The sequence below is a fragment of the Maribacter sp. genome, assembly GCF_039974175.1.
Classification (GTDB): Bacteria; Bacteroidota; Bacteroidia; order Flavobacteriales; family Flavobacteriaceae; genus Maribacter_C.
Genome location: NZ_JBDWJN010000010.1, coordinates 346,029 through 461,371 on the forward strand (window position 1 = coordinate 346,029; position 115,343 = coordinate 461,371).

Sequence of the window (115,343 nt, forward strand, 5' to 3'; positions counted from 1 at the left end):
GTTTTACTTTTTAATTCGGAAAGTCTTGGTATGTTGATCAAAGGTAACTGTATCGGAAGGAAACAAATTGTCAAAAGCTCCATTATCAATAAGCTCGCTAGGGGTTCCGTAAATACTGCCATTTGCGTTTAACACCAGCATTTTATCGCAGAGTTGCAGTACCAACTCTATTTCATGGCTGGTAAAAAGAATCGTTTTCTTTGTATCTGCTGTGATGTTTTTCAACAGTTTTAAAATTTGTACTTTATGGTATAGGTCTAAATGCGTGGTAGGCTCATCCAATAAAATGATGCTTGTATCTTGCGCTAGCGCTCGGGCAATTAACACGCGTTGTAATTGGCCATCACTCAATTCATAGCACTTTTTGCCAATTAAATCCTCTAGCTCAAGCATCTGTATGGCATGGCTGATTTTAGATTTATCTAGCGGCGTTAAAGTGCCAATCCAGTTCGTATAGGGGTGTCTTCCTAGGGCGATGAGTTCTTGAACTGTTAGGTTTTTAGAGGCTATTGGTTCGGTTAGCACCACACTGATTTCTGCGGCTAATTCTATTGTATTAAAGGTGTCTAGAGCTTTGTTCTCAATAGCAACGGTTCCTGATATGGCAGGTTGTATGTTACCTAAAGTTCTTAACAAAGTTGACTTTCCAATACCATTGACTCCGACAATACCCATCAGCTCTCCAGAAAGAGTATTAAAACTAAGATTACTTGCTACCGTAATATTCTTGTATCCAATGGAGAGATCTTGCGTACTAAGGGTGATATGTTGACTTTTGGCACTCAAAACAACATTCTGCGCTTACGGGTTAAAAGCCAAATGACCACAGGAGCACCAATGATGCTAGTTATGGCGTTTATGGGAAGCACATTGGCAGAACCTGGTAATTGCGCAACCATGTCGCAGAGCAGCATTAAAATAGCTCCTGATAACAGTACTGCGGGAACCAGTACCTTATGATCAGTAGTATTAAATAGTTGACGTGTCAAGTGAGGCACTGCAAGGCCGACAAAGGCAATTGGTCCTGCAAAGGCCGTAACACTTCCCGCCAGCAAAGCTGTGGCGATGATAATGATATATCGATATTTTTTTAGTTGTACCCCCAAACTCCTTGCATAATGTTCGCCGAGCAATAGTGAGTTCAATGATTTTATTGAAGCTATGCTCAGGAGTATTCCGATAAGGATGATAACCCCTAAAAGGGCCAGTTGCGACCAATATAAATCGCCTAAACTACCGAATGACCAGTAGACATACTGTTGCAATTCTTCTGAGCTGGTGAAGTAGGAGAGTACACTGACAATTGCCGATGTAATGCTGCCAAACATCAGTCCTATGATCAACAAGGTCATGGTGTCTTTTACTCTTGTGGCTACTGTCAAGACCGCCAATAAAACTAGAAAACTACCTAAACTGGCTCCAACGGCAAGTGAAATACTATTCGCAATTTCGAAGGCGGCCAGACCCGAAAAAATGGAGGATCCCATGATTAAAAGTGCTACGCCAAGGCTGGCACCAGAGCTAATACCCAATACAAAGGGGCCGGCAAGCGGGTTACGAAATAAGGTTTGCATTAGCAGCCCGCTCAACGCCAAGGCACTTCCCGCTAAGATTGCAGTAATAGCTTTGGGAATTCTATAATTCCAGATGATGTAGTGCCAAGATTCATTTTGAATAGGGCCTAAAAATAGTTCACTCAGTGTGACTTTAAACGGTATGGAAACCGACCCTAAACTTATATTCAGCGCGAAACACATTAGCAAAGCTAAGAGCAGCAGTATGAATGAGGTGTGGTATTTGGTTGGATTGTTCAAATTATTCTAGAGGCTTGAAAAAGACATTCTGATACTCTGGCAAAAGCTCAGGGTGAAATATATGGATCAGGTCTTTTAGCACCAAATCGGGTCGCTGAGGCGCAAGTTCGTAAAATAAGAGCCCCCCAGTTTCACCTTTTACACTAACATTTGTGTATACTTTTTTGTTTTTAAAAGCATCAAATTGTTTATAATGTTCATTGGCGTTTATCAATTCTTTATAAGAAACGTGTAAAGAGGGGTTTAGCCAAAAATCGGCTTTATGTGCCTTATCCAAGACACTTTCTAAGCTTAAAGAGAGGCTTCCATGTGCAGCTGCATCTTTGTAAATGTAGTCGCAGTGTGCATCTTGCAAAAATTGCGCAACCCAACTTTTCCCCCCGGCAGCATACCATACATCTTTATACAAACCACCGCTTAACACTGTGGGCCTTTTGGTTGCCTTTTGTGCCAATGTTTTGGCTTCATCGTATGCTTTTTCAATGCTATTGAAAATACTATCCGCTTTTATTTCCGCGTCGAAAAAGGGTGCAAAAAATTTAATCCACTCTGCTTTTCCTAAAGGAGTTTCTTCTACCCACTCTCCATTATAAACTACTGAAATATTTGATTTTTGAAGCGTTTTATAGGTCTTGTTTTGATTGTCAATACCAAAGCCAACGATGACATCGGGGTTTAAGGTAATAATCATCTCCGTATTTAAGGCTTCATTGTTTCCCAATTCTTTTATACGACCCACATCAATTAATCGTCTCGCCTTTTTAGAAGATATAAAGGATGTGTTCGGAAACCCTACAAGTTTATCTAGGGCGCCAAGAGCTTCTAGGGCAGGTATGTGCGTTGTGGAAGTTACGATAACACGTTCTACGGGAACCGTAATAATGGCATCGTAGGCTTCTTTGTTTAACGTGGTAAATGGTGCGATTTCTTTCGGTACGAGTGCATATGTAAAAGTGGTCTCGGCATTTGGCCAAGGCGATGTAAGTTTAATAAGCGTGAGTCCGGAGCTCGATTTTTCAATAGAAAACCCCTTTGCATACTTAATTTTAATGCTTTCATTAGAAACTGGCGGCGATAGCTTTTCTTTTTTTTCCTGCTTGCAGGAAAACAAAATTAAGACAGCTAAAAGAAATAGTACTTTTTTCAAATCTCGAAATTAAATTACTTTCAAAAGTAGTATTATTTAAACTTTGAGTTAAAAGATTAAACAAAATGTTTACTTTTGATTCGAATTTTGGTTTCGATCATCTTTTTATGATGGTGGGATTAAAAGGGAATCCGGCGAAAATCCGGAACTGTTCCCGCAACTGTAAAGTTTATGCCGATACTATTTGTCATTAGACAGATTTATATAGGCATCTTATTAAATTGAGCTGTTAGTTTCTTCAAAACCACTGCGTATAGCGGGAAGGTAGACTAACAGAAACAAGTCAGGAGACCTGCCAAATTCAAACAACTATTGTTAAACTTTCGGGATAGAAGTTTACGTATGGGTACAGACATACTATCTATTCGCTCGGATTAGAGATTAAAAAAATGAACAAAAGCTTTATGAGCCTTTGTGCTACCGCATTGGTATGCACAGGCATTGCTGCCCAAGAACAGCAGAATGATTCCATTACCGTTCAAGAATTGGACGAAGTAGTGGTAAGTGATTCCCGTTTTAATTTAAAACGTGAAAATTCAGGAAAAACCATTGTCAAAATTTCGGCAAAAGAGTTAGAACGTAACCAGGGTAGAACCTTAGCGGAATTAATTAATTCAAAAAGTGGAATTGAAATTGCCGGTAGCCGGGGTAGAGATGGCGATGTTTTAGGTGTTTTTGCCCGAGGTGGAAGAGGTAGACAAGTACTTGTTCTAATTGATGGCATACGTGTGACGGATCCCTCTTCCTTTTCGCCACAGTATGATTTACGTTTGCTTTCTACGGCTAATATTGAAACGATAGAAATTATCAAAGGGGCTTCAAGTACCTTGTATGGTACCAATGCCGCCACTGCCGTCATTAATATTACTACCAAAAAAAGTTCAAAAAAGAAGATTGCAGCCAATATAAAGTCGGCCATTGCAACAAATCAAACAGCAGAAAACCAAAACTATCACTTTAGACGTTTCACCAATAGCGCCTTGATAAGTGGGAGTTTGAATACCTTCAATTATAGTGTTGGTATTTCTAATCGTTATTCTGATGGACTTTCAGCAGCGGTTACTCCTGAAAATGAGCAGGATGCTTTTTCACAATATAGTGCTGATGCGCGTTTGGGGTATAATTTTTCAGATAATTTTTCTGTTTCGATCTTTGGGAACAAAACAAACTACAATACTGAATTTGATGCGGCTTTTGCTGAAGCTCCCAATCGTTTTAAACAGGATCAAGAACGAGTAGGTGTTTCCTCAACTTTAGGATATAATGAAAAAGGTTCCTTGCATTTAAATGCTTCTTATGCCGATTACACTTCCGATTCTAATAGTTCTTTTGGAGAAGCTGTTACCAATGGAAGAGGCTTATTTTTAGAGTTATACAACAAGTATATTATTGCTAAAAAATGGCATACAATCCTAGGTGTTAGTTATAATAAAGATGAGGCCATTTTTAGTCAAGATGCTGACTTTACTATTATTGACCCTTATACTAATATTGTTTATGTATCTGGTACAGGGTTTAACCTAAATATTGGTGGAAGATATAATACACACTCTGAATATGGGAATAAATTTGTTTATAATATAAACCCTTCCTATGCCCTTACCACAGATGACGGATATATAAAATTACTAGGTTCATATGCTACCTCGTATATTACACCAGCTCTTATACAATTGTTTGGTGATTTTGGTGCCAACCCTGATTTGATACCTGAGGAAAATAGAACTCTTGAAGGAGGATTAGAATATACAGTTAATGAGAAACTAAGAATTGGGGTTGTTTATTTTGATAGGAATGAAAAGGACAGATTTGGTTTCGATCAAAATTTCACTACTATAAACATCTCTGATGAAATTGACGTAAGTGGTTTAGAAACTGAGGTCTTCTGGGAACCCAATCAAGCTTTGGAAATCGCTGCCAACTATACATTCACAGAACGCAAGGGTGACAATGCCATTCGAATACCCAAGCATAAGTTAAATGCTTCCATCGGCTACAATTTTACCAATAAGACCTATGGCTCTTTTTCATACGCATATACAGGGGAGCGATTGGATACCGATTTTAGTAGTTTCCCCTTTGAAGATGTTCGACTTGATGCTTTTTCATTGTTTAATTTATATTTTAAACATGAGTTGATTGATAATACCTTAAGTGTATTTTTGAATGTAGAAAACCTATTTAACGAAACCTATGTTGAGATTCTTGGTTTTACTACAAGAGGAACGAATGCGCGCCTAGGTCTTAATCTTAGTTTATAAAGAAAAACATGTTGACCGTTTGCTCTTTTCTACCTGCTGTGACCCAAATGTTGTATGATATGGGTTTAGAAGACCACATTCATGGTGTTACTTTTGAATGCCCAGAAATCGCATTAAAAGAAAAACAGCCTGTAGTACGATGCATATTTGAAGGTAAGAATTATACAAGTTTAGAAATTGATGCTTTTTTCTCAGCAAGCAAGAATCAAGGCAAAAAATTATATTATGTAGATGAAGAACTACTGAGTGAAATCGCTCCAGATGTTATTTTCACACAAGATATGTGTGATGTTTGTCAGATTGATATGGCTTGCACGTCAGCTGCCGTTGCCAAACTAGAAAAGCAACCAGCTTTAATTTCAATAAGTCCCGCTTCCCTTAGCGATGTTTTTGATAATGCACTAACCATAGCCAAAGCACTGGGGAAAGAGGAAGTAGCCTACCAATATCTTGCTAAATTGTACGATAGACTTGATTTGGTGGTTGATGCGCTACGAGCGTCAAAAGCAATGCCTAAAAGGGTTTTATTGATGGAGTGGCTTGCGCCTATTTTTAATTGTGGACATTGGATTCCAGATCAAATTGCCTATGCCGGTGGAGTCGATATGCTGTCAAACCCTTCAGGAGATAGTACGGTGACTTCATGGAATAAAATTTTAAAGTATGATCCTGAAATTATGGTTATAGCACCCTGTGGTTTTACCATAGAACGCACTTTAGAAGAAATGCATTTGTTAACCAAAAAAGAAGGTTGGCGCGATATAAAAGCAGTTCGAGAGGGCAAGGTTTTTGTAGCCGATTTTGATTTATTTACCCAATCATCTGCAAGTACTTTGACCAGTGGCATTGAACTTTTGGCACATCTTTTTCACCCCGACGTACTATCAATTTCAGAACAGCTATCAAAGAAATTTCATCATTTCGAGAAAAGCAGAAGCAATATTGAAACAACCTCTTAGGTTGAATACAAAAGGCCCGGTAATTCACCGGGCCTTTTGTATAAACTTGAGTACATCTCTATTTTATGCCAGGCAAACGAGTAACGTACATATTATCTTTCAAAGGCTTGAACATCTTTGAACTTGTCATCATATGAATAGGAGTACCTACATTAAAACTTCGTTTGCCTGTAGCATCACCCGTTATTTGTTCTATGGCTTTGGCCAGCAAGGGTTCATTCTGATCACCTAAGACACCAAGGTTTTCTAAATCTTCTTCAAGCTCGAAATCGGGAGCTAAACCTTCTGTATAGTCTGAAAAACCATCCGCATTTTCGTTTCTTCCTATTAGGGGTTGTATGGCCCAGCTATTTCCATTCTTAATTTGGTTTTTTCTTTCTGGGTTATACACATAAGGACCAAAATTACTTTCTCTATCGTCTACCATGGTGACCGAGAATTCGTTTTTACCCCGGGTTGTCTCTCCAATCTGCACAACATCTAAATACGGCTCAAGCCCGTTGATGACCAATTCACTTGCAGAGGCCGATGCGCTGGTAGTAAGAATATATACCTTGGTTAAATTTAGCGTATTGATGGCTGTACCTGCACTGGTTTTATCTGCAAAAAAACGACGTGTTTCCTGATTATCATCTTCAAGAAGGGCTTGATATTTTGCATTGTAACGCGCCTTCAAAAAGACGTCATTGGTGTTGGTGCCATATATCATACTCGATAGAAATACGGAGCTGCGAACAGAGCCCCCGGGATTATACCTTAAATCTAGAACGAAGTTGGTAACCCCACCCGATTTAAAACGGCTAAAGGCTTCATTGAGTTGTTCGTCATACTCATTGGTAAAACCATTGTATACCAAGTATCCTATTTTTTGACCACTGATTTCAAAGATTTTATCAAGAAAAACGGGATTTTCGGCCAATCCTTCTTCTTTGGTAAGGCTTACTTCTTCATTGTTGGGAGCTATTTCTCCATTAACAAATTCGGCCATGTTCAAGGTGTAGGTCGCCGCATCACCAAAAAGCAGTTCACTAAAATTATTCACGGTAAGCGTTTGACCATTTACACCCGTAAACAGATCGCCTCGTGCGATATTCTTGGTTGAGGCATCAGATCCGGCAACAATATATTGTACATATCCAAAAACATCATCACTCCCTTGAAACTTTACTAAACCAAACTCGAGTCCGTTACTGCGAGAAATACCAGCAAGTTGATTGGTAAGTTCGACGTAGTTATCTGAAAAGAAGCTAAAACGATCTTCCGAATAGCGGAGCTTGTTATTGAAGAAATCTGCAGGATCAGCTTCAGATTGCAAAAATTCAGTATATGTTTTCGAACCTTCTTCGGTATTTGGAAACTTGTCGTCGGCCAAATTGGGAACATCTGCTTGCCAAAAATACCAGAAGTTCATCGCTTTCCACATAAAATCTTGAACATCTACACCGGCGTTAGGCAATGGATCTACCGTACCAGGGGCTTTTATGCCATCATCACCTTTGCTACAGGCAAATACTAACGAGCATAATAGCAAATACAATATCTTCTTCATTTGGCTTCTTTTTGATAAGCGACCGAATCTTTAAAAATTGCCCGATCTATTTTTGGTTCATATTTGATTTTATCAAACCATCCATCAACATCATATCGTTGGTTCCCTTCATGACTGCAGAACTGGAAATCAAATCAACTGGAAAAATAGGAACGAAACTGCTTTTAGAAGTAGTACCAGATATCACATTTAAAGTCAATGCTAGCAAAGGGTCTGAAGACTCACCCAAAACGCCAAGATTGGCAATATCTTCATCCAATTCATTGTCTGGTACCAAGCCTCCGGTATAATCGGAAAATCCATCGGCATTTTCGTTTCTACCCAATAGGGGTTGAATAGCCCATTGGTTGTCTGGATTGATATTCGCCTCTCTGTCCTCATCGTAGAAAAAGTTGTTTGCTCTGTCATCGACAAAAGTCACTGAAAATTCGTTTTTCCCTACCGTAGTGGTACCTATTTGTACGACATCGACATAAGGCTCCAACCCGTTTATAACCAGTTCACTAGCTGAAGCTGTTGATCTGGTAGTAATTACATATACTTTCGTTAGGTCTAATGCGTTAATCGGTGAACCGTCTATGGTCGTTGCCACAAAATTCGATTCGCCATCACCAGGGTCGAAGGTAGATTGTATTTTGTTGTTATATCGAGCCTTAAGGAAAAGCTCATTGGTTTTTGTGCCATATACTGAACTTGCTATTTGCAACGCAGAAGACACGCGTCCACCACCGTTGTATCTAAAATCAAGAATTAGTTCGGTAACACCTGCTGTTTTTAATTCACCAAACGCATCATTTAGCTGTTCGTCAAAAGCCGCCACAAAGGAGTTGTACATCAAATAACCGATTTTAATTCCTCCTTCTTCAATCACTTTGGTAATGAGTATGGGATTTTCGCTAAAACCTTCTTCTTTGGTCAGCGAAAGCTCTCTTCCACTGGCAGTAATTGTATTATTGGCCAAAGTGGCAAAATTCATGGTGTAGGTATCTAAATCACCAAAAAGCAGCTCTACATAGTTGTCAAGGGTCAAGTTGGTTCCGTTTACACCGATAAAGATATCACCACGTTGAATGTCTTTACCATCTGCATCTGAGCCTGGTACAATATATCGTACATAGCCAAATACCTCTCTTGCATCGCCGTAGCGCCCTAATCCGAATTCTACGCCATCGCTTTTCGAAACACCCTGAAAACGTTGCACTAGGTCTTTGTAGTTTTCACTTAAAAAACTAAAACGATCTACAGCGGCACTCTCGCCAACAACCCTTTCATGATTGTAACAAATTTTATAGAAAAAATCTGCCGGATCAGCATCTGTGGACAAAAATTCGGCATAATCGGCTTCAATGTCATTTTTGGTGTCGTCCAAATCAGCAACATCTTCTTGCCAAAAGTAGAAGGCATTCATGGCTTGCCACATAAAGTCTTGAACAGGATAATCGGCAACCGACTTCACAACGGGGATCTCTGGCTCTGGATTTTCCGAATCAACGTCATCGCTTTTACTACAACTGGTAAAGGTGAGCCCAAAGGCTAACAATAGGAGGAGGTACTTTTTCATTTTCTTTTTTTTAAGGTTTCTTATTTAAGTCGGCACCGTATTAAAACATTACAAACAACTACCTGTTAATCTTATCGATTAACAACTCATTTTGCAAAAACCCTACCATAGTTTAAAATTGGCCAACTTTCCATTAACTTTTCTTGAAAAAACAATAGCAATCTGTTAAGATGCCCCTAAAATAAAGACATTACCAAGAATAAAAAATTAATTGTAACAAAATTCGTTATACTTCGTCTTCCTTATGTAAACGGTTAAATACAGCTTGCAAAACAGAACCAACTAAAATGCAGCAGTCAGAATTTTTAAATGTGGTAATGCCCTTTAAGGATAAACTCTTTAGACTAGCAAAACGCTTGCTTGTGTCTACAGAAGAGGCTGAGGATGCTACCCAAGAAATACTCATAAAGTTGTGGAATAAAAACACATCATTTGAGAAGTATAAAAGCGTGGAAGCCTTTGCAATGACTATGACGAAGAACTTTTGTTTAGATCGATTAAAGTCGAAACAAGCGGGAAACTTAAAATTAGTGCATAGCAACTATCAAGAAAAGGGTAGTCTATTACAAAAGCAGATAGAAGCTAAAGACAGTGTAAGTTGGGTAGAAAAGATTATGGATGAACTGCCAGAGCAACAAAAGATGGTTTTGCAGTTGCGAGATGTAGAGGAGTACGATTACGATGAGATCGGTGAAATGCTCGATATGCAGCCAACAGCAGTTAGGGTGGCCTTATCAAGAGCAAGAAAAACAGTAAGAGAAAAATTAGTACAAAAACATAATTATGGAATCGGATAAAATAGAAAAATTAATAGAAAAGTATTTTGAGGCAACTACCACGGTTGCTGAAGAAGAAACGATTCGTGCTTATTTCTCTCAAGCAGATGTGGCAGCACACCTTGAGCAATATGCGCCGATGTTTCGATATTTTTCTGATGCTAAGGAAGAAAAATACACCAAAAACCTTCCTTTAGATACTATAGCGAAGGTTACTAAAAAACGATTCCCTTACCGATGGCTTTCGGTGGCCGCAGCTGGGCTTATCATGTTTGGCATCTATTTTGGTAATAGGTACCAAGAACAGCAAGAAGCCGAGTATGCCTATCAAGAAACAAAAAAAGCACTCGACCTTTTGGCTCAAAATTTCAATCGGGGTACCGAAAAGGTGGCGTACCTGAATCAATTTGAAGAAACAAAACAAAAAATTTATAACGTAAAGTAAAATCCCTCAAAACAATTAAAAATAACAAAATGAAAAAGTTTTTAGTAATAACAGTAATGGCACTTTTGCCCCTCACCGGGTTCTCACAATCTATTTTCGACAAATACGAAGATTTAGATGAGGTAAGTGCCGTGGTAGTGAACAAAAGTATGTTCAATCTTTTGGCTAAGATGGATGTTGATGTAGATGACCCCGAAGCCCAAGAGTATATGGATATGGCCCAAAACCTTAGCGGATTGAAAGTTTTCATCACCGAAGATGCCAAAATTTCAGCCGACATGAAGGGCGAGGTAACCAAGTACCTAAAATCTTCTAAAATGGAAGAGTTAATGCGAGTGAAAGATAAAGACGCTAACGTCAAGTTCTACATTAGAAATGGCAAAGATGAAGACCATGTGAGCGAGTTATTAATGTTCGTTACAGGTATTAAGAATGTAGATGTTGAAGTAAATGGTCGAAAATTTGAAACCGTCTTGTTAAGCTTAACAGGAGATATCGATTTGAACAAAATCGGTTCACTTACTAAAAAAATGAATCTTCCCGAAGAGTTGAATAAAGCGGGAAAGAAAAATAAATAAAAGTAGTTCCTGAAGTATCAGGAGAAGTAAATCAATATCATCAATCAATTATTAATCAATCCTAACAGTTCCCCTTTTTAAACAAATTAGGGCTGGGATAAAACAGAGACAGTCATGAAAAAACTTAGTTTAGTAGTAGCAATCGCTTTATTACCGGTATTCGGATTTTCACAATCAATCTTCGATAAATATGAAGATATGGATAATGTGGGTACCGTAGTCGTCAATAAAGGAATGATAGATTTGGTCACCAAAATTGGAAGCATGACCGATGATCACGAGGCCAGGGAGTTTGCCGAAGTCGCGAAGGGTATCAACGGAATCAAAGTATTTATTACAGAAGATAAAGGTGTTTCATCGAATATGGCATCAACTGTGAAAAAATATTTGAAATCATCTTCGATGGAAGAATTGATGCGCGTTAAAGACAAAGATGTAAATGTGAAATTTTACATTAAGAGCGGTAAAGACGAAGATCATGTGAGAGAATTGTTAATGTTTGTCTCTGGCATGAAGGATATGGATGTGGATGTTAACGGCAGAAAATTTGAAACCGTTTTGGTATCTATGACGGGAGACATCGATTTGAACAAAATTGGCGCAATTACCAATAAGATGAACCTGCCAGACGACTTAAAAAAGGCGGAGCGAAATAATAGAAACTAAAACCTAATTGGTGCGCAGTTGCAGGAAGCAGTTTTTTGTTTAAAATTGCTTACTGCAATTGGGCATTATTACTAAAAAGCAGAACGAAATGAAAAAAGTGTACCCATGGGCGCTGTTATTTTTTGTACTGGCCTTATCGGCTTGTTCTTCTACCCAAAGCCTGCAGGAATATTATGTTGATAATTCGGAAAATCCGAATTTTCTCGCATTTGACGTGCCTGTGAGCATTTTGAATCTTAAGGAGGCAGATTTATCAGAGCAAGAAAGAGAAGCGGTGTCCGCATTAAAAAAGCTGGATATTTTGGCTTTTAAAAAGACTACGGAGAATGCAGTGGCATACCGTTCAGAAAAAACAAACGTAAATGCAATTCTGAAGAATGAGGATTTTACCGAGTTAATGAAAATGAACACGCCTTACGGCAAAGCAACAGTGAAGTATTTGGGTGATGAAGATGCTATCGACGAGGTTATCATTTATGGTGATAATGACGATAAGGGGTTTGCTTTAATTCGAGTGTTAGGCAATGATATGAATCCCGCGCATATGCTACAATTACTACAAGCTATCCAAAAATCTGATTATAAAGGTGGGGGCTTTGAAAAATTGGAAGGTTTGTTGAAAGGTTAAGTTAAAGTTATCATGTGTAATCAATCCCGCTACCGGTTTATGGTAGTGGGATTTTTAGTTTCTAATCCTTATATTCGGGCCACTATAAACATTTTTTAAAACTAAAAACACTATTATGGAAGACACACAAGTATGGATTGACAAGGCGATCAATTTTGTTACTGATTATGGGCCAAAGATTATTGGGGCAATCCTCATTTATGTTATTGGTTCTTGGATAATCAAAAAACTGACCAACATGTTGGAGAAGGTCATGATGAAGAAAGATTATGACGAAGCGCTCCAAAAATTTCTTTCGAATCTAGTAGGCTGGGCGCTGAAGGTTTTCTTAATCATTGTGGTCATTTCGAAATTGGGTGTTGAAACCACGAGTTTTGCTGCGGTTATTGCAGCTGCTGGTCTTGCCATTGGTCTGGCGCTTCAAGGATCGCTGGCCAATTTTGCTGGGGGAGTGCTCCTAATTATTTTCAAACCCTTTAAAATAGGAGACCTTATTGAAGCACAAGGTGTCACCGGAGTGGTCAAGGAAATAGAGATTTTCACAACCAAACTCACTACACCCGATAATAAGCTAGCTATCGTGCCTAATGGGGCAATGGGCAATGGCAACATTATAAATTATACCGCAGAAGGTAAAATTAGAGTTGATACTATGGTTGGCATCGGTTACGATGAGGATATTAAAAAAGCGAAAACCGTATTGATGGAGGTACTTACTTCAAATCCAAAAGTACTGCAAGACCCTGCTCCATCAGTCAATGTTGCGAATCTAGGGGATAGTTCGGTAGATTTGGCCGTAAGGCCATTTTGCAAGCCTGAAGATTATTGGGATGTTTATTTTGCCACCGTCGAAGGAAGCAAAATAGCACTTGACAATGCAGGTATCGAGATTCCTTACCCACATGCTGTTGAAATTCAGAAAGAAGGGTAATACTATTTTTTTTAAAATGAACAGGAAAGGCCGTCAATTTTGACGGTCTTTTTTTTTGCAGAAATGCCACTTTAATGACAACAACTTCTTGTGCTGCCGAGCGACCAATACCTACTGGCCACCATTATTACAGTTACCTTTTATATACCGGTATAGTTACTTGGAGAAATAGCCTTAAGCTCCGTTTTTATGGTGTCAGATACCGCTAAAGTGTCAATAAATGTCGCGATCGACTGTTGATTAATTTTTGCATTGGTACGTGTAAGTCCTTTTAATGCTTCATACGGGTTCGGATACCCTTCTCTCCTCAAAATGGTTTGAATCGCCTCGGCCACTACTGCCCAATTATTTTCTAAGTCTTGTTCAAATTTTTCTTTGTTCAACAAGAGTTTTTCCAATCCTTTTAGGGTAGATTGAAAGGCGATTATGGTATGAGCAAAAGGTACCCCAACATTACGTAATACGGTACTATCTGTCAAATCTCTTTGCAATCTAGACACGGGAAGTTTTGCCGACAAATGTTCGAAAATGGCATTAGCTATACCAAGATTTCCCTCTGAATTTTCAAAATCAATAGGGTTTACCTTATGCGGCATGGCTGAAGATCCAACCTCACCCTTTTTAATTTTCTGCTTGAAGTAGTCCATAGAGACATACGTCCAAAAATCACGATCGAGATCAATAATTATGGTGTTCATTCGCTTTAGGGTATCGAACAAGGCCGCCATATGGTCATAATGCTCGATTTGGGTAGTTGGAAAAGAGTGATGTAATCCTAATTTTTCTTGTACAAATAGCTGCCCAAAAGCCTTCCAATCTATTTCAGGATATGCCACTTTGTGGGCGTTGTAGTTTCCAGTGGCACCACCAAATTTTGCGGCACTAGGGATATCATTCAGCAAATTGAACTGCTCTTTCAGGCGTACTATATAAACATCGATTTCCTTTCCTAATCTGGTTGGGGAAGCTGGTTGGCCGTGGGTTCTGGCCAACATAGCAATAGCTGCCCATTCTGAAGCCAACGCTTCTAGTTTCTCTAGAAGTTGAAAGTAACCCGGAACGTATACTTCGTTCATAGCTTCTTTAAGTGAGAGGGGAATAGCTGTATTATTGATGTCTTGTGAGGTCAACCCGAAATGAATGAACTCTTTAAACGAAGACAATTCTAACGCATCAAATTTTTCCTTGATGAAATATTCTACAGCCTTAACGTCATGGTTGGTGACTTTTTCAATGTCTTTTATAGTATTTGCATCCGCTGCGTCAAAGTGTTGATAGATCTCGCGGAGGTCGGCAAATTTTGAATTATCGAACGCTTTTAGTTGCGGTAAGGGAATTTCACAAAGCGCAATGAAGTACTCAATTTCTACCCTGACTCTGTACTTGATCAAGGCTTCTTCTGAGAAAAAAGGGGCTAAATTGTCAACTTTGCCTCGGTAACGCCCATCAATAGGGGATATCGCATTCAACTGGGTTATGGCCATTTCTTATGGAATTGGTATTTTTTTTAAAAGCCCAAAGATAACCAATACTAAAAGAGATTGAAAGGAAAGGAGCGTACAAGTGCTAAAAGTTATGAGTTCGACCTGTATTATTTTCAAAATAAATAATACCTACCGCTTTATTTTTTCTAGGGTCATGCGTGCCCTTGCTTTGTAGGCTGCACTGCCAGAATTATAATTTTGTTCCAAGACGAGTTGCAATTCTGGATGTATCCAGTCGTACTTTCTTCCTAGCAACAATAAACAAGTCATAGCATAGGCCTTGGGTGCAACCTTATGGTCTCCGATAAGCCAATCGAAACAAGCCGTTGTAATTTCCTCAAGATGCTTTTCTCTTAGTACCTGCTTGACTTCAGGATCGTTCTTTATGAAATAAGCATTTGTTAAATACTCGCATATTTTGGCCATCGGACGTACTGAAGAATCAAGTTTTAACGACCCTATTGTTGCCGTAAATCGGTCAAGGTAAGGAAAAAGATAGGGAAGGTTTTCTTTGGCTGTGAATTCCATCACCCAGCATGCTTTTGATGAAATTGGGTCTACGTCATCAAAGGCTACCTCAAGTAGGGGAGCCGTTAAATTCGGATTTTCAGAGACCAGCATAGCCATTTCCATCCGCTTTTCACGTGAATGATTTACATAATCCAATGCTTTGTACAATTGCGCTTTATTCATAAAAACTGTACTTTAGAGGCACCTCAAATTTTGAATATGAAAATAGTAAAAAAAGTAGCAGTAGCGCTTTTGTTGATACTTGTTGCGATGCAATTTTACAGACCTGAAAAAAACAATGCACAGGGTGATCATACCCTACAGTTCTTAACCGAGACAAACCCTCCGCAGAAAGTCAAAATTATTTTACAGCAAAGCTGTTACGATTGTCATAGCAATAATACCGAATATCCTTGGTACAACAACGTTGCTCCTGTATCTTATTGGTTGGCAGGGCATATCAAAGATGGAAAAAAACACCTGAATTTTTCTGAGTGGGAAAGCTACGCAACTAAGAAAAAAGACCATAAGCTTGACGAGCTCATTGAAATGGTTGAAGTAGGCGAAATGCCCTTAAAGGAATATACCTGGACGCATAAAGAGGCGAAACTTACAGCAGAACAACAGAATGACATTGTGAATTGGGCCAAACAAACTAGGGCTTTGTACCAATTAAATCAGCAACCAAAATAGGTACTCCTTTTGCCGCGGTGTCTTCAATTACCGTTAGACTATTGTATTGAGTGGCCTGTACACTAGGCTTAGGGTCAACGAAGTAAATTGGTGTTTCCCTTGTCACGAAATTTATTAGACTTGCAGCTGGGTATACCTGCATAGAGGTTCCAATTATTATTAGAATTTCTGCCCTTTGTGTGATTTCGATAGCCTTTTCAAGTAGAGGAACCTGTTCTCCGAACCAAACGATATGCGGCCGCAGTTGATGCCCACTACCACAAAGATCGCCTATATTCAAGTCTTTTTTCCAACTTAGAACATCACTTTCGTTTTTCGTACTCCTCACTTTAAGCAACTCGCCATGCAGATGAATGACATTAGAACTACCGGCACGTTCATGTAAATCATCGACATTTTGAGTGATGATGTGAAGGTCGAAATGTTTTTCGAGATCTACCAAAGCCCGATGCGCACGATTTGGTTCAACATGAAACAATTGCCTTCTTCGTTGATTGTAAAAATCAAGTACCAATTCAGGGTTGTTAGCGAAGCCTTGAGGTGATGCAACTTGCATAACATCGTGACCCTCCCACAAACCATTGCTGTCTCGAAAAGTATTTATACCACTTTCGGCACTAACACCGGCCCCAGTCAGTACTACAATTTTTTTCATCCTTACTTTAAAAATAGCCATTTTCATTATATTGTATGATGATTGATCAACAACTTTTGGAATATTTGGAGGGTTTTATTTCTGACGAGCGCAAACTTCGGTTCTTGGAAATTCTCGAAGAACGTACAAAATACATTACCGTTGCCCTTGAAGATGTTTTTCAAATGCATAATGCGAGTGCTGTTATCAGAAGTTGTGAGGTCTTTGGTGTTCAAGAAGCACATGTGATAGAGGGAAGATATGGTAAGCGCCTCGATAAGAATATAGCTATGGGGGCCGAAAAGTGGGTGGACGTCTTTCGTTTTGAAAACTCAATAAATTGTATTGAAAAACTACGTGGCGATGGATATAGCATCATCGCAACCACGCCTCATGCCAATGATTGTCTATTGCCAGATTTTAAATTAGACGGAAAAGTAGCGCTCTTCTTTGGTACCGAAAAAGAAGGTTTGAGCAAAGAGGTTATGGAGCAGGCAGATGGCTTTCTTAAAATTGGGATGCATGGCTTTACAGAGAGTTTAAATATTTCAGTCTCGGCGGCGATTATATTGCAAGATTTAACTACTAAACTGAAAAAACAAAATGTAAACTGGCAGTTGACCGAACTCGAAAAACTGGAAAAACGACTCGACTGGACAAAAAAAAGTATCAAAAGTGTTGATGACATTTTAACACGCTACAATGAACTTGCATAAATTATTTTTATTACATTTAAACACAACCAATCAATTGATAAACAAATGTATACACTGCTTTATATCCTTGGAGGATTAATCGTACTCGTGCTAATTCTTTCCCTTATTGCACCAAAAACCTATGATGTTTTTAGAACGGTCGAAGTTGCTCGACCTAAGGCCGAAGTTTTTAATTACCTCAAATCTTTAAAAAATATGGATGAATGGTCTCCATGGGCCAAAAGAGATCCAAACATGGAAAAGAAATTTACCGGCACCGACGGTGAAGTAGGAGCGATAAGCTATTGGAACGGTAACAAAGAGGTAGGGGAGGGTGAACAGGAAATCACCAAAATTATTGATGGAGAGCGAATAGAATCCGAATTGCGATTTCTAAAACCGTGGAAGTCGACTTCCGATTGTTATACTAAAGTTGAGGATGCAGCCAATGGGAATACTAAGGTTACTTGGGGTTTTTCTGGCAAAAGCAAGTTTCCGATGACCATCATGTCTTTATTCAAGAGCATGGATGCTATGGTCGGCCCAGATTTTGAAGAAGGAATGGCAAGTCTGAAGGAAATTCTGGAAAAATAGTGCAAAAAATAATAACTATATGGTAGGTTGGTTTGAGATCCCCGTAACGGATATGGAACGGGCTAAAGCCTTCTACGAGGTGGTTTTAGATATTACAATAAGCGTTCATCAATTTGGGGTTTTTCGCATGGGGTGGTTCCCAAATGACCCCGAGAAATCAGGTGCAACCGGATCGTTGGTGCAGCACGAAATGTATAAACCGAGTTTTACTGATGGCCCTTTGATCTATTTTTCATGTACCGATGTCAATATACCCTTGGGTAGGGTAGAAGGGGCCAAAGGAGAAATAATGCAGCCCAAAACCCAAATCGGTGAAGGGCACGGGTTTATGGCTTTGATCAAGGATACTGAAGGCAATCGCATTGCCCTTCATTCTCAAATGTAGGTAAACTTGCCTATTCAACTAGTTCTAAGAGTGCAATATCATAGTCATTTTCAAGAATAACCTTCCCGTTCTTAACCAACACCTCTGTTTCTGAGTAAGTGTCATATAGTGTGGTGCCATCTCCAAAAAAACCTTTTACCCAAAGCGACTTTTTTCCTTTAGGCAGATCTAAGCCTACGACCACTTTATCTTTGAAATCGTCTTTTACAAAGGTTCTACTAAAAACATAAGGTTTTTTTCCAAGGCGCTTATGTTTTCCAGCACCAATAGCGGGGTGGTTATTTCTGAATTTGCCAAGTTTGCGCCAGTGTGTTAGAATCGTTTTTGTGCTATCGGTATTTTCAATATCATGCCAATTCATGTAGGAGCGTAATGTAGCGTCTCCCTGCGTTCCTTCGATAGTCAAGTCGCGTGCACTTTCGTCACCATAGTAAATTTGTGATGTTCCAGGAGTTAGTAATAGCACATTGGCCGTTTTAAAGGGTTGGGTTCGCTCCTTATCAAAAGGTTGTCCGTCATCATGTGAAGTAAGATAGTTTACAAACCCTTTTCCTTTAAATTTTGTACTAAGGAGCGAATGGTACTTCTTAAAGATAGACTCGTAATCCATTTTAGCATCGTTCTTCAGTTCAAAGTTGATAAGTCCGTCGAATCCATAATCAAAGTAATCTACTTTTTTATCTCCAAAATCAAACTCCCTTCCTCCAGAAACCCCATAATTGTATACTTCTCCTACCATATAAAAAGGAGTGTCATCCAACACTTCGCCCTTGTTTTTCTTTTTCCAGGCTTCAAAGGCATAGGAGGCTTCTTTATATAATTCAGCCCACGCTTTTTCATCTGCATGTTTTACAGTGTCTACTCTATAGCCGTCGATACCAAAATCCTTCACATAGTCTGTCAACCATTTAATAATATAGGCTCTAGGGCTTCTTGGATATCCCGTTCGCTCAAAGAAGACTGCCAACTCATCTAGTTCATTGCTAAGTCTTCCCTCGGCCTTCCACTTTGCCAATAACGCATCTGGAAGCTCAACCGCCGAATCAGATTCGGTAAGGATATCTGGTAAATTGTCAACAAGCGTACAACTGGTAGTATTCTCATAGGTAGTAAACTGGCACGTTGGGCTGGTTCGCACCCATTCTGCCGGCCAAACGGGGTCCTCTAGTGTCTCGGGTCCGGTATGATTTACAACCGCATCCATCAAAACACGAATACCTTTAGCGTGTGCTGTTTTAACCAGTTTTTCCAAATCTTCTTTAGTTCCAAAGTTCGGGTCCAAGGCCGTCCAATCTTTGGCCCAATACCCGTGATATCCATAGGTGTTGCCGGTACTTTCATCGGTACTACCGTGAATTTGTTCCACAACGGGCGTAAACCAAATGGCGTTTACACCGAGTTCGGTAAAATAGCCTTCGTTAATTTTTTGTGTAATTCCTGCGATATCACCTCCCATAAAGCCACGCAATACTCCTGTTGGATTGATGCGGTTTAAGGTCGTATCGTTTTCAATATTTCCGTTGTTGAATCTATCGGTAAGTAAAAAATAAATATTGGCTCCTTCCCAAACAAAAGGGACTTGCTTTTTAGGTTTTTGAATGACTTCTTGCGTTGCAATCTCCTTTTTCTCAGGGGTGTTTTGTTGTTCTTTACAGCAAAGCAGAAGTGATAAAATTGCGATTACGACGAGCCCTTTCTTCATATGAAACTATTTTGCCTAAAGCTATAAAATGAAGCGGTAATTCGGAAATTTATTTCTGGCCGTGTTTGAACTGATATGAAAGCCTGAAAACCAGAAGTATTGAATGTATGTTGACTGGAATGGTACTCTCAATTTGGTAAGTTTGTACGCTTTATTTCCCTCGCTTGTCTCTATTTAACACCTTGTAATCTTCATAACAGCCACTTATCGCGTCTAGAATTTGAAGGTCATTTGCAGTCTGGATAAAGGATTTTGAATAACTACAGTTGTTCAAAATGTCTTCAATATCCATTTTTTCAAGTTGCAACAATTCAGTAAGGGTTTCGCGATCGAATTTAGAAGCCAGTAGGTTTCGAATCTCATCGTCTTCTTTTACCTGTCTTAGTTTTCGCATTTGGGCAGGCTTCTTACCGAACAGATTACGCAATAAGTCTGCCGGATTGAGAATTGCACCAAGCACTTTGGTAACAGCGCTTGGGTTTTTGTTTCCTGCCTCATAGCCAACCGAAAGCCCTGAGATACTATACTGATAGGCATCATTGATGGGTAGATTTTTGACGTCGATTTCAAGATAACCGGTTAATTGGTACGGTCTTACGATAACTTCTTCAAGGGCATAGGCCAATTCGGTAAGCGATATTTTGGTATCTGCAAACTTGAACATATCATTGGTAACCCGAATTTTTTGTGATTTGAATCCTAAGAATGAAAAATAGAGGGTGTCGTTGACAGCAGCGCTAATGGAGAACGCTCCTTTTTTATCGGTTATGGTACCGATTACTTGGTTCAAGTTTACGACATGAACACTCTCCATAGCATTGTCGGTTTGCGCATTGACAACGACCGCCTTTAGTTCACGATTCTCATTGTTTTCCAAATCCTCCTGCGAGAATCCAAAGAAACCAAGTATGAAAAAAAGAAGAAGTAGGTTTTTTTGCATGAATCTAAAATCCAATTTTAAAGATACTAAACAAAACAAATAAATATGCCAGAGCGTATTTTTTAATATAGAATTAACTAAAAGAAATCATTTTTCTTGCGCTTACTTCTTCTTTTGCCTGAATTTTGGCTTTTCGCGAAGCCATGATCTCTTCGCTTGCTTCTATCTCTGCCGCTATTGCTATTGCCTCGGTCTCTTCGACCACCACCACCACGACTACTTCTGTGGCGATCTCTTCGACCACCGCCACCTCCGGGGTTTTTCGAAACTTCAACATTAACGAACCTTCCTTCGACCTTCAGGTCGGTAAAGGTGGTTAAAATTTTATCGGTAGCTTCTGCATCTGTATTGAAGAAAGAGAAGCTATCCTTAACATCAACTTTAAAAACGTCATCTTTACCTAAACCAACAGTTTCTCTTAAGAAGTCTTTTAACGACATCCAATCGTAACCATCTTTTTCCCCAACATTGATGAAATAGCGAACTGAACCAGAGCTTGGGGCATCACCACGCCCTCTTTCTCTACCACGGTCTCCTGAATCTTGGTTTAAATCTCTAGTTTTATTGTAGTAGTTGTAAAAACGGGTAAACTCAACAGATATAATCTTCTTGATTAATTCTTCTCGATCAACATCTTTAAGCACATCGTTGATAGCTGGCAAATAGTCAACAACATCTTCATTGATCTCCGTATCTTTGATTTTATTCGCTAAATGATAGAGTTGAATTTCACAGATTTCCATTCCGGTTGGAATCTTCTTCGAAATAAACTTCTGTTGAATTTTGTTTTCGATTGATTTTATCTTGCGTAACTCACTGCGTGTAACAATGACCATCGAAATACCCGATTTGCCCGCTCTTCCAGTACGTCCACTTCTATGCGTATAGGTTTCTATCTCATCGGGAAGTTGGTAGTTGATAACATGTGTAATGTCATCAACATCTATACCACGTGCCGCTACGTCAGTGGCGACTAGCATCTGTATCTGTTTCTTACGGAAAGAGTTCATAACCAAATCACGTTGGTTTTGGCTTAGATCTCCGTGAAGTGCGCCCGCACTGTAACCGTCTTCAATTAATTTTTCGGCAACTTTTTGAGTATCTCGCTTGGTTCTACAAAACACTACCGAAAATATATCAGGATTGGTATCGGCAAGCCGCTTTAAGGCAGGGTAGCGGTCTCTGCCACCCACTACATAATATTCATGTTGTACGTTAGAAGTGCCAGCGTTTTTCGTACCAACAGTGATTTCTTGTGGATTGTACATGAATTTTTTGGCAATATGGGCTACTTCCTTGGGCATGGTAGCGGAAAACAACCAAGTTGATTTGTCTTCTGGGGTATTGGAAAGAATATCCTTAATATCCTCAAAAAAGCCCATGTTGAGCATTTCGTCGGCTTCATCAAGAATACAATAGTCAATTTTTGAAATATCGACCAATCTGCGATTGATCATATCTTTCATTCGACCTGGGGTGGCTACAATAATCTGGGCGCCACGTTTGATCTGTCTGGCTTGCTCCGTAATGCTTGCACCACCATAAATGGCTACAGTGCTTACATTTTTCTCGTATTTTGAATAGAGCTTGAGTTCGTTGGTAATTTGCAAACATAGTTCACGTGTAGGGGAGAGAATCAACCCTTGTGTAGTTCTACTATTGCTATCTATTTTTTGAATTAATGGAAAACCAAAAGCTGCAGTTTTTCCGGTACCCGTCTGGGCTAGTGCGACCAAATCGGTCTCGGTTTCCAATAAAATGGGAATGGCTTTTTCCTGTACTTCCGATGGGTTTTCAAATCCCAAATCGGCAACAGCATCCAATAGGGACTTTTCAAGCCCTAGTGCTTCAAATTTTGTCATAATATGTCTTACGTTAATCGCAAATATGAATGTTGCATAGAGCGATTATCGACATAACCTATTAGACTCGGCGCAACACTTGCTATACCAGCGGCGTTAATTAAAGCGGCAAAGATAGGTTTATTTATTTAGATGGAAGTTTATGCAAATATTCCATCAATTGTGCGATGGCTTTGCCTCTATGGCTGATTTTGTTTTTTACTTCCAAAGGGAGTTCTGCGAAAGTTTGATGGTACCCCTTTGGTTGAAATATTGGGTCATAGCCAAAACCATTTTCTCCGCTTTTGACTTCGGTAATTTTACCTTCTACAATACCGGTAAAGTAGGTGTTTTTCTCTTTCAAGTTGAGGGCGATAACCGTTTCAAAACGGGCTGTACGCGTGTTTTTTTCTTTTAGTTCTGATAGCAATTTGTTCATATTGTCATCGGCGTTTTTCTGTTTACCTGCATAACGTGCTGAATATACGCCTGGGGCTCCATACAAAGCGTCGACTAGGAGACCGGTATCATCTGCGAAACAAGCTAATTCATAGTTGGTGGTGACAAAGTCTGCTTTGATTTTTGCGTTTCCTTTTAGGGTTTCTGCGGTTTCTGGTATTTCATCGTAGCAACCAATATCGGTTAAGGAGACCAATTCTATGTGAGAAGGTAGCAATGCCTTTACCTCATTGAATTTGTTCTGGTTATGGGTTGCAAAGACTAATTTCATGTATTGGAGATTTGTATTTCTTTTTAAAAAATGGAGGGTGGCTGAATTCAAAAGTAGTAATTTTAAGCGCGCTAAAAGTTTTCTATGAAGCTGAAAATACCACCTGTTTTGGTTTTTATTGCATTCGGAGTTTTCATGTATGTATTGGCACGATTTCTTCCTGTGGGATATTTTGATTTTTTTGGAAGAATATATTTGATGTATGCCTTATGCGCAATTGCCGGAAGTATAGTTTTTATTTCGTTGCTTCAGTTTTTTAGATCAAAGACCACGGTTGACCCTACCGCACCTTCGAAAGCTTCAAAATTAGTCACTTCTGGAATTTATCAATACTCAAGAAACCCGATGTATTTAGGGCTTTTGCTCATGCTTCTCGCTTGGGGATTGTGGTTGGGGAATGCCTTTAATGTATTGCTGGCGGCAGGTTTTGTTGCGTATATGAATGCTTTTCAAATTGCTGCTGAAGAAGAGATGCTATTGCAACTCTTCGATAAAGAATACAAACAATATTGTACTTTAGTTCGTAGATGGTTCTAAATTATTAGCGAATTCGCTAATAACCACTAATTATAAGTAAATTGACTTATATCGTATAATTATTAGCGAATTAGCTTATATTGTCATATATTAGCGCTTTAGCTTATATTTTATGATAGCAATTATTACAGGCGATATCATTAATTCAGAAGGTCATAAAGCCTCTGAATGGATAGATATACTTAAAAAACAGTTCTCGCAATGGGGAGAAGCCCCGGTTGATTGGGAGATTTACAGGGGCGATGAATTTCAACTCAAGATAGCTCCTAAGAAAGCATTGCGGGCGGCTATACAACTAAAGGCGCTTATCAAATCTATTAAAGATTTAGATGTTCGTATGGCCATTGGGGTAGGCACAGAGAATTTTCAAGGGTCGAGTGTTAGTGAATCGAATGGTACTGCATATCAGCGTTCCGGCCGCACTTTTGAGACTTTAAAGGTAGAAAAATTGAACCTTGCCATTGCCACCGGAAACAAAAAAGAAGATCAAAGTCTTAATTTGATGATAAAACTTGCTTTGGACTTTATGGATGAATGGACATCGGTTTCTGCGGAAATTGTTGCGATAGCATTGTCAAGCCCAAAAACTTCGCAACAAGATATTGCTCAACGACTTAGTATACAGCAGTCTGCAGTAAGCCAACGGCAAAAAAGAGCACGTTTAGATTTGGTTGAGGAGCTTTTGGAGTATTACCCTCAAACCGTAAAAAGAATGAAACCATGATTTTGTTTACAAAGCTTTTTCTAGCACATTTAATTGGCGATTTCTTATTGCAGCCCAATAAATGGGTGCTTCACAAAGAAGAAAAGAAAGCGGCATCAAAATACCTTTATTTTCATGTGTTGATCCACTTAGCGGCTACCATGCTATTGCTTTGGGATTTAAGCTATTGGAAAATTGCCCTTGCTATATTCGTGTCGCACTATGTCATTGACTTGTTAAAACTCTACGTCAATCCGTTATTTGAAAATAAGAGTATTCCTTTTTTTATAGATCAGCTACTACATATCATCGTACTGTATTGCTGTGCCTACTTTGACAATTTATGGATACACACCTTAGAATTCTTTGAACTATTGGATTGGAACTTACTAACTGCTGCAGTATTCGTAAGCTTCCCGGCAGCCATTATCATGAGCAAGTTGTTGGAGAAAATGTCTGAACAGTTGGAAATGGATCATAAATCACTACCCAATGCTGGTAAGTACATTGGTATCATCGAACGTTTATTTGTTCTGGCCTTTATAATTCTCGATCAATGGGCCGCGATAGGTCTACTTATTACTGCTAAATCGGTTTTTCGATTCAACGATTTGAAGGAAAGTAATAGCAGAAAGTTGACGGAATATATTTTGATCGGTACCTTGATAAGTTTCGGCATAGCAATTATTACGGGAATAGTCTATATCAATATATAACCACAAACAAAGCGATTATGAAAAAAGTGTTGCTTTCAATTTTGGCATTTGCTGCTTTCTCTTGTGTAGAACAGAAGAAGGAAACGAAACCCTTAGAAATGAAGACCATACCCGTTGAAAGGTGGTCGAAGGAAAGAGCATGGGAATGGTATGATCAGCAGCCTTGGTTGGTAGGTACGAACTTCAATCCAAGCTCGTCTATAAATCAATTGGAATTTTGGCAGGCTGATACCTTTGACTCTGAAACCATCGATAGAGAATTGAAATGGTCGGCCGATTTGGGAATGAACCTGCATCGTGTCTATTTGCACAATCTACTTTGGGAACAAGATTCGTTAGGCTTTTTAAGCCGTTTAGATCAGTATCTGAAAATAGCCGATTCGCATGGCATAAAGACCATGTTCGCATTATTAGATGATGTTTGGCACCCTATTCCGAAGTTGGGCAAACAACCCGAACCAATACCACATGTTCACAATTCTGGTTGGGTACAAGCCCCGGGAGCTGAAATTTTGGGCGATACAACCAGGCATGATGAAGTGAAGAACTATATTAAAGGGGTCTTGACCCGTTTTGCAAATGACGATAGGGTACTCGTATGGGATGTATATAATGAACCTGACAATGTAGCTGGCCAAGTGGGAAGAAAAGAATTAGAGGTAAAAAACAAACATGAGTACTCCCTTAAATTACTCAAAAAAGTGATGCAATGGTCGCGAGAAGTGAATCCTAAACAACCCTTAACCTCAGGCATTTGGAGAGGCAATATTGACCACTGGGGTACTTTAGATAGTTTGCCTGCTATAGATCGATTTATGATTGAGCATTCTGATGTTATTTCCTTTCACGCCTATGACGGCGATATGGCACAGCTTAGAAAAAAGATAAATGAACTTAAAAAATTCGAACGTCCGCTATTGTGCACCGAATATGTGGCCCGAGCTACAGGAAACACTTTCGAAGCGGTTATGCCTATTTTAAAGGAAGATAAAATTGCCGCTATCAATTGGGGGTTTGTTTCTGGAAAAACGAATACCATATACCCTTGGAAAAGTTGGGATTCTACCTTTACTACTGAACCGAAACTTTGGCATCATGATATTTTAAGACAAGATGGGACTCCTTTTTCAGAGGAGGAAGTCACATTTATTCAGAAGATGACAAGAAAAACAAATTAAGAATGCGCGAAAGTTTATGGCTTGCTATGTTTTTATGTGCCTTTGTTACATCGGCTCAAACCAAATATTTCAATTCTTTTGATGACACTAAAATCGCCTATACAGATGAAGGTAAGGGTAAACCAATACTGCTAATCCATGGTTTTATACAAAGTGGAAAATCGTGGGACCATACGGCTTTGAAAAAAGATTTACTACAAAAGGGGTATCGTGTAATCATACCAGACTTACGTGGAAATGGTGATTCTGATAAGCCGCATGATGATGATGCCTATTCTCAAGATGCCGAAGTAATAGATTTGATGTTTCTTATGGTTGAATTGAAGATCAGTAAATATTGGGCTGTTGGCTATTCAAGAGGAAGTATTCTCTTAGCAAAGTTATTGACCAAGGATCGCCGTCTAAAAAAAGCCGTCCTGGGCGGAATGGGAATTGATTTTACAAATCCGTATTGGCCCAGACGAATTCTTTTTCGTGATGCCTTTGACGGAAAAATCTTCGAGGAAGCCGAGGGAGCTGTGGCCTATGCAAAATCAATTGGAGCAGATTTGAGATGTTTGCACTTACAGCAAAAATATCAGTCGGTTACAACGAAAAGACAACTTCAAGTGGTAAAAGCAAAAGTGTTGGTCTTGGCCGGAGATGAAGATATCGATAACGGTGACCCAGCTGCGCTTGCTAAGGCAATTCCAAAGAGTAAGCTTCAAATGGTTAAAGGTGATCACAACGGCACTTATAAAACGGAAGCTTTTGCCAAGGCTATTCTTTCTTTTCTATAACCTTAGTAAGTAAATCGCTTTGCATTGTCAATTGCAAATTGAGAAAAACGAGGAGCATAAAAAACGGAATCTGCAATTCTGGAAGGTTAATTTGTTACAGGGATAACTTTTGATAACATTCAGAGAAACCCATGAAATTTAATTTTTACTTTTGAAGTTTAAATTTAATGTCATTCCCCAAAAACAGATCGTAGTCGAAGGGAATCTTTGTAATAGCAGATAGGATTCAAAAAAAATGATAGACGTGGCACGCAAATACGTTTTCGATTTTGACAGCACATTGACGAGAGTAGAGGCACTTGATGTCTTGGCTGAAATGACTTTGCAAGGCAATTCGAAACGGGAAGAAATTATTGCAGAAATTCAAAAAATAACAAACCTTGGCATCGATGGTGATATTTCGTTTACTGAATCTCTTGAACGACGTATCAAATTATTGAACGCCAATAAAAGTGATTTGGACGGCTTGGTCAAAGAACTGCGCCAGAAAATATCAAAGTCTATTGCATCAAATAAAGAGTTCTTTGAAAAATTCTCGGACGATATTTATGTGATTTCATGTGGGTTTAAAGAGTTTATCGATCCTATAGTGGAAGAATACAATATTCCTTCAGACCGCGTGTATGCCAACACTTTTGAATTTGATGAAAATGGCAACATTGTCGGTTTTGATGAAGAGAACCCACTTTCACAACACAATGGAAAAATAGAATGCCTCAAGCAAATGGACCTGGACGGTGAAGTTCAGGTTATTGGTGATGGCTATAGTGACTATGTAATGCGAGAGGCCGGTATTGCTGATAAATTCTTTGCCTATACTGAGAATGTACATCGCGATAAAGCGGCTAGCAACGCCGATCACGTAACTCCGAATCTAGATGAGTTTTTGTTTGTGAATGATTTGCCTCGTAATATTTCCTATCCGAAGAACAGAATCAAAATTTTATTGTTGGAAAATGTGCATCCAGCAGCTTTCGATAATCTATCGGAGGATGGCTTTTCGGTAGAACTCATAAAACATAGCCTTTCTGAAGAAGAACTGGTCAAAAAAATAAAGGGTGTTCACGTTTTAGGAATCCGTTCCAAAACACAGGTCACCGAAAAAGTTTTGGAAGCGGCGAATAAGTTATTGGTTGTTGGAGCATTTTGTATTGGTACCACCCAAATAGACTTGGATACTTGTAAACGTAAGGGAGTTGCAGTTTTCAACGCACCATATAGCAATACGCGCTCAGTGGTCGAATTGGCCATTGGCGAGATTATTATGCTGATGCGAAGTGTATTTCCGAGAAGTACAGAACTGCATAATGGGCAATGGCAAAAAACTGCCTCTGGTGCAAGAGAAGTTCGCGGCAAAAATCTTGGAATTGTGGGCTATGGAAATATCGGCAAACAATTATCTGTTTTGGCGGAAGCAATTGGCATGCGGGTGTACTACTACGACATAGATGACAAATTGGCTCTTGGGAATGCTGTAAAGTGCAATACGCTTGAAGATCTACTAAGTGTTTCCGATGTGGTTACCCTTCACATCGATGACAATAAGGCCAATAAAAATTTTATTGGCGAACGCGAAATCAATCAGATGAAGCAGGGTGCGATTTTGGTTAACCTTTCAAGAGGATTTGTTATTGATATCGAAGCATTGGTACATGCGTTGAAATCTGGAAAATTAGGAGGGGCTGCAATAGACGTTTACCCTGAAGAACCCGCTAGTAATGGACCATTTATGACAGAACTCAGCGGTTTGAATAATGTGATTTTAACCCCTCATATTGGGGGGAGTACAGAAGAAGCCCAACGCAATATTGCAGATTTTGTACCAAATAAAATTATGGATTATGTCAATTCTGGAAGTACGGTTGATGCCGTAAACTTCCCCAATATTCGTCTTCCAAAGCAAAACAAGGCGCATCGCTTTTTACATATCCACAAGAACGTTCCCGGTATTATGGCAAAAGTTAATGAGGTTTTAGCCAAGTACGAAATGAATATTTTAGGGCAATATCTTTCTACTGATAATGAAGTGGGCTATGTAATTACCGATTTGGATAAAGAATACAACAAAGATGTGATCAAGGCACTCAAGAAGATTGAGAATACCATTAAGTTTAGGGTGCTTTATTAATAAACAGTTGCCCGTAAATTTTTGGTACGCTTGCAACTTGCACTTGTACATGAATTCACTACCTATGATGGTAGGGTTCATTCCGCAATATGGTAAAGGCCCTATAGAGTTGTTCGACAACAAATATCCGTACCATTTGATGTGAAAAGGTCATTTTCGATAAGCTGACTTTTGCTTCTGCCTTTTTGTAAACCGCATTGCTAAACCCATACGGACCGCCAATTACGAACACCAGCCGTTTGATTCCTGAATTCATTTTCTTTTGGAGAAAGCTTGAGAAATCGACCGACGAATATTGTTTTCCATTTTCATCTAAAAGTATCAAAACATCGGTTGAGTTTAGTTTTTTAAGAATGGTTTCCCCTTCTTTATCCTTTTGTTGCGCTTCTGAGAGATTTTTAGCGTTTTTGATATCTGGTATGATTTCAAGCTCAAACTTTATATAGTGCTTTAGCCGATGCTCATATTCTGAAATAAGTATTTGCAGCGCCTTATGATCTGTTTTGCCAATCGCGAGGAGTTTGATGTTCATATTGCAAATGTAGTTTGAAATAGCAAGTTACAAATACCAAAGCTTGAAATTGAACTATGATAATACCACACTAACTAAATAAGCTAACAACAATTTATTAAATTAGCACCCAAGCAAATCCCCTTAGATGATTTCACAAGAGCAATTCCAAAAAGAAGTTGATTTAATCATAGCAAACGCCATTCGAGAAGATGTAGGAGACGGTGACCATAGTTCGTTGTCGTGTATTCCTGCAACAGCTACTGGCAAGGCAAAACTTTTGGTAAAAGACGAGGGCACTATTGCCGGAATTGAATTCGCTAAACAAGTATTTGATTATGTTGATTCGCATATGCAAGTTGACGTTCTTATAGAAGATGGGGCTGCTGTAAAATATGGAGACATCGCCTTTTACGTAACTGGAAGCTCTCAAAGCATTCTAAAAGCCGAACGCTTGGTTTTAAACGCCATGCAACGCATGAGTGCTATAGCCACTAAAACCAATTCTTTTGTTGACTTACTCCAAGGAACTAATACCAAAATCCTTGATACCCGAAAAACAACACCCGGCTTACGAGCACTTGAAAAATGGGCGGTAAAGATAGGTGGAGGTGAAAACCATCGTTTTGCCTTATATGATATGATTATGTTGAAGGACAATCATATCGATTTTGCAGGGGGAATTACCAAAGCCATCGATAAGACCAAGAACTATTTGAAAGAAACCGGTCGTGATTTAAAAATAATTGTGGAAGCCCGTAGTCTTACTGAAATTGAGGAGATTCTAAATTCAGATGGCATCTACCGCATACTTATAGACAATTTTAATTATGAAGATACCAGAAAGGCAGTGGCCTTAATAGGCGACAAATGCTTAACGGAATCTTCTGGTGGTATTAATGAAAAGACCATTCGCAAGTATGCAGAATGTGGGGTCGATTACATTTCATCGGGCGCGCTTACCCATTCTGTTTATAATATGGATCTTAGCCTTAAAGCCGTTTAGATGTCGGCAGAAATCGAGGAACGTATCGCAAAAATACCAGTTATCAATTGGCTGGCTGTTGTACTTAAAAAGATCAAACTCCCTGCTTTTGAAGGTTTGTCTGCATACGACCTTATTGAAATGTACATTCTTGGTATTGTTGAAGGCGCGCTATCTACACGTGCCAGTTCTATCGCATTCAGTTTGTTTTTGGCCTTGTTTCCACTTTTGATTTTTATGGTCACTTTAGTACCCTTTATAATAGATATATTTAGCTTAGAGAATACCGATTTTGATAGCGAATTCCCAATGTTTTTGGAATCTTTTCTGCCCACGGCAACTGGCGATTATTTTGAAGGTATTTTTCAACAGATAAAAGACCAGAAGCGGGGTGGTTTGCTATCATCATCGTTTCTTCTTTCTATTTTCTTGATGGCCAATGGCGTTAACTCTATTTTTAGCGGATTCGAAACTTCATATCATGTTAAGCTGACGCGTAACTTTTTTAAACAATATGGTTATGCCTTGATGGTCGGCCTGATTCTATCGATTTTGATCATCGTAGGTTTTGTCGCTTTTATCTATTTTCAGGTGTACGTGCTAGGCTATTTGAGCCAGGTGGCTGCAGACACAGGTGGCTATGTTTTAGAAGAAGGAGAAATACTCGGCGTGCAAATCGGTAAAGTGTTATTTTTTATGATTCTTTCCTATTTTACAACAGCCATTTTATACTACTTTGGCACCCGCGAAGGGAAACAGGCAAAATTTTTCTCTGCCGGTGCATTGATGACGGCCTTACTGTTCTTATTGACTTCGTATCTCTTTGGGGTCTATGTGGAAAAATTTGCCCGGTACAACGAATTATATGGAGCTTTAGGGGGATTATTGATATTAATGGTATACATCTGGCTAAATTCGAATATCTTACTGCTCGGTTTTGAATTGAATGCTACTTTGAACCAACTTAGAAAAAATTTAAAAAGTAAATGAAAAAGTCCCCCCATAGTATAATACTAACTCTTGTGCTACTTTTTACCAGTTTTGTGAATTCACAAAGCGTTTTTGGAAAATGGAAAACTATTGATGATCGAACTGGAAATCCAAAAGGTATTATCGATATTTATGAGAAAGACGGATTGATGTACGGTAAAATTGTAAAAATTGTTGAAAAAGGCAAAGAAGAAGCGCTGTGCATCAAATGTGAGGGCGAAATGAAAGACAAACCCGTGAAGGGCATGACCATTATTAAAGGCGGGAAAAAGAACGAAAATAATGAATGGAAGGGAAAATATTTATTTGACCCCGAGCAGGCAATGACCTTCCGTTTCAAGATTTGGCTGAATCCGAAAAATTCAAATGAGCTGAAAGTTAGAGGCTATTTGGCGTTTTTATACAGAACCCAAACTTGGGTTCGATTCGAAAGATAGGAGGTGCGGTATTATGCAAAACTTCATCAATGTAATTCTGCCTATACCCTTAGAGAAGTTGTTCACCTATGCCATAACTGCAGCACAAGCCGATTTTTTACTTCCTGGAATGCGCGTCGCTGTTCCCTTCGGTAAATCTAAGATTTACACAGGGCTTGTTCATCATTTACATACTAAACCGCCGGAGGTATACGAGGCGAAGGAAATTCATGAAATATTAGATGATTTTCCTATTGTAAATGAAACCCAGTTGAAACATTGGCAATGGATAGCTGATTACTATATGTGTACCCTTGGAGAAGTTTTTCGATCTGCGTTACCAAGTGCTTTCTTATTGGAAAGCGAGACCTTGATATTAAAGAACGAAAAAGCCGAAGTCAATGAAATGGACTTAAAAGATGACGAGTTTCTAATTTTTGAAGCCTTGCAGCATCAGGCCATTCTTAAAGTTCATGAGGTTGCTGCTATTGTTGACCGAAAGCATGTTTTACCGGTTTTGAACCGATTGATTGAAAAGAAGGTTATCCTTTTAAAGGAAGAACTATACGAGCAGTACAAACCCAAATTGGTACGTTATGTCAAACTCGGAAGAGCCTACCAAGCGGAGGAAAATCTGGAAAAGCTTTTAGAATCACTTACTAGAGCTCCAAAGCAAAGTCAGGTTATCTTATCGCTATTTCAGTTACAGGCCACTACTAAGAAACCCATTAAGATTTCTGAATTAGAGGCCATAAGTGGCGGTTCAAGGGCTGTTATCAAGGCCTTGATCGACAAACATATACTAGAAGAATATAACATTCGAAGAGATAGAGTAGTGTATGAAGGAAGTGATGAGAATGCCGATTTAAAATCGCTTAACACCTATCAAGAAAGTGCCTTCAAAGATATTGAAGAAGCGTTTAAAGCAAATAAGACCACTTTGCTTCAAGGTGTGACTTCTTCTGGAAAGACGGAAGTATATGTAAAACTAATTGAGGCGTGTATTCAAACTGGCAAACAAGCTTTGTATTTACTTCCTGAAATTGCTTTGACTACCCAATTGATAGGAAGATTGCAAACGTATTTTGGTGAAAAAGTAGCGGTTTATCATTCTAAATATAATGTGCAGGAAAGAGTAGAGGTTTGGAACAATGTGGTTGCGCGAAAACCAAAAGCACAAATTGTTATAGGGGCTCGTTCATCATTATTTTTGCCCTTCTCAGCATTAGGATTGATACTCGTTGATGAGGAACACGAAGGTTCTTTTAAACAATTCGACCCGGCACCGAGATATCATGCCCGAGATGCGGCAATTGTTTTGGCCCGCTTGCATGGTGCAAATATTCTTTTGGGCTCCGCAACGCCTAGCATTGAGACTTTTAATAATGCGAAGACTGGTAAATATGGCTATGCCAATATCACCAGGCGTTACGGCAATGTTCTGATGCCCGATATAGAGATCGTCGATATCAAAGAACAGTCTCGTAAACGTCGAATGAAAGGGCATTTTTCAGAGCGGCTGTTGGAAGAAATCACTGCGACTTTAGTGCTTGGTGAGCAAGTAATTTTGTTTCAGAATCGAAGGGGCTATGCCCCCATTGTTGAATGTACTAGCTGTGGTCATTCACCACAATGCCCTAATTGTGATGTAAGTTTGACCTATCACCAATATAAAAAAGAGCTGCGCTGTCATTATTGCGGCTACCACATGGCTTTGCAGGAAAGTTGCCAAGCCTGCGGTAGTAGCACTTTAGATACAAAAGGATTCGGAACCGAACAAGTAGAACACGAACTAGGTGGGCTGTTTCCTGATGCGAAAGTAGGGCGAATGGATTTAGATACTACCCGCGGCAAGCATGGATATGAAAGGATAATTACGGCTTTTGAGCAGCAAGAATTGGATATTTTAGTCGGTACCCAAATGCTTACCAAAGGCCTAGATTTTAGAAATGTAAACCTGGTGGGTATCATGAATGCAGATTCCTTACTCAACTTTCCCGATTATCGAGCACATGAAAGAAGTTTTCAATTATTGACACAGGTAGCCGGCAGGGCAGGGCGAACCAAGAAAAGAGGTAAGGTGATCATTCAAAGCTATAATCCGCATCATCAGATTCTGCAACAGGTTTCCACAAACAATTATGAAGAAATGTTTAAGGAGCAGGTTTTTGAACGTGAACAATACAAATACCCTCCAGTAAATCGCATTATCAAAATCACTTTTAAACACAAGGAGTACAATAAATTAAATGAAGCTGCAGCCTGGTTTTCAAAGGCCTTGAGAAATGCTTTTGGGGGTAGTGTTCTAGGGCCGGAGTTTCCACCGGTGGCCCGAATACGCAATCAGTATTTAAAAAATGTTTTGGTAAAGATCGATTCAGAAAGATCGTTAAGGCAAACGAAAGGGAACATCAAACGAATTGAAAAATCGTTCAAAGCGATAGCATATTATCGTAGCGTTAGGGTAATTTACAATGTAGACCATATATAAAAAAAGAAACCGATATTCTTACGATTATCGGTTTTCTTTAGAAATACTATGTGGTTGAAATCTAGACGTTGCTTAGCGCTTCTGCTAATTCGGTCTTTTTGTTTCTACTCAATGGAATAGATCTTCCACTTACTTCAACATTTTTACTATTGAATTTCTCAACTTTTTCAAGGTTCACAATGTAGGATTTGTGTATTCTTAAAAACTTCTCTTCCGGCAATTGTTTTTCGAAAGATTTCATTGTTGATAAAATTACGATATTGGCTTCATCTGTAACTAATTTGATATAGTCTCCAAGGGCCTCTATCCATTTAATATCGTTTAAAATAACCTTTCTTTTCTTCAGGTTACTCTTTACGAAGATATGCTCTTCGTCTTCATGTACACGATTCGCCTGTTCGTATTTGGCTACGGCACGTCTAACAGAGGCATCAAAACGAGCCATAGTGATTGGCTTGTGTAAATAATCTGTCACGTCATAGTCAAACGCTTTAAGGGCATAATCGGGTTTTCCGGTAATCAAAATTACCTGAGGACTGTTTTCTAGGGACTCGAGTAGGTCAAATCCGTTGATGATAGGCATCTCAACATCTAAAAAGATTAAGTCAATTTCGTTGTTTTTAATACCATTCTTAGCCTCGATTGCGTTGCTGTATTCGGCCACCATAGCTAAATTCGGATGATTGTTGACCAATTTGGCAACTGCCATCCGCTGCATAGATGAATCGTCTACGATAATACTACGTAATTTCATAAATGGGTTGATTTGTGGGGTTAAATCATCGACAAATTACTAAAAAAACCCGCTGAAGTACAACAAAAGTTGTAAACATTGTAGGGTTTCCTGTGTAGATTGTAAATGACCATAGGTTAAGATTTGGGTTAAGTTCGATTTTACTGTTACCTTGTTATAACGAAGATTTTTGCGTTTTCTTGTGGCATGTAGTAAATATTCTTATTTTTGCACTCCTTAAAACAAATATAATATGAACCATTACGAAACTGTTTTCATTTTGAATCCCGTGCTTTCTGATACTCAGATTGCGGAAACAGTTAAGAAATTCGAAGATTTCTTAATTAAGAATGGCGCCAAAATGGTGGCCAAAGAGAATTGGGGGCTAAAGAAATTAGCCTATGCCATACAACACAAAAAGAGTGGTTTTTACCACTTGTTCGAATTTACCGCACCAGGTGAAATTCTTACTCCCTATGAGCAAGAATTTGGTCGAGATGAGCGTGTTATGCGTTTTCTTACGGTAAAATTAGATAAACACGCTGTAGCGTGGGCAGAAAAAAGAAGAACAAGGTTAAAAACAGCAAAAGCGTAAGTACTATGGCATCAATAGAACAACAAGCAAAAGGTAAGAAGGACGGAGAAATTCGATATTTAACTCCGCTTAATATTGAAACCAACACCAAAAAGAAGTATTGTCGTTTCAAGAAAAACGGTATCAAGTATATTGATTATAAAGATGCAGATTTCTTAATGATGTTGGTAAACGATCAAGGTAAATTACTTCCTAGAAGACTTACAGGTACTTCATTGAAATACCAAAGAAAAGTGGCTCAAGCCGTTAAGCGAGCACGTCACATTGCATTAATGCCTTACGTAGGTGATTTATTAAAATAAAAGAGACGAAACCATGGAACTTATATTAAAAGCAGACGTTGAAAACCTAGGGTTTAAAGACGATTTGGTTAACGTTAAGAACGGCTACGGAAGAAACTACTTGATTCCTCAAGGACTTGCTTCAATGGCAACTCCTTCAGCAAAGAAAGTTTTGGCCGAAAATTTAAAGCAAAAGGCCCATAAAGAGAAGAAGGTGGTAGAGGCTGCTAACAAAACTGCTGAGGCCTTAAAAGCTTTGGAGGTTAAAATAGCTGCAAAGACTGGAGCTGGAGACAAATTATTCGGATCGGTTACGACTATTGATTTGGCAGCAGCCCTTGATAAAGAAGGTCATCAAATCGATAAGAAGTACATCAGTATCAACGGAGGAACGGTTAAGAGAACAGGGCCTTGTAACGCGCAAATACGTTTGCACAGAGACGTTGTTGTTGAATTTCCATTTGAAGTGGTTGCCGAGAAAAAGTAGATATTAACACTGGGTTAATAAAGACTAATAACTTGAAAGAGCTATGCATGCATGGCTCTTTTTTTTTGCGCTAAATTTGCTCATAAACTCAAATTCATTAATCTATGTACAAGAAATCACTACTTACTGCAGCACTGTTTTTTGCTTTTTTCTCGGCAGTTGCTCAGGTAACTACCTCGAATATTAGAGGTACTGTTACCGATGACCAGAACGCCCCCTTATTGGGAGCAAATGTAATCGCAGTTCATACTCCAACAGGCACTAAATACGGTGCCATTACAAATGAAGATGGACGCTTCAACCTGCTCAATCTCCGTGTTGGTGGACCGTATGAGGTCACCATTTCCTATGTGGGTTTTAAAGAACAAAAACAGGGTGCCATTTTTCTTTCCTTAGGTAAAACTTTCAATTTAGATGCTAATTTACTTACTGAAAGTCAGGCCCTAGATGAAGTAGTGGTCGTATCTGACCGCGGTGGTACCTTCGGAAGCGATCGTACGGGGTCTGAAACTAGTGTGGGGCGAAGAGAGCTAACTCGGTTGCCAACCATTTCTCGTTCTCAGAGCGACTTTACCCGTTTAGAACCCTCATCAAGTAGCAATGGTTCTTTTGGCGGTAGAAATGACCAATACAATAACTTTTCGTTAGATGGGGCGATTTTCAATAACCCGTTCGGACTTGATGCTGCCACCCCTGGCGGGCAAACCAGTGCACAACCGGTTTCTTTAGATGCTATTGACCAGATTCAAGTTTCCAATGCGCCATACGATGTTACACAATCTGGGTTTACCGGAGCCTCTGTAAATGCGGTTACCAAGAGTGGAACAAATGAATTTTACGGAACGGTTTACGGATTTTTCAGAAATGATGACCTTACTGGAGGAAAAATAGACGGGGACGATATTTTTAAAACCGGTTTAGAGCAAACACAATACGGCCTAAGTATCGGCGGACCTATAGTGAAAGACAAGCTTTTCTTCTTTGTGAATTTTGAAAAAGATGATTTAACAGAACTAGGAACTGACGGATTTGTACCCAATAGGGGTAGTGGAGCCGCTAATGAAAGTAGGGTTTTGGCTTCTGATTTTGAATTGGTCGACAATCTTCTGCGTCAGGTCGTGGTTGGTCAAGATGCGCAAGGCAACTCTATTTTTTATAACCCTGGAGCCTACGAAGGTTTTAATTTCGACCAAGAATCGACCAAGGGGATTATAAAATTAGACTGGAATATCAACGACAGAAATAGATTGGCCGTTATTTATAATTTCTTAAGTGCTTCAAAAGGAAAGCCGGCGAACAGAAACGCCATTGCATTTAGAGGCCCTGATACCTCAGTGCTTCAATTTCAAAATGCAGGGTATGAAATAAACAATAACATCAATTCGGTACAGCTCGAGTTGAACTCTACACTACAAGACAATATAACGAACAAACTACAGGTGGGCTATACCCACTTTGACGATTTTAGAAATCCGTTTTCTACGCCGGCACCAAGTATACAAATACTTGATGCTTCTGGCACTTCGAGTTATATCATTGCAGGGCATGAGCCGTTCTCGATAAACAACCGCTTAGATCAGAAGGTGTTTCAGTTAACCAACAATATGAACATTTTTAAAGGAAATCATACCTATACCATTGGTTTCTCTTTTGAAAAATTTCAATTTGACAATTCCTTTAACCTTGGTGCTTATGGGGCGCAAGGAGTTTTCTTCCCAACAACTACGATTACCGATTTTCCAGATTTTGCAAGCTCAGGCGCTTTACAATCGGCTTTTAACGACGCTATAGCGGCGAGCAATTCCTTAGAAGCAAATGGCACAGGTAACCCTGGAGGATGGTCATTGGCAGAAACAAATGTAGGGCAAATGTCTTTCTACCTACAAGATGAATGGAATGCAACTGATGATTTTAAATTAACCTACGGTGTTCGGTTTGATAGACCTTTATATTTTGATACAAGAAGAAAGATAGCCGAAAACATTGCTCGTAAAGGCGGTGATATGGGCACGTATATACCCTCTATTGAATACTTTGACCCTGAAACTGATGCCTCTATTTTCTTAGATTCAGAACAGCTGCCTTCGACCAAATGGTTGGTTTCTCCAAGAGTTGGTTTTAATTGGGATATAAAAGGCGATAAAACCCTTCAATTAAGGGGTGGGTCTGGTCTGTTTACTGGTCGTTTTCCTTTTGTTTGGTTGGGTAATCAGGTACAAGGCGTAGACTTTTTCTTCTATCAGCTTGTAGATCCTGATTTTCAGTGGCCCCAAGTTTGGCGTACCAACCTAGGCGTTGATAAGCGATTTGAAAATAACGTGATTCTTACAGCTGATGTTTCCTACACCAAAGACATCAATGCGGCACATGTGCAAAACTGGGGACTAAATTCTCCTGGAGCTACCTTGAGCGGTGTCGACAACCGACCTCGCTATACCAATGACGATAAGTCTCAGATATTTGGGGGTCCGACCAATGCCTATGTATTTACCAACTCAGACCAAGGGCGTATTTTCAACGCGTCGGTAAAAGCCGAAAAAACATGGGATAATGGTCTTTATGGTATGTTGGCCTATAACTTTTTAAATTCTAAGGAGGTGAATTCAGTTGATGCCGAAATTACCGGAGATGCTTTTGCTGGTAATGCGGTTGTGGGTAATGCAAATACCGATGTTCTTTCTTTTTCTCGCTATGGCGATACGCATAGATTCATTGGCGTCGTGTCAAAAGCTTTTAAAACAGGAACCACTGTATCTACCTTCTTTGAATACGCTCAGGGTGGAAGATTTAATTATATCTATGGCGGTGATATCAATAACGACGGTTCGAGCATTAACGACTTGCTATATATTCCAACGGCTGGAGAGATTAGTCAAATGAACTTTAGTGGCGCCGGACAGGCGGAAGCTTTCGAATCTTTTATTCAGCAAGATGATTATCTAAGTGGAAGAAGAGGGCAGTATGCTGAAAGGTATGCTGCCGTTGCACCATGGAGAAGTAGCTGGGATGTGAAAGTATTACAAGACATCAAAGTCATTGACAAAAACAAGTTTCAGTTGAGCGTTGATATACTAAATATTGGCAACTTGATCAATTCAAAGTGGGGGGTGATCGAACAACCGGCATTTAACCAGCTTTTGGGTGTTACCGTTGATGAGAATAATGTGCCTACCTATTCTTTCGATGCGAACCTTAGCGATACTTTTGTTTCAAATACAAGTATCTTATCGCGATGGAGAGCACAAGTAGGTGTGCGCTATATCTTTAACTAATTCAAATAATTATCTGGCAAAAAGGCTGTGCATAAGGCGCAGCCTTTTTATTTTTGCAGCATGAAGTATAGGAGACTTACACAACAACAGCTAGAGGAGCTTCAACCCGAGTTTGTAAATTTTTTAGCAACACAATCCATCACGGGTGAAGAATGGAAAAACCTGAAGGAAGAAAAACCCATGGTGGCTGAGGATGAAGTAGATGTTTTTAGTGATTTGATTTGGGAAGGTGTTTTAACCAAAGTGAATTATCTTGAGAATGTTTCAGGGCAGCATATGCATTTATTTCATTGTGCTAAAAAAGAAATGAAACTGATTTCCGTAAAGGTTATGAATCCTGATATTGATTTGACTACAAAAATTGGCTTTGACTGGTTTAAGAAAAATTGGCAATCTGATTTTGTGGAATACCTAACGGCATCGAAAGCATATGTAGAAGAAAACTTAGATAAGTTCAAACTGATAGAGCAGGGAGCTGTAATTACTAAGGGAGATTTGTACAAATGGTTTGAATCAATGATTGAAGTTAAATAGCGATAGTTGACTTTCACTTTCTATACATTGCTAAGCTCAGTCAAACATTTATATTTGCAGAAGAACTAAAACACCAAATGGCACAAAAACCATCTATACCTAAAGGTACCAGAGACTTCTCTCCTGCCGAAGTCAGCAAGCGCAACTACATTTTTGATATTGTCAAGAAGCATTTTCAGACTTTTGGCTTTCAGCCTATTGAGACCCCTTCTTTTGAGAATTCGGAAACCTTGCTTGGGAAGTACGGTGATGAAGGTGACCGTTTGATCTTTAAAATATTAAATTCTGGTGATTTTATTAGTAAGGTAGATGATGTTACCTATAGTTCAAAAAGGTCAAGTTCTTTGGCTCCTAAGATTACAGAAAAAGCACTACGCTATGATTTAACGGTGCCTTTTGCGCGCTATGTGGTCATGCATCAAAACGATATTGACTTTCCCTTTAAACGTTACCAAATACAGGCTGTATGGCGTGCTGACCGTCCACAAAAAGGACGTTTTCGCGAGTTTTACCAATGTGATGCTGATGTAGTGGGAGCAACTTCATTGCTACAAGAAGTAGAGTTAATTCAGTTGTACGATGGGGTTTTCACTGATTTGAAATTGGCAGGTGTCACTATTAAATTGAATAACAGAAAAATCCTGGCGGGTATTACTGAAGTTATCGGTGCCCAAAACAATTTAATCAATTTTACCGTTGCCCTTGATAAACTAGATAAAATTGGTGTAGCAGGTGTAAAAAACGAGATGCTCGAAAAAGGAATTTCTCAAGAATCGATTGAAAAGGCGAGTCCGCTGTTTTCCTTACAGGGTAGCAGTATGGAACAGCTACAAATTCTTGAAAAACTTTTGGCTTCCTCGGAAGTCGGAAGCAAGGGTGTTGAAGAGTTAAAATTCATTGTAGCCTCCGTGGAAGAATTAGGTCTGCAATCGGCGCGTCTTACAGTTGATGTTACGCTAGCTAGAGGGTTAAACTACTATACGGGTGCTATTTTTGAAGTAGCTGCGCCTGCAGGGGTAAAGATGGGTTCTATAGGTGGTGGGGGTCGATATGACGACCTAACCGGAATCTTCGGATTGAAAAATGTAAGCGGCGTTGGTATTTCATTTGGCTTAGATCGAATTTATTTGGTTTTAGAAGAATTGGGTTTGTTTCCAGAAACTATTGAACAATCGTTAGATGTTCTTTGCGTAAACTTTGGCGAACAAGAAGCTTTGGCTGCCTTACGTTTAACAACACAACTGCGAGCGGCGGGGGTACGAACTGATATCTATCCTTCAGATGCAAAAATGCAAAAGCAAATGAAGTATGCGAATAGTAGAAATGTACCTTATGTAATATTGATAGGAGCACAGGAGTTAAAGGATAAGACTTTTGTGGTAAAGGATATGAAAAAGGGCGAACAGAACACCTACAAGATTGATCAAGTCAAAAACTTTGTTGAAACCTTATAACCTTTCTTTAATCGCCTTTATTACCGTGGCATAATAATCGGTAGCATGGGGCACATATTTTTTAAGATTGGCCATACCCCAAGTTTCCTCAGCAAATTGTGATAATGGTAGCAATGCCAAAGCCTCCACTTCACTTTCTTGTTTGCTAAGATGTGCTAACGGAACCAGCAGTTCACATAAAAAAGTATGATGGAATTCACAATCGGTTACATTTTCTTGATGCCGTTGAACGGATTTGAAAACGCCAATTTTTTCTAGTTGTTCCACCGAAATTTTTAGACCAATTTCCTCCTTAACTTCACGCAAGGCGGAGCGCTCAATGGTTTCCCCTGCACCAACATGACCGGCAACCGAAACATCCCAAAGTAGAGGATGGGTGTCTTTGTCTTTACCTCTTTGTTGTAACAGGATCTTGCCACCAGAAGTGTAGCACCAAATATGAACCGTTGGATGAAACCAGCCCATGGTATGTGCTTCCGATTTCATCGCTGTTTTGCCGGTAAAATTTCCATCGGCATCCAATATGTCTATACGTTCATCCATATAAAAAAAGCCTCCGAAATTGGAGGCTTAATATCTAATCGAAGTAACTAAATGTTTCTCCATCTTTTATATTAAGTACGGTCTCGTACATCAGGCGAATTACATTTTCAACATCGTCTTGGTGCACGGTTTCAACCGTTGTGTGCATATATCGCAACGGCAAGGATATCAAAGCTGAAGCTACACCGCCATTGCTGTATGCAAAGGCATCGGTATCGGTACCCGTAGAACGAGATGCGGCCATACGTTGAAAAGGTATATCGTTTGCTTCGGCAGTTTCGATGATGCGTTCACGCAATTTATTCTGTACTGCCGGGGCATAAGAAATTACAGGTCCTGCGCCAATTTCAGTATGACCTTGTTTCTTTTTATCGATCATTGGCGTGGTGGTATCATGACAGACATCAGTGATGATAGCTACATTCGGTTTAATGGTTTGGGTAATCATTTCTGCTCCGCGAAGTCCAATTTCTTCCTGTACCGAATTGGTAATGTACAATCCGAAAGGGAGTTTCTTTTTGTTCTGGTGCAACAGGCGCGCTACTTCGGCAATCATAAATCCACCAGCCCTATTGTCAATAGCACGGCAGACAAATTTATTCTTATTTAAGATTTGGAACTCGTCTGGGTAAGTAATGACACAACCCACATGAACACCCATTTTTTCAACCTCTTTTTTATCTTTTGCTCCTATATCAATGCAAATATTATCTGGTTTTGGAGGTTCTTCTTTGACGCGACTTCTTGTATGAATGGCGGGCCATCCGAAGATTCCCTTTACAATACCTTTTTTGGTATGAATATTAACCCATTTGGAAGTGGCAATTTGGTGATCACTACCCCCGTTGCGAATAACATAGAGTAAGCCGTTGTCGGTAATATAATTTACGTACCATGAAATTTCATCTGAATGCCCCTCGATAACAACCTTATAAGCGGCATCGGGATTTATTACCCCAACTGCCGACCCATACGTGTCTGTTATAAAGGAGTCGACATAGGGCTTGAGATAGTTCATCCATATTTTTTGGCCTTCCCATTCATAGCCCGTGGGAGCTGCATTATTAAGGTATTTTTCGAAAAAATCAAGTGATTTTTTTGTCAGAATCTTTTTGTTTGCCATTTGTAAGGGTTTATGGAACGAAGTTAACAATATTCACAATTAATTAATAATAAGCCGCTGTATTTATCGTTAATTTTGGCAGGGCTTTTGCGCTTAACTTCATATATGAAAAAAGAGATACTTGTTGGCTTACTTTTACTATTTACTTTCCTCGGATGGGCTCAAATAAAGGAACAGCCCTTAGATTCTGTTGCGGAAAAGATGATTATTGTTGAAGGAGATTCTCTTTTCAGAAGCTCAATTGACCTCGATGAAGTTTATCTTTTTGGCAAACTTGAATTCCCTGATTATCAAACGAAATTACGGTATTACATCTTACGTCGCAAAACTTTGAAAGTATATCCGTATGCCAAATTAGCCGCGGAACGTTTGGTAGAACTTAACGATAGTATCGCTAAAATCAAACGCAGATCAAAACGGAAGAAGTATACCAAAAAAGTGCAAAAGTATATTGAAGATGAGTTTTCTGAAGAACTCAAAAAATTAACACGAACTGAAGGGCAGATCTTGGTAAAGCTTATTCATAGGCAAACCGGAACTACAGCTTTCCATCTCGTTAAAGAACTTCGCAGTGGGTGGCGCGCTTTCTGGTATAGTACGACCGCTAAAATGTTTAAGATTACTTTAAAAGAAGAGTTTGATCCTGAAAATGTACATGAAGACTATATCATTGAAGATGTACTGCAACGCGCTTTTGCTTCTTATCGCCTAGACCGCCAAAAGTCGGTCTTGGATTACGATTACGCCACGCTAAATGATAAATGGGGAAATGTTGGCGAGAAGAAGCAGAAATAATGCAATCATTTATTACCCTTACTAAAAAGCGCATCCATCATGAGCTTAATACTGTAAAATCCCATACCTATGGCTAGTATGGCCAGAACGAATCCGACTACAACCACCGGCCAAAAGAAAGCATGCCCTTCATTTTTAAAGGCCTGATAGAGCACTACCGGGGCGCTAAACATCAAGGCAATGGTATATGCAATGTGTTTTATTCCCTTGATTAGCAATTCTTTATCAGTTTTCATATTTGGTTTATCTTGGGTGTTAAAAGTAGGCATTTAAGCGTATATTTAAAATCAAGAACCGCTAGCAAAGGAGATAACCATGAAAGTATTATTGATTCCTGATAAATTCAAGGGCTCTTTGACAGCCAGAGAAGTTATCGAATCAATCTCTAGGGGTGTGTTGCGAGTATTTCCGAAAACGCATGTTCATGCCGTGCAAGCATCTGATGGTGGCGAGGGATTTTTAGAGTGTATTGCAGCCAATGTAAATTGCGAGGTGATCACTGTCGATACCGTTGACGCTCTCGGAAATGCAATTAAAGCAGATTACCTGTACAACGCCAAAACGAATTCTGCATATATTGAACTGGCAAGAGCATCGGGCCTAACACTTCTAAAAAATGGGCATAAAGATGTGATGCAATCGTCTACTTTTGGCACCGGCTTGCAAATCAAAGATGCTATTGCAAAAGGGAGTACCGCTATTTATGTCGGATTGGGAGGTAGTGCTACGAACGATGCCGGTTTGGGAATTGCTGAGGCCTTGGGGTATTATTTTTTAGATAGTAATGGTGACCAACTTGCCCCGGTTGGAAGAAGTCTTTCTAAAGTTAAGTCTATTCATAAGGCTAGTACTAGTTTGTCGTTAAAAGGGATCTCCTTTTATGCGGTAAATGATGTCGATAACCCTTTGTATGGGCCTGAAGGAGCGGCCTATACCTATGCAAAGCAAAAAGGGGCAGGTAGTCAAGAAATGAAAGAATTAGACTGCGGTATGGAAGACTTGGCTAATCTGGTTAAACTGCAGACCAAGAAGGATGCGGCAAAACTTTTAGGTGCTGGAGCAGCGGGCGGAACTGCCTACGGACTTAAAGTATTCTGCGATGCAGCCTTTGTTTCTGGAATCGATTTTGTCTTAAGGGTATCAAGAGTTGAAGAACTGCTAGCAGAAAATGATTTCGACTATATTATAACAGGGGAAGGGAAATTTGATCATCAAACACTTCATGGTAAGCTTATTACGGGCGTCATAGATTTAAGTAAACGTTTCGAGATACCGGTTCTTGCGGTATGTGGCCAATTGGATTTGGATAAAAAAACGCTTGAACAGTTTGATCTTCTCACCGTAATGGAAATCAAAGATCGTTCTCAACCGCTAGCATATAGCTTGGAAAATGCAGCAATACTGGTTGAAAACGCTGTTGAACAATTTTTACGAAAATAAGGCTTACTCAATCACGATAGTCTCCGTAAAAGTTTGGCAAACGGCAAAATAACCCAAAGCAAAATTATCAGCGTTTTCAACATTATCAAAAGAATTGATATTATCGATTTCGGTGATATTGATTATGTTTCCCCTCACGGTTGCCGAAGGGGTCTGAAAAGGACCTTGATCTCCTCCTGCTTGCACTATCAATTGGTTCATATAGTTGTAAAAAGATTCGTCAACCCCGAGTAAACTAATGTTTATTTCTCGTCCTGGTGTTACACCATCATCGTAGAAATAAGAAAATTTAAAGGTTTGTCCGTTGTAGAACTCGTCTTCTGTAACCAAATAATCGCCAAAATCAAGGTCAACCAGGTAAAAATCCTCACGATCAGCATCATCTGTAAATGTCACTTCTACTTCGGTCTCATCACCAGAGAATAATGTGCCATCGCCCTGCTCTAAACTTACAATGGGTGAGGAAGGTACAAAACGTGTCAAAGCCAAATAACGTTGGCCCTCATGCTCGATGGCCAGTTGCAATTCTCCCTCAGTAAAAAAAATAGTAGTTTTCGTTCCTTGGTAAACACCGGGGGCTACTTCAACCAGTCCTAAAGCTTGGGAGTCGAGCGGTGAAGTCGTTACGTAATCAGGGTTTATTATTGATATACGGCTAAGTTCAGCGGGAGTGACATCATCAAAAAAGGAGCTTGTAAGACTTGCTCTTATTTGCACCGTTGTAGTGGCTTGACTAGCGTCAAGGCGCACCAAACCGTCTATCGATAGGCGCGGGGGAGTTTGTGGCACCTCTACTTCAATAACATCTTCGCAACCCGACAAGATTAGTGCTATGAACAGTGTACAAAACATTTTCTTCATCTGACTAAAATTTAAAGTTATAGGTTACTGCTGGTACAATGCCGAATATTGAAGTTCGTACGGCCTCATTCACTCCGGTATCTACATTTCTTCTAAAATTGATAGAAGCAGCATTTCGTCGCGAGTACAAATTGTAGATACTAAAAACCCATTCCGCCTGAAGTTTACGCTTCTTGTTTTTTCTGGGGGTAAGCGTTGCAGAAACATCGATGCGATGATAATCGGGAAGGCGTTCGGTATTTCTCAAACCGTAGTATGGAACGGTTAGTCCTTGAAACTCAAATTGCCCCACAGGATAATTTGTGGGTTGCCCTGTCTGATACACAAAATTGGTATTGAAGTCCCATTTTTCGTTTAAGTCATAGCTGGCAAACATTGAAATATCATGAGTTTTGTCGTAAGGTGTACTGTACCAATTGCCAAAATTTATTCCTGTTTCTAAATTCGACCTTCCATTGTCGACGGTTGAGATTCTGCCAGGGGTACGCTGTTCCGATCTTGAAAGCGTGTAAGCAAGCCAGCCTTGAAATTTTCCTTCATTCTTTCGTAAAAGCAGCTCTAATCCGTAGGCCCTGGCTTCTCCATTCAAAATAACGGTTTCTATGGCATCATTTGCAATCAAATTGGCGCCATCGATATAATCGATTCGGTTTTGAATATCCTTGTAAAACACCTCCGTTTCGAGAGAATAGTCACCATCTTTGATATTCTTAAAGAAGCCTAAAGCGTATTGATCTAATAGCTGTGGCTTTGTGAACGGACCACTAGGCGTCCAAACATCTAAAGGAGTAGGGGAGCTCGTATTTGATAGCAAGTGTAGGTATTGTGCCAGTCTGGTATAACTCGCTTTGACCGAACTGTTATTGTTAAAGGTGTACGAAAGCGAAGCCCTTGGTTCAAAATTATTGAATGTGGCTAAATTTCCACCCCCCCGGGTATTAACCGTTTCAATAGGTTCCGCTTCTTGATAGACCAACAGAAAAGGATCAAAAATAACAGGATTGTCATTTTCATAAATATTCAACTCGTCTTGCCCCAATCGAATGAAATTGCTAAAACGAACACCATAGCCCAGGCTTAAGTTTTTGGTAATGTCATGCTCCACGTCAATGTAGGCTGCAAACTCGTTGGCATACTTTTTCGTAAGCTGATCTTCGACAATACCCGATTCAGCATTACTTGGAGCAATTTTTCCAGGATTGAAACTGTAATAGATATTATTAACCCCATAATTAACTTGAAGTTTGTCGCTTAAATAATGTTTTAGGTCATATTTTACATTGAAATTCTGGATCCCAGAATTCCAATCAAAGCCAACGAAATCTAGCTTTAGCCCGTAGTAATAATCGGAATAGATTAATGATAGATTCGAAAATAATTTATCTGAAAACAAGTGGTTCCAACGAAAATTGCCCACGGAATTCCCATAGGTATTTACAAAGCTATCATTTATTCCAAAAACATCACGACCAAAATAACCCGACAAGTAAATGCTGTTTTTGTCGTTGATATTGTAGTTTAACTTCGTGTTTAAATCATAGAAATATGCTGTATTGTCTTGATTGAAAAGGGGAAGAAATAAGTGCGCGTAAGAGCCTCTTCCGCCAACTAAAAATGCCGCTTTATCTTTAATAAGAGGACCCTCCACCAACAGGCGACTAGCTACTGCGCCAATTCCTCCGTTTACTTTTAGTTCTTTACTATTACCTTCTTTTTGAAAAATATCCAATACCGATGACACCCGACCCCCATAGCGCGCAGGAATACCGCCTTTATACAGTTTGATATCTTTGATGGCATCGGGATTAAAAACTGAAAAGAACCCGAATAAATGTGAAGAATTAAAAATAATGGCCTCGTCTAAAAGAATGAGATTTTGATCGACAGCGCCACCACGAACATTGAAACCTGAGGCTCCCTCACCGGCATTTGTAACCCCTGGAAGCAGTAAAATGGATTTTATTACGTCTGCTTCCCCTAGAATAACGGGGATTTTCTTTATGGTCTCTACAGACATCGTATTCACACTCATTTGGGGAGTGCGAATATCCATTTTCTCAATATCCTCGGTAACTATCACTTCTTCCAATTGTTCTGCTTCTTCTACCAATTGGAAATTAATTTTTTGATTTTGGTTCAGGGAAATAGTTTGAACCACATCTTTAAACCCCAGATAGTTGACTAAAATTCGGTATTCACCTTCGGGTAGGGTAATGGAGTAAAAACCATATTCATTGGTTGTAACCCCAGTTTGTAACTCAGGCACGGCGATGGTTACTCCAATTAAAGTTTCATTGCTCGCCGCTTCGGAAATGGTTCCGCTGAGCGTATATTTTTGTTGTGCAAAGGATAAAAAGGAAAAACTACAAACGATGAGAAATAAGAGGAAACTGGTACGTTGGATCATTCAAGCAATTTTTCATAAAAATAAACAGAAAACACTTTGATAAGAAGGCATTAACAATAATTTAAAGCAAAAAGGCCTCTATTCGGAAGAATAAAGGCCATTGTAATACTATGGAAGATACTTATATATTTTGCAAAATAGTATTTAGGGTTGCGCTAGGCCGCATGGCTTTTGAAGCCAAAGAGGCATCGGGTTTGTAATAGCCACCTAATTCTTGTGACTGACCTTGGGCGTTGATCAACTCTGCGACAATTTCATTTTCTTTCTGTTGCATTTCCTTCGAAATTTCACTGAATATGGCCTTTAACTCGGCATCGATATCCTGTATTGCTAATGCCTCTGCCCAGTACAAGGCTAGATAAAAGTGGCTGCCTCGTGTATCTAGTTCTCCCACTTTTCTTGAGGGAGATTTGTCGTTTAGCAAAAACTTTTCTGTTGCTCCATCTAAAGCATCGCCAAGCACCTTTGCTTTTTGATTATCGTACTTTTCTCCGAAAAACTCTAAGGAAACGCCTAAGGCTAAAAACTCTCCAAGCGAATCCCAACGCAAATGACCTTCTTCTACAAACTGTTCCACATGTTTTGGAGCTGAACCACCAGCGCCAGTTTCAAACAAACCACCCCCGTTCATTAAAGGAACTATCGAAAGCATTTTTGCACTGGTTCCTACTTCAAGTATGGGGAACAAATCGGTCAGATAATCACGTAAAACATTTCCTGATACTGAAATAGTGTCCTTCCCATCTTTTATTCTTTCTAAGGTGAACTCCGTTGCTTTGATAGGGGATAAGATGCGAAGGTCGAGGCCAGTAGTATCATGGGTAGGTAGATATGCGTTTACCTTTTTAATCAACTCGAAATCATGGGCTCTGTCTTCATCTAACCAGAAAACAGCCGGAGTTTGAGAAGCTCTTGCTCTTGACACGGCTAGTTTTACCCAGTCTTTGATTGGAGCATCTTTTACTTGACACATTCTCCAAATATCTCCTTGCGCTACGGTATGCTCGATGAGGGTATTTCCTGAAGCGTCGATCACACGAACCGTTCCTGCAGAAGCAATTTCAAAAGTTTTATCGTGAGACCCATATTCTTCAGCTTTTTGAGCCATTAGCCCAACATTGGGAACAGTGCCCATGGTAGTAGGGTCAAACGCTCCGTGCTTTTTACAAAAGTCAATAGTAGCGGTATAAATACCGGCATAACTACTGTCAGGAATTACGGCCTTAGTATCTTGCGGTTTACCTTCTGCATTCCACATTTGACCAGAATTGCGAATCATGGCCGGCATAGAAGCATCGATTATGATATCACTTGGTACATGCAAATTGGTGATGCCTTTGTCGGAGTTAACCATTGCCAGAGCTGGTCCGTCTGCAATTGCATTTTTAATGTCAGCCTCAATTTCAGCTTTTTTAGCTTCCGGAAGCTCCTGTAGTTTATCTAAGAGATTTTCAAGTCCGTTGTTCGGGTTGATACCCATAGCTTCTAGTGTAGCTCCATGCTTGTCAAAAACCGCGGCAAAATACGCTTCCATGGCATGACCAAATATAATGGGGTCCGAAACTTTCATCATGGTGGCTTTCATGTGCAGCGAAAACAGAACTCCGCTGGTTCGGGCATCGGCAACTTGCTCTTGCAAAAATGCAACCAACGCCTTTTTACTCATAACAGTTGCATCTATAATTTCACCTGCTAAAAGGGCAACCTTCTCTCTTAATACGGTGAGCTCGCCATTACTTTGCACCAGTTCTATGCGGATGTCTGTAGCGTTAGAAACGGTAACCGATTTCTCGTTAGCTCTAAAGTCTCCAGACGTCATGGTGGCCACATGTGTTTTAGAATCTGAACGCCATGCCCCCATGGTATGCGGATTCTTTTTTGCATAATTTTTAACGGCTCTAGGCGCTCTTCTATCTGAGTTTCCTTCTCGTAGCACTGGGTTTACAGCGCTACCTTTAATCTTGTCGTAACGGGCTTTGATTTCTTTTTCCGCTTCATTTGCGGGTTCGTCAGGATAATGGGGTAAGTCGTACCCTTTTTCCTGTAATTCTTCAATAGCCTCTTTTAATTGAGGTATGGAGGCGCTTATGTTTGGAAGCTTTATAATATTAGCATCTGGATTTTTAGCCATTTCGCCTAGTTCCATCAAATCATTGGTAGCTCTTTGATCTTCCTTTAGAAAATCAGGAAAGGTAGAGATGATTCTGGTCGCCAAAGAGATATCCTTTGTTTCGATTGCTATTCCCGAAGTTTTTGTAAACGCTTTTACGATAGGTAAGAAGGACTGCGTCGCCAAAGCCGGAGCTTCATCAGTCTTTGTATAAAGAATTTTAGGCATTTGAAATCTTGGTTTAATTTTAAGCGTGGCAAAGATACAATTTCTGTGGGCTATTGAAAGCGGTATGGAACGAATCTTTTGTGAAAGGAAAGAGAATGCTACAAATGACAAAACCCATATCATTGTACAAGTACATTGACATGGGTTTTTAGAAAAAGTTTACAAACTTGTTGTTTTGTCTTGCAACAAAACCGCAACCATTGATTGCATTTGCGTCGCTTTTTCAACGTTTGAAATAGGCTACTGCGCTCAATTATCAAACCAAGTTACAGTTTCATATTTCTTCTCGTAATCTTAATGTTTTTTTCTAATAGCCCCACCGAGGTTTTGCTATTACAAATAGTTCATCCACACAAAACATTCAAAAAGCGACAGCCTTTTGGTTTTATGCTCGTTTCTTCTAAAATCTCAAAAGTAACTAGGTTACAACTGTATTTTATCTAAAACTAAATCACAATATAAAGAACGTAAACTCTATAATGATCTTCCCACAATGCCAATCCTGACATCATTTTCTAATCATACCTCAATATACAAAATAAATATATTGCCTTAGGAATTTTAACACTCTAATAATCAACATTGTATAAACAATGGTTATCAACAATTGTGTATAAACAAAAACCCATCTCCTGAAATTTCAAAAGATGGGTTATCTGTTATATTCGGTTGTTCGTTATTTACGAACTTCTTTGATTCTAGCTTTCTTACCAGTAAGCCCTCTAAAGTAATAAATACGAGATCTACGTACCTTACCTTTTTTGTTTATTTCAATTTTCTGTAGCGCTGGCATATTTATGGGGAAAATACGTTCAACACCTACAGTACCTGACATTTTGCGAATTGTAAAAGTTTCGGTCGCGCCTGAGCCTCTTCTTTGTATAACTACTCCTTTAAAAAACTGAGTACGTGTTTTTTCGCCTTCTTTAATTTCGTAGTAAACGGTGATGGTGTCACCTGACGAAAATTTTGGAAATTCTTTTTTAGCAACAAATTCGCTTTCTACAAACTGGATTAATGATTCCATGGATTTGATTTATCTATAAAAGTTCAATCAACATTCACGATTCTCGTCAGAGGTTGAGCAAATCGAGTGCAAAAATAAGTTATAAATTATAATGCACAAGGAATTTCCGATGATTTTTTAAGGGTATTTTTGGGTGAAAATTTATTCCAATAGGTCTGGGCGAAGCTTTTCGGTTCGCTTTTGCGCTTGATCTTCACGCCATTCTTCAATTTTTGGAAAATTACCACTCAATAGCACATCGGGAACTTTCATGCCTTTGTATTCAGCTGGCCTTGTATATACCGGAGGTGCCAAGAGGTTGTCTTGAAAGGTATCGGTTAGCGCAGATGTTTCGTTATTTAGAACCCCTGGTAGCAAACGAATGACTGCGTCACATAAAATGGCTGCACCGAGCTCCCCTCCCGAAAGCACATAGTCGCCCACAGAAATCTCTCTGGTGATACATAAGTCTCGAACGCGCTGGTCAACACCTTTGTAATGGCCGCAAAGTACGATTAGGTTCTTTTGAAGCGAAATACCGTTGACCATTTTCTGGTTCAGGGTTTCCCCATCAGGAGTCATATAAATTACCTCGTCGTACTCCCGCTCTGATTTCAACTTAGAAATACATTTGTCGATGGGTTCTATCATTAATACCATACCTGCACCACCCCCAAATTGATAATCGTCTACCTGATTGTAACTTTTGTCAGTGTAGTCTCGTAAATTATGAAAATGCACTTCCACCAGTTCCTTTTCAATAGCTCTTTTCAAGATAGATGCCTCGAAGGGACTCTTGAGTAATTCAGGAAGAACAGTAATAATATCGATTCTCATTGGGCAAATCGTTTCAAAATTATTTGGAGGTCCAAAAATAGTGAAAACAGTCCGTATCTTTTTCCCAGCCCAATTTTTCATAAAGTTGTTGCGCTGGGTTTTTGACACCTGTTTCTAAGGCCAGTCCTTTATAATTTCTTTCCCTGCATAATTCTTTGGCACGATTCAATAATGCTTCACCAACTCCTTTACCTCTGCTAGTTGGTTTAACGTAAAGATCATTCAATATAAAAACTGCTTGAAGCGATACCGATGAAAATGAGGTATACAACTGTGTAAAGCCTACAGCGACCTCACCTATAAAAGCAACAAATACGATAGATTCGTTCTTTTGTATTCGCTCTAGTAGAAACTTTTTTGCTGCTTGTTCATCAGACTCCTGTTTATAGAATATGCGGTAATGGTCGAATAGGGGAGCGACCGCTTCGATATGATTTTCATTGGCTTCAATAATAGTGGTAGTCATAATGTTGAAAGCTAAAAAAAGCTCCGAGAGGAGCTTTTTGAATTATTTAGATTTTTTGTATTTGTTTATCTCGTCTTGTAACTGCCTACTAATTCTTTGCTCTCTTTCCAAGGCCCTGCGTCGATGGTCTTCATATTCTTCTTCGACTTCTGAAAGTGAGGTTTTTGCTTCCTGTGTTAGAATGTTGCTTCTTCTGAACTTGTACATGAAGAAAAGCATTAATCCTAGGAGACCAAAAATAACCGACCACAAAATGGTATTGTAGGTCGCTTTCGAAACTAAAATACCCAAGAAAGACATACTATCTTTTTCTTCTGTGACTCCTGCAAGGTTTTTGGTGGTTTCTTCAAGTTTTCCGTTAAGTGAAGAAATGGTAGATTCGTGCCCAGATATGGTGGCATTTAGTCCATCAATTTTTTGATTGAATCCCTTTAGACTATCTAAGACGTTTTGACGCAATTTGTCTAACGAAATTGTACGTACCACTTCGTATCTCTTGCCATCAGCTCTGTAGTTTCCAGATTTTTTATAAATAAATTCGAATTGACTGTTTATGGGTCCTTTATCTAAAGATAACTCGGACTCAACTGCCGTTTCTTGTGCGGAAATTGAACCTATGGCAAATGCGCATAGTATTATGATTAGTGTTCTAAACCTTTTCATGTATGGAAGTCTTGAGGTTAAAATTGTTTTAGGGGAAATCAAAAGTAATTGAATATTATTAATTAAGAAAAAAAATGTTAACTCATATACGAGTCAACCCTAGGATAGGGACTAGCACAACTGAATTTTCTTCAAGGTTTAAATCTAGTAATAGGTAAACCGACGTACTTTGGCGATATATTTTGCTAGCCTAATAACCTGATGTGAATACCCATATTCATTGTCATACCAAACATAAAGGATTATGTTTTTTCCATTTTTGTCTACAATGGTCGCCTTGCTGTCATAAATGGCAGGCGCCGACGTACCTACGATATCGGTAGAAACCATTTCCTTACTTAACGAATATTTGATTTGTTCGACCAAATCTCCTTCTAGAGCATACTTTTTGAGAATGGTATTTACACCTTCAAGCGAGGTTTTGTTGCTGATTTCCAAATTCAAAATGGCCAGTGACCCGTTTGGTACAGGAACGCGTATCGCATTGGAAGTTAACTTCCCTTCCAAAGCTGGAAGTGCCTTCGCTACGGCCTGACCAGCGCCGGTTTCAGTGATTACCATGTTCAGCGCAGCAGCCCGACCACGACGGTATTTTCCATGCATATTGTCAACCAAGTTCTGGTCGTTTGTATAGGCATGAATAGTTTCTAAATGCCCTTTTTTAATGCCCAAAGAGTCTTCTATAACTTTCAAAATAGGCGTTATGGCGTTTGTTGTACACGAAGCCGCAGAGAAAATTTTTATTGTGTCTGGGTCATATTCGGTATGATTTACACCATGTACTATATTTGGGACCTCCTTACCAGGGGCGGTCAACAATACATGTGATGCGCCTTTTGATTTTAGATGCTTGCTCAATTCTTTTTTATCTCGAAACGCACCCGTATTATCAATAACAAGGGCATTCGATATACCGTATTTGGTATAGTCAATGTCTTCTGGTGTTGCCGCGTTGATTACATGAACTGTGGTACCATTAATCAGTAGGGAATTCTTTTTGGTATCGATATCAACAGTACCCATAAACTTGCCGTGAACAGAATCGGTTCGCAATAGGTTGGCCCGTTTTTCAAGAATTTCGGCATTGCTTTTTCCACGTGTCACGATGGCTCTTAATCTCAATTGATTGCCTTTTCCAGTTTTAGCCATTAATTCTCTGGCTAGTAATCTTCCGATTCTTCCAAAACCATATAAAACAACGTCTCGTGGAACGATTTCCTCGGAGTCGTTGGCATTTTTAAGTTTCGTAAGTACAAAGGCTTTGGCGTCGTTGAAATTGTTTTCATCAGTATGGTACTCATAGGTCAACTTCCCTATATCTAACTTCGAAGGTGGTAAAGGAATGTCATTGATAGCCCTTAATATTTCTACCGAATCAAATATTGAAATTGGCTTTTGTACAAACTCGCCAGCGTATTCGTGCAAGTGGATAATATCACTTACATTTTTATCGATTATCTGATTTTTAAAAAGTACGACCTCTATCGACTTATCATACCAAAGATCGCTAGTGATCTTTATAAATTCGGTGGTAGCTTTTCTTCTATCGGCTTGAAAAGCTAGTTCTTTTTCGTAGGACTTTGAATTCGGCATGCATCAATTTATTGTGGTTATATTTTGCAAAAATATATATTTTAAATGCGTATCCTTCAATTATTCGCAAAAAAAACACCCCGAATGGGGTGTTTTTTATGAATGCTATATTATGCTACTGAAAGATAAGTCGTTCGCGCTCTCCTTTGTCGTCGATCATAGTAATGCTAGTTTTGCCATAGCGTGAAATCTGACCGAATAGATTTTTAGCATCTTGAATATTTTTTATTTCTTCATCATCTACCGAGAGCAAAACTTTGCCCTCTAAACCGTATCCTCTATATGTTTCTGGTACTCCGACTATTTTAACCCCTTGCTTGGTGTCAAATTTCTTCATATCATCTTTGGAAAGGTTTCGAACTTCGAGTCCCATTATAGGAACGATCAGGGTTTGTCTTTCTTTTAAGGTTACCGGAACTACCATCTGTTCTCCGTCTCTTTCTATGGTTACATCAACCACATCATTTGGGCGTTTGGTAGACAAATACCCTGTAAGATCAGGGAACTTACGAACCTTAATGTTGTCGACCATTTTGATTACGTCTCCTTCGAGCAACGCTGCATCTTCAGCCCCTGACCCTTCCTCAACTCCTGAAATATAAACACCTTGAATCTCATTCAATCCTTTTTCAATTGCATATGGTGTATTTACATTCAAGGCACTTACTCCCAGAATTCCTTTTTGAATGGAGCCATATTCCATAATATCCTCAACTATTTTTCTTGCTATATTACTTGGTACGGCAAAAGAATAACCCACATAGGATCCTGTTTGAGAGGTAATTGCCGTGTTAATTCCAACCAAATCGCCATTTGTATTTACCAAGGCGCCTCCACTATTTCCAGGGTTAACGGCTGCATCAGTTTGAATAAAAGACTGATTTCTACCCAAGTCTCTGGCTTTGGCACTTACTATTCCAGCTGTCACTGTAGAAGTCAGGTTAAAAGGATTTCCTACAGCGAGTACCCATTCTCCAATTTTGGTATTATCAGAATCTCCAAAAGCGAGATATGGTAGTTTGCCTTCGGCTTCAATTTTAAGCAGTGCAATATCGGTATTGGGGTCGGCCCCAATAAGTTCAGCATCATACTTTTTGTTGTTGTTAAGTGTAACCTGCAGTTGATCAGCTTTGGTAACTACATGGTTGTTGGTAACAATATAGCCATCAGAAGAAATAATCACTCCCGATCCTGAGCCGACCTGAGCTCGCTGTCTTGATTCACCAGAGCCATAAAAGAAATCCCACGGACTTCCGCTGCTGCGCCCTTTGGTGACATTTTTTACGTGAACCACTGCATTTACAGTATTTTCAGCCGCTATCGTGAAGTCAATTTCGTTGATACCAGATCCTTTTGCAGAGGTAGGGGTAGTACTTGTATTAAAAACTGTGCGCTGGTCTTGCGAATCAATAATAGCATACTTTGAATCTTCAAAAAACAATTTGTACGCTCCTAGCGTTATGGCGCCAGCAAAAATGGAGACCAATAACAAACTTCCAATTTTCTTCATATTTGTCTTGTACTAATTAGGGTTACAGCTCAAAAATATAAAAAAGCGTTTGCTATTTTAAGCCTTTAACGACTTTTTAACTGCTAAAAAAACCTTAAGAATATTATATCTTTACCATCGATTACGAACTTATGAAGATTACATTTTTTAAATACCAAGGAACGGGTAACGACTTCGTACTCATTGATAATCGTGAGCTCATTTTTCCGAAGAACAATAGCGAACTGGTTGCCTCACTATGTGACCGCAAGTTTGGCATAGGTGCAGATGGACTCATTTTGTTGGAAAATGATGCTGAGTTGGACTTCAATATGATTTATTATAATTCTGATGGTAACATCAGCACGATGTGTGGCAATGGCGGAAGATGTTTGGTAGCCTTCGCTCAATTTCTTGGAATAATAGAAGGGGAGTGCGTGTTCAATGCTATCGATGGAAAACATTCGGCTTCCATAGCCAATGGAATTGTGAGCCTTCAGATGACCGATGTTTCGGAGGTAAAAGCAAAGCCAAATTCCTTTTTTCTCGATACAGGATCTCCGCATCACGTGCAGCTTGTAGAAAATTTAGGAGACTTTAATGTGCAAAAGGAAGGGGCTAAACTTCGCTATGGCGTTTATGGCGAATCTGGCAGCAATATCAATTTCGTAGAACAGCAAACCGAGGCTTCATTTGCGGTGCGGACATATGAACGCGGGGTCGAAGATGAAACCTTGTCTTGCGGAACCGGGGTAACTGCCGTAGCAATTGCCATGCATAATGCAGGAAAAACCAATCAAACTGAAATCAATATAGAAACCGAAGGTGGGCCATTGTCGGTGAGTTTTGAATACGATAATGGGTATGAGAATGTTCATTTGGTAGGTCCGGCAAAGCAAGTTTTTAAAGGAGAAATAAAATGCTGAGTCTAAAAGGGGAACAAGTCTACTTAAGGGCTCTTGAGCCTGAAGACCTTAATTTTCTTTATGAACTTGAGAATGACACCGCTATTTGGGAAATTAGTGGAACGTCAACACCTTATTCAAAGCATGTATTGCAATTGTATTTAGATAATGCCCATCGTGATATCTATGACGTTAAACAGTTGCGGTTGTGTATTTGCACGTTGGAGGATCAGGTAGTGGGACTCATTGACTTGTTCGACTTCGATCCTAAAAATAATAGGGCGGGTTTGGGTATTGTAATTAAAGAATCAAATAAAAGAAACCAAGGAATTGGAAATGAATCGATTAAGTTGCTTCTTGAGTATGGTTTTACAAGCCTAAATCTTCACCAGGTTTTTGCTAATGTGGCGGAAGATAATGCAGCAAGTATTCACCTTTTTAAAAAGCTGGGTTTCGAACAGGTGGGGATTAAAAATGACTGGATTTTTGTAAATGGGAGTTATAAAAATGAGATTTTATTCCAAAAAATAAAGATGTAATGTATATCAAAAGAATTTTGCTAATTATCGTATTGGTGGGCTTGGTTGTAGGTGGCATATTTGCATACACGGTCTATAGCGCGATTTTTGACCCTAATACGACTTTTAACAATGATGAAGCCACACTATATATTCGTTCCGATGATAGTTTTGAGGATGTAAAAAACGCGCTTGAGCCCTTGTTGGAAGACATGACTACTTTTGTTCAAGTTGCTGATAGAAAAGGGTATTCTACCAATGTTAAGCCTGGTAAATATGTTATTCGCAGGGGAATGAACAACAACGATATCGTGAATTCGCTACGCAGTAGTAATAATATTCCAGTGACGGTGGCATTCAATAACCAGGAGACCATTGCAAGTCTCGCCGGCAGGATTGCCGCGCAAATAGAACCTGATAGTTTAACGCTGCTGAAGGCATTTCAAGATGTGGAATTTCTAAAAGAGAATGCCTTTGATGCAGATACAAAGTTGGCCATGTACATTCCGAATAGCTACGAATTCTTTTGGAATACCTCGGCAACCAAATTCAGGGATCGCATGTTAACAGAATACAGACGATTTTGGACTGAAGATCGTCAGGCTAAAGCAAAAGCACTGAATCTTGACCCTACTGAGGTGATTTCCTTAGCCGCCATTGTTCACAAAGAGACCGCGAAAGTAGATGAAAGGCCCCGTGTGGCTGGGTTATATCTAAATAGAATACGCAGAGGTATGCTGCTTCAGGCAGATCCAACCGTAATTTATGCCCTAAAAAAACATCAAAACAACTTCGACCTGGTCATAAAAAGAGTACTCTACAAAGACCTAGAACTCGACTCTCCTTATAATACCTATAAATACAAGGGAGTTCCTCCCGGACCCATAACAATGCCCGATATATCGGCAATTGATGCGGTTTTAAATGCTGAAAAGCACGATTATATCTATATGGTTGCCAATGTAGATAACTTTGGGTACCACAAATTTGCCAAAACTGGGGCACAGCACAACCAAAATAAGGTGCAATACGTCAGGTGGATTAATCAGCAAAATATCAATAGATAGGTATCTTATCTAAGATTTAGGGCTTCTTAACTAAATTTAGGCTTTTTTAACAAAGCCTTGTTAATGATGTGCTAAAACTGACTCTATCTTTGTCTTTTGAAATCTAAGCTGACGTTTTAATCGTAAGTCTTAGGAGAAAATAGATGATTATGAGAAAGTGGATGCGTTTTACGAGTCCCCTTATCATTACCTTTATTTTATTGAGTTTTGCATTTATGCCTAAAGAGGTAAAAGTGCCTGAAGCTCTTAAAGTAACAGAACCTACTGAAGTTTTGTTTCCCAAAGACAGAACTGTTTTTAGTACTGCTATTGTTGCGCCCCCTTTTTTAGGGAGCTCTTATATTGGTTTCAAGGAGGCTTTGGCCTTTAAAGAATCGCAAGGAAATTACTTCTCTATTAATACCTTAGGGTATTTGGGGAAATATCAGTTTGGAATAGGTACCCTTCAACTTATGGGGGTATATGATGCTACTAGTTTTTTAAACGACCCAGCATTACAGGAGCACGTATTTCAAACGAACATAGCCCGTAACAAGTGGATTTTAAGAAGAGATATCGCAAGATTCGAAGGTAAAAGAATCAAAGGTATAGAGGTCACAGAATCGGGTATGCTTGCTGCTGCACATTTGGCTGGAGCAGGAAACGTGAAAAAATACTTGCGCTCTTACGGACAGTACGATGTTAAAGATGCTTACGGAACGAGTATTGCTAAGTATATGACTAAATTTTCCGGTTACGACGTTTCTAATGTCTCTCCAAAGAGGAATCCGAAAGTTTCGAAGATATAAAAGTACTATATATATATGAAGATGGTAGGCCTCAGCGGAAACGCTGAGGCTTATTTTTTACTCCTATTCGAAAGCAATTTTCAATTCTGAAGCTCCAAGCACTTTACGTTTACTAAGGTACCAATGGTATCGTCTCAGGAGCTTGGTGAGTGTTTAACCTTGAATAATAAATATGGCGGGCCTTTTGTTCAAGTTAACGGCTGTCTTTTTCCAATCTGCTACCGTTTTGGTAGCAATGTATTCGGTAGACAAGGTGATATCGCATGCCACGCAAAGGTGGGTTTGATTGGAAAGTGTTTTGAGCATTTCAGCCAAAAGCTTATCATTTCTATAAGGAGTTTCAATACAAATCTGAGATTGATTTTGATCTGTGGAAACTTTCTCCATCTGTTTTATCGCTTTCTTTCGATCTGCCGAATCGATGGGCAGGTATCCCTTAAAAGCAAAATTTTGGCCATTCATACCGCTTGCCATCAATGCCAGTAGAATAGCAGAGGGGCCGACCAATGGCACCACCTTTATACCTTTCTCGTGAGCAATTTTGACAACATCAGCCCCAGGATCGGCTATTCCGGGACAGCCAGCTTCGGATAGAATGCCTATATCATGACCTTCTAAACAAGGTTGTAAAAACTCAGGAATCGATTGTGGCTCGGTGTATTTGTTCAATACTTCAATATGAAGGCTGTGTTGTGACTTGCCAGAGCTAATTTTTTTGATAGACTTTCGGGCAGACTTTTCGTTTTCTACAATGTAGTAGTCGATGTTTTCTATGGCCCTTTTTATAGAAATGGGTAATACCTCAAGGGGCTCGTTTTCGCCCAAGGTTGTAGGAATTAAATAGAGTTTACCTTTTATATTTGTTTCATTCGCCATACCGCTATTTTGCATTCAATTTTTGTGCAATGATCTCGCAGGCATTGTCTATGAGGTGAAAGACCGATTCGAAGCCATCCTCGCCACCATAATACGGGTCGGGTACCTCTTGCAAATTAGAATTCAATTCGCTCAACAGAAGTTTTACTTTCATCTGCTCTGATTGATTGCGTGATTTGGCAATTACATGCTCATAATTACTCTTGTCCATCACATAAATAATATCGAAGTCGGCAAAATCTTGAGTATCGAATTTCCGGCAGCGTTGATGAGAAATATCGAGTCCGTATTTTCGTGCAACTGCAATACTTCTTTGGTCAGGTTGACTACCAATGTGATAACCTCCGGTTCCTGCAGAATCTACAAGAATCTTTTGCGGGTCAACTTTGGTTTGCAGAATGCCTTCGGCTAAGGGCGACCTACAGATATTTCCGAGGCAAACCATTAAAACCTTAGTCATCATGAGTGCTTAGGAGAATTTTTTTGTAAGATCTTCAATATACTTGCGGAATTGTTTGTCTGTTTCCGCAAGATTGTCAACGGTCTTACAGGCATGTAACACTGTTGCGTGGTCTCTTTTTCCTATTTGAGAACCGATGCTCGCCAACGATGCCTTTGTAAATTTTTTAGCAAAGAACATTGCCAATTGACGTGCTTGTACAATATGTCGTTTTCTGGTTTTAGATTGCAGGGTAGCCACATCCATTTCGAAATAGTCTGAGACCACTTTTTGAATGTAATCGATAGAAACTTCGCGTTTGGTATTCTTTACGAATTTCTCTACTACCTGTTGTGCAAGTTCTAAAGTAACTTCCTTCTTGTTAAAAGAAGATTGCGCAATAAGTGAGATGATAGCACCTTCTAGCTCGCGAATGTTGGTCTTGATGTGTTTGGCTACATATTCAATAATGTCATCTGGCATTTCAACACCATCGCGATACAATTTATTCTTTAAAATGGAGATTCTTGTTTCGTAATCTGGATTTTGCAATTCTGCTGATAACCCCCATTTGAATCGCGATAATAAGCGTTGTTCAATATCTTGCATATCAACAGGTGCCTTATCAGAAGTCAAGATAACTTGCTTTCCGTTTTGGTGTAAGTGGTTGAAAATATGGAAGAATACATCTTGGGTTCCTGATTTGCCAGATAGGAATTGCACATCATCAATAATCAAGACATCAATTAACTGATAGAAATGAATGAAATCATTTCGTGTGTTTTTCTTTACCGATTCAATATACTGTTGCGTAAACTTCTCGGCGGAAATATAAAGAACGGTTCTTTCAGGATACTTATCTTTTATCTCCACACCAATGGCATGTGCCAAATGGGTTTTTCCTAAGCCGACGCCTCCAAATACCAAAAGCGGATTGAAAGAGGTGCCACCAGGTTTGTTCGCTACAGCCATTCCTGCCGAACGGGCTAAACGATTGGAATCTCCTTCTAAGAAATTGTCAAAATTATAATTCGGATTTAATTGAGATTCGATTTTTACATTTCGAATGCCAGGAATAACGAAAGGGTTTCGCAATTCAGGATTCTTTGACTTAATTGGGACATCCATTTCTTGGGGAACTAAATTGCCTCTGTTGGAACTCGGAATCTTTTCAGTAAAAGGTTCCTTGTTGCCATAGGTGTTTTCCATACGGATAATATAGACCAACTTTGCCGTTTCACCTAATTCTTTGGTAAGGGCTACCTTAAGCAATTTTACATAATGCTCCTCGAGCCACTCGTAGAAAAATTTGCTAGGTACTTGAATGCTTAATGCATTGTCGGAGAGTTTGATTGGTTTGATAGGTTCGAACCATGTTTTGAATGCCTGCGGTTGGATATTATCTTTGATAAACGCCAAACAATTGTTCCAAACGGAATTAGCAGTTACACTCATTCTAAAACTTCTCTTATTTGTTGGTTAGTGATTCTTTAAGTAGGTTGAAAATTTGGTCGGAGCAAACCGCGTTTTCTAGTTGAGCAAATATGTGAACAAAAAAGCTAAAAAAAAAATGAAAAGGTATTGAATTTCCGCTTTTTTTTTCTCATGTTCGACCCTCGCATTTGGCTATCTTCTAAATGTATCATTTTTTACCTGATAAAGCATGAATTTTAACGAAATTTCTTTTCGAGTCAGATATGGAGAAACTGACCAGATGGGTGTGGTGTATCACGGCAATTATGCTCAGTACATGGAAATGGGCAGAGTAGAGTGGCTCCGAGAAATGGGAATTTCGTACAAAAAAATGGAAGAAAATGGTATCATGTTGCCGGTTATTTCTTTGCATGTTGATTATAAGAAACCTGCCCTATATGATGACCTTATAACGGTGCGTACAATTCTCAAAAAAACCCCCGCTGTAAAAATTGAATTTGACTTCGAAATTTACAACGAAGCAAGAGAAATTTTGGTAGAAGCAACTGTGATTCTTGCGTTTATGGATATGGAGAGAAATAGACCAGTTCGCTGCCCGCAATATCTTCTAGATACGATCGCTAAAAGTCAGCTTTGATTACGAAACCTTTTTAACCGCAACGGTATAAAGTGCATCAAATGCACCTTCAAAATTCTCTGATTCGCTTTTCCGCACCGATACGATTAAGGTACAACCCGTCAACATCTGTTGTGAGATAATCTCGCATTTCCGTTGCTTTAGAACGCGCATCACTTTATTCATTTCTGGGTACCCAAAGGATAGTTCAAAGGTATCTTCGATACGTTTTTCTATAATGGTTGCTACTTCCAAAGCCATTTTCGCCCCTTCGCGATAAGCAGTTATGAGTCCGCCCACCCCTAATTTGGTTCCCCCAAAGATTCGGGCAACAGCTACGATAACATTGGTGAGCTTAAAAGCTTGTATTTGGCCATAAATTGGAAGACCAGCTGAATTGTTAGGTTCGCCATCGTCATTTACCCGATATCGTGGCAGCTCGGTTCCCAATTGCCAAGCATAGCAAACATGCCCTGCTGTATGATACTTCTTTTTTAGCCCTGCAATAATCGGCTTTACCTCATTTTCGTTTTGAATGGGAAAGGCCTGGCCGTAGAACTTACTTTTCTTTTCCTTCAAAAGAATTGGTTCTGAAGGCTTTGAAAGTGTATGGTATGTATCTGAAAACGCATCCATTAAAATAGGGCAACAAGTAGTATACTTACAACAGCTAAAGCAATTCCACCCCAATTCTTACCACTTATTTTTTCCTTAAATAATAGGATGCCCAACAAGGTACAAAACATCACAATGGTAACATTGTTAATGGTAAATATCGATGCACTATTTAAGGAATCGTTTTGTAGGGCGCGTAACAAAAAGTAAATGGAAAAGTAATTGGGAATACCCAAACAAATTCCCCCTAAGATATTTCGCATGTTTATTTTCAAGGGGTTTTTTAAAGATTTTAATAGTATCAATACAATTCCAATAAAAGCGGCAGAACCAAAAACGGTAGCTGAAAATAGGGGTAATTCTTTTGGCGTTATAAATGTTTTTTGAAAATAGCCAAGCGCTGCATCAATAGCTCCTGAACCCATAAAAGTTAAAAACGGCAATAGGAGTGAAGCGGTTTTAAAAGCTGTAGATTGCTCTTTTACCGAAGCAAAATACACCGCTGCTAGGGCTAAAAAAATCCCGAATATTTTAATAACACCGAGTGCTTCTTTATATAGAAAAACGCCTACTAATACTGGTATAACCAAAGACATTTTGGTGGCAACTGAAGCTACGGAAACCCCTAAACGTTGTGCAGTTGCTGCCATTAGATTAAAAACGATGATGAAAAGTAGTCCTAAAGCAAAGGTTCCTAAAAACCAGGGTTTCTTTGGAATTGCTACCATGTTTATTTCCCCAGTATAAAACAAAAGACCAACACTACAGGCCACCACATAATTGGCGATAATCGCATAAAGTGTTTCTACCTTGTAGACTGAAAAAAGTTTAAAAATCACAAAGATCAGACTCGAAAAAAGAATACTTAGCGCGAGGTCGAGCATGCTACAATTTAGATTTTAAATGCGTGATATCTTCAACACCCACTTGAAGATTCCAGCATTTTATACCCAATTTTTTGGCCGCATCGGTATTTTCTTTGGTGTCGTCAATAAAGAAAGTTTCTTTGGCCTTCAGGGCATTTTCCTCTAAAACAAAATGATAGATTTCGGCATTGGGTTTTCTTAACTGAATTTCATGTGACAAATAGAACTGCTCAAATGAATTTCGAAACCGATTAAACTTTTCGATTCCCATTTTTTCTTCCACTTCGTCTATATGTAGGGCATTCGTATTGCTCAATAGAAAAAGACGATGTGAATCTTCCTTCGCCAAGTTTTCAATAAACTCAAGCCTACTGTCAGGAAAATCTAAAAGCATTCCATTCCAAATGCCTTTGATCTCGGTAGATGAGGCTTTGGGGTAAACCTTGGTCAATTGTGCTACAAACTCCTCAGAGGAAATTTTACCGATTTCATAATCCATATTAATCGCTAGTACCTCAGGACTCAAAACCGGATTGCCACCAAAGCGTTCAATTTCTCTATAGATTATGTTTTTATCAAGGTTGATAAAGACATCCCCGAAGTCAAAAATGATGTTCTTAATCATTGCGGTATATTTTAAGGGCATTGACCCCTATTTTTTTTGTTTCAATACTGCTTCTAGAAAGACTAGGCGCTTTTGTTCCTATTTTAAAATAGGTGGTTCCTATGAAGACTCTTGCTTCGTCCCACAATTCCTCATCGATAAAGGTTTGTATTGTTTTAGCCCCTCCTTCGATTAAAACACTGGTCAGCTTATGTTTCCATAGTATACGGCAGATTTGTTGTGCGATATCTTTAGAAAAATCTATAAGTTCGTACTGAATTCCATCAAGGTATTTTGATGTGTCAGCCACTTCGGTCAGCACTAGGCTGGGAATACTTCTGTCTAATACGTACCGATCTTCTTGAATTTTTAAGCTACGGTCTAAAACAATGCGTAACGGATTTTTACCTTCCCAAAGTCGTACGTTCAATTTAGGATTGTCTTCCAATACGGTATTGGTGCCTACCAAAATACCCTGCTCTTGTGATCGCCATTGGTGTACGAGTTGCCTGGCATAGGTGCTAGTAATCCAATAGGGCTCAGCTGCTGTAGCGCGCTTTGCTTTTTCAGGAGCAATAAAACCATCTAAAGTTTCGGCCCATTTTAAGATAATATACGGTCGTTTTTGCTCATGAAAAGTCAAAAAACGTTTGTGATGCTCACGGCATTCCTTTTCCAAGATGCCGGTTAGCACTTTACAGCCAGCATCGGTAAGTTTTTTAATTCCATTTCCCGCCACTTTTTCATGGGGATCTACTAGTCCAATCACTATTTTAGGAATTCCGAATTTAACAATCAAATCTGCGCAGGGAGGTGTTTGGCCAAAATGCGAACAAGGTTCTAAGGTGACGTATAATGTGGCCGCTGTCAACAAGGATGTATCGGCAACAGATTGAATGGCATTTACTTCTGCATGTGGTCCGCCATAGGCGCTGGTATGGCCTTCTCCAATAATTTTGTTCTTATACACTATTACTGCCCCGACTGCCGGATTCGGAGCGGCAGTACCCAAAGCGTTTTGAGCTATTTCAATACATCTTGAAATGTATTTTTCATCTGATGTGAGTCTGTTTTTCTTAGGGTCAGATGTAATTCGCATGGGTATATTATAACTTGAAATCAAATTTTACGCTTGTGCTCATTTCACGTATCTTCACCCAGCAAAAATCGCTTTTTTTCTGCGAACTGCTGCTGCCAACTGAAAACTATTTTAAGAATGCTTTTGCGGGAAATTAAAAACGTCTTTCATGCAGAACTAGATCCGCTTTACGACAAGGAGGAAGTAGACAGTTTCTTTTATCTATTGATCGAGTATTTTCTAGGTCTTGATCGCTTCGTATTGGCCATACAACCTCATCTGATTATTTCCAAGGAAAACGAAGAACCCATGTTCGAAGCGTTAAGCCGCCTCAAATTGAACGAACCCGTTCAACATATTATCGGCAAGACCCATTTTATGGATATGGAATTCGTTGTCAACAAGAATGTACTTATTCCAAGACCAGAAACCGAGGAATTGGTTCGATGGATTGTTGGAGAAGTAGCGGGGCAAGCATTTCAGGCTAAAAGTGGCCCTCTGAAAATATTGGATATTGGTACCGGCAGCGGGTGCATTGCCATTTCGTTGGCCAAGCACATTCCAGAAGCTGAAGTTTTTGCATTGGATGTTTCCGAAGAAGCGCTACAAGTAGCCAAAGAAAATGCGATGGTCAATAAGGTCGAAATCGAACTTGTTAACAGCGATGTGCTTGAGCTAGAATCGCTAGATATCCACTTCGACATCATCGTTTCAAACCCACCGTACGTTCGCGAACTGGAAAAAAACGAAATGCAAAAAAATGTTTTAGAACATGAACCGCACTTGGCTTTGTTTGTCACAAATGAGAATCCCCTTTTATTTTACGAAAGAATTACAGGGTTTGCGCTTAAAAATCTAAAAATAGGAGGTCGGCTTTTTTTTGAAATCAATCAATATTTAGGAAAAGAAACCGAACGCCTTTTGAGAGACCATAATTTTTCTGAAATTGAGGTCCGAAAAGATATGTTTGGTAATGACCGAATGTTGAGAGGTATAAAAGTGCACAAGACCACTGCGTTGTAAGGCGTAGATTAGAACTAAAACAGTATATGAAGAGCATCGTAGTATTTTGTGGTAGCAGCGAGGGAACTAATCATGAATACATTCAGCAAGCATATGTATTGGGTAAAACTATGGCAGAGCAGAATATTAAGCTGGTTTATGGGGGTGCCAAAATCGGAGTGATGGGTGCCCTTGCGAAAGGCGCCTTGGAAGCTGATGGAACCGTAATAGGAGTCATTCCAGACTTTTTGAAAATCCGTGAAGTTTGCCATACGCAATTAACGGAACTAGTCGTAACCCAAGATATGCATGAGCGCAAACTAAAAATGCATGAACTATCAGAAGGCATTATAATGCTACCGGGGGGTTATGGAACCTTGGAGGAATTTTTTGAAATGCTGACATGGGCGCAACTGGGGCTGCATCAATATCCAATAGGAATTTTGAATATCGACGGATTTTATACAGAACTAATGAACATGCTGACAAAAATGGTAGATCAAGGCTTTGTCAAACAAGAAAATTACGAAATGATTTTGGTAGATGAAACCATAGATGGCCTATTGGTACAAATGGAAAGTTATCGCCCCTTGCCAGTGCCGAAATGGATTAAAAAAGAACAGGTTTAGAAATTATAGCTATAATATGAGTGCCGAACAACAAATAGAATCACTAAGAAAAGAACTTAGAGCGCATAATCACAACTATTATGTTCTAGATAATCCTATTATATCTGACTATGAGTTTGATATGAAACTCAAGGAGCTACAAGATTTGGAGGCAAAATACCCAGAATTTCATGATCCAAGCTCGCCAACCTTAAGAGTGGGAGGGATGGTTACTAAAAACTTCGAGACAGTAGCTCATGATCAACGTATGTACTCTCTAGACAATTCTTATTCCAAGGAAGATTTGGAAGATTGGGAAAAACGTATTCAAAGAGGGTTGGGTGATGTCGAGGTGGAGTTTACTTGTGAACTTAAATACGACGGTGCTTCTATCAGCCTAACCTATGAGGATGGCAAATTGGTGAAGGCAGTTACCCGAGGTGATGGCTTACAAGGCGATAATGTAACCACCAATATTAAGACCATTAAATCGGTGCCCTTGCAACTGAGGGGCGATTATCCCGCTAAATTTGATATCCGCGGCGAGATTGTGTTGCCGTTTGAAGGTTTTGCTAAGATGAATGCCGAGCGTATTGCCAATGGCGAAGAACCCTATATGAATCCCAGAAATACGGCTTCCGGTAGCCTGAAACTACAAGATAGCGCCGCCGTCGCCAAGCGCCCCTTAGATTGTCTTTTGTATGGAATAGTTGGTCAAAACACCGGAATTACATCGCAGTGGCAAATGCTAGACAAAGCCCGTGATTGGGGATTTAAAGTTCCGTCGGTTGCTAAATTATGCAAGACCACTGATGAAGTAATGGCATTCGTTGAACACTGGGACATACGCCGGCATAATCTTCCGTATGAAACTGATGGGGTGGTGATTAAGGTAAACAGTTTGCAGCAACAAGATGAACTAGGTCATACCTCAAAATCTCCACGATGGGCGATGGCTTATAAGTTCAAAGCAGAACAGGTTACTACGGTTTTGAATAAGATAACCTACCAGGTAGGGCGCACCGGTGCGATTACTCCTGTCGCTAACCTAGCACCCGTTTTGTTGGCAGGTACCACGGTAAAAAGAGCTTCTTTGCACAATGCAGATCAAATTGCCAAATATGATATACGCGAGGGAGACACGGTTTTTGTCGAAAAAGGAGGAGAGATAATTCCTAAGATCATAGGGGTTGATTTTAGCAAGCGGCCACAAAACTCTGAACCCACAATATATATTAAACATTGCCCAGAATGCCATACTGAGTTGGTACGAACCGACGGAGATGCAAAACACTATTGCACCAATTACTATGGCTGCCCTGTTCAAATTACTGGGCGTATTCAACACTATATTTCGCGCAAGGCTATGGATATAGAAGGAATGGGTAGCGAAACCGTTACCTTACTTTTTCAAGAAGGATTGATTACCAACTATGCCGACCTGTACACGCTTACAAAAGAACAGGTAATGCCATTGGAACGAATGGCGGAGAAGTCAGCTGAGAACTTGGTAAACGGGGTCGCAGCATCTGTTAAGATACCTTTTGAGCGGGTGATGTTTGCACTGGGAATTCGCTTTGTGGGAGAAACAGTTGCCAAAAAGTTAGCCAAGGCGTATAAAAACATTGATGCGCTTATGGCTGCCTCAGAGGAAGAGCTGACGGCTGTTGATGAAATAGGAGAACGCATTGCCCAAAGCGTTGTAGAGTTTTTTCAGAATGAAGCTAATCGTGAAATTATATCGCGCCTAAAAAGTTACGGGGTTCAGTTTGAACTTTCTGCGGAAAAATTGGAAAACCAGACAGAAAAGTTAAAAGGACAAACCTTTGTAGTTTCAGGAGTATTTGAAAAAGTGAGTCGTAACGAGCTTAAAAAACTGATTGAAGACAATGGGGGCAAGGTTGGCTCTTCGGTGTCTTCGAAGACATCTTACTTGGTTGCAGGAGATAAAATGGGGCCTAGTAAGCGTACTAAAGCTGAAGCTCTGGGAATTGAGATTATTTCTGAAGACGATTTTCTCCAATTAATACCATAAATACGAATTGGAACATGTGGCCCCCATCAGACACTAACAACGACTTTTATACTGCACTACCATTGCACAAACACAGTCTGTTGGCGCTTTATTCCGATGATGCTAATTTCACGCCCTTACCCGATGATTGGTATGTCTTAGTAGCGGATGTTAAAAACTCGACTTTGGCAGTTGCCGATAACAAACACAATCTGGTTAACCTTGCCGCTACAGGTTGCATAGTTACCGTTCTGAATAGTCTTAAAGCTACCGGTATAAAAGTACCTTATTTTTTTGGCGGAGATGGCGCAACTTTTTTAATACCCAACGGATATAAAGAACAATTATTGAAGGAGTTGCGTCTTCAACGCGAGCATGTTAAGGCACAATGGAATTTGGAATTGGTAATAGGGTATATGTCTTTGAAGGATATACGCAATGAGGGGTATCATCTAAGAATAGCTAAAAATCAAATAAATGATTTTTTACAAATTCCCGTAGTTCTTGGTACAGGATTGAAGTTTGCCGAAGACCTTATTAAAAGAACTTTTTCACCCTATACTGCTACCCCTTCGCAAATGGAAACCCCTGACCTAAGCGGGCTAGAATGCAGATGGGATAAAATAGCGCCACCAAAATCAGATAATGCGGTAATTTGTCTACTAGTATATTGCGCCGGCGAGATGAAACAACGGCAAGTCTATCATGACGTTTTGGGAGAACTCGACCATATTTTTGGAAATATTGAACAGCGTCAACCGATATCGATTCCGAAATTGAAACTAAACACCACTTTTGAAAAAATAAAAAATGAAATTTTGGCTAGAAGCAGTCGACTCAAGTACAGGCACGTTCTTAAAACCTTGCTTGAGACCTATGCCGGGAAATTGTATTTTAAGTACTCGAGCGCCGGGCGATTGTATTTGAGAATGACCAAAGACTTGTCAGAAACCATAATGCTCGATGGTTTAATTAATACCATAATTTCAGGAACATCAGGCCAAACGGCACAGCTGAAGCACTATCTTGACCAACTGGAATCTGCCAAAACAATAGTTTACGGATTGCATGTGGCTGATTCGTCGGTCATGAGTTGTTATGTAGAAGACCGAAAGAGCAAACACGCTCATTTTGTTGATGGGGCTGAAGGAGGTTATACGAAAGCTGCTGAGATGATGAAGGCTAAGTTTCAGCGTGTTAACGAATAGCCTGGAGCTTGTTAACGTAATGGTTACCGCATGCCGTACTGCAAATGAAGTCAAAGACTAGTCGACAAGCTTTTCTGCAATACTTCGCTTATTCCAAATCAAAAATTCGCAGTTTATAATCGATATTTTCATCTGGTTTAAATAGTGCTATGAAGAACTGTCCTTTAGGTACAAATATGGGCATATTGCCGATCTGCTTTTTACGATTACGATATGCTTGGCGCTGTGAGTGCGAAAAGGGCCAAGTATTTTTCTTAAAATTTTCCAACTTAAGGAAATCCATATTCAAAGCCTGCTTCGAGCTAGTTGCTGGTTCTAAGGGGTAGTTAAAAATAGGGGCATTTGAAGCTGGGCTCTGCCATTGCTGTGCCAATGCCAACGAACCAAAAAGCAACAATAATAGTGCAAAAGCTTTATGCATGATGCGAACCTTTAATTCTAAATTTAATACATATTAGGTGCACTTTCTAAGCTATACCTGCTTTTAACACTAATTGTCAAAATTTGCTTTGGTACCGGTCATCTGCCAATGCCCTAGAGAAATGGGTATATTTCCTATACTATTTAAGGTGTCAAAGAATTCGCGCAGAACGAACTCTTCCTGCCGGTTTTCTTTCATCTTAGCGTATTCGGCAATTGCATTTTCTAGCAAATACTTCCCTGTGATATAACTTGTACCATAACCGGGTTGACGTAGATAGAGATGCTGTTCAAAAACCAACAACTCTTTTTCAGTTTTCATCCACCCGCGAGGCGTGTACGCTGAATGAATGCTACCTGCTTCTTCCATAGTCATTTCGTTCGCATGGGCGTAGAGCGAGCCTAATCCTCTTGCGGCACGCTGTGCAATCATGATGTATACAATCTCCTTAGTTCTAGGGCTATCATCATATAACCCGGCTTGAAGAAATAATTCTTCGACAGCTGTTGCGGTGCCTTCGTTTCTAGAATCAAAAATATTGTAGCGTAGGGGCCCACGACGTATTGCACTCTTATGCGGTTCGTTGGCCATACGGGCCAACTCGAACCAATGATAAAAGTGAGAGTACAATGGCCTGGGGTCAAAATGTTCCCCTATTAAAAAGAAATTTCGCTTTTCTTCAGGAACGTAAACACCCAAATGTTCTCTTAGGGCAGTTTCGAAATAGGGTTTTACCGTTACGATTTCTTGATGATCTAGAAAGTTTATAAGACTTTGTGCAGCTGCATCAGCCATTTTAGTATAAGCCTCTGGAGAATCAGCTGCGACAAGTTCTGGTAGCTTTCTATTGCGATGCTCTTCTAGTTTTAAGGCGGTCCATGCACGAGAAAGCTCCCTTTTTAGAAGCAATACCTCATCATTCCAGGTCAATGGAACTAAATGTACATTTTGCAAATACCAGTTGTAGTTTTCTTTACCGATTCCTGAAGGCCCGGTCTTGTTTTTTGCTTCTGTACGCAACCATTGCGCCAAATCTTCCGTTGCCGCAATGGCCATATTGATGGCCTTTACAATTTTCTTATCGCTTTTGACTTCTTCCCTTTTTCCTAAATTTAGTAGCACAATACGCTGCCTTTCAATATCTCTGATTCCTGCTATCCATAGCTCTTTTGCATTTCCGGTCAAATTTTGCTTGGCTTGGTTATTTAGTGCGGGAATTACTGACAAGTCGGCCAAGAGCCGTTCTCTTTCATTTTTAGACAACGGAAAAGAATAGGTCCATAGTTCAGTAGTCGCATGATGGGTAGGTCCTTCATGTGCTGGAACATCGCTTCTGCTGGTCCAAACACTTTTATAAAAGGCAGGGTCACGCGCCCACGGTTTTAGTACGCGATGATTGAAATCGTAACCATTCATCTCTGCCCAAACAAGCATCCAATCTACTTGGTGTTCTATAGCCCAGCTGGTGGTATCAATGGCCTTTAATCGCGTTTGCAGTTTTTTGAATTTCGGCCAGCGCTTTTCAAAGGTTGCAGCGGTATAATCAGGAGCCTCGTTTTTCAATGGTGGTTTTTCGAACGAACGCCAATCATTGAAGAGCAATACCAAATCTTGGTACTTAGTATTAGTTGAATCTTGAGCTTTTGCAGCTACGACCACAGTCATTAGGCATATGAACAAAAGTATTTGCTTTCTCATCTTAAGGGTTGGTTTAAAAAGTAAGGAAAGATACAAATCTGAAACTAGCACTAACAATTACGTATTGCTTTTGTTGGATATCGTTTTTTTATTCGGTCACCCTTTGTTGAATTACTCCGTTCTTAACTACCGTATGTATAGACAGACAATTGCGTATCGATTCTAAAGGATTTTTATCAAGCAGTATCATATCTGCTAGTTTGCCTACTTCAATGGAGCCTAAACGATCATCAGACTTCATCATTTTCGCTGCATTTAGGGTACCCATTTTAATAATATCAATAGGTTTCATTCCGCCTAGTTCCAAAATTTGCATTTCTTCATGGAGGCTATAACCATGAAAATTGAAATCGTTGCCTGTATCTGACCCCAATACCATGTTGATACCATAATCGTAAAGAAAATGTACATCTGTAACGTGATGATCGACAAAGGACATGAAGGTGCTTTCTTCTAAGTCGTATTCATATTTTAAAGCTTCAGCTATGTTTTTTGCACGATTCACGCGATCAGGATTAAGCATTTCTTTCGCTTGCTTATACTTAGGAAGCATAGCTTCTTCATCAAACCATTCGGGATGCAACGGATATAGAAAAGACTTATCAATCATTAGGGTAGTAACCCAAGAAACGTCTTGGTCACGAAGAGTTTCAATCCAATTCAAATGCACATTGTTATTGGGGTCAATATTCACACCTGTATAGTGAACTAAATTTTGCACTCCAGCCTTCACTGCCATTTCCAATTCAATATTGTCACTTATATGGGCATAAACTTCTAAGTCATATTTGGAAGCTTCCCTAACCGTTTTATCTACAAATCGTTGCGGAATCCTTTCAACAAAAGGCGGTGCAGGTCCGTCTTCTATAGTGATCTTTATTCCAAGAATGGGATATTGAGCAACTTGTTTTACAAGCTCCTCAATTTGAGTTGTATCTTTTAAATAGAAGATGTTTTCTCCATGTGTTCTGTTAAAACCCCCATAGGTTTTGGCAGGATGGCGACCTTCCATGGTGAAATGCTGACTCGTATGAAACACTCTGGGAGCTGGAGTGGAATCTTGTTTACTCATCAAGCGCATGGCGGCGTAGTATGTATTGGTACACCGACTTCCGCCAGGCACAAAAATGGATGTAATGCCGTAGTGAATCAAGTTTGCAAAGTCTTCTTTAAAGTCTCCTGTATGTACATGACAGTCAAATAAGCCGGGCATCAAAAATTTATCGGAACCATCAATGATCTTACTTGCATTTAGATCAGATTCAGACCCAATAGCTACAATTTGCTTGTTATCGATAGCAATGGTGACAGCTTTTTGAATTGAAGTACCAGTGCCATCTATAAGGTTGACATTTTTAATCACTAAATCATATTCAACCTCTGGATTATTTCTACATCCAGAGATTAGGATTAGCATAATAAAACAAAATAGATACCGCATGCCTTTAAATGACTGTCAAGATATTGGTGAATGATTCCGTTGGGTATTTACACTCCTAATTTAGCAAATACAAACTGAAAAGAAAATCGGTGTGGGTTTTCGGGTTTGGGTAAGATTCAAGCAGTGCATGATAGCTGTTGTTGTCGCTTTATGTTAGTGTTTAGGGTTTTATACCTTTCTTGGTAGTGCAGCCTATGGAAACTACATTCCTAAAATGATAGCCTAGGGTGGTGCGTTTTTATAGGCTTGACAACAACGACTTAACCCTATTAGCGTATTACTGTTAGATACAGGTCGACCTTATGCCCTTAAAGGCTTTATAATTTGATTTACATGTTGCTCAAAATGTACAACATAATCTTCCATCAAATATCTCAAATCAGATAGGTTGCCTGCGGTATAAAGCTCAATTTTTGTGCTTAGCGTCTGATCATTTTGTAGCATCATCAGCTTTTTTATTCGCCTGTTGAGTGCTATCAAAAAGGTCAAAAGTTCTTCGATTTCAGCATGCTGATAATCATTTACTTTCACAAGTTCAACCTGTTTCATAGGTTTTATTCTATAGGGCTCATTTGCAATTTGAACTGCTGTAAAACGTTGTATGTTGTTAATTCCAGAATCTATTAAATGACCTATAATTTCCTTCTTTGACCATGTTTCAGCATTGGACTTAAGACTTAATTCTTCATCGGAAGCTGTAGTAATGTACTCTTTTGTCATAGTCAAAAGCCCTTCTAATTTGTGTATTGTTTCTATCATACTATTCTCTTTGTTTTTTACACGTCTACACGAGGTCTATTGTATTCTTTAATCGTATTCATTGTAAAAAAGTTATACTATAAAAATTATAGTCACAATACTAATTAAAGTAATTTGATTGTGCAATAACGGTCAAAAAGGATAGTTTGGATATTTCAGCTTATTGCTAGCTGGGGGACTTTTGTAATGGAAAGCCATACTAAGGTGGTAAGCAGTAAGCAATTATGTATGGCTATCGTTAGTTGTTTGATTTGCTATGTGGTCTTATTTTCTTATCTGATATTGACATTACCATACTTTTTGGTTGCAGCTTCTTTTCGGTCAATGCCTTGTTCAACTTTTCAGAAATTCCAACTGCTTCCCAAATCATAGCTTGTAGTTCATTTTTTGGGAAAGACTGGTAATCTTTTACCGTAATATGCCGTATCAACTTTCCTTTACCATTTAATTTTACGTTTGTCTTTGTCAATTCTGCTCCACGATTAAAGCCAAAATTTACGTGTTCAGCATATACTGCAATGTGACAAAAAGCATCTTTTAATTTTTCCGATTTCGAGTAAGCCAGCGCTACCGCATTGTAGTTATCCCAAATCAATTCGTTCGATTCTGGAACCAAATCAGTTATGAAATTACGCAATTGCAAGGTCAAGTTTTGGATGCGCTCGTCATATGGCGCTAGGAACTTTATAAGTTGAGGATTTGCTTTCATTTCTAGTTTTTCTCCTAAGTTCTATTTTTTCGGCTTGTAGCGAACCAATCAACCATGATTCGTTGGGTAATTTCTGGCTAGCACCATCAAGCTATTTTAGCAAAGGTTAATTGATCTTGCTGCGCTTTGTGAAGATACTAATTATAGCGATAGCGTTTTGTACAGGAAATAGGGAACAATCCGTTAGTGGTAGTGTGGTGCGTAGTTTTTATACGTATTTCTTGAACTTTTCAATCGAGATGCACTAACTCATTCCCAATTAATAATTTCCAACCCAATACGTTCATTTTCCAATGCAACCAAAGAAAGCTCCATTTCATGGTATTTGTCTTGCATTTTGAACTTATTAAATTCATCGGGATGTTTTTCTTTGAATTCTTTTAGCCATTTTTCAGACTTATAAATATTCACTATGCCTAAGTCTTTGTCAAAAGTCCAACTGTAATCGGCAAGCGAGCCAATTTTGCCTAAATACGTAACTGTTGTGTCGTAGTTGACTAAGCACTCATCGTATTCGAGTAAAGAGATTGTGATATTAAAATCTTTTTTTAGGGGCGCTGACTCCTTCTTTTTTGTAAAAACAAGGCCATCATTGTCAGGACTATTTTCGCTCAGTTCGAGCATCCAATTGCCATATAATTCTACTTTTGTTATAGGTGTGTTTTGTGCATTTAACATTAATGCAAAAGCAAGACCTATCAAAAGAGTGCATGCTGTTCTTCGCATACGGATTTGGCAACAATAATCGCTCCAAAATTAATCACCTTGTTAATTCCATTTATATTTTTCTCTGTACCTCGTTGGGCTTATACCTTCCTTTTTTTTGAATAATCTTGAAAAATACTGCGGATATTCAAACCCTAACTCATAGGCCACTTCGGCGATGCTTTTGTTAGGTTGTAATAAAATATTCTTTGCTTCATTTATTAAATACAAATGAATATGTTCAGTAGTGGTTTTTCCCGTTTCTTTTTTAAGTGTATCACTTAAGTAGCGTTGCGAAACTGACATTTTGCTTGCCATTTTTTTTATGTTGGGAATTCCTTTTTCTTGCAATTGTCTAGATTCAAAATAGGAGCATATCTGCCGATTGAATTGCTCCAGCAAATCGTTTGATATTTCTTTCCTATTTATGAATTGCCTTTCATAGAAACGATTGGCATATTTTAGCAATGTATCTAGTTGAGAAATAATAATTTCTTTGCTAAAGACATCTTGATTATTATGATATTCAATTTCAATATTTTCTACTATCGCTTCTATTTGCTTTTCTTCTTTTGGCGAAAGATGTAATGCTTCATTCACTGAATAGGAAAAGAAACCATATTTTTTTATTTGTAACGCTAATGCTGTTCCTTTCAGAAAATCTTCGTGAAAATTTATTGAAAAGCCTTTTTGCTCAAACACCATGCTACTGTTCCATTGTAGCATTTGTCTTGGTGCAATGAAAATCAAAGCTCCATTAGTGAAATCATATTTTGTACGCCCGTAGTTCAAATCTCCCTTTACATTTTTTTTAAAACTAATGGCATAGCAATCATTCGTAATTGGTGGTGAACTTTCTCGCGGGCAAGGTAAATAACCTTCTCCTTTGGCGTTAAAAATACTCAACATCGGATGCTCTGGCGCAGGAAGTCTTAAATAGGCTACATATGATGAAAGTGTTTTAAAATGTTGCATACCGCTAATTTAAATATTCCAAGTTACGCCTGTTTCTTTTTCCGATATTTCCCATAATCTTTGAGCAACCTCCTTATCTTTGGCATGTGGCTCTAGCTTGTGCGCTCCTACCGGACCTACCGTATGCATTCTTTTTGTCGGTCCGTAAAAACCACTTTGGTCAAGGTCTGATTCTGTGGCACACATTAATTGTGGATAGGCACCTTTTTCTGCCGATTGCACCAAGGGTGATAATTTCATTAGTTGCCAAATAAATCGCGTCATTAAACTACCACTGGTTTTAATTAATGATGTATTGGAAGCACCTGGATGACAAGCATAAGCCTTTACATTAGACTTTCCCGCTTTTTGTAAACGGTTTTGTAATTCATAAACGCACATAATTTGTGCTAATTTGCTTTGGCTATATACACCATTTGGACTGTATTTTTTATCCCAATTCATGTCGTCAAATTGTATGGTTTTTATCCCTAGATTATAACCCATACTACCAACGGTTACTATTCTCCCATTTGATTTGTCTATCAATGGAAATAATAATGCTTGAAGTGTGAAATTGCCGAAGTGGTTCGTTGCCATTTGACTTTCCCAACCATCTGCCGTAATGGTTTGTTTTGGTACTTGGGCAATGGCAGCATTGCAAATGAGTGCATCGATTTGAGGAACCGTTTTTAGAACTTCTGCTGCGGCTTTTTTTACAGAAGCTTGTTCAGCCAAATCCATTTTTATAGCTAAAACGTCGATATGGTTTCCAAGTTCAAGTTTTAAAGCAGCAATGGTTTGAGTTGATTTTTTTGGGTTTCTATTTAGCATCACAACGTTTGCTCCTTTTGATAGCAATAATTTGGCTGCTTCAAACCCTGTTCCGCTTGTAGTTCCTGTTATGACGTAGGTTTTCCCATCCAAATTTGCAATTCTGTCTGGTGTCCAACCTTTTTTACCAAATTGATTATTTTTCATTTTTGCCTATTTTTTAATGCGTAAAGGAATAGGGCAAAGGTCGCTAAGCAGTAGTTTTGTTTTCTTATACAGAATTTCGAAGTTTGTATACTTTTTGGTAGGTTTTGTTTTGCGCTCTTATATGTGCAGCTTTTAAGTATTAATTAAGGCAATTTTTTCATTTACCTTATCTATAAATTGGTGGAGATACGCTGGTACATTTGCTTTCACTTGGTCAATTCTCCAACTTTTTACATTTCCATTTTCTGAGAACTGAATGAATAACCCTCCTCCGTCAGCACAATCTGGGCAACCAAATTGGTTTTCGCTTTCCTTCAATAGTTTATTGGGAAAAAATTCTGAAAGGTTTTTGACCTCTTCAAATAAGTCGTTATCTAATGCGACGAAATCCATGTTTTGCCCACTATAATCATCAACGATGTCTTCAAAAAGTGATGTATTCGTGAGTTTGAAAGTTTCAACACATCCTTCTCCGCCACACTCACCATAAAAATGTCCGAAAACCATAAAATTTTGTTCATTGATATTAATTCCACTGTCATCACTAGTGCAGGCGCATAAAATTCCAAATGCTAACAGAACAAAAACAAGTTTCTTCATAACTACTTTTTTAGAAGATACCCAAACCAGTTACTGGTTGCGTAAAAATTACTTAGCAGTGTCTACGCATTGACCTTTCAAGTTCGTTTAGAGGAATGCCGACTTAGTACCGCTGTTGCTAATTGTATTTTATACGCGCGTAAGCCGCTCAATGACATCTTTGTTTTTTGGAAACATATGTATTAATTCAGCGCTTGTACCTAATGTGAAATCTTCAAAACTAAATCCGGGAGCTACGGTGCAACCAATAAATGAATATGCATTTGGAAATGCTACTTCAGCTGCAAACCAACTTCCACCTTTGACCACAAATTGGGGTACTTGACCATTTTGTATATCTATTCCTATCAATTGGTTGGCATAAACACCAGCTTCGGAAATGATATGTAATCGAATAGGTGATCCATCATAAAAATGCCAAATTTCATCCTGATTAATTTTGTGAAATGCTGAGAAATTATAAGATGTTAACAAGAAATAAATGCAGGTGGAAACATTTCTGCTGCCGCTATATTTTGCATCCAATACCTCCCTAGGAATTTCTTCTTTGCTGCGATAGGTTTCTCTGAAATAACCACCTTCAGGATGTGGTTTTAAACGTAATTCTGCAATTAAGTTTTCTAAAGAATTATTCATTTTAAAAGTGTTAGTAAGTTGTTCGTGTATGATTTGTTAGCGGGTTCAGCAGCGAATTTACAAAAGGTACCTAGACCTTTCGAAAACCCATATAATTTTCTAGGTACTTATACCAAAGCAATTGGCTATGCATTGTTAACTCTTGTTCCGCTCAGACTTAAAATGCATAAATATCCAAATTCCAATAGCGATACGAACCATTGGTTGTAGGTAGGAATAAATCCATTTATAGAGCCAATTTACAGGGGTATCCAACGCACCTATACCGAGATAATATCTTAGGAATGAACAAAGGCTAAGTATTCCTATAAATAGCAGTGAAATACCGATCCATTTTCCAAGGCCATTCTCTTGAACAAGTGCCGTACCATATAGCAGTGAGCCAAATCCAAAACCATAAATGACCAGAAAGTACTTGCTGTCAGAAATTCCATTGGCAGCATGAATCAATGACCTGAACATGTCTTTTGAAAGCTCAGTTTCGGCGCTTACATAATTGGGTCTCCATATTTGATTTAGGGTATCAATAAGGAGCGATTGTTGCGCCATCTCCGTATATGCCCAGACCATTAAAAACAGACTGCCCACTATCATTTGCAATGGATATCGTTTATAAAGAAGATAGGCTATTCCTAAACTTGCAATTATATTGACCTGAGGGTGAACGAATAATATCCATAATTTGGATACATATAGTTTGTTCTCATAAAGCAAGGCTTGAGATTCAAAATCTGTAGCCATTGGGCTGGGAAGAAATAGCAATAAGCTTGTTGTAAGCGCACCAAGTAGCGAACATATAGCTGCAAGTTTTAAAAAAGGTATTTGTTTATTTAGGTTCATTTGTTTTTGGTTAAATTTAGCACAACCTAGGATACAACAAGTAAAATTATTTCTTGTATTCTAAGAATCGGAAAACGAGACACATAAAGAATTAGTTCCTACTACTGTTTCCGTTTATTTAGCTATTCATATTAAGGTCTAGTATAGGAAGCGTAGCATTCCGAAGGGTGCTATTATTTCATATACATTTTTTTTTGTAACGCTATTTTTACTTTTCATATTAACGAACTAATACTTGTCGTTTTTCGCATTCCTTAAACCTTGTTGCATTTCTTGCTCAAAGTTTGAGTTTGGATATTGAGTAAGCCCTGCTTCAAAATATTTCACGGCATTTTCGTGGTCTCTATGTTTTAGGTAAAACTGTCCAAAACGATTTTGCCAGTAGGCTGAAGCATATCTTTTTGTTGTCAATACATCTTTAAATTCAGTCATGAAAAGGTTAAAATACTCAAAGTTATCTCTGTTCCAGGCTAACCAAATTAATCCATTTTTTGTGCTGTCACCTATATGATCATCTCCACCGAAACGCTTTGCTCGTTTTTTAAAATAAGCAGTTAGGTATTCCATTCCACCCAAATCAATATAGTGTTGAATACTTTCAAATACTGGTGAGTCATAGTTATGATAATAGTATTTCAAGCCTTTATAAATTGCTAAATGTGCCAAGGTTTCATGCACTTCATCATTAAATAAATCGTATTTCCAAATAAGATTCTTGGGATTGCTCTTTTTCAATATTTCATGGAATGCTTCAGTAGATCCGATATAATAGATGTCTTTTCTAGAGTTAGCCATAAAAAGATAAATTTCTTCATTTGAAGAAAACTTATTTACTACGTCTTCCGAAGCATAGCCCCCGTCAGTTATGATGGCTCCTTTAAAGAACTCACTTTGTTCTAAAATTAACTCACTTAAGTAGTAAGCAGCGGCTTCCCAACCAAAAATGACCCGTTCTTTATTTGTTCTGTAATTTGAATCTACATATTGTATGACCTCATTAATCAAAAAATCAGTGAATTTTTCATTTTCATCACTAAATAAGGTTCTTCGTAATGGATTGCTATTATTGATGCCTACAACGATCATTTCTGGAATAGCACCTGGAGTGCGTAATGCTTTTTGAATTGCTACCCCACTTACAAAATACCATTGCCCATCTAAAATATAAAGTACTGGATAGTCTTGCTTAGATTCTGAATACGCTTCTGGGGTATATATTTGAATTGTTCTATCTTGATTTAAGATCGCAGACTTAATAGTATGATTAATGCCAATAGTAATTGGGGAGTTGTCTTCTTGTGCAATGCATACTGTGCATAGCAAACAGCACATGATAAAAAAGAATAATGGCTTCATGGATTTTATTTTTTATTGAAATTTCTCGATGTTCTACAACAGTTCATATATATAAAGTAGGGCAGGCGGTAGGCGATGTATTATTGTTTTAGTATCAAGCCATTACTTATAGCCATTATGGTGTTGAGTTTTTCTTAACGGAATCACATTCTTATATCAAATAATCTTTTACAATAACCTACCATCGCAATGATTACTACTGTAATAATTAATGGCGTAGGCCAAATTGCTCCCATTGCCGCAAGACCATCAGAAAGGGCATATGCAGATAAAATATACACCAAAGTACGCATATGTAAAAATAAAAAGAGTGTAAACGCAATTCTAATGCGTAATACTATACAATTGAAACGTGTTGAACTGCTTACAAGCTTTGGTACAGTATAATTTCGAGGAACCATCTGCAAGCCGTATCTGCTGTAACCGAACCTTTGCATAAAGCTACACCTTGCGGTTTGGGCAATCTGCGAGCAACCCATTTTAACCTTTGTTAGCGGGCGTTTTTTAATTTCTTTTAGCGTTTTGACAGGGCAATTAGGTCGGTTCCGATTATTTAGGCTAATATTACCAGATGACTTCAAACGAAAATACTGGACTAGAACGGCAGTTGGGAGCCGGATCACTCGCTATCAATGCCATTAACTTGACCATTGGAACGGGTATTTTTATTCTACCTGCTTATGTAGCCGGCTACTTAGGTACAATGAGTTTCTTAGCCTATTTATTCTGTTCCATTTTGATGGGATTAATTATGCTGTGCTTTGCAGAAATGGGGAGCAAAGAGACGAGTACTGGTGGAGCGTATATGATGATTAAAGATGCCTTTGGTCCCTTGGCCGGGTTTTTATCAAATACCTTGTTTTGGTTAGGATATGGTGTACTATCAGACGCAGCCATTCTCAATGTAATGTCTGATATGTTGGGTATCTGGTTTCCTTCCTTTAACGAGTATTGGTTTCGAACGTTTTTTATTTTTGTGGTTATCGCCATCTTTGCTATTGTAAATATTCGTGGGGTGAAGTCTGGAATTAGAATGGTAGTCATTTTGACCATCCTAAAGCTTATTCCACTAGTCTTGCTGGTGTTGGTCGGACTTTTCAGCGTACAAGCTGAAAATTTGGGTATGACTGCGCTTCCAGATGTATCTACTTTCGGAGCTGCTTGTATCTTGCTATTTTTTGCTTTTGGTGGCTCAGAATCAGCATTAAATATCAGCGGGGAAATGAAGAACCCGGGAAAAACCATTCCACGTGGCATTTTCATGGGCATCACCGGAATACTCATTATATATTTGTTAATTCAATTTGTGGCAACTGGAATCTTAGGAGCTGAATTGGCTTTATTTCAAGAAGCCCCTCTTGCAGAGGTCGGCATTCGTTTGGTTGGCCCTATTGGAGGAACCATTTTAATTGCTACGGGAGTAATTTCGATGTATGCCCTAATAGGTAGTGATACCATGGTTATGCCAAGGCTGCCTTTTGCTGCGTCGGTAAATGGATTGCTGCCTAAAGTGCTAAGTAGGGTACACCCAAAATATAAGACGCCTCATATTGCCATTATTTCATATTGTAGTATCATTTTTATAATGGCCATAAGCGGGGGCTTTAAAACCCTAGCCATCTTGTCTAGTTCTGCAGTTTTAATCATATACCTAGGGGTAGTCTTGGCGATGTTTAAAAGTAGATTGAAGCCAGATTTGACGAACCCGCCCATGTTCAAAGTACCCGGAGGATTATTGGTTCCTATTCTTTCCTTGCTTGTTTTGATTTGGGTACTTTCTTATGTACCATTCAATGAATATATGGCCATAGGCATTTTCTTTATACTAAGTACCTTATTCTATTACGGATACGGCTGGAGGAAGAAGTCAAACTAGTGTTTCAAAATAAAAAAGGAATAGCGACTTGAATGGAGACTCAAATCGCTATTCATCATACACGGGGTTGCCAAGACTTAGTCAATACTAACCTGGTTCCAAATGCCAGTTGCAGCAGTTTGTTTTGCAAAGGTTTCAAAATCTTTAGCAGGTCGTTCCAAAACTTTGGCAATATCGTTAACAACTTCTTGGTTATCTGAATTTCCTAACACTTCTTGGAATAAATAGCCAAAAAGCCATACGTAAGAATCAGGAAGGCCAGCTTTTCGCATTCCTTGTTTAAATTGGTCAATAGAAATTGGCACAAATTGTATTTGCTTGTTCGATGCATCGGCCATAATTGCGACTACTTCTTTAAAGCTTCTTTTTTGAGGTCCGGTAACGGTTATAGTTTGTCCATTATACGCATCATCTACCAAAACTTTAGCAACTACAGCTGCTATATCATCTGCATCTACAAAGGGAATTTTAGCGTCTGGCATGGGTAACGCCACAACACCATCTAGCACAAAATCTAAAAATGCACCTTCACTAAAATTCTGATTAAACCAGGAGGCTCTAACCAAGGTGTAGTTTAAGCCCGAATTAGCTACAATAGCTTCACAAGCTTCTGCTTCCGTTTCCCCTTTACCAGAGAGCAAGACCACTTTTTTTAAACCAGCTGCTAGCGCTTTTTTAGTTAGTGTTGTTATAGCATCTCTTGAGCCCGGCACCGCCAAATCTGGATAATACACAATATATGCTCTATCCATATCTTTTAAGGCGGCATCATAGCTTTCAGGATTTTCCCAATCAAAGGCCGGGTTTGTCGTTCGACCAACTACCCTTACATTGTATTTAGATTGAGTTAAATTTTCTGCTACTCTGCGACCAGTTTTTCCAGTTCCTCCAATTACTAAAATGTTTTCTGATTTCATGATTCTAAATTTTTATGGTTAATAATTATTGTATGATTCATTTAATATTTAATTGTTGCTCAAAAAGTTGAATTTTTTCAGTCAACACATCTTTTAAGTCCGCGTTTGAAATACCATCCTTTGAAAAATTCTCAAAGAAACTGGGCAAGGAATAATCTGCTACGACATTAGCTCCTAAAAAAGGAAAATAGTTAACCGCTGCCTGTAATACAGAAGTCCCACCACGACCACCAGGTGAGGTTGCCATCAAGAGCGTGGGCTTGTCTCGCCATACTTTTATATTGGCACGAGACAACCAGTCTAAAGTATTTTTAAATACTGCTGTATAGGTTCCGTTATGTTCTGCTAATGCTATTATAAATCCGTCGGCCTTATCAAATACTTCATTGAGTCTTTTTACGGCTGTGGGTATGCCATTTTCATCTTCGAAGTCAACACCATAAATAGGCAGCACATAGTCATTTAAGTCAATAGGAATAAGTGTTACGTGTTCTAGTAGGGCCGAGGTATACGACAGTAACTTTTTGTTGATCGAATTTTGACTATTAGTTCCTGCAATTGTGATTATTTTTTTCATCTGTGTTATTTTTTTGAGATTAAACGATCTATAGACCATTTTCCACTTCCATTAACTACTATACTTAAAGCGAGGCCTATAACTAGAAGCGAAAATTCATAACCTTCACCCGCTTGATTACCAAACCAATTCATAAAAAAACCGTGTTCTAACTGCGTTGTGAATATGATGCCCAAGAACATTCCTGTAAGTGCTACTGCCCAAAATCTACTGAGCAATCCTAGAATCAATGAAATTGAGCCAAAAAACTCTATCATTATTACGGAGAAGCCTACCATACTTGGCAAACCCATTTGGGTAGTTAATGATTCCATAGTTGCTGAATAACCATAGCCACCAAAGAGGCCTAATAGTTTTTGTGCGCCATGCGGAAATAGTACTAATCCGAGGGTCCATCGGGCAATACTCAAGCCAATATTTGGATTTGTTCTTAAAAGTTGTTTCACTGAATTTTTCATAATGTTTACGATTTAAAAGTTTTTATAAAGTTTTACGATAATAGAATCCGAGAGCTGCTTTTTCGATAGGTTGAGGTCCATACTGGTCAAGATCTATACCTAGACCTACCTGATGATCATTAAAGGACACGCCAAATCGTATCTGTTGATAACTCCTTGAATGCATTTTAAACTCATCCCAAATGGTTAAGAACTGACCGTTTAACCAGAGCGATAGCTTATCATTTAGAGGTTTGTTATATTGAATTTGAACAAATACTTCTGCATAGCTAGCATCAGTTTGCTCTGAGTGTGCAACTGTTGGCATCAATACAAATACCAGGCGTGAACTTTTGAATGTGTACTTTGCTGATAGCCGTTCAGAATAGCCTGCAAAGCTGTTATAGTATATGGAAGTGCCTAGCGCAATGTTTTTGGTAATATTCCAAAACAATATGGGTTGTACACCAACCTCATCAAATTCTTGGTTTTCTTCTTTAAACTTTTGAAAGAAAGCCAGCACATTCAGACTTAGTTTCTGACTTTTATTAATAGGATAACTTGAGAATAAAGTGAAATCGGTTTTATCAAAGCCCGAAAACAATTCTACCTGGGTAAATTGAGCTTGTAAAGGATTTAAACATCCGAAGATGAATAGCGAAGAGGTGATGATGATTTTTTTCATGCTTCAAAATTCCGATAGGAGCACATGAAAAAAAATGAACTAGTTTAAGACTTTTACATTCTGTTGACTTTCGAAATAATTTTACTCATAAATTCTGGCGTAATGCCAATATAAGCAGCCAAGTCTTTTTGGGTAATTCTATTGACAATTTTCGGATATTTCTTTTTGAACGCCATATATCTTTCCTCTGCGGTTAAGGATATTCCGTGATTGGAGCGCCTTATATAACTGACAAGCGACCTTTGATACAGTAAACGATAAAATCGTTCAAACTTAGGTATCTCTTGAAATAGCAATTCATAATTTGCCCAAGAAATACCTAATAATTCTGAATCTTCAGTAGCCTGAATAAAATAGCGTGTAGGCTCTTTAGTCATGAAGCTTGACATATCACCAGTCCAATAATCCTCTACTGCAAACATGGATATATGAGGTGCACCATCTTCATCTAAGGTATACACCTTTAAGCATCCTTTTGTTATAAAATACTCATATTGCGTAATGTCACCAGCCTGCATTAAAAAGGTCTTCTTTTTAACTTTTATCGCTGTGAGTAAAGAAAGGTATTTTTGCTTTTCTAACTCGGTTAAATCAATAAACCTCGCAATATTATGAAGTATTAATGTATGTGATGCTGTGTAGTTCAATTCAGGCTTAGTTTGATTCAGTTGTTTTTTTATTAGCTATTTTCTCCAGGTATTGTCAAGGCCTGGGTGTGATTCGTTGCATGGTTTAGCACAAAACTTTGCAAGTACACACCAAACTGAAAATCGGAGAGAATTTTCAGAGGTAGGGGAGAACAGGCAATTACGTATGGCCCTTGTTGGCCGCTGATTTTATTTTTTGCACATCCGAAATAGATTTGATTTTCCGTCAAAACGATTATCAGATAATCGTATGTTTTTTTCGTTTAATTTTCTTTTGTCTTTTCTTCTCAAATGCGGCGGTTCATATCCACATTTCAAATAGTACATCTTATTTATTTCAAGTTGATAATTATCAAAAAAATCCGCAAGCCATTTGAACTCTTTTTTTGATTTTTTCTCAATCTTTACATATTCAGATGCAAGACCCTTTAAATGACGTGTTGACTTTCTTGCAACTATCTTACCATCTTCAGAGTAAATTCCGAAATTAAAAGTCAAATACAAAGGGTTTATCCAAACGTCTGCATCAGTCGGATTTTCAATGATAAAAGTAAGGTTGTTTTGAGACGATAGATCTATACAGGTTTCCATTTCCAATTCCATTTTCAGGTCTTGAGAAAAACAGATACTTGAAATCAATATCAGGACAAGATGTATTATATACCTGTACATGTTTAGATTGCTACCATTGGTTCGGTTAGGGTTCGTTGCCGCGATTCGTCAGGCTACCCTCGCCGTGTTTTTTTAGCGAAGGGGAGCGGACAACGCATCTGAACCTAAAGATAGCTTTTTGCGTGTGATTTTCGTTTAGAAAACCCGCAAGCAAAGCATTTTAGGTTTTGTTGGCCGTAGTGGTATGCTGCTACTCAATGAACAGTTGCTATTTCTGATAGGTTAGGAAAGCAATTTTTAACGATTCCACGTTCACTAATGTGTAGATCATATATGATATTCTTTCTTTTAAAATTTTCCGAAACTAGTACTAAGATTTGCTCGGGCTCAACTTCAGTATAATATGGCATTGAAATTCGTAGGTAGGGGTAGCTTTCAGTTGTTATCTTTTCATTTTAAAAGCAAAGCAATGATTTGGTGGTTTTCGGTAAAAGCGCTGACTTTACCAAGTAAGCGAAGGCTTTATTTGTTAGATACAGTGTAATTGCCAGTTATTCTTTGACTTCTAAATCTTCTCTATTTACGACTTCACCTCCAATAACGACTTTTTCTATAGCATCATAGGCTTCAATATCGCTTAACGGGTTTTTAGTCATCATAATTATATTCGCTTTTTTCCCCATGGCTAATGAACCGAGAGCGGAATCTAAATGAAAAGCTTTGGCATTATTAATTGTAGCAGATGCCAGAATTTTAGCTAAAGGAACTCCTGCCTTTTTCATTAATTTAAGCTCCCAATAGCCATTATGACCTGGCTGGTTCGTATAAATTGGACCTGATGGCGTATCGGTGCCAAATAGAATAAGACCATTATTGTCAGAAAGGTATTTTAATACTAGCATTGCATGGGCCTGCACATTTCCATAGATTTTATGTACCTCTTCTGCATTAGATTCGCTAAAAAGTTCTTGGGCGAACCATTGTGCTTCTTCCGTTTTATACCATTCAAGTAATTTCTTGGGAACCACTTTTTTTAAGGCAGGTTGATTTATAAATTTATTGTCAACCAAAGCTCCCTCTCCTTCAATGACTGTTAATGTGGGCGTATAGCCCATTTGTTTCTGTATCTGTACATCTAAGGTTTCTTTAATTTCTAATGGAAGAGAGTCTGTTGGTACATCTTTATACTTTTCCCAGTTCCATAGTCCGTGCGCTAAAATATCTACCCCTATGTCTGCCAAAAAAGAATGTCCTGTAAGTGAATTTGCATGCACTGTTAGCACCAGTCCATTTGCATGCGACTCGTTGCGTAATTCAGTCATAATACTTTTGGTTGGTACAGGTAAATTAGACATGCGTCCAAAACCTGACTCATAATACGATTTTACAGCTACAGCTCCGGAATTCTTAATACGTTTAACTACTGCTTTTGGGGTATGGTCGGCTGGCTTATATTGATCTGGAATATGTTCCGCCTGACTTTCCATGTAGATGAAATTTGGTTCCATTTCAAATCGAAACTCTTCAGGGGTATAAATCATTGGATAACCATTTGCGACCGCAGCCCCAGAATATCCAATATGAAATAAGTCGGGTTTTAATGGTTGTATCTTATACGCATTGATTTGTTCATCTGATATGCCACCAAGATTAATGATAGCGGTAAAGCCATAGTATAAATAGCTTCTAGGCATTTGGGTATTAAATTCTTTGACCAGTTGAGGATACTTTTCTTTATGGTGTTGCAGCATTCCTTGGACATCTGACATATGAACATGACTATCAATTAACCCTGGAATTACAAATTTTCCCGTGCCATCAATTTGTTCAAATGTTCCGCTTATATTGGGTTCATACTTGCCTACATAAACGATTTTATCTTTTTCGACCACTATATGACCGATATATGGCTTATAATTTCCATCCTCTGTTGAGACTATGGTGGTATTTGATATGTACAGGCCTTGAGTAAGATGCAATTGATCTTTACGCTCTTGACAAGAGCATAAAATTAGTGTAAGGAGTATAGCTACTAGACTTTTCATTTTAAGAAATATAGTGCGTTAAACAAGTAACACGAATGAAAGAAGTTTTTGTTACGTTTTTTTGAGTATTTGGAAGTGTACCTCGTTTGAAATGGCTACTTCGGTCTCGGCTATGGCGAGTAGGGCAGGCAAGGAAACTTTTCGTTTTTGTATGGTCAGCGCGTCAGAGCTATTTGTTTCGTAATTGTTTTTTTTGATTGCCAACTTAGCGTAGCCTTATTACGAATTCCATATTGAAAATAGAAGTCAACTGAGTAAATCGAACAGATTTGGCGGACTTAGTAATTAAACCCAAGCATTTAATTAGAGCGCTTATCGCCCTATGTGGTATAGCCATTTTGGTGCTAGTTGTTTTTTAAATCGTTCTCTAGGCAGATATGAATAAATTGGTTCAAAATTTCTGCAAGTTTTTCGGGAACACTTAGCATTGGTAAATGACCACTTTCAAGTGTTACAATATTTTTGCAATTCAGATTTTTAGCCATTTTCTTTTGAACCGATACTGGAAATTCTTTATCGTTGATCAATTCTACATAAAGTTTGTTTACGTTAGGAATTTTTATTTTAGAATTATCCGTATAAAGGCGCTTCGATTCGGCTGTGAATTTCTCGACAACCTCTTTCACTTGAAATGGGTTTAAATCATTGCACAATCCCTTCTCAATTACTGATTTTGGTGGTTTGGTACCTGCGAATTGCATTACCAAAGGAAGTATTAGCCTTTGAGGAAATGGCAGACAAGAAACAAATGACTTTCCGTTGTCTGGGATTGCAGAACCAATTCCAACGAATCCAATTGTTTTGCTTTTTAAATATTCTGCAATTCTCAGCCCGATAAGTCCTCCTATAGAATGCGTAATAACGATTACTTTCTGTTTTTCAAAACTTGCAGTGTTCGAAATTGCTTTGGTAACGTAATCTTCAAAACTCAATTTCGAATTCGTTTTGTCACCCGTATTCCTATTAGGGAATTCAATCATTAAGGTGGAATATTTTAAATTCGATTTAAGGTCATTCCAAATGTAATTTCCTAAACCTGCACCGTGGATAAATAGTATTCCTAATTCCTCTTTCATCGATGTATTTTCAGTATTAAGCACAATGATCTCGACTAAGATTCGTTGTTGTGATTCGTCTGTCTACCCCTGCCCATAGCTTTATTTAGTGCAGGGGAGAGGAGAAGCAAGCCGAACCTAAAGATAGCCTATTGTGCGTAATTTGCGATTAGGAAATCAGCAAGCAATGCATTTTAGGCTTTGTTGTATGCAGTTTTTAAATCGCGGGGTCATGGCAAACAAATTCAACAATATTAGATTCTGGATCTTTGATAAATATGGATCTCCATTTAACCCATTCAAATATCTTAGTTACATACGCTATTTTGTTTTTTTTACATAAATGCAGTATATCTTCATAATCTAATTTTTCGATTTCGAGTGCGAAATGATGCAATGTGCTATTTACAGGCAATATATCATTCAACTCTTCACTAAAGGCAGTTACATTATTCTTTGCAAATAACGCCAAGGTTTGCGTATGGCCACCAACACCATCTGCAATTTTGAAAAAAGTATAATTTTCGGATTGATTCATTAGTTCAAACCCTATAGTCTTCTGATAGAAATTTTTCATCAATTCCATATCATTTACTCGTAGCACTATTTCTCCTAAGCCTTTAATTTTATGTCCTATCATTTCTTCGTTCCAAATTGCATTCAACAGACTCCGTTATGTGTAATTACTTGGCTTAGTCCTTCACGTTGCAAGTAGGCAGCAAACTAAAAATCTGTGAGGATTTTCAGAAGTAGGCGCCAATAAACGATCACTTACGGCCATTGTTACATATCGTTTTTATTTTCTCTAAGTTCCAAATTCGATTCCTGGTCGATTCGTTTAAACCAGATATTCCTTAGTTTATTCTTACTAAACATTTCTAGTTGGTCTCCAAAATGTTTGTTATCGGGGTTCGATGAATTTCCATAGGTCAACAGTCCTTTAGCGCTTATTTCCGTGCCCATTTCAAGAACAAGAACGAAAGAATCACCAAAATTACCAATGAACTTGCCCTCTTCATTTTGATTTGCATATACAATTCTAAACACACCTAAATGTTGCGGACCGCCTGTTCCGGGATACTCTAAATCTCCTATTTTAAGTTTGTAATATTCGCCATAGGGAATTTCAAGTTTAGGATATTTAGCCAAATGATTTTCAGCAGACTTTTTTATGATGTTAATGACTTCCTCATTATTTACAAATCCGTCTGGCGTATTAATAGGGTCATTAGGTTGCCATGCGTCTTTTAAAAGAGAACTCAATTGAAAAGGACTTGTCTGCTTTTCAGATGCCCAAGTATTGGTGAAGGTCATAAAAAACATAGCACCCAAACTATGGGCGTCATATGAACCGTCCCATTTTGTCATGACATCAATCGCGGCCAATACTAAAGAGTCTGATGTTTGATCTTTTAAAGCCAAAAGGTCATCATGTAAGCGCAGTGCTAGTTCTGCTTTGTTATCATGTTTTAGCTCCACTAAACGATGAAAAGAAATACTATCCTCTTCATGCATTAACCTTGCGGCACGTTGTGGTCTAAACCTCATATTATTTGGTGCAATGTGCGATGCGAAATCCTTAGGGTCTAAAACGGTTGGAAGTGTGTTTACATATGGTGGATCATTGGCATTTTGCAACCAGCCAGAAGGAGGGTTGACCACAGTAGGCAACTCATCACTTTCGTAATAGTCGGTCCAAATATCTGTACTTGAATCACCCGATACAACACCTTGCCATTTATCCCAATCGCCATTCTTTTCTGGTACAAGACCACCAAAATGGTGCATTATATTCCCGTCTTTATCTGCATAGACTGTGTTCAAAAAGGGCATCTGTCTCAAGGCGAGCGCATTTTTCATATCGTCTAAATTTTTTGCTTTCGACATTAAGTCGTATTGTTCGATTAGTGATGTCAAATCATTCATCTGTGCAAATCGTATCGCCAATGCAGTATTTTCAGTCTCTTTGATTACAATACCATGTTTTGTGCGCTTCCTGGTAAAGGTGTTGGTCTTTATCGTACCATCTTCTTGTAATTCTTCAATGACATAATTTGACGCTTCAAACGGGATATATTCATCATCTAGTAAATAGGTTTCACCTTGTTTTTTCATTTCGAACAAGTCGGTATTATCAATGGTGTTTACGGTATGTGTCCATGATACATTATCATTAAAACCGAGTGTTATTGAGGGATGTCCGATAAGGGTTGCGCCATACATATTGTATTCATTGGTAATAAACTGTTGCTCATGCCATAAAAATAGGTCTGACCAAGGTAAATGCGGATTAGCAACCAGCATGGTATTTCCAGTGGCGGTTTTGCTTCCTGAAAGTGCCCATGAATTTGATCCGCCTTCTATTTTTTGATTGGTTAAAAAGGTGCCTCGAATAAGAAATTCATAATTCACAACACGGAAACTGTGAGCAATGATATCATTAGCAGTAATCGGTAATACCTTTTTATAGTTCTCATCCAATTCGTTGCTATTCTTGGCTGCATATGCATTAATTCCAGCGACAAAAGATTGAAGCATTTCTTGATATTTCGGTGCCAAGTCGTCGTAAGTAGGTTGCAATTGCTCGTAAAGTCCTAAATGATGTAATGCTTTATTAATCTCAAAACCTTCTCCCCATAATGCTGCACTCGTACCTCTAGCTTCTCCATAGAGTTTTAACATGAGATTTCCATGATTTTTCATCTGCCCCCAGGCAGACATGTAATACAAGTCATTGTCAGAAGTAGCATAAATATGTGGAACACCATAAGTATCCCAAAGAATTTCGTTTTCCGAAATGGTTTTTTCGGATTGCTTACACGATAGTAAACATAATACTGCTAGTAGAAGAATATTGTTTTTCATATAGTTGGTTTAAATGATATGCAAGGTGTTCGTGTGTGATTTGTTCCACCTAGAATCCGAAGGATATGTAGTAGCAGCAAATCGGTTGTTTAAATATACATTTAAATTGGAGTAGAAGCGAAGCATTAATGACATACATAGTTGTACGCTAGCTTTCTTCAGCTAAATTTTATCTATCAGATTTGATGCAGTACCGGAATTGATTCAATTCTTAGGCGTTACATCGGAAAATTCGTTATACAAAACGTAATTAAAAAACATAGCGATAGGATACTCAAATTAACTAAGGCGCGAAAAATCCATTTCTGTATACTAAAATCATGTTTTAAATATTTTGTAATTAAAACAGCAAATCCCATTATAGTAAACCATATGGTAAAGAACAATGATATTTTAGCTCTATAAATAGTAGTTATTAGGTCGTGCATAAATCCACAGCATATAAATGTAAATAGCAAAGCAATTACATCGGGAATTTCTTTTTTTAAGGGTTTAAATACATACTTTCCTAAATAGTATCCAAAAATAGGATTCCAATAATTCCAAAAAGCAGAAAAATTTTTTGCACCTAAGGAACGGTATAAATTGTTTCGCAATGATTTAGCACTTCCTATCGGTACGCCGTTTCTTTTACGTATATATTCATTTAATGTCATTGTAAACAAGATTCGATTTTTTTTGTTTGCAAGCATTGTAGACTTCAAGCTTTTGCTTTAAGGAATTCGTATTGCGCTAAAATACGTCCAAACAATAAACAGCAATTGCAATGGAATTCTAAACCATAGATAGGAAAGACCATTTCCATCAAATGTGCCTTTTTGATAATTCACATTATTTAAAGACGCATAAATATTTGCTGGTAACATCAATATTAGAAAAATAACCAAAGCCCATGCACTAACCACTTTTAATTTTGGAACAAGCAAGCCAATGGCCAGGAGTATTTCAAATAATCCTGTTAAATGAACAAAAGTCTCCTTGTATGGAATACATGGTGGAATCATCATTGACATGCCTTTGGTAAATGCGAAATGTCCGAGAGCTGTAAAACATAACATTACCGCCATTGCTATTCTTGCTGATAGGGCAAAATTGTAATCCTTATAGAAAATTCTTATTACAAAAATTGCAATTACAAAGCTTGATAAAAGTACTGCCAATGGTTTCATATTGTCTTCTTTTAATTCAATTACAAAGTTCATAAATGAATATTGAGTTGACAATGAACCTGAGTTAAGTAATTCGTTTACGTATTCTACTTAAGGCTTGAGGAGTAACCCCAATATAGGAAGCAATATATTTTAATGGGATGTGTTTCAGTAAGTTTGGACGTTCCAAGAACAAGTCTAAATAGCGTTGTTCTGCTGATTTGTTTAGTAAGGAAATTTCTCTTTTCGATTTTATTAAAAACATATTCTCCGCCATTTTTCGCCCAATTAAATTTCCACTTTTGTTGTTTTTGTACACAGCTTGAAGGTCTTCGAACGAAATTCGCCACAAAGTGGTGTTTGTAAGTGTTTCGATTTGATAATGAGAAGGGGTTTGGGTAATAAAGGAATCATAAGCAGTAACAAATTCGTTTTCAAACACAAACCCAAAAGTTAAATCACTGTCTTCTTGAGGTATAAAGATTCTTACTATTCCTTCAGCAATAAAAGATAAGTAGTTTTCTACTACACCTACTTTTATAAGGGTCGAATTTTTATTTACAGTTTCCCGAAACAATTTTGAAGAAAAAAAGTCCCATTCAGCACTATTCATTGGATATATATTGTCAATGTAATTTTTTATCTCTTCCATTCGATGAATTTTTAGCTTGCGTATATAGTCTTTAACAAACAGTCTTTTTAATGCGGTTTATTTTTTGTTAGCAGCAGTTCTTTTTGCTTTGCACACTATTAATCACGCTGCCTTTTACTTAGATTTTCTGTAAGCAAAATCCAATTTCCATTTTCATTAATTAGCACTGTGGTCCCGACACCATTTCCTCTTGTAAGATTTTCATTGATTATTCCTTCCCAGTAGAATTCAAACACAAAAGCTGCCATTGATTCATTTTTAAGAATCCATCGTACGTTTTGTATTGAGTATTGCTCGCTCTTAATCATTGCAAAATTGCTTTCAAAGGCTATTTTAACTTTTGATTTCCCCATATGAATTGCGCCATTAGAAAAAGTTACACAGGCATTTTTATGAAACAACGGGTCAACTTTGTTCCAATCTTGCGTTTTTAAGGCACCTTCATATTCTTTAATAAAATCTTCTGGTTTCATTTCAAACTATGTTCTATTAAAATTGCTGTTAACGGTCTAGTGTATGCGTAGTAGCAGATTTCTATTCACAAACCTTTCGGTTTTACAAAGACCTTCGTTTTATGTTTATAGCTCTCGCGATTACTAATATAGCTTGTTCACAGCAAGTTTTATTTGATTTTAAAACCATTTTTCAGCAAAAATTTTTCTGTAAGTCTTCTTCTATCATCAGCATCCTTTTGAGAACTTCCTCTAAAGTAAAAATGTCCTGCACCGGCATATGAACGTGAAGTGAAACTGTTCTTGGTTTTTTGAATGGCAGCTCTGAATTTTTCGAATTCAGAAAATGCAACCATATCATCCTCCTCACCGTGGAAGGCGAGTATGGGTGGGAGGTTTTCCTCGATAAGAAAAAGTGGCGAGATTGTTCTTGTGTCGTAATTACTATTGTATACATCTCTACCAGCGATATCATATGGGCAAGAACCCAGAATTATGGCATCAGGTTTTGAACTGAATTTTGAAGTAACCCCAAAATCTTCAGGGTTTTTAATCATTGCTGAAACCAAGGCTAAATGTGCACCTGCAGAAAAACCTTCTGCCAAAATTTTGTTTGGGTCAATGCCTAATTCCTTCGCGTTTTCTCGTACCCAAGCTATCGCGCTTAGTGCATCACTTACTGAAGCTTTCACAGCTGTACCGTGGATATTCCTAAGACGATAATCGAAGGCAAAAGCAACGCTTCCTTCTTCTGCGGAACGCTTACAAGCGCCATAACTCCATTCAGGCAATCCAATCGCCCAACCCCCACCGTTAAAAAACAAATGTGCCGGTTTTGCCTGACTTTTATCGTGATTTTCTGGATAAAAAATATGGGCATTAAGGGTAATACCATCAACAGTTTTGTAAACTTTTATTTCGCTGGCATCATTCCTTCTGTCTTTACCCATTCTGTAAGTATCCTTAATTTCCTTCACATACTCTTGATTTTTGACATCTTCCAAAGCTTTCGCAAAAGCATAATCAAACGCCTCGACGCGATAGGTCCAAATATTGGAAGTAAAATGCTCCTTGATGAAAAAATCTTTAATACGCTGTTGCGCGTCTAAATCAACTATGGCATCATAACGTGTGTCTAAACGCTTTACAGGAACATATTCAAGGTGCAAAAACTTGTATTCTCCCGCCGAAAGAATGTCTAAATAAAAATTCACACATCTTCGATATTCTTTAAACTGCACTAAGGATGGGTCATCAAAGCTCCCCTTCATTACGTCTTCAAAATAGTCACTAGAAACGCTTGCTTTTTTCTTAAAATTTGCAAAACGATAATAGTTATTCGGGTATAACAAGCGATATCGTTTGTGATTGAATTTTGCTTCGGTCAATAGGCTATCAATTTTTAGCGTATTTCTCTCTTCAAAATTGTCTTCGTAGTTCTTGACCAATTTATAAACGCTTTGCTCCAAAGAATCAATAATTGAATTAAAGCGCTCTAATTCAGGACTGAATATCTTTTCACGGTTAGCGGTCACAAAGGAATCGTTTTTCCTGACGAGCTTGCTGTAAGCCTCCAGCAATGACTGCTTTTGTTTAGCAATAGGAGTCGAAGAAATCGCCTTGCTTTCGACATCAGTTTGTGCGATCACTAGTGTGAATTGGAACAGCGCAATTGTGATCATGAAATATTTAAAATTCGCCATCACTTTAAGATTATTATTGCAGGTTTGCTTGTTCTCATTTGGACTATGAAAGTAGGAGAAGGTTTAAGCTAATGTTGAATTATTATGCTTGCAGAGAATGGTTGAGCTATGAACAGTACGGGAGCAAACCAGCGTTTGACTTGCGCCATGCATATCTCGAAAGCCTTTTGTTTTGTATTTCTTTTCCTTAGTTTATAGCAAAATCCAAACGATTTTGCATACTTAAAATACACAAACCTTTGGGCAAAGCCCGATGGCCTAATAGCTAATAGGTTTGGTTGTGTGTAGTTTTATTTTTTCAATACGTATTCATCTATTATTTCGAGACCAAAAAGACCTGTCTTCAAATTTAATTCAATTGATTTATATTCGGCATAGTTTGCATTCGAATCCCAGCGTTCAGGTAGATTAAAAGATTTCAGTATTTCATTCTCTTTTAAATATACTTTCGGATTATTTCTACCGATTCTCCGTCGGCCTCCAGTGGAGTAATTTCGTACGATTTTTTCAACTTGCAATTCAACTATGACAGACACATTGCTTTTTCCAATATAATTAAGGCCAAGTACCGTTCCATTAATCACACTTCCAAAAACTATAACTCCACCTATGGTCATAACTATACCTATAAAGAGCATATAAGACTTAAGCTTAATACCATGTAGTTTTTTGTAACTTTTCGGGTTTAATAAGTCCGTTTTATTTATGAAAAAGATAGCGAAGATTAAACCGCATAACATAGCACTACCCCAATACAAATTTTCGTTAAAAAGAGTTTTTTCATAAAATTTCCATGAGATGATATGAAATACACCTCCAATCACGATAAATAGTTTATAATGTTTAAAAAGTTTCTTTTTCTTTTTCTTTGGTTTCTTCTTACCCATATTTTCAAATTCCACATACGGTTAGTGCATGATTAGTTGCGAACTTTTCCAACGGAAAATATCTGCTTGACCTAAAGATAATTGATTGCAGCAATTTCCAACCGGAAATTACACCAGTAATTAATGATACGCCGTGTTGGCATTTTGCTATTTGTTGACTGCATTACTCTCACAATCTAGTTTAAGTTTGGGCGTTTTGTAAAATAAAAGCTTAAGAAGACTAGCCATGAGGTCCATCCTAAAAACAATAGTCTTTGAATAATACCCCAATACGTTTGAACAAAATCAGGTGCAATTGACCTAATTGCAACAAACGAAATTGAAATGGTCATCAAAAAGAAACTGATAATAGCCCCTGTTCTAATTTTTAACAAACTCTTATTCCTCCATAAAACAATAGCCAGTAGGGGGCTAAGCAAACTTAGTATAATACAATTCGCAAAAAATGAGTACAAGCCATTTGGGAATGGGAATAGAGATGATCCCAGCAAATGGAACGGAATAAAAATCAACGGCGCTACAGGAAGAATGGTAATACCGAATTGCTTAGCACATTTGTACAAACCATAAATAAACGGAATTGATAAGAACGTAATTGTAAATTGAATAGTGGCATTAAAAGTTCCAGAATTCGAATAAAAAGAACCTAATTCGGGTAAACCGTCTCTTACATGACTATAGCTATTACCATATAGAACAGCTGATATAAAGATTCCTACCCAAAATACTACAAAAATGAGATACCCCAGGTAAATTGAATATCTCGTGTTAAGATTTTTTTTGATTTTTAATTTTGTCACCAGAAATAACAATAGGCCAATTGCGAATACTAAGAGTGATTGCAATTTTCTATTTATAGAAACTGCAAAAGGCTTGTCATGAACAATTTTTAAGACATTATTTAGAATATCTTCTTTTCTAATCACAATACCATTGGTGGCATAAGCGATGGCTAATTTGTGCTCAGGATAATAATAGAGACTTGATTCAGAAATCCAACCTCCGGTATGACCATAACCATCATAATTTTCAAATTGAGTTTTCATTAATCCAAGTCGGTAAAATTCTTTACCCTCAACCATCTTATTAAGGCTTTGTCTTGAAACCAACTTTTCGTTAAAGAGTGCATCAATAAACAGCGCCATATCTTCAGGTGTGGCTACAATACCTCCATCAGCCGTTGCAAGGTGATTGCTATAATTTGCTTCCCCGTTTACGGGTTGCCAATTGGAATCATAGGTATAGGTTTCGGCAACATTTTCAAGTTTACTTATGACTTTTGTACCGAAGTAAGTGTTTTTGAGATTTAATTTGGAAGTTATTCTTTTATATAGTGAGCTTTCGTAGGTAGATTCATCTAGAATTTCAATGATATATCCTAAAAGCAGATAGTTGGAGTTACTATATTTAAAATCTTCTCCTGGTGCAAAATTGGGTTTAAGTTTGGAGATAATATCAACTACTGAATCTCTATTGGCTATACCATGCAAACTTATTTCCTTATCGGTATCGTTAACATAGTCAAACAAGCCACTTCTATGCTTTAACATTGAGGCCACAGTAATTTTCTCGGAATTGGGTATTTGAGTATAGTAGGTGTCTAAGGTGGTATGGAGTGATAATTTTCCTTCTTCGATTAATTGCAAAATCATAACTGCTGTATATGTTTTTGTTATTGACCAAGCCCTAAAATGGGTGTCTGTGTTCGAAGGGGTCGCATTTTTTCCATTGATACTTCTATATCCTATAGCTTTAGAATAAAAGTGTTTTCCATTTTTAAATATAGCAATGCTGCCCATGGATTCGTTTCGTTTTTCAAGTGAGTTAAAAAATTGATCAAGTTTTTTTGAATCCGGATCTTGAGCATACATATGCCCAGAAATGAATAAGAGCAGTGTATAAATTAATGTTCTTAAAGTCATATTCGATTTGCTTTGATTGCCCTCAAAACTATATGAATAAAGACTTTGGGAAGAAAAAGTCGTATGTAGGTTTTATGACATTTTTATGACAATTAGGATGTCATATCAAGTCGGGAAAGAATTTCAAAATCTGTTTTTTCTTATCTATGGCCATAGAAGTATGAATTACAATGATAATATTTACTGCGGTATAGCTAAAGTAAATAATCGGGACAGGTATGGGAATAGCACCATTTCCTCGGCCGATACTAAAAAAAAGGGCAATAGCTAGACCAGACAAAAGGAAGGTATTTATAATTTGAATGCTAAGTATTCTTCTACCCAAACTATTTACATGTTTGTTTGATTTGTTAGCAAAGAAAATAATTGTAGGTAGAATGAGGTTTCCAAAAGGAATAAGTAATACTGAGAGTATACTAAAATTCATAAGTTTTACCTTATAATATTCAGTTGTAACCGCTCCTTTCTCTTCATCTAAAATTTTGAAATTCGTATTCTCAATATGAAGTGTTTTTGCTAATGCTTTCAGGGTATGGGGACTTCCTTTAGTCAACCCTTTTTCAATACGTTGAATTGTTCTAATAGATATCCCAGATTGTTTGGCCAATTCTTCTTGCGTATAATTCCTTGCTTTCCGATACGCTTTTAGGGTATTAAGTTCTTTCATTTTTCAATTGAATCCTTGGAAAGGAATGTCAACGGTCTCCGCTTTTATTTCGTTGTGTTTGACGGTTGGTGATCAACGACGACGTACGGCTCGATTTTCCAGCAATACATGCTACGCGACCGAATTATTCCTTTTATTTTGAGGTATTAATGTAGCAAATTTTCTTTGTCTTAACCAACTTGAGATGCAAGGCGTTGTAGCCTTTGTCGGCGGTTCGTTTTTAACTTTTTAAATGCTTTGTCCAAAGGTCAATAGGTTAGTATCTGGATCAAGTAATGAGAATTCCTTTTGTCCCCAAGGTTTTGATTCCAATTTCCCATTTGGGTGTATTTTTATTTTTTCCTCTAATAATGTTTGGTAAAAATCGTCGATGCCATCGGTCCTTATATAAACTTGTCCGTAATTTTCTTTAGGGTTAAGTTCCTTAAATTCAAAGAAGTGAATTTCTATTTTATCTTTTCGAACCATTAAATACGCTTCATAATCGCCTATTTCTTTAAATCCTAGCTTATCTATATAAAATGCTTTGGTAACATTTTTTTCACGCATAGGTAATTTCGGAATGATATCAGTCAGCATGATTTGGCGATTAGTATTTGTAATTCGATTATAAGGTGTTGCGTATTCTTAAATGAACGCCAACGGTTCGGCTACGGTTCGTTGCTGTGATGCGTCCATCTACGCTCGCCAAAGCCTTATCAGCGAAGGTGAGAGGACCATCTAACCGAACCTAAAGATAGCTTTTTGCGCTTGATTTCCGTTTAGGAAATCCGCCAGTAATGAATTTTAGGCGTTGTTGTGGCCAGTATTTATTTTACTTCTATTACCTTGACATATTTTTCTGTCCTAAAGTCATAGTTGATTTTTTCTGTCCGATATATTGGACTATCAATTCCGAGAATTAAGTCATTTTTAAATTTATCTAATTGGATTACTCGGAAGTCTTTATCGGAAATGTAAATTTTCATTTCGCTCATATCGATAATAGCTAATTTTTGAAATCTATTTTCAGTCCAGTAGGGGATTGCAGCTTTATCTGAGATTTCATTCCATACTATCGGACCACCAAACATTCCATTAAGTGTGAACTTTTTGTTATCAAATAGCAAGAAACATTCGCCAGATAAAGGTGCACCCATTGCTACTTCTCCAACATATCCAAACTGCAGAATAAATTTTCCATTTGGAGAGAGAGATTCATTGGCAAAATTCCAAGGTGTTTCTAAATTGTTACTCATTTGTCAAATTGGCTACAACGGTTCGGCTAAGGTTAGTTGCTTCGATTCGTTCGTCTACGGTCGCGTATATCAACTGTATTAATAGTTTATATACATTGTTATATGCCGTTTTTAATTTTCATTATTAAAGTTATTCTACAATTGTTATTTTCACATCATCAATCCAAGCCGTCCCGAAATCACGCAGATATATACCATAATGTATCATGTCAGCTTTTTCATCTACTTCAGTTTCTATTTCATAGGTTTTCCAAGCGCTTGAATGTACACGATATTTGTCAAGACTATCAAATAGTGGTGACATAACTTCATATGGATCGCTTGAGTGGTCAGGATCAACAGATAACCTAACAAATGCAAAGTTAGATTCATCCACTTCCGCCTTAGCCGCTAATTTAAGCCGGATGGTTTTACCCCGGTAAGGTGAGGCATCTATGTACTGCCTCAGACTGGCCGTAATTTCTCCATACTTTAAGCCTTCTTCTCTATGCAGCATGGCTGAGTGTTTCCCTTTATAAGGGTCTTCATCACTGATTGTCATATTTACACCTAGCCGCACAAACTTGGACCATGCTACCCAGCCATCTGCAGTTTCTCCTGGGCGATTATTTTCAAAGTCAGTATTTGTAGGTTGATTCATTTTGTGGAGATTGAGCCACATGTGATCATGGTCCGAATCATCAATATCAACTACCGCTGAGGTTGAGTCTAAATAGATCAAAGCATCATAGGCGTTGGCCAGATTATATGGCCAATAAAAAGGTTGTTCTTCATTGAAACTCCCTCCAGAATGTCTCGTTCCACGTTCTTGGTTAAACCAATCATAAACAACGCTTTTAAATTTTATTTTACTTAGATCAATCGCTAATAAGGGCATTTTTGCCTGTGCCATGGTGTACTCAAAGAGTTCTGCAGGAGCCGGTCCTACAGAAAAATCATGGATTCCTTTTGAAGGAACACCTAAGTCTATGGCTCTAAAATCACCTTGGTTAAAGAAAAAACCAAATATTTTCAAGTCATCACCATACATTTTTTTCAGATTAAGCCCCATGTGGTTGACACCTTCAAAAGAAGCATTTGATACATGGGTATTATGTGCCCATGTTATCATCTTGGCATCCTTGCCCTCATGGTCCATAATCCATTTTAAATTTTGAGCCTGACCAAGATCCCTTACGTTATCAAAATTTTCACCTTCGTTCAAATTTGATTTAATTACAATTTCTACTTGTCTCGCATGCTGTTTTGCGAGTTTCCATTCTGAGTCACTGGAGTTTTGAACATATTGATCCTTATTTTTATCAAATGAATCCATCACAAGACTTATATTTTGAAAGGATGATGAATTGTAATCTTCAGGTATCCATTGCCGAATTCCGATAAATTCAGGATTTGAAAAAGGGATTTCTAATATGCCTAGTTCTGGACGAATTTTCTTTTCCAAGGCAGGGTCAACTTCAGCCAAATATTCCAGCATAACTCTAGCTGCTCTTTCTGGGTGCTGTGGGTCAAATCCATAGAACTTAACTTTTTTCTTATGGTCAGGGTTTGAATTGTATTCGCGCATCCATACAATAAGGTCGAGAACTTCCTTAGTTTCCCATGACCACATATAAGTGCCAGCTAGTGCTTTTTCTGGATCTCCTATACCATCTAACACATACCGATTGATATCGCGAGCTGCTCCAAAAGGACATTCGAGTGCGAAAATGTTAAAGCCCTTTTCCTGTACCAAATATTCAATCATCCGATGCTTAAGTTGAAATACTTCACGATTTCCATGTGTGGGTTCGCCTAGGGATACCATACGTGCATCACCAACAATTTCACCAATAGGTAAAAGGTCTTCAATTCCGTTTCCCGCTTCAACGGTCTTAATCTCAATAGCATTGTTGGAAATCCAATCCACAACTTGGTTCTCGGAGGACTTCTCGGAACATGAAATTAGTAAAATAAGGAGTAATAATAATTGGTTCGTTTTAACTGTCATTTATATCAATTTATCACATTGCTTATAATGGCATACAATGCTTGAGCTATGAACAGTACGGGAGCAAACTGGCGTTTGCTTTCCGCCACGCAAATAGCGAAATCTTTTGTTTTTCTTTTTTTCTTTGTCCCGCTAGAAAGCAAAATTTGAATATTTCGCTGATGCGTAATTGTCAATTTAGCGACCTCATAAATATACACAGACGTTTCGTTTTAGCCCCAAAGCTCGCATTACGTTTAGGTTTTGTTGTAACACCTTATTTTTTGTTTTCATACAGCTCCATTGCTTTTAAGAACATAATACCACCAGACTTTGTTTGGTCATTTATGAAACCATTCAATTCAGGATGATTCTCGTCAATCCAGCTTAACAGCTTAGTTCTGTTTTCTACCCAAATTTTTTCATTAAAAACTACATTCGTCCTTTCTATACTGCTAATTTTACCATTATCAAATCGAATAACTGCCTTCCAAACAGTTGGTTCTTTATGAAGAAAATTTATTCTTTTATCGTATTTGGAGATTTTTGCTTTAACAATTTCATTCTCCTGCTTAATTTCAAGGGTTTTGTATTTGGGGTTAAAAACGGAATCCCATCTTAACCATTCTTCAATATATTTATCCCTTAAAAATGTTTGCTCATAGTCATAATCAGTTTCTTTTGTCAGTAAACTATCAGTCAATAGATCTTTCAGAATAGTACCATCAGAATTATCAAGAGCCTTATAATACTGTTTTGCAATTTCAAGCTTGCTTATTTCTTTATTCTTTTCTTTCTCAGAAGTTTTACAGGAGACAAAACCAATTGTCAAAAAGACTAATAAAGCTATGATTTTCTTCATTGAGTATAGGTTTTTTATAATGTGTTACAACGGTTTGTGTATGGTTAGTTGCGTAAGCGACTAATATAACAAAAAAGCGTACGAGTTAGGAAATCCGCTAGGATTTCCAAGACTCTTTTTTAACACTCTCAGCAATTAATTATACACGTTGTTCTACGCAGTTTTTATTTCACCATTTGGTGATGTCTTTTTATTTCTGATTCAGAAAGGTTCAAAAACTTTGCAGCATTATTATAATAAATATCCCTTTTTTGTTTTTCAGAAAGCCACTCCAGATTGTAAATAATTTCTATATTTTTTCTTATTGTTCCTACATAATCAGAGGCAAACATTAATCTATTTCCTAGACCTTCTTGATATAGTTTTTTCACCTTGGGTTCCCAGCGATCTTTTGGAGCAAACATACTCACAGCAGAAATCTCACAATATACTTGATCATATTTTTTCATAACTTCTAAGCACTCTTCAAAATATCTTCCAGGATAATGCATTAAGAATATTTTTAAATTGGGGTATTTTTCCATAACAGGAAGTAATAGCAATGGATTTCCATATTCTTCATTCCAATTTGGCGTCTCTTTCATATTTCTCTTATACGGTCCAGCGTCAGCATGAAATCCGATGGGAATTTGATATTTTTCTGCCAATTCCCAATAAGGATTGAATCTTTCATCTGCTGGATTAATTCCCATGCTATTGAATGAAGTTTCACCGAGGAATTTAAAAGTTCCATTTTTGAATAGACTGTCCAGTTCAGAAATGTTGGGAAGCTCGTTTTCACATGGTTCATCTTGTTCACGTAGTGGATTACAAGGCAATCTCGGTCCGCTCCAGTGTCTTTTGTCCATTTGCCGCCATAACTTAGCATATTTCATTGGTCCACCACCAAGTGCCAAGACAATATTATTTTGGTCAAACCTTTTGCGCATCCACTCAATTTTCGCGATGTCGATGTCTGGATTTATTCTATTGTAATCTTCGTTGTCAGCATATCCTTTTGTTATATGAATATGGGTGTCGATTATTGGCTGATTTTTTAAGAAACCATCAATATCTTGGGCAAGAACGGAATAGCCAATCGATAAAAAGAGAATCAGTATAAGGTTTATTAGTTTTTTTTTCATAGTCTATTGAATTGCGTAGAACGTTGAGAATATGCGGAGGTTGGGCTTTCGAAGCTCCAACTTGTCAAACCATTACAATTTTGAGTAAATGTATAAAAGTTAAATTGCCGCACAAATCCCCAACTTACGTATATTTGTTGTTAGCGGCTGGCATATACTTTAAGAAACAAGATTTTCATTTGTTTCCTTTGACAACGTATCAATTTCATAGAAACCCTATTCTTTATCAAGTTTTTAATCGGCTTGCTTTTTCTAATCGGTGTTTTATTAATTCTTTTTCGTTTTTCTTATTGGCAAGTCCAATGGCAACATTTAAGTATTCTATTTCTTTTTCAATGTTATTATTAATTCGGTATAGTTCAGCTAACAAACAGAAATAGTGGTGGTTGTTTTTCAACTCTAGTTTATGTGCCTCTTGAATAGCTTCTACAATTGAATTTGCCCGAGCAAGGGCATATGTCCGATTCATAGCAATAATAGGTGAATATTCTATTGTTAGCAATTTATTATATAACTGTAATATATTATTCCATTTCTCATTATTGTCTTTTGTGTGCCAATAAGCGATTGCCGCTTCAAGATGATATTTACTAATAATATCTCCAGCAGCAGATGATTTAAGGTATTTCCTGCCCTTTTGAATTAGTGCAGAATTCCATTTGCTTTTATCTTGTTCATGATACAGCAGATCACCCTTTTCTCCTGAAATCCTAGCATCTAATCTCGAAGTATGAAAACACATTAAGGCAATTAATGCATGTATTTTTGGCTTCGGAAAGATTTTATGCTCCGATAAGAAAATACTAAGTCGCATGGCTTCCCAGCATATTTCGTCTCGGATATTATCTTCATTAACGCTGCTATAATACCCCTCATTAAATATTAGATAAATGACTCTTAATACGTTGTCAAGTCTTTCGACATATTGATTTAGCGTTAGGTTTGTCTCAACTCTATTTCGTTCTTTAATTGTTTTTTTTGCCCTGTATAATTTTTTGTTTACGGTTTCTTTATTTGATAAAAGTGCCTTGGCAATCTCTTCAATACTAAAACCACACAAAATTCTTAAAGTAATACAAATCTGGGATCCTTTGTTAAGTTCATTATCGCAGAGCACAAACATCATGTGAAGCTGGCTGTCTTCAATTATTTTATCAGTGATTTCTATCTCGCCAATTTGCTGAGTTTTTGCTTCTAATTCAGGAGTGACTTTTTCCACAAATGTCTTCTTCCTCCTGAAATGCTCCAACATTAAATTCTGTGCTACCTTTCTAAGCCAGGCTTTAGGATATTCGGGAACCCCTTTATAAGACCAGGTTTTCATTGCCCTTAAAAATGTATCGGATACAATATCTTCGGCTAATTCCAGGTCTTTTAATCCATAATAACTACTGAGTACAGCAATTAAATTGCTGTACTCAGATTTAAAAATATCAGAAAGTAACTTGTCATCCATTTAAACAAATTCTCATCTAATCAGAATACTACATTCCATCTAAAAGCATAATATCTCTGACTTCTACTTTACCGCCGCTAGTTAATGCAGGACAACCCTTTCCGAGTTGAATGGCTTCTTCAATAGATTCGGCTGATACAATAATAAAACCTCCAATAATTTCCTTAAGCTCTGCATAGGGTCCATCCGAAATAGTTCCATCCGAGTGCATGGTTTTTCCTTCAAAGCCAAGTGCTTCTCCCGGATTTTTTAATTTGCCTTGTGCTTCAATTCCTCCCATCCACTCTTGCCAAGCTTTTACTTCCTCTTCTATTTGTTCTGGGGTAGGATCAAAATCAGGATTGGGCTCGCTGTGAAATAGCATCATAAAATCTTTCATGTTTTTTGTTTTTAATTATAACTAATAAATTTCATACTCTTAATGATTGAAAAGCTTGAAATTGGACAATAATCTAATTTTATTTAATTGGGAGAATGCAGTCCCATCTTATTCCCTTCCGAATCGATGAATAATGCAAAAAAACCGCTTTCATCAGCATGAGGACTTTTAGGAACAAGAATGCTTCCCCCGTTTTGCTCTACCTTTCCAAGAATTAGCTGTAGGTCGTCACCTCCATTAAGATAGATGGTTACCCCTTTAGCTGAAGGCTCGTAACCTTCTCCTTTCATAATAACGCCAACAACTTGTTGGTTTTCATAGGGTAAAATACCCATTTCCATTCCCGGCATCTCCATTTGCTCGATATCGATATCCAGAATGGCTTCATAAAAGTTGATTGCACGTTTTATGTCCGTCGCTGGAATCTCAAAAATAGAAATATAACTTTTCGTTTCATCATTACTCTGCTTGATAATAGAATCATAATCCTTATGTTCCATTCCATTCACAGCGCTCAATGTAATCATTGCGAAAAATAAATTCAAAATTGTTCTTTTCATGTTTTCTGTTTTTAATGAATTAAATAATAAACCTTTAATTCATAATGATTGAGAACATAGAAATTGGACAATGAATTTGTTTTTTCACTACAATGTGATGAAAATCAAGAATAATCGTTTTGATCAGAGCCACTGCTTGCTGCTAACGGTGCGGCTATGGCAAGTAGGGCAGGCAAGGAAACTTTTCGTTTCCGTCTGGTCTGCGAGCCAGAGCTTTTTGTTTTGTAATTATTTTTTTCTTTTTAATTGCCAAATCCAAAAGATTTGGCGGACTCAGCAAATACGCCCAAGCCTTTAAATATATCACTTTATGCCCTATTTGCTATAGGTATTGTTAGCAAACGTATTCTAATCCATATATCCGTTATATTCAATCGATTTTAGAGTCCCAGATTCAAATATTAAACTGAATATAGCAGTCTGTTCCAAATTCCCGATTTTTAATGTGTCATTGTGAATTCCTTTAGCAAGCGATTTTTCCACAACATATTCTTTTGCTCCAATTTTTATAAAATCACTAAGTTCAAAATCTACATCACCAATTTTAGCTCTATTGACCCATTCTTCACTTTCGGCTTTATAAGAGGTCAATTCGGTGCTATTAAAGGTTCGAGTTATAATCGTGTCCATTAAGTCGTCCACATGTCTATTTTTGATTGGTTTTTTACTAACCTTAAATTTTGAATCGAGAGCGATTTTCTCCAAATTAGATTTAAGAACAGATATTAGACTGTCATTTTCAAAATAGGGGTCATAGGCAGAAGTCGATTCAGTATGTGATTTCTCTTCTTCTTTTATTTCTACAGTTTCTTCCGCCGTGTCCGATTTCACGATTATTTTGGATTTAGTTTGTTTACAAGAAATAAAGAAAACTAGAATTCCGAGCATTATTAATATCTCTCTTGCCATATGTTTGCTAACGGTTGAGCTATGAACAGTACGGGAGCAAACTAGCGTTTGCTTTCCGCCTCGCACATAGCGAAATCTTTTTGTTTTCTTTTTTTCTTCGTCCCACTTAAAAGCAAAATCCCAAAGATTTTGCGGTCTTCATAAATATACACAGACCATTCGATAAAGCCCAAAACCTTATTGTTTATAGGTTTTGTTGTAGTGCGTATTTATTTCGACCGTGTTGCAATAACCTCTCCCGATTCATTTGGTACGCAATAGAATTTTAATATTCTTTCATTCACTTCGCTTATAGGTAAAGTAACTCCTTTTCTTCCCCTATTAAAGATTGAAATAAAATAGGTCCTGTCTAATTTTTCGATTGTCATTTTTGAGCCTTCTTTCCAATCTAATTCTTTGAGTGTATTTTTGTCCCATAGTTCTTGGTTGAAAGCTATTTTGGTTTTTGATTTGCCTTCTTCTTGAAATTCAAAATTTAAGCTTTCAATTTCTTCTTGACTTAAGTCCGTTTGAGTGGGTAATAGTCTAACGAAGTCCATTTCCATAATAACTTTATCATCGTTAAAAGTTCCATCAACTAGGAGTTTCAAAAAATTTTCATTTAGCAAGTTTAAATCCGCATATTTTTCTCCATTTTGCAGAATTAGAGTGCTATTTTTTACTTCTAAATCTAATTCAGATTTTGTCAATCGCAATTCGGTAAATAGATGCGCTTTGTTATTTTTAAAGTTTAGAATTTGAATTCCAGGATTTTTCTTGAATTCCTTATAACCAACTTCTTTCAGAATCCATTTTCCATCCAATTCTTGCCCATAAGTTGGTTTAAAAATCATAAATGTTAATATCAGAATTATTGTTTTTTTCATATGCACTACAACGGTCTCGTATAACCGTCAGTTACAAGTTTATATGCGTTAATTTTCAGTTTAGCACTGGCTTTAACAATTCCGAGTGGATTCGGACGTAGTCGAATCCGCCGTAATTGCGGTTATACATTGTTGTGTGTAGTTTTTCATCAATTTGCTAAAGTCGAAATGTGTGTTCCTAAAAACCAATTTCCACTTAATTCTTTTAATTCCCCGATATTCCTTTTCTGCCCAATATGTGACTTGCCCATTGGTGAGAAAGCAACAAAATAAACTACGTCCCTAAAATCAGATTCTGTATCGCAATTTGGTGCTTGAAAAATTATTGTTCCGTCTTCGTGACATTCAACAAAGTCAATTTGGTCAAAAATATCAGTTTCCATGGGGCTTGTTTTTTTTGTGAAGGACTTGACAATTTGGAAATAAGGTTCTTTGCTATCCATTTTTAAATTTAAAGAATGAATTTCGTTAACTGCTTTATTAAATAATTCCGAGTTCTTTTGAAAATCAATTTTGCAAGATTCCGAACTGCAACTTGATAAAAGACTAATTAGAAAGACTAGGACTCTTAGTTTTTTCATCATTTTTTCAAATTACACACAACGGTTGAGCTAAGCGTAGTGGGGGAGCGGGAATGCAATTCCCGATGCGCCACAGCGCGCAGTGAAATCTTTTTGTTTTGATTTAATTTTTCTTGTCCAAAGCAAAATCCCAAAGATTTGGCTACTTCATAAAAATACGCAAACCATTGGATTTAAAACCTTAGCCCACATTACGTTTAGGTTTTGTTGTGTGCAGTTTTTTATATGAGATGGTCATTGTGATGTTCACCTTCTTTAAAGTCAGTTCTGTAAGCTCTATGACTCGCCGAAATTATAATTTTTGTAACACAATTTTTGTCTATTGAATTATAAAGAATTCCGTCCACCTTTATCCATTTAATATTAAGGTCATCGGTTTTTAATCGATAAGAATTCCCAAAATGCTTCTTATCTATTATTTTGAAGTGTCCGATATATTTAGTTTTACTTCTTTTGTCTTTTGTCATATCAAGGTATAATCTAAAATCCCTTACGTAATGATATATTATGGATGAAGCTGCTACTAATAAGAAATATGATGGTAATTTCCCGAAAATATGCTTTAGTGCTGACCAATATTCTGGTATCGAACTAGCAATGTCTCTTTTAATTTTTGAAGGAACTATCGGTAAAAAGAAAGCTAAAAATAGTATTAATAAAGAGACTCCAATAGCAGGTAATATTGGATTCCACCATAAAGAGTTCCTTGTCTCGCTTAAGTTTTTTAATTCAATTCTTGATAAATTTTTGGTAGTTATCCTATTCAATCTTTAAGGTTTGATAAATTGCACACAACGGTTCGACTATGATTAGTGCGGCGCGGAAATCCGACGGATTTCCAGCAACGCGCTAAGCAAAAGCTTTTGGTTTTGTTTTTTCTTTTTATGTTCGAAAGCAAATTTTGAATATTTCGCTTACACGTAATTTTCAATTTTGCGACCTTATAAATATACACAGACCTTGGCGTAAAACCCGAAGTCCGTATTAATTATAGGCTTTGTTAGCTGTATTCTTTTTTCAGCTTTCCCACGTTATATGGTTCAAAGTTCCATCTTTATTAATTTGTGTGACTAAAAGTTGATTGCAAGGTTCTCCATCAATGTCAATCGAGTAGTCAAATATTCCGAAGTAAGAAGCTAATGGATAGATTCCAACTCTTATTAAGTTTAGCTGCTCCATTAAAAGAATACTTCTCGATTTTTTTCGATTTTTCAAGTCGATTATATTAGCCAATTCGTTGTCGTCAAGTTCGTCCAGATAGAACTTCAGATAGTCAGATGTCATACTTACATCTTGTTCAAAGTCCGCTTTTATATAATCGCGATTTTGAATGTCAAATTCAGGTATTCTATTCACGAATTCTTGGATTTGATTCAATTCCGATTGATTTATTGATTCAGTTTCAAAATTCAAATCCAGATTAATCTCTCTTTTACCAAACTTTAATGTCCAATCGTAATAATCTTCTAATTTTTCAAAGTTAATTTTTCCAAAATCTGGTTTGTCCAAAGTTAGGACCTCCACTTTATCAATTTCAGGTTCTTTTTTATTACTCTTAAAAAAATCAAATATTCCCATTTTGGTTTGATTGCTCAGATTACAGCTAACGGTTGGGCTAAGCGTAGTGCGGAAGTAAGGAAACTTTTCGTTTCCGTCTTAGCACGAAGCTAGAGCTTTTGGTTTTGCTTTTTATTTTTTTGTCCAAAGCTAAATCCATAAGATTTAGCGACTTCATAAATATACTAAGACCTTTAGATTTAGCCCTAAAGCCCACATTACGTTTAGGCTTTGTTACCCAACGTTTTTTCTCTGAGTTAACTTTTACATAATATTGGCAAGTCCATCATCGCAACAGTTGCGTTTGAATAGGAAGCACAATCAATTGTCCTTACTTTTTGTTCTGTTAGTCAAAACTTGGAAGTTCAGGAGAATTTTTATCAATCAAGAATTTATATTTTTGACCATTTTTTAGGATTAAAAATTCATTTGAAAAACTTTCTTTAAAAATTGTATCACCAACTGAAATATCATTTATGGTAAATTTTTTTGAAGTTTCACTGTTTAATGAGCAGCTTGTTATTGTCCTTGAATATGTTCCTTCACTTACGGTAATGTAAACAATATCTGGACTTGAAATTCTAGATATTGGTTTATTCTTAAAACCTTCAATATAACTGGACTCATAACTTTGCTGTGAACCTAAGCAATACTTTGAGTCTTTATAATGTTGCAATCTAGCAGGTATGGAAAGTACAGATAGAATTATTATACCAACAACTCCAATTGCTAAAATAATTTTCCATAATGGTCTTTTTTTGGTAAAACCGACATCGTTATCAGGCATCTAAAAGTGATTTTTACAAAATGTTGGGTAACGGTTGAGCTATGAACAGTGCGGGAGCAAGTTAGCACTTGCTTTCCGTCTTGCAATTAGCCAAACCTTTTGATTTTGATTTTCTTTTTTATTTGAAGCCAAATCCAAAAGATTTGGTGGTGTTCGTTGATATTCCGGGTTCATAACTTAAGCAGCCTAGCCCGTATTGTTTATAGGTTTTGTTGGCATTAGTTGTTTTTTCTCCTTACCGTTAACATACTCGTAGAATAATTTAGTCCCATCATCATTCAACCACATTTCTTTTC

At 38.1% G+C, this 115,343-nt stretch carries 118 protein-coding genes and 1 riboswitch (1 of these 119 only partly in view); of the genes, 42 read left to right on the plus strand and 76 right to left on the minus strand.

Annotated features, from left to right (window positions below; translation table 11 throughout):
- Window positions 1–3: 3 nt before the first annotated feature.
- The 3 genes from ABJN95_RS10545 to ABJN95_RS10555 are packed head-to-tail and all read right to left on the minus strand — an operon-like array spanning window position 4 to window position 2,961.
- Entirely contained in the window at window positions 4–786 is a 783-nt protein-coding gene (locus ABJN95_RS10545; RefSeq protein WP_348370363.1) for an ABC transporter ATP-binding protein, read from the minus strand.
- Window positions 783–1,757: an iron ABC transporter permease gene (locus ABJN95_RS10550; protein ID WP_348371717.1), complete on the minus strand. Its 975-nt coding sequence runs from the start codon at window positions 1,755–1,757 to the stop codon at window positions 783–785. Before ABJN95_RS10550 ends, ABJN95_RS10545 begins: the two co-directional genes overlap by 4 nt.
- A 58-nt stretch (window positions 1,758–1,815) precedes the next feature.
- A complete protein-coding gene (locus ABJN95_RS10555; RefSeq protein ID WP_348370364.1) occupies window positions 1,816–2,961 on the minus strand; it encodes an ABC transporter substrate-binding protein in 1,146 nt (381 codons plus the stop codon).
- Between the two features lie 71 nt (window positions 2,962–3,032).
- Window positions 3,033–3,276: riboswitch (cobalamin riboswitch) on the plus strand.
- 74 nt (window positions 3,277–3,350) lie between these two features.
- On the opposite strand from ABJN95_RS10555, the gene ABJN95_RS10560 reads away from it, so the two are divergent.
- On the plus strand, window positions 3,351–5,222 hold the full coding sequence (locus ABJN95_RS10560; RefSeq protein WP_348370365.1) for a TonB-dependent receptor plug domain-containing protein: 1,872 nt from the start codon (window positions 3,351–3,353) through the stop codon (window positions 5,220–5,222).
- 8 nt (window positions 5,223–5,230) lie between these two features.
- Window positions 5,231–6,181, plus strand: a complete 951-nt coding sequence (locus tag ABJN95_RS10565; protein ID WP_348370366.1) for an ABC transporter substrate-binding protein — start codon at window positions 5,231–5,233, stop codon at window positions 6,179–6,181.
- Window positions 6,182–6,239: 58 nt separating this feature from the next.
- Here the strand turns inward: ABJN95_RS10565 and ABJN95_RS10570 are convergent, their stop codons facing one another.
- Both ABJN95_RS10570 and ABJN95_RS10575 read right to left on the minus strand, forming a co-directional pair.
- Window positions 6,240–7,730, minus strand: coding sequence for a S41 family peptidase (locus tag ABJN95_RS10570; protein WP_348370367.1), 1,491 nt, complete (start codon window positions 7,728–7,730; stop codon window positions 6,240–6,242).
- A gap of 46 nt (window positions 7,731–7,776) precedes the next feature.
- Entirely contained in the window at window positions 7,777–9,291 is a 1,515-nt protein-coding gene (locus ABJN95_RS10575; protein WP_348370368.1) for a S41 family peptidase, read from the minus strand.
- A 287-nt stretch (window positions 9,292–9,578) separates the two neighbouring features.
- On the opposite strand from ABJN95_RS10575, the gene ABJN95_RS10580 reads away from it, so the two are divergent.
- The 6 genes from ABJN95_RS10580 (at window position 9,579) to ABJN95_RS10605 (ending at window position 13,315) form a co-directional block, all read left to right on the plus strand.
- Window positions 9,579–10,088, plus strand: coding sequence for an RNA polymerase sigma factor (locus ABJN95_RS10580; protein ID WP_348370369.1), 510 nt, complete (start codon window positions 9,579–9,581; stop codon window positions 10,086–10,088).
- Window positions 10,075–10,512, plus strand: a complete 438-nt coding sequence (locus tag ABJN95_RS10585; RefSeq protein WP_348370370.1) for a hypothetical protein — start codon at window positions 10,075–10,077, stop codon at window positions 10,510–10,512. Before ABJN95_RS10580 ends, ABJN95_RS10585 begins: the two co-directional genes overlap by 14 nt.
- A gap of 29 nt (window positions 10,513–10,541) precedes the next feature.
- Window positions 10,542–11,090 (plus strand): DUF4252 domain-containing protein, encoded by a 549-nt coding sequence (locus ABJN95_RS10590; protein WP_348370371.1) that lies wholly within the window; start codon window positions 10,542–10,544, stop codon window positions 11,088–11,090.
- 114 nt (window positions 11,091–11,204) lie between these two features.
- Complete coding sequence (locus ABJN95_RS10595; protein ID WP_348370372.1) at window positions 11,205–11,756, plus strand: DUF4252 domain-containing protein; 552 nt, start codon at window positions 11,205–11,207, stop codon at window positions 11,754–11,756.
- An 88-nt stretch (window positions 11,757–11,844) separates the two neighbouring features.
- Window positions 11,845–12,384: a DUF4252 domain-containing protein gene (locus ABJN95_RS10600; protein WP_348370373.1), complete on the plus strand. Its 540-nt coding sequence runs from the start codon at window positions 11,845–11,847 to the stop codon at window positions 12,382–12,384.
- Between the two features lie 115 nt (window positions 12,385–12,499).
- Window positions 12,500–13,315, plus strand: a complete 816-nt coding sequence (locus tag ABJN95_RS10605) for a mechanosensitive ion channel domain-containing protein (protein WP_348370374.1) — start codon at window positions 12,500–12,502, stop codon at window positions 13,313–13,315.
- Between the two features lie 140 nt (window positions 13,316–13,455).
- Here ABJN95_RS10605 and purB read toward each other — a convergent pair whose 3' ends face one another.
- Together purB and ABJN95_RS10615 are read right to left on the minus strand one after the other, a co-directional pair.
- Window positions 13,456–14,799: an adenylosuccinate lyase gene (purB, locus tag ABJN95_RS10610; RefSeq protein ID WP_348370375.1), complete on the minus strand. Its 1,344-nt coding sequence runs from the start codon at window positions 14,797–14,799 to the stop codon at window positions 13,456–13,458.
- A 129-nt stretch (window positions 14,800–14,928) separates the two neighbouring features.
- Complete coding sequence (locus tag ABJN95_RS10615; protein WP_348370376.1) at window positions 14,929–15,492, minus strand: adenylosuccinate lyase; 564 nt, start codon at window positions 15,490–15,492, stop codon at window positions 14,929–14,931.
- Window positions 15,493–15,528: 36 nt separating this feature from the next.
- Here ABJN95_RS10615 and ABJN95_RS10620 point away from each other — a divergent pair, with 36 nt between their 5' ends.
- Window positions 15,529–16,002 (plus strand): heme-binding domain-containing protein, encoded by a 474-nt coding sequence (locus tag ABJN95_RS10620; protein WP_348370377.1) that lies wholly within the window; start codon window positions 15,529–15,531, stop codon window positions 16,000–16,002.
- On the opposite strand, the gene ABJN95_RS10625 is transcribed toward ABJN95_RS10620, so the two are convergent.
- Complete coding sequence (locus ABJN95_RS10625) at window positions 15,965–16,657, minus strand: NAD-dependent deacylase (protein ID WP_348370378.1); 693 nt, start codon at window positions 16,655–16,657, stop codon at window positions 15,965–15,967. The two genes, ABJN95_RS10620 and ABJN95_RS10625, sit on opposite strands and share 38 nt — an antisense overlap.
- A gap of 38 nt (window positions 16,658–16,695) precedes the next feature.
- Here ABJN95_RS10625 and ABJN95_RS10630 point away from each other — a divergent pair, with 38 nt between their 5' ends.
- From ABJN95_RS10630 to ABJN95_RS10640, 3 genes are read left to right on the plus strand one after another with little or no spacing between them, the layout of a single operon-like run.
- Window positions 16,696–17,352 carry an RNA methyltransferase gene (locus ABJN95_RS10630; protein WP_348371720.1) on the plus strand — a complete coding sequence of 219 codons (657 nt, stop codon included), beginning with the start codon at window positions 16,696–16,698 and terminating at the stop codon, window positions 17,350–17,352.
- A 45-nt stretch (window positions 17,353–17,397) separates the two neighbouring features.
- Window positions 17,398–17,925 carry an SRPBCC family protein gene (locus ABJN95_RS10635; RefSeq protein WP_348370379.1) on the plus strand — a complete coding sequence of 176 codons (528 nt, stop codon included), beginning with the start codon at window positions 17,398–17,400 and terminating at the stop codon, window positions 17,923–17,925.
- Window positions 17,926–17,944: 19 nt separating this feature from the next.
- Window positions 17,945–18,310: a VOC family protein gene (locus ABJN95_RS10640; protein ID WP_348370380.1), complete on the plus strand. Its 366-nt coding sequence runs from the start codon at window positions 17,945–17,947 to the stop codon at window positions 18,308–18,310.
- 10 nt (window positions 18,311–18,320) lie between these two features.
- Here the strand turns inward: ABJN95_RS10640 and ABJN95_RS10645 are convergent, their stop codons facing one another.
- The 4 genes from ABJN95_RS10645 to ABJN95_RS10660 form a co-directional block, all read right to left on the minus strand.
- Window positions 18,321–20,012: an alpha-amylase family glycosyl hydrolase gene (locus ABJN95_RS10645; RefSeq protein WP_348370381.1), complete on the minus strand. Its 1,692-nt coding sequence runs from the start codon at window positions 20,010–20,012 to the stop codon at window positions 18,321–18,323.
- 151 nt (window positions 20,013–20,163) lie between these two features.
- On the minus strand, window positions 20,164–20,952 hold the full coding sequence (locus ABJN95_RS10650; protein WP_348370382.1) for a carboxypeptidase-like regulatory domain-containing protein: 789 nt from the start codon (window positions 20,950–20,952) through the stop codon (window positions 20,164–20,166).
- A gap of 77 nt (window positions 20,953–21,029) precedes the next feature.
- Window positions 21,030–22,814 carry a DEAD/DEAH box helicase gene (locus tag ABJN95_RS10655; protein ID WP_348370383.1) on the minus strand — a complete coding sequence of 595 codons (1,785 nt, stop codon included), beginning with the start codon at window positions 22,812–22,814 and terminating at the stop codon, window positions 21,030–21,032.
- A gap of 124 nt (window positions 22,815–22,938) precedes the next feature.
- Window positions 22,939–23,523: a non-canonical purine NTP diphosphatase gene (locus ABJN95_RS10660; protein ID WP_348370384.1), complete on the minus strand. Its 585-nt coding sequence runs from the start codon at window positions 23,521–23,523 to the stop codon at window positions 22,939–22,941.
- Between the two features lie 84 nt (window positions 23,524–23,607).
- Between ABJN95_RS10660 and ABJN95_RS10665 the strand changes: the two genes are divergently transcribed.
- From ABJN95_RS10665 to serA, 6 genes are all read left to right on the plus strand, one after another.
- Complete coding sequence (locus ABJN95_RS10665; RefSeq protein ID WP_348370385.1) at window positions 23,608–24,060, plus strand: isoprenylcysteine carboxylmethyltransferase family protein; 453 nt, start codon at window positions 23,608–23,610, stop codon at window positions 24,058–24,060.
- A gap of 112 nt (window positions 24,061–24,172) precedes the next feature.
- Complete coding sequence (locus ABJN95_RS10670) at window positions 24,173–24,784, plus strand: SatD family protein (RefSeq protein ID WP_348370386.1); 612 nt, start codon at window positions 24,173–24,175, stop codon at window positions 24,782–24,784.
- Window positions 24,781–25,479 (plus strand): DUF3307 domain-containing protein, encoded by a 699-nt coding sequence (locus tag ABJN95_RS10675; protein ID WP_348370387.1) that lies wholly within the window; start codon window positions 24,781–24,783, stop codon window positions 25,477–25,479. The genes ABJN95_RS10670 and ABJN95_RS10675 overlap by 4 nt, the downstream gene beginning before the upstream one ends.
- A gap of 17 nt (window positions 25,480–25,496) precedes the next feature.
- Window positions 25,497–26,657: a cellulase family glycosylhydrolase gene (locus ABJN95_RS10680; protein ID WP_348370388.1), complete on the plus strand. Its 1,161-nt coding sequence runs from the start codon at window positions 25,497–25,499 to the stop codon at window positions 26,655–26,657.
- Window positions 26,658–26,659: 2 nt separating this feature from the next.
- Entirely contained in the window at window positions 26,660–27,436 is a 777-nt protein-coding gene (locus ABJN95_RS10685) for an alpha/beta fold hydrolase (protein WP_348370389.1), read from the plus strand.
- Window positions 27,437–27,671: 235 nt separating this feature from the next.
- Complete coding sequence (gene serA, locus ABJN95_RS10690) at window positions 27,672–29,564, plus strand: phosphoglycerate dehydrogenase (RefSeq protein WP_348370390.1); 1,893 nt, start codon at window positions 27,672–27,674, stop codon at window positions 29,562–29,564.
- Window positions 29,565–29,622: 58 nt separating this feature from the next.
- On the opposite strand, the gene rlmH is transcribed toward serA, so the two are convergent.
- A complete protein-coding gene (gene rlmH, locus ABJN95_RS10695) occupies window positions 29,623–30,096 on the minus strand; it encodes a 23S rRNA (pseudouridine(1915)-N(3))-methyltransferase RlmH (protein ID WP_348370391.1) in 474 nt (157 codons plus the stop codon).
- A 127-nt stretch (window positions 30,097–30,223) separates the two neighbouring features.
- On the opposite strand from rlmH, the gene nadC reads away from it, so the two are divergent.
- Genes nadC through priA form a run of 4 tightly spaced genes read left to right on the plus strand, consistent with a single transcriptional unit; the run spans window position 30,224 to window position 34,957 of the window.
- A complete protein-coding gene (gene nadC, locus ABJN95_RS10700; protein WP_348370392.1) occupies window positions 30,224–31,081 on the plus strand; it encodes a carboxylating nicotinate-nucleotide diphosphorylase in 858 nt (285 codons plus the stop codon).
- Window positions 31,082–32,050 (plus strand): YihY/virulence factor BrkB family protein, encoded by a 969-nt coding sequence (locus tag ABJN95_RS10705; protein ID WP_348370393.1) that lies wholly within the window; start codon window positions 31,082–31,084, stop codon window positions 32,048–32,050.
- Window positions 32,047–32,487 (plus strand): DUF2147 domain-containing protein, encoded by a 441-nt coding sequence (locus ABJN95_RS10710; protein ID WP_348370394.1) that lies wholly within the window; start codon window positions 32,047–32,049, stop codon window positions 32,485–32,487. Before ABJN95_RS10705 ends, ABJN95_RS10710 begins: the two co-directional genes overlap by 4 nt.
- A 13-nt stretch (window positions 32,488–32,500) precedes the next feature.
- A complete protein-coding gene (gene priA / locus ABJN95_RS10715) occupies window positions 32,501–34,957 on the plus strand; it encodes a primosomal protein N' (protein ID WP_348370395.1) in 2,457 nt (818 codons plus the stop codon).
- A gap of 61 nt (window positions 34,958–35,018) precedes the next feature.
- Here priA and ABJN95_RS10720 read toward each other — a convergent pair whose 3' ends face one another.
- The gene (locus ABJN95_RS10720) at window positions 35,019–35,711 is read right to left on the minus strand and encodes a LytTR family DNA-binding domain-containing protein (protein ID WP_348370396.1); all 693 of its coding nucleotides are present in this window, start codon (window positions 35,709–35,711) and stop codon (window positions 35,019–35,021) included.
- Window positions 35,712–35,943: 232 nt separating this feature from the next.
- On the opposite strand from ABJN95_RS10720, the gene rpsF reads away from it, so the two are divergent.
- The 6 genes from rpsF to hisS all read left to right on the plus strand — a co-directional run bounded on the left by rpsF (window position 35,944) and on the right by hisS (window position 42,313).
- On the plus strand, window positions 35,944–36,285 hold the full coding sequence (rpsF, locus tag ABJN95_RS10725; RefSeq protein WP_348370397.1) for a 30S ribosomal protein S6: 342 nt from the start codon (window positions 35,944–35,946) through the stop codon (window positions 36,283–36,285).
- A 5-nt stretch (window positions 36,286–36,290) separates the two neighbouring features.
- A complete protein-coding gene (rpsR, locus tag ABJN95_RS10730) occupies window positions 36,291–36,587 on the plus strand; it encodes a 30S ribosomal protein S18 (protein WP_138659270.1) in 297 nt (98 codons plus the stop codon).
- Window positions 36,588–36,600: 13 nt separating this feature from the next.
- Window positions 36,601–37,053, plus strand: a complete 453-nt coding sequence (rplI, locus tag ABJN95_RS10735) for a 50S ribosomal protein L9 (RefSeq protein ID WP_348370398.1) — start codon at window positions 36,601–36,603, stop codon at window positions 37,051–37,053.
- 104 nt (window positions 37,054–37,157) lie between these two features.
- Window positions 37,158–40,325, plus strand: coding sequence for a TonB-dependent receptor (locus tag ABJN95_RS10740; protein ID WP_348370399.1), 3,168 nt, complete (start codon window positions 37,158–37,160; stop codon window positions 40,323–40,325).
- A 60-nt stretch (window positions 40,326–40,385) separates the two neighbouring features.
- Entirely contained in the window at window positions 40,386–40,859 is a 474-nt protein-coding gene (locus tag ABJN95_RS10745; protein ID WP_348370400.1) for a DUF6495 family protein, read from the plus strand.
- 77 nt (window positions 40,860–40,936) lie between these two features.
- On the plus strand, window positions 40,937–42,313 hold the full coding sequence (gene hisS, locus ABJN95_RS10750; RefSeq protein ID WP_348370401.1) for a histidine--tRNA ligase: 1,377 nt from the start codon (window positions 40,937–40,939) through the stop codon (window positions 42,311–42,313).
- On the opposite strand, the gene ABJN95_RS10755 is transcribed toward hisS, so the two are convergent.
- Window positions 42,308–42,856, minus strand: coding sequence for an NUDIX domain-containing protein (locus ABJN95_RS10755; RefSeq protein ID WP_348370402.1), 549 nt, complete (start codon window positions 42,854–42,856; stop codon window positions 42,308–42,310). The genes hisS and ABJN95_RS10755 overlap by 6 nt on opposite strands.
- Window positions 42,857–42,890: 34 nt before the next feature.
- Entirely contained in the window at window positions 42,891–43,979 is a 1,089-nt protein-coding gene (locus ABJN95_RS10760; RefSeq protein WP_348370403.1) for a M42 family metallopeptidase, read from the minus strand.
- A gap of 105 nt (window positions 43,980–44,084) precedes the next feature.
- On the opposite strand from ABJN95_RS10760, the gene ABJN95_RS10765 reads away from it, so the two are divergent.
- On the plus strand, window positions 44,085–44,774 hold the full coding sequence (locus ABJN95_RS10765) for a DUF4294 domain-containing protein (RefSeq protein WP_348370404.1): 690 nt from the start codon (window positions 44,085–44,087) through the stop codon (window positions 44,772–44,774).
- Between the two features lie 5 nt (window positions 44,775–44,779).
- On the opposite strand, the gene ABJN95_RS10770 is transcribed toward ABJN95_RS10765, so the two are convergent.
- A complete protein-coding gene (locus ABJN95_RS10770; RefSeq protein WP_348370405.1) occupies window positions 44,780–45,010 on the minus strand; it encodes a DUF6095 family protein in 231 nt (76 codons plus the stop codon).
- Window positions 45,011–45,089: 79 nt separating this feature from the next.
- Between ABJN95_RS10770 and ABJN95_RS10775 the strand changes: the two genes are divergently transcribed.
- Entirely contained in the window at window positions 45,090–46,214 is a 1,125-nt protein-coding gene (locus ABJN95_RS10775) for a glycerate kinase (protein ID WP_348370406.1), read from the plus strand.
- A gap of 3 nt (window positions 46,215–46,217) precedes the next feature.
- Here ABJN95_RS10775 and ABJN95_RS10780 read toward each other — a convergent pair whose 3' ends face one another.
- From ABJN95_RS10780 to ABJN95_RS10820, 9 genes are all read right to left on the minus strand, one after another.
- Window positions 46,218–47,075 (minus strand): DUF4249 family protein, encoded by an 858-nt coding sequence (locus tag ABJN95_RS10780; protein WP_348370407.1) that lies wholly within the window; start codon window positions 47,073–47,075, stop codon window positions 46,218–46,220.
- A gap of 4 nt (window positions 47,076–47,079) precedes the next feature.
- Complete coding sequence (locus ABJN95_RS10785) at window positions 47,080–49,482, minus strand: TonB-dependent receptor (RefSeq protein WP_348370408.1); 2,403 nt, start codon at window positions 49,480–49,482, stop codon at window positions 47,080–47,082.
- Between the two features lie 121 nt (window positions 49,483–49,603).
- A complete protein-coding gene (locus tag ABJN95_RS10790; protein WP_348370409.1) occupies window positions 49,604–51,820 on the minus strand; it encodes an NADP-dependent isocitrate dehydrogenase in 2,217 nt (738 codons plus the stop codon).
- 676 nt (window positions 51,821–52,496) lie between these two features.
- Complete coding sequence (rplS, locus tag ABJN95_RS10795; RefSeq protein WP_348370410.1) at window positions 52,497–52,847, minus strand: 50S ribosomal protein L19; 351 nt, start codon at window positions 52,845–52,847, stop codon at window positions 52,497–52,499.
- 141 nt (window positions 52,848–52,988) lie between these two features.
- Entirely contained in the window at window positions 52,989–53,663 is a 675-nt protein-coding gene (gene trmD / locus ABJN95_RS10800; RefSeq protein WP_348370411.1) for a tRNA (guanosine(37)-N1)-methyltransferase TrmD, read from the minus strand.
- A 19-nt stretch (window positions 53,664–53,682) separates the two neighbouring features.
- A complete protein-coding gene (locus ABJN95_RS10805; protein WP_348370412.1) occupies window positions 53,683–54,129 on the minus strand; it encodes a GNAT family N-acetyltransferase in 447 nt (148 codons plus the stop codon).
- A gap of 42 nt (window positions 54,130–54,171) precedes the next feature.
- Window positions 54,172–54,792 (minus strand): tRNA (guanine-N1)-methyltransferase, encoded by a 621-nt coding sequence (locus tag ABJN95_RS10810; RefSeq protein ID WP_348370413.1) that lies wholly within the window; start codon window positions 54,790–54,792, stop codon window positions 54,172–54,174.
- A 144-nt stretch (window positions 54,793–54,936) separates the two neighbouring features.
- Window positions 54,937–56,385 (minus strand): glyceraldehyde-3-phosphate dehydrogenase, encoded by a 1,449-nt coding sequence (locus ABJN95_RS10815; RefSeq protein ID WP_348370414.1) that lies wholly within the window; start codon window positions 56,383–56,385, stop codon window positions 54,937–54,939.
- A gap of 115 nt (window positions 56,386–56,500) precedes the next feature.
- On the minus strand, window positions 56,501–57,895 hold the full coding sequence (locus ABJN95_RS10820) for a trypsin-like peptidase domain-containing protein (protein WP_348370415.1): 1,395 nt from the start codon (window positions 57,893–57,895) through the stop codon (window positions 56,501–56,503).
- Window positions 57,896–58,026: 131 nt separating this feature from the next.
- Here ABJN95_RS10820 and dapF point away from each other — a divergent pair, with 131 nt between their 5' ends.
- The 4 genes from dapF to ABJN95_RS10840 all read left to right on the plus strand — a co-directional run bounded on the left by dapF (window position 58,027) and on the right by ABJN95_RS10840 (window position 61,152).
- Complete coding sequence (gene dapF / locus ABJN95_RS10825; protein WP_348370416.1) at window positions 58,027–58,800, plus strand: diaminopimelate epimerase; 774 nt, start codon at window positions 58,027–58,029, stop codon at window positions 58,798–58,800.
- On the plus strand, window positions 58,794–59,318 hold the full coding sequence (locus tag ABJN95_RS10830; protein WP_348370417.1) for a GNAT family protein: 525 nt from the start codon (window positions 58,794–58,796) through the stop codon (window positions 59,316–59,318). Before dapF ends, ABJN95_RS10830 begins: the two co-directional genes overlap by 7 nt.
- Entirely contained in the window at window positions 59,318–60,364 is a 1,047-nt protein-coding gene (gene mltG, locus ABJN95_RS10835) for an endolytic transglycosylase MltG (protein WP_348370418.1), read from the plus strand. Before ABJN95_RS10830 ends, mltG begins: the two co-directional genes overlap by 1 nt.
- 149 nt (window positions 60,365–60,513) lie before the next feature.
- Window positions 60,514–61,152: a hypothetical protein gene (locus ABJN95_RS10840; RefSeq protein WP_348370419.1), complete on the plus strand. Its 639-nt coding sequence runs from the start codon at window positions 60,514–60,516 to the stop codon at window positions 61,150–61,152.
- A gap of 153 nt (window positions 61,153–61,305) precedes the next feature.
- Here ABJN95_RS10840 and ABJN95_RS10845 read toward each other — a convergent pair whose 3' ends face one another.
- From ABJN95_RS10845 to dnaA, 3 genes are read right to left on the minus strand one after another with little or no spacing between them, the layout of a single operon-like run.
- Entirely contained in the window at window positions 61,306–62,028 is a 723-nt protein-coding gene (locus ABJN95_RS10845; protein WP_348370420.1) for an SAM-dependent methyltransferase, read from the minus strand.
- Window positions 62,029–62,032: 4 nt separating this feature from the next.
- Window positions 62,033–62,488 carry a low molecular weight protein-tyrosine-phosphatase gene (locus ABJN95_RS10850; RefSeq protein ID WP_348371723.1) on the minus strand — a complete coding sequence of 152 codons (456 nt, stop codon included), beginning with the start codon at window positions 62,486–62,488 and terminating at the stop codon, window positions 62,033–62,035.
- Between the two features lie 9 nt (window positions 62,489–62,497).
- Complete coding sequence (gene dnaA, locus ABJN95_RS10855) at window positions 62,498–63,922, minus strand: chromosomal replication initiator protein DnaA (protein ID WP_348370421.1); 1,425 nt, start codon at window positions 63,920–63,922, stop codon at window positions 62,498–62,500.
- 208 nt (window positions 63,923–64,130) lie between these two features.
- Here dnaA and ABJN95_RS10860 point away from each other — a divergent pair, with 208 nt between their 5' ends.
- Window positions 64,131–64,538: a thioesterase family protein gene (locus ABJN95_RS10860; RefSeq protein ID WP_348370422.1), complete on the plus strand. Its 408-nt coding sequence runs from the start codon at window positions 64,131–64,133 to the stop codon at window positions 64,536–64,538.
- Here the strand turns inward: ABJN95_RS10860 and ABJN95_RS10865 are convergent, their stop codons facing one another.
- From ABJN95_RS10865 to ribD, 4 genes are read right to left on the minus strand one after another with little or no spacing between them, the layout of a single operon-like run.
- Window positions 64,539–65,096, minus strand: coding sequence for a YigZ family protein (locus ABJN95_RS10865; RefSeq protein ID WP_348370423.1), 558 nt, complete (start codon window positions 65,094–65,096; stop codon window positions 64,539–64,541). It abuts the gene before it with no gap.
- A gap of 56 nt (window positions 65,097–65,152) precedes the next feature.
- Complete coding sequence (locus ABJN95_RS10870) at window positions 65,153–66,016, minus strand: DMT family transporter (protein ID WP_348370424.1); 864 nt, start codon at window positions 66,014–66,016, stop codon at window positions 65,153–65,155.
- A gap of 1 nt (window position 66,017) precedes the next feature.
- Complete coding sequence (locus tag ABJN95_RS10875) at window positions 66,018–66,623, minus strand: HAD family phosphatase (protein WP_348370425.1); 606 nt, start codon at window positions 66,621–66,623, stop codon at window positions 66,018–66,020.
- Window positions 66,616–67,701, minus strand: a complete 1,086-nt coding sequence (ribD, locus tag ABJN95_RS10880) for a bifunctional diaminohydroxyphosphoribosylaminopyrimidine deaminase/5-amino-6-(5-phosphoribosylamino)uracil reductase RibD (protein ID WP_348370426.1) — start codon at window positions 67,699–67,701, stop codon at window positions 66,616–66,618. The genes ABJN95_RS10875 and ribD overlap by 8 nt, the downstream gene beginning before the upstream one ends.
- 117 nt (window positions 67,702–67,818) lie before the next feature.
- On the opposite strand from ribD, the gene prmC reads away from it, so the two are divergent.
- Genes prmC through ABJN95_RS10900 form a run of 4 tightly spaced genes read left to right on the plus strand, consistent with a single transcriptional unit; the run spans window position 67,819 to window position 72,512 of the window.
- Window positions 67,819–68,703 (plus strand): peptide chain release factor N(5)-glutamine methyltransferase, encoded by an 885-nt coding sequence (prmC, locus tag ABJN95_RS10885; protein ID WP_348370427.1) that lies wholly within the window; start codon window positions 67,819–67,821, stop codon window positions 68,701–68,703.
- A gap of 26 nt (window positions 68,704–68,729) precedes the next feature.
- Window positions 68,730–69,311: a TIGR00730 family Rossman fold protein gene (locus tag ABJN95_RS10890; protein ID WP_348370428.1), complete on the plus strand. Its 582-nt coding sequence runs from the start codon at window positions 68,730–68,732 to the stop codon at window positions 69,309–69,311.
- A 16-nt stretch (window positions 69,312–69,327) separates the two neighbouring features.
- A complete protein-coding gene (gene ligA, locus ABJN95_RS10895; RefSeq protein ID WP_348370429.1) occupies window positions 69,328–71,325 on the plus strand; it encodes an NAD-dependent DNA ligase LigA in 1,998 nt (665 codons plus the stop codon).
- Window positions 71,326–71,339: 14 nt separating this feature from the next.
- The gene (locus tag ABJN95_RS10900) at window positions 71,340–72,512 is read left to right on the plus strand and encodes a DUF3095 family protein (RefSeq protein ID WP_348370430.1); all 1,173 of its coding nucleotides are present in this window, start codon (window positions 71,340–71,342) and stop codon (window positions 72,510–72,512) included.
- A gap of 88 nt (window positions 72,513–72,600) precedes the next feature.
- On the opposite strand, the gene ABJN95_RS10905 is transcribed toward ABJN95_RS10900, so the two are convergent.
- The 12 genes from ABJN95_RS10905 to ABJN95_RS10960 form a co-directional block, all read right to left on the minus strand.
- Window positions 72,601–72,933 carry a hypothetical protein gene (locus ABJN95_RS10905; protein WP_348370431.1) on the minus strand — a complete coding sequence of 111 codons (333 nt, stop codon included), beginning with the start codon at window positions 72,931–72,933 and terminating at the stop codon, window positions 72,601–72,603.
- Between the two features lie 69 nt (window positions 72,934–73,002).
- The gene (locus ABJN95_RS10910; RefSeq protein ID WP_348370432.1) at window positions 73,003–74,631 is read right to left on the minus strand and encodes a hypothetical protein; all 1,629 of its coding nucleotides are present in this window, start codon (window positions 74,629–74,631) and stop codon (window positions 73,003–73,005) included.
- Between the two features lie 88 nt (window positions 74,632–74,719).
- Window positions 74,720–76,048 (minus strand): amidohydrolase family protein, encoded by a 1,329-nt coding sequence (locus tag ABJN95_RS10915; RefSeq protein ID WP_348370433.1) that lies wholly within the window; start codon window positions 76,046–76,048, stop codon window positions 74,720–74,722.
- Window positions 76,049–76,372: 324 nt separating this feature from the next.
- Window positions 76,373–76,831, minus strand: coding sequence for a DinB family protein (locus ABJN95_RS10920; RefSeq protein WP_348370434.1), 459 nt, complete (start codon window positions 76,829–76,831; stop codon window positions 76,373–76,375).
- Window positions 76,832–77,069: 238 nt separating this feature from the next.
- Window positions 77,070–77,540, minus strand: coding sequence for a hypothetical protein (locus ABJN95_RS10925; RefSeq protein WP_348370435.1), 471 nt, complete (start codon window positions 77,538–77,540; stop codon window positions 77,070–77,072).
- A 249-nt stretch (window positions 77,541–77,789) separates the two neighbouring features.
- The gene (locus ABJN95_RS10930; protein ID WP_348370436.1) at window positions 77,790–78,266 is read right to left on the minus strand and encodes a hypothetical protein; all 477 of its coding nucleotides are present in this window, start codon (window positions 78,264–78,266) and stop codon (window positions 77,790–77,792) included.
- 42 nt (window positions 78,267–78,308) lie between these two features.
- On the minus strand, window positions 78,309–79,220 hold the full coding sequence (locus ABJN95_RS10935; protein ID WP_348370437.1) for a helix-turn-helix domain-containing protein: 912 nt from the start codon (window positions 79,218–79,220) through the stop codon (window positions 78,309–78,311).
- A gap of 9 nt (window positions 79,221–79,229) precedes the next feature.
- Window positions 79,230–80,180, minus strand: a complete 951-nt coding sequence (locus ABJN95_RS10940) for an SDR family oxidoreductase (protein ID WP_348370438.1) — start codon at window positions 80,178–80,180, stop codon at window positions 79,230–79,232.
- 132 nt (window positions 80,181–80,312) lie between these two features.
- The gene (locus ABJN95_RS10945) at window positions 80,313–80,780 is read right to left on the minus strand and encodes a hypothetical protein (protein ID WP_348370439.1); all 468 of its coding nucleotides are present in this window, start codon (window positions 80,778–80,780) and stop codon (window positions 80,313–80,315) included.
- 129 nt (window positions 80,781–80,909) lie between these two features.
- Entirely contained in the window at window positions 80,910–81,416 is a 507-nt protein-coding gene (locus ABJN95_RS10950; protein WP_348370440.1) for a cupin domain-containing protein, read from the minus strand.
- Between the two features lie 135 nt (window positions 81,417–81,551).
- The gene (locus ABJN95_RS10955) at window positions 81,552–82,256 is read right to left on the minus strand and encodes a hypothetical protein (protein ID WP_348370441.1); all 705 of its coding nucleotides are present in this window, start codon (window positions 82,254–82,256) and stop codon (window positions 81,552–81,554) included.
- 228 nt (window positions 82,257–82,484) lie between these two features.
- Window positions 82,485–83,612 carry an alpha/beta hydrolase-fold protein gene (locus tag ABJN95_RS10960; protein WP_348370442.1) on the minus strand — a complete coding sequence of 376 codons (1,128 nt, stop codon included), beginning with the start codon at window positions 83,610–83,612 and terminating at the stop codon, window positions 82,485–82,487.
- Between the two features lie 189 nt (window positions 83,613–83,801).
- Here ABJN95_RS10960 and ABJN95_RS10965 point away from each other — a divergent pair, with 189 nt between their 5' ends.
- Together ABJN95_RS10965 and ABJN95_RS10970 are read left to right on the plus strand one after the other, a co-directional pair.
- On the plus strand, window positions 83,802–83,999 hold the full coding sequence (locus tag ABJN95_RS10965) for a hypothetical protein (RefSeq protein WP_348370443.1): 198 nt from the start codon (window positions 83,802–83,804) through the stop codon (window positions 83,997–83,999).
- 184 nt (window positions 84,000–84,183) lie between these two features.
- Window positions 84,184–85,488, plus strand: a complete 1,305-nt coding sequence (locus ABJN95_RS10970; RefSeq protein WP_348370444.1) for an amino acid permease — start codon at window positions 84,184–84,186, stop codon at window positions 85,486–85,488.
- Between the two features lie 77 nt (window positions 85,489–85,565).
- Here the strand turns inward: ABJN95_RS10970 and ABJN95_RS10975 are convergent, their stop codons facing one another.
- From ABJN95_RS10975 to ABJN95_RS11110, 28 genes are all read right to left on the minus strand, one after another.
- The gene (locus tag ABJN95_RS10975) at window positions 85,566–86,405 is read right to left on the minus strand and encodes an NmrA family NAD(P)-binding protein (RefSeq protein WP_348370445.1); all 840 of its coding nucleotides are present in this window, start codon (window positions 86,403–86,405) and stop codon (window positions 85,566–85,568) included.
- A gap of 37 nt (window positions 86,406–86,442) precedes the next feature.
- The gene (locus ABJN95_RS10980; RefSeq protein WP_348370446.1) at window positions 86,443–86,982 is read right to left on the minus strand and encodes an NAD(P)H-dependent oxidoreductase; all 540 of its coding nucleotides are present in this window, start codon (window positions 86,980–86,982) and stop codon (window positions 86,443–86,445) included.
- A 5-nt stretch (window positions 86,983–86,987) separates the two neighbouring features.
- Complete coding sequence (locus ABJN95_RS10985; protein ID WP_348370447.1) at window positions 86,988–87,440, minus strand: DoxX family protein; 453 nt, start codon at window positions 87,438–87,440, stop codon at window positions 86,988–86,990.
- Window positions 87,441–87,462: 22 nt separating this feature from the next.
- Window positions 87,463–88,104 carry a hypothetical protein gene (locus tag ABJN95_RS10990; protein ID WP_348370448.1) on the minus strand — a complete coding sequence of 214 codons (642 nt, stop codon included), beginning with the start codon at window positions 88,102–88,104 and terminating at the stop codon, window positions 87,463–87,465.
- 53 nt (window positions 88,105–88,157) lie between these two features.
- Entirely contained in the window at window positions 88,158–88,751 is a 594-nt protein-coding gene (locus ABJN95_RS10995; RefSeq protein ID WP_348370449.1) for a Crp/Fnr family transcriptional regulator, read from the minus strand.
- A 189-nt stretch (window positions 88,752–88,940) separates the two neighbouring features.
- The gene (locus ABJN95_RS11000) at window positions 88,941–89,342 is read right to left on the minus strand and encodes a hypothetical protein (RefSeq protein WP_348370450.1); all 402 of its coding nucleotides are present in this window, start codon (window positions 89,340–89,342) and stop codon (window positions 88,941–88,943) included.
- Between the two features lie 572 nt (window positions 89,343–89,914).
- The gene (locus ABJN95_RS11005; RefSeq protein WP_348370451.1) at window positions 89,915–91,408 is read right to left on the minus strand and encodes an amidohydrolase family protein; all 1,494 of its coding nucleotides are present in this window, start codon (window positions 91,406–91,408) and stop codon (window positions 89,915–89,917) included.
- Between the two features lie 344 nt (window positions 91,409–91,752).
- Window positions 91,753–92,484, minus strand: a complete 732-nt coding sequence (locus ABJN95_RS11010; protein ID WP_348370452.1) for an alpha/beta hydrolase — start codon at window positions 92,482–92,484, stop codon at window positions 91,753–91,755.
- A 196-nt stretch (window positions 92,485–92,680) separates the two neighbouring features.
- A complete protein-coding gene (locus tag ABJN95_RS11015; protein WP_348370453.1) occupies window positions 92,681–93,127 on the minus strand; it encodes a VOC family protein in 447 nt (148 codons plus the stop codon).
- 119 nt (window positions 93,128–93,246) lie between these two features.
- Window positions 93,247–95,328: a penicillin acylase family protein gene (locus ABJN95_RS11020; protein ID WP_348370454.1), complete on the minus strand. Its 2,082-nt coding sequence runs from the start codon at window positions 95,326–95,328 to the stop codon at window positions 93,247–93,249.
- A 713-nt stretch (window positions 95,329–96,041) separates the two neighbouring features.
- A complete protein-coding gene (locus tag ABJN95_RS11025) occupies window positions 96,042–96,530 on the minus strand; it encodes a DoxX family protein (protein ID WP_348370455.1) in 489 nt (162 codons plus the stop codon).
- A 31-nt stretch (window positions 96,531–96,561) separates the two neighbouring features.
- Window positions 96,562–97,128, minus strand: coding sequence for a Crp/Fnr family transcriptional regulator (locus ABJN95_RS11030; protein WP_348370456.1), 567 nt, complete (start codon window positions 97,126–97,128; stop codon window positions 96,562–96,564).
- A 98-nt stretch (window positions 97,129–97,226) separates the two neighbouring features.
- The gene (locus ABJN95_RS11035) at window positions 97,227–97,601 is read right to left on the minus strand and encodes a DUF4440 domain-containing protein (RefSeq protein ID WP_348370457.1); all 375 of its coding nucleotides are present in this window, start codon (window positions 97,599–97,601) and stop codon (window positions 97,227–97,229) included.
- A gap of 149 nt (window positions 97,602–97,750) precedes the next feature.
- Window positions 97,751–99,283, minus strand: coding sequence for an alpha/beta hydrolase (locus ABJN95_RS11040; protein WP_348370458.1), 1,533 nt, complete (start codon window positions 99,281–99,283; stop codon window positions 97,751–97,753).
- A 290-nt stretch (window positions 99,284–99,573) separates the two neighbouring features.
- Window positions 99,574–100,170: a hypothetical protein gene (locus ABJN95_RS11045; RefSeq protein ID WP_348370459.1), complete on the minus strand. Its 597-nt coding sequence runs from the start codon at window positions 100,168–100,170 to the stop codon at window positions 99,574–99,576.
- A gap of 176 nt (window positions 100,171–100,346) precedes the next feature.
- On the minus strand, window positions 100,347–102,092 hold the full coding sequence (locus ABJN95_RS11050; protein ID WP_348370460.1) for a serine hydrolase: 1,746 nt from the start codon (window positions 102,090–102,092) through the stop codon (window positions 100,347–100,349).
- 100 nt (window positions 102,093–102,192) lie between these two features.
- Window positions 102,193–102,759, minus strand: a complete 567-nt coding sequence (locus tag ABJN95_RS11055; RefSeq protein ID WP_348370461.1) for a helix-turn-helix domain-containing protein — start codon at window positions 102,757–102,759, stop codon at window positions 102,193–102,195.
- A 228-nt stretch (window positions 102,760–102,987) separates the two neighbouring features.
- A complete protein-coding gene (locus ABJN95_RS11060; RefSeq protein WP_348371725.1) occupies window positions 102,988–103,362 on the minus strand; it encodes a VOC family protein in 375 nt (124 codons plus the stop codon).
- 206 nt (window positions 103,363–103,568) lie between these two features.
- The gene (locus tag ABJN95_RS11065; RefSeq protein ID WP_348370462.1) at window positions 103,569–103,997 is read right to left on the minus strand and encodes a hypothetical protein; all 429 of its coding nucleotides are present in this window, start codon (window positions 103,995–103,997) and stop codon (window positions 103,569–103,571) included.
- 130 nt (window positions 103,998–104,127) lie between these two features.
- Window positions 104,128–105,987, minus strand: coding sequence for an erythromycin esterase family protein (locus ABJN95_RS11070; RefSeq protein WP_348370463.1), 1,860 nt, complete (start codon window positions 105,985–105,987; stop codon window positions 104,128–104,130).
- A gap of 256 nt (window positions 105,988–106,243) precedes the next feature.
- Window positions 106,244–106,828 (minus strand): hypothetical protein, encoded by a 585-nt coding sequence (locus tag ABJN95_RS11075; protein ID WP_348370464.1) that lies wholly within the window; start codon window positions 106,826–106,828, stop codon window positions 106,244–106,246.
- Window positions 106,829–106,992: 164 nt separating this feature from the next.
- Window positions 106,993–107,952, minus strand: a complete 960-nt coding sequence (locus tag ABJN95_RS11080) for an amidohydrolase family protein (protein ID WP_348370465.1) — start codon at window positions 107,950–107,952, stop codon at window positions 106,993–106,995.
- 226 nt (window positions 107,953–108,178) lie between these two features.
- The gene (locus ABJN95_RS11085; protein WP_348370466.1) at window positions 108,179–109,408 is read right to left on the minus strand and encodes a sigma-70 family RNA polymerase sigma factor; all 1,230 of its coding nucleotides are present in this window, start codon (window positions 109,406–109,408) and stop codon (window positions 108,179–108,181) included.
- Between the two features lie 28 nt (window positions 109,409–109,436).
- The gene (locus tag ABJN95_RS11090; RefSeq protein WP_348370467.1) at window positions 109,437–109,787 is read right to left on the minus strand and encodes a YciI family protein; all 351 of its coding nucleotides are present in this window, start codon (window positions 109,785–109,787) and stop codon (window positions 109,437–109,439) included.
- A gap of 83 nt (window positions 109,788–109,870) precedes the next feature.
- Window positions 109,871–110,347, minus strand: coding sequence for a VOC family protein (locus ABJN95_RS11095; RefSeq protein WP_348370468.1), 477 nt, complete (start codon window positions 110,345–110,347; stop codon window positions 109,871–109,873).
- 348 nt (window positions 110,348–110,695) lie between these two features.
- On the minus strand, window positions 110,696–111,178 hold the full coding sequence (locus tag ABJN95_RS11100) for a hypothetical protein (protein ID WP_348370469.1): 483 nt from the start codon (window positions 111,176–111,178) through the stop codon (window positions 110,696–110,698).
- A gap of 287 nt (window positions 111,179–111,465) precedes the next feature.
- A complete protein-coding gene (locus ABJN95_RS11105) occupies window positions 111,466–112,122 on the minus strand; it encodes a hypothetical protein (protein ID WP_348370470.1) in 657 nt (218 codons plus the stop codon).
- 149 nt (window positions 112,123–112,271) lie between these two features.
- Entirely contained in the window at window positions 112,272–112,706 is a 435-nt protein-coding gene (locus ABJN95_RS11110; RefSeq protein WP_348370471.1) for a hypothetical protein, read from the minus strand.
- A gap of 504 nt (window positions 112,707–113,210) precedes the next feature.
- On the opposite strand from ABJN95_RS11110, the gene ABJN95_RS11115 reads away from it, so the two are divergent.
- Entirely contained in the window at window positions 113,211–113,477 is a 267-nt protein-coding gene (locus ABJN95_RS11115; RefSeq protein WP_348370472.1) for a hypothetical protein, read from the plus strand.
- 243 nt (window positions 113,478–113,720) lie between these two features.
- On the opposite strand, the gene ABJN95_RS11120 is transcribed toward ABJN95_RS11115, so the two are convergent.
- The 3 genes from ABJN95_RS11120 to ABJN95_RS11130 all read right to left on the minus strand — a co-directional run.
- Entirely contained in the window at window positions 113,721–114,281 is a 561-nt protein-coding gene (locus ABJN95_RS11120) for a DUF2004 domain-containing protein (protein WP_348370473.1), read from the minus strand.
- Between the two features lie 325 nt (window positions 114,282–114,606).
- Window positions 114,607–115,047: a hypothetical protein gene (locus ABJN95_RS11125; RefSeq protein ID WP_348370474.1), complete on the minus strand. Its 441-nt coding sequence runs from the start codon at window positions 115,045–115,047 to the stop codon at window positions 114,607–114,609.
- Between the two features lie 186 nt (window positions 115,048–115,233).
- Window positions 115,234–115,343 carry the 3' end of a hypothetical protein gene (locus ABJN95_RS11130; protein WP_348370475.1) on the minus strand. The gene runs 478 nt beyond the window's last position, so the window shows 110 of its 588 coding nt (coding positions 479–588); its start codon lies beyond the right edge, outside the window — the gene reads right to left on this strand; the stop codon is at window positions 115,234–115,236.

Excerpts from the sequence above, each read along its gene's own strand:
- ABJN95_RS10565 (WP_348370366.1), top strand. The coding sequence starts at position 5,231 with ATGTTGACCGTTTGCTCTTTTCTACCTGCTGTGACCCAAATGTTGTAT.
- serA (WP_348370390.1), top strand. The coding sequence starts at position 27,672 with ATGATAGACGTGGCACGCAAATACGTTTTCGATTTTGACAGCACATTG.
- ABJN95_RS10930 (WP_348370436.1), bottom strand. The coding sequence starts at position 78,266 with ATGCGAAGAACAGCATGCACTCTTTTGATAGGTCTTGCTTTTGCATTA.
- ABJN95_RS10775 (WP_348370406.1), top strand. The coding sequence starts at position 45,090 with ATGAAAGTATTATTGATTCCTGATAAATTCAAGGGCTCTTTGACAGCC.
- ABJN95_RS10915 (WP_348370433.1), bottom strand. The coding sequence starts at position 76,048 with ATGCTAATCCTAATCTCTGGATGTAGAAATAATCCAGAGGTTGAATAT.
- ABJN95_RS10820 (WP_348370415.1), bottom strand. The coding sequence starts at position 57,895 with ATGAAGAAAATTGGAAGTTTGTTATTGGTCTCCATTTTTGCTGGCGCC.
- ABJN95_RS11070 (WP_348370463.1), bottom strand. The coding sequence starts at position 105,987 with ATGACAGTTAAAACGAACCAATTATTATTACTCCTTATTTTACTAATT.
- ABJN95_RS10990 (WP_348370448.1), bottom strand. The coding sequence starts at position 88,104 with ATGAAAAAAATCATCATCACCTCTTCGCTATTCATCTTCGGATGTTTA.
- ABJN95_RS10875 (WP_348370425.1), bottom strand. The coding sequence starts at position 66,623 with ATGATTAAGAACATCATTTTTGACTTCGGGGATGTCTTTATCAACCTT.
- ABJN95_RS10740 (WP_348370399.1), top strand. The coding sequence starts at position 37,158 with ATGTACAAGAAATCACTACTTACTGCAGCACTGTTTTTTGCTTTTTTC.
- ABJN95_RS10940 (WP_348370438.1), bottom strand. The coding sequence starts at position 80,180 with ATGAAAAATAATCAATTTGGTAAAAAAGGTTGGACACCAGACAGAATT.
- ABJN95_RS10670 (WP_348370386.1), top strand. The coding sequence starts at position 24,173 with ATGATAGCAATTATTACAGGCGATATCATTAATTCAGAAGGTCATAAA.
- trmD (WP_348370411.1), bottom strand. The coding sequence starts at position 53,663 with ATGAGAATCGATATTATTACTGTTCTTCCTGAATTACTCAAGAGTCCC.
- ABJN95_RS10790 (WP_348370409.1), bottom strand. The coding sequence starts at position 51,820 with ATGCCTAAAATTCTTTATACAAAGACTGATGAAGCTCCGGCTTTGGCG.
- ABJN95_RS10650 (WP_348370382.1), bottom strand. The coding sequence starts at position 20,952 with ATGCAAAAAAACCTACTTCTTCTTTTTTTCATACTTGGTTTCTTTGGA.
- ABJN95_RS11075 (WP_348370464.1), bottom strand. The coding sequence starts at position 106,828 with ATGAAGAAAATCATAGCTTTATTAGTCTTTTTGACAATTGGTTTTGTC.
- ABJN95_RS10830 (WP_348370417.1), top strand. The coding sequence starts at position 58,794 with ATGCTGAGTCTAAAAGGGGAACAAGTCTACTTAAGGGCTCTTGAGCCT.
- ABJN95_RS10870 (WP_348370424.1), bottom strand. The coding sequence starts at position 66,016 with ATGCTCGACCTCGCGCTAAGTATTCTTTTTTCGAGTCTGATCTTTGTG.
- ABJN95_RS10920 (WP_348370434.1), bottom strand. The coding sequence starts at position 76,831 with ATGATAGAAACAATACACAAATTAGAAGGGCTTTTGACTATGACAAAA.
- ABJN95_RS10560 (WP_348370365.1), top strand. The coding sequence starts at position 3,351 with ATGAACAAAAGCTTTATGAGCCTTTGTGCTACCGCATTGGTATGCACA.
- ABJN95_RS10645 (WP_348370381.1), bottom strand. The coding sequence starts at position 20,012 with ATGAAGAAAGGGCTCGTCGTAATCGCAATTTTATCACTTCTGCTTTGC.
- ABJN95_RS10625 (WP_348370378.1), bottom strand. The coding sequence starts at position 16,657 with ATGAAAAAAATTGTAGTACTGACTGGGGCCGGTGTTAGTGCCGAAAGT.
- ABJN95_RS10575 (WP_348370368.1), bottom strand. The coding sequence starts at position 9,291 with ATGAAAAAGTACCTCCTCCTATTGTTAGCCTTTGGGCTCACCTTTACC.
- ABJN95_RS10860 (WP_348370422.1), top strand. The coding sequence starts at position 64,131 with ATGAATTTTAACGAAATTTCTTTTCGAGTCAGATATGGAGAAACTGAC.
- ABJN95_RS10615 (WP_348370376.1), bottom strand. The coding sequence starts at position 15,492 with ATGAATAAAGCGCAATTGTACAAAGCATTGGATTATGTAAATCATTCA.
- ABJN95_RS10965 (WP_348370443.1), top strand. The coding sequence starts at position 83,802 with ATGATTACTACTGTAATAATTAATGGCGTAGGCCAAATTGCTCCCATT.
- ABJN95_RS11125 (WP_348370474.1), bottom strand. The coding sequence starts at position 115,047 with ATGCCTGATAACGATGTCGGTTTTACCAAAAAAAGACCATTATGGAAA.
- ABJN95_RS11005 (WP_348370451.1), bottom strand. The coding sequence starts at position 91,408 with ATGAAAAGTCTAGTAGCTATACTCCTTACACTAATTTTATGCTCTTGT.
- mltG (WP_348370418.1), top strand. The coding sequence starts at position 59,318 with ATGTATATCAAAAGAATTTTGCTAATTATCGTATTGGTGGGCTTGGTT.
- ABJN95_RS10975 (WP_348370445.1), bottom strand. The coding sequence starts at position 86,405 with ATGAAATCAGAAAACATTTTAGTAATTGGAGGAACTGGAAAAACTGGT.
- ABJN95_RS11030 (WP_348370456.1), bottom strand. The coding sequence starts at position 97,128 with ATGGAAGAGATAAAAAATTACATTGACAATATATATCCAATGAATAGT.
- ABJN95_RS10720 (WP_348370396.1), bottom strand. The coding sequence starts at position 35,711 with ATGAAATTACGTAGTATTATCGTAGACGATTCATCTATGCAGCGGATG.
- ABJN95_RS10785 (WP_348370408.1), bottom strand. The coding sequence starts at position 49,482 with ATGATCCAACGTACCAGTTTCCTCTTATTTCTCATCGTTTGTAGTTTT.
- rpsR (WP_138659270.1), top strand. The coding sequence starts at position 36,291 with ATGGCATCAATAGAACAACAAGCAAAAGGTAAGAAGGACGGAGAAATT.
- ABJN95_RS10760 (WP_348370403.1), bottom strand. The coding sequence starts at position 43,979 with ATGGCAAACAAAAAGATTCTGACAAAAAAATCACTTGATTTTTTCGAA.
- ABJN95_RS11120 (WP_348370473.1), bottom strand. The coding sequence starts at position 114,281 with ATGGGAATATTTGATTTTTTTAAGAGTAATAAAAAAGAACCTGAAATT.
- ABJN95_RS10810 (WP_348370413.1), bottom strand. The coding sequence starts at position 54,792 with ATGAAAAGGTTTAGAACACTAATCATAATACTATGCGCATTTGCCATA.
- ABJN95_RS10705 (WP_348370393.1), top strand. The coding sequence starts at position 31,082 with ATGTCGGCAGAAATCGAGGAACGTATCGCAAAAATACCAGTTATCAAT.
- ABJN95_RS10640 (WP_348370380.1), top strand. The coding sequence starts at position 17,945 with ATGGTAGGTTGGTTTGAGATCCCCGTAACGGATATGGAACGGGCTAAA.
- ABJN95_RS11010 (WP_348370452.1), bottom strand. The coding sequence starts at position 92,484 with ATGAAAGAGGAATTAGGAATACTATTTATCCACGGTGCAGGTTTAGGA.
- ABJN95_RS10840 (WP_348370419.1), top strand. The coding sequence starts at position 60,514 with ATGAGAAAGTGGATGCGTTTTACGAGTCCCCTTATCATTACCTTTATT.
- ABJN95_RS10845 (WP_348370420.1), bottom strand. The coding sequence starts at position 62,028 with ATGGCGAATGAAACAAATATAAAAGGTAAACTCTATTTAATTCCTACA.
- ABJN95_RS10675 (WP_348370387.1), top strand. The coding sequence starts at position 24,781 with ATGATTTTGTTTACAAAGCTTTTTCTAGCACATTTAATTGGCGATTTC.
- ABJN95_RS10985 (WP_348370447.1), bottom strand. The coding sequence starts at position 87,440 with ATGAAAAATTCAGTGAAACAACTTTTAAGAACAAATCCAAATATTGGC.
- ABJN95_RS11035 (WP_348370457.1), bottom strand. The coding sequence starts at position 97,601 with ATGAAACCAGAAGATTTTATTAAAGAATATGAAGGTGCCTTAAAAACG.
- ABJN95_RS10600 (WP_348370373.1), top strand. The coding sequence starts at position 11,845 with ATGAAAAAAGTGTACCCATGGGCGCTGTTATTTTTTGTACTGGCCTTA.
- ABJN95_RS10665 (WP_348370385.1), top strand. The coding sequence starts at position 23,608 with ATGAAGCTGAAAATACCACCTGTTTTGGTTTTTATTGCATTCGGAGTT.
- dapF (WP_348370416.1), top strand. The coding sequence starts at position 58,027 with ATGAAGATTACATTTTTTAAATACCAAGGAACGGGTAACGACTTCGTA.
- ABJN95_RS10585 (WP_348370370.1), top strand. The coding sequence starts at position 10,075 with ATGGAATCGGATAAAATAGAAAAATTAATAGAAAAGTATTTTGAGGCA.
- rpsF (WP_348370397.1), top strand. The coding sequence starts at position 35,944 with ATGAACCATTACGAAACTGTTTTCATTTTGAATCCCGTGCTTTCTGAT.
- ABJN95_RS10655 (WP_348370383.1), bottom strand. The coding sequence starts at position 22,814 with ATGACAAAATTTGAAGCACTAGGGCTTGAAAAGTCCCTATTGGATGCT.
- ABJN95_RS10680 (WP_348370388.1), top strand. The coding sequence starts at position 25,497 with ATGAAAAAAGTGTTGCTTTCAATTTTGGCATTTGCTGCTTTCTCTTGT.
- ABJN95_RS11040 (WP_348370458.1), bottom strand. The coding sequence starts at position 99,283 with ATGGCGAATTTTAAATATTTCATGATCACAATTGCGCTGTTCCAATTC.
- ABJN95_RS10900 (WP_348370430.1), top strand. The coding sequence starts at position 71,340 with ATGTGGCCCCCATCAGACACTAACAACGACTTTTATACTGCACTACCA.
- ABJN95_RS10925 (WP_348370435.1), bottom strand. The coding sequence starts at position 77,540 with ATGAAAGCAAATCCTCAACTTATAAAGTTCCTAGCGCCATATGACGAG.
- ABJN95_RS10805 (WP_348370412.1), bottom strand. The coding sequence starts at position 54,129 with ATGACTACCACTATTATTGAAGCCAATGAAAATCATATCGAAGCGGTC.
- ABJN95_RS10630 (WP_348371720.1), top strand. The coding sequence starts at position 16,696 with ATGATTGATCAACAACTTTTGGAATATTTGGAGGGTTTTATTTCTGAC.
- ABJN95_RS10605 (WP_348370374.1), top strand. The coding sequence starts at position 12,500 with ATGGAAGACACACAAGTATGGATTGACAAGGCGATCAATTTTGTTACT.
- ABJN95_RS10745 (WP_348370400.1), top strand. The coding sequence starts at position 40,386 with ATGAAGTATAGGAGACTTACACAACAACAGCTAGAGGAGCTTCAACCC.
- ABJN95_RS11115 (WP_348370472.1), top strand. The coding sequence starts at position 113,211 with ATGGATGAAGCTGCTACTAATAAGAAATATGATGGTAATTTCCCGAAA.
- ABJN95_RS10945 (WP_348370439.1), bottom strand. The coding sequence starts at position 80,780 with ATGAAGAAACTTGTTTTTGTTCTGTTAGCATTTGGAATTTTATGCGCC.
- rplS (WP_348370410.1), bottom strand. The coding sequence starts at position 52,847 with ATGGAATCATTAATCCAGTTTGTAGAAAGCGAATTTGTTGCTAAAAAA.
- ligA (WP_348370429.1), top strand. The coding sequence starts at position 69,328 with ATGAGTGCCGAACAACAAATAGAATCACTAAGAAAAGAACTTAGAGCG.
- ABJN95_RS10755 (WP_348370402.1), bottom strand. The coding sequence starts at position 42,856 with ATGGATGAACGTATAGACATATTGGATGCCGATGGAAATTTTACCGGC.
- ABJN95_RS11080 (WP_348370465.1), bottom strand. The coding sequence starts at position 107,952 with ATGAAAAAAAAACTAATAAACCTTATACTGATTCTCTTTTTATCGATT.
- ABJN95_RS10955 (WP_348370441.1), bottom strand. The coding sequence starts at position 82,256 with ATGAACCTAAATAAACAAATACCTTTTTTAAAACTTGCAGCTATATGT.
- ABJN95_RS11085 (WP_348370466.1), bottom strand. The coding sequence starts at position 109,408 with ATGGATGACAAGTTACTTTCTGATATTTTTAAATCTGAGTACAGCAAT.
- ABJN95_RS10660 (WP_348370384.1), bottom strand. The coding sequence starts at position 23,523 with ATGAAATTAGTCTTTGCAACCCATAACCAGAACAAATTCAATGAGGTA.
- rplI (WP_348370398.1), top strand. The coding sequence starts at position 36,601 with ATGGAACTTATATTAAAAGCAGACGTTGAAAACCTAGGGTTTAAAGAC.
- ABJN95_RS11045 (WP_348370459.1), bottom strand. The coding sequence starts at position 100,170 with ATGGGTAAGAAGAAACCAAAGAAAAAGAAAAAGAAACTTTTTAAACAT.
- ABJN95_RS11055 (WP_348370461.1), bottom strand. The coding sequence starts at position 102,759 with ATGAAAGAACTTAATACCCTAAAAGCGTATCGGAAAGCAAGGAATTAT.
- ABJN95_RS10905 (WP_348370431.1), bottom strand. The coding sequence starts at position 72,933 with ATGCATAAAGCTTTTGCACTATTATTGTTGCTTTTTGGTTCGTTGGCA.
- ABJN95_RS10850 (WP_348371723.1), bottom strand. The coding sequence starts at position 62,488 with ATGACTAAGGTTTTAATGGTTTGCCTCGGAAATATCTGTAGGTCGCCC.
- ABJN95_RS10580 (WP_348370369.1), top strand. The coding sequence starts at position 9,579 with ATGCAGCAGTCAGAATTTTTAAATGTGGTAATGCCCTTTAAGGATAAA.
- ABJN95_RS10910 (WP_348370432.1), bottom strand. The coding sequence starts at position 74,631 with ATGAGAAAGCAAATACTTTTGTTCATATGCCTAATGACTGTGGTCGTA.
- priA (WP_348370395.1), top strand. The coding sequence starts at position 32,501 with ATGCAAAACTTCATCAATGTAATTCTGCCTATACCCTTAGAGAAGTTG.
- ABJN95_RS11090 (WP_348370467.1), bottom strand. The coding sequence starts at position 109,787 with ATGAAAGATTTTATGATGCTATTTCACAGCGAGCCCAATCCTGATTTT.
- ABJN95_RS11095 (WP_348370468.1), bottom strand. The coding sequence starts at position 110,347 with ATGAAAAGAACAATTTTGAATTTATTTTTCGCAATGATTACATTGAGC.
- ABJN95_RS10620 (WP_348370377.1), top strand. The coding sequence starts at position 15,529 with ATGAAAATAGTAAAAAAAGTAGCAGTAGCGCTTTTGTTGATACTTGTT.
- ABJN95_RS10980 (WP_348370446.1), bottom strand. The coding sequence starts at position 86,982 with ATGAAAAAAATAATCACAATTGCAGGAACTAATAGTCAAAATTCGATC.
- ABJN95_RS10550 (WP_348371717.1), bottom strand. The coding sequence starts at position 1,757 with ATGTGTTTCGCGCTGAATATAAGTTTAGGGTCGGTTTCCATACCGTTT.
- ABJN95_RS11025 (WP_348370455.1), bottom strand. The coding sequence starts at position 96,530 with ATGAACTTTGTAATTGAATTAAAAGAAGACAATATGAAACCATTGGCA.
- ABJN95_RS11110 (WP_348370471.1), bottom strand. The coding sequence starts at position 112,706 with ATGATGAAAAAACTAAGAGTCCTAGTCTTTCTAATTAGTCTTTTATCA.
- ABJN95_RS10590 (WP_348370371.1), top strand. The coding sequence starts at position 10,542 with ATGAAAAAGTTTTTAGTAATAACAGTAATGGCACTTTTGCCCCTCACC.
- ABJN95_RS10970 (WP_348370444.1), top strand. The coding sequence starts at position 84,184 with ATGACTTCAAACGAAAATACTGGACTAGAACGGCAGTTGGGAGCCGGA.
- ABJN95_RS10890 (WP_348370428.1), top strand. The coding sequence starts at position 68,730 with ATGAAGAGCATCGTAGTATTTTGTGGTAGCAGCGAGGGAACTAATCAT.
- ABJN95_RS11020 (WP_348370454.1), bottom strand. The coding sequence starts at position 95,328 with ATGAAAAACAATATTCTTCTACTAGCAGTATTATGTTTACTATCGTGT.
- ABJN95_RS10570 (WP_348370367.1), bottom strand. The coding sequence starts at position 7,730 with ATGAAGAAGATATTGTATTTGCTATTATGCTCGTTAGTATTTGCCTGT.
- ABJN95_RS10710 (WP_348370394.1), top strand. The coding sequence starts at position 32,047 with ATGAAAAAGTCCCCCCATAGTATAATACTAACTCTTGTGCTACTTTTT.
- ABJN95_RS10950 (WP_348370440.1), bottom strand. The coding sequence starts at position 81,416 with ATGAATAATTCTTTAGAAAACTTAATTGCAGAATTACGTTTAAAACCA.
- ABJN95_RS10765 (WP_348370404.1), top strand. The coding sequence starts at position 44,085 with ATGAAAAAAGAGATACTTGTTGGCTTACTTTTACTATTTACTTTCCTC.
- ABJN95_RS11065 (WP_348370462.1), bottom strand. The coding sequence starts at position 103,997 with ATGAGTAACAATTTAGAAACACCTTGGAATTTTGCCAATGAATCTCTC.
- ABJN95_RS10595 (WP_348370372.1), top strand. The coding sequence starts at position 11,205 with ATGAAAAAACTTAGTTTAGTAGTAGCAATCGCTTTATTACCGGTATTC.
- ABJN95_RS10635 (WP_348370379.1), top strand. The coding sequence starts at position 17,398 with ATGTATACACTGCTTTATATCCTTGGAGGATTAATCGTACTCGTGCTA.
- ABJN95_RS10780 (WP_348370407.1), bottom strand. The coding sequence starts at position 47,075 with ATGAAGAAAATGTTTTGTACACTGTTCATAGCACTAATCTTGTCGGGT.
- ABJN95_RS10935 (WP_348370437.1), bottom strand. The coding sequence starts at position 79,220 with ATGCAACATTTTAAAACACTTTCATCATATGTAGCCTATTTAAGACTT.
- ABJN95_RS10770 (WP_348370405.1), bottom strand. The coding sequence starts at position 45,010 with ATGAAAACTGATAAAGAATTGCTAATCAAGGGAATAAAACACATTGCA.
- purB (WP_348370375.1), bottom strand. The coding sequence starts at position 14,799 with ATGGCCATAACCCAGTTGAATGCGATATCCCCTATTGATGGGCGTTAC.
- prmC (WP_348370427.1), top strand. The coding sequence starts at position 67,819 with ATGCTTTTGCGGGAAATTAAAAACGTCTTTCATGCAGAACTAGATCCG.
- ABJN95_RS10815 (WP_348370414.1), bottom strand. The coding sequence starts at position 56,385 with ATGCCGAATTCAAAGTCCTACGAAAAAGAACTAGCTTTTCAAGCCGAT.
- rlmH (WP_348370391.1), bottom strand. The coding sequence starts at position 30,096 with ATGAACATCAAACTCCTCGCGATTGGCAAAACAGATCATAAGGCGCTG.
- nadC (WP_348370392.1), top strand. The coding sequence starts at position 30,224 with ATGATTTCACAAGAGCAATTCCAAAAAGAAGTTGATTTAATCATAGCA.
- ABJN95_RS11000 (WP_348370450.1), bottom strand. The coding sequence starts at position 89,342 with ATGGAAACCTGTATAGATCTATCGTCTCAAAACAACCTTACTTTTATC.
- hisS (WP_348370401.1), top strand. The coding sequence starts at position 40,937 with ATGGCACAAAAACCATCTATACCTAAAGGTACCAGAGACTTCTCTCCT.
- ABJN95_RS11050 (WP_348370460.1), bottom strand. The coding sequence starts at position 102,092 with ATGACTTTAAGAACATTAATTTATACACTGCTCTTATTCATTTCTGGG.
- ribD (WP_348370426.1), bottom strand. The coding sequence starts at position 67,701 with ATGCGAATTACATCTGACCCTAAGAAAAACAGACTCACATCAGATGAA.
- ABJN95_RS11105 (WP_348370470.1), bottom strand. The coding sequence starts at position 112,122 with ATGAAAAAAACAATAATTCTGATATTAACATTTATGATTTTTAAACCA.
- ABJN95_RS10960 (WP_348370442.1), bottom strand. The coding sequence starts at position 83,612 with ATGAAGCCATTATTCTTTTTTATCATGTGCTGTTTGCTATGCACAGTA.
- dnaA (WP_348370421.1), bottom strand. The coding sequence starts at position 63,922 with ATGAGTGTAACTGCTAATTCCGTTTGGAACAATTGTTTGGCGTTTATC.
- ABJN95_RS10685 (WP_348370389.1), top strand. The coding sequence starts at position 26,660 with ATGCGCGAAAGTTTATGGCTTGCTATGTTTTTATGTGCCTTTGTTACA.